This is a genomic window from Ensifer sp. 1H6, from assembly GCF_001976035.1.
GTDB classification, from domain to species: Bacteria; Pseudomonadota; Alphaproteobacteria; order Rhizobiales; family Rhizobiaceae; genus Ensifer; species Ensifer canadensis.
In genome coordinates this window covers 169,331-261,229 of record NZ_MOAI01000007.1, presented here as the reverse complement: position 1 = coordinate 261,229, position 91,899 = coordinate 169,331, and the positions used below count along the sequence as shown (strand labels likewise).

The window sequence follows — 91,899 nt, the reverse complement described above, 5'->3', positions numbered from 1 at the left end:
GGCCGAGGATCGCCGGGAACAGACCTTCGGGGTCGGCGCCGGAAAGCGTGAAATCGTCGGTGTGGCAGATGCCGGTCGCCTTGACCTCGATCAGAACCTCGCCGGCCCGCGGGCCTTCGAGCTGAACGGTCATCACTTCCAGCGGCTTGCCGGCCTGAACGGCGACGGCGGCGCGTACATCCATCTATTTTCTCCTTGAACTAACAATGATTTCGGGTGGCATCGACAGAACGGCCAATGTCGCCCGTTGGAATCGGCAATGAACTAACGAATAGTCTGTTGAACGCGATTGAGCTCTATCTCAAGAGCGGCAATGGCCCTGCCAGTCTGTTCGTGCAATTTCTTGACGAGAGCCAGCTGCTCTCGAAGGCTCTCGCTCGAAACGGTCTTCGTCTCATCATCCGGCGCGCGGCCCATGCCGGCGATCAGCCAGGCGGGCGTAACACCGAGCACGCGGCGAGCATGAACAGGCGGGTGGTGCGCGGCTCCGCACGGTCGCGCTCCCAGGCGGCAACCGTTTCCACTCTGACGCCGAGCTGATCGGCAAGGTCCTTGGTCGAGAGGTTGGCCGCGTCGCGCGCGCGCCAGATGCGCCCGCCCAACGTATCTCCGTCGCCGGTGTCGCGCAGGCGAGCAATCATCGTTTCGGTGGACAAGCGCATGGATATCTCCTTTGCCACGGTCACGTTCAAAGGTCCCGGTTTCTGATCAGAGAAGTAAGAGCGCTTCTCCTCCGGGGCGGAAGATGAAATGAGCTTATAGGCATTCGGCCCGTCAGGGACCACCCCGCAGCGGCAAAAACACGGTCAAAAGCGGCTCCGACCATGAAACATGTCTTACCGTGTCGTACCCGTATGCGTTGAAAAGTGCTGCGAACGTTCTAAAGTGGCGCAGCCCAATCGGAACAAGCCCATGACCGCGTCTGCATCGACAGCAGCCAATCCCCAGAACACGGTAATGCAGGGCGTCGCCATCATGCTCTTTGCCATGATCATCCTGCCAGGCATGGATGTGATCGCCAAGTACATGGCTGTCGTCGAGGGCATGGCGCCGGCACAGGTGACGTTCTATCGATTCTTCTTCCAGCTTGTCGCCACGCTGCCCTTGCTCATTACCGTTGGTGGTCTGCGGGCGCTGCGCCCGAAAAGGCTCTGGCTCAACCTGCTGCGCGGCGTTCTTCTGGCGGCGGCGGCCTTGTTCTTCTTCATTTCGGTGAAATACATGCCGCTCGCCGATGTGTTCGCGATCTATTTCGTCGAGCCGTTCATCCTGACCTGCCTGTCCGCGCTGATCCTGCGCGAGAAGGTCGACTGGCGCCGCTGGCTGGCAATTGCCGTAGGTTTTGCCGGTGCAATGATCGTCATTCAGCCCAGCTTCGCCGTCTTCGGCGCAACATCGTTGCTGCCGGTCGCCTGTGCCTCGGTCTTTGCCTGTTATCTCCTGCTGAACCGGGCCGTCGGAACGGCCGACAGCCCGCTGACGATGCAGACGATTGCCGGTATCGGCGGAACGCTGTTCATGGTGGGGGTGATTGCGATCGGCGATCAAATGGGTGTCGCGGACTTCGAGCCGTCTCTGCCAAAGACCGCGCTCGGCTGGGCGCTCGTCGTCATCCTCGGCTCGCTTTCGGGCTATGGCCACCTCCTGGTGGTCAAGGCCTTCCAGGCGGCACCCGTTTCCCTGCTGGCGCCGTTTGCCTATTTCGAGATCGTCACCGCGACAGCGCTTGGCTATCTCATCTTCGGAGATTTTCCATCGGTCTCGAAATGGCTGGGGATTGCGATCATCGTCGTGTCAGGACTTTTCATGATCTGGCGCGAACGACGGGCCAGGGATCGCTTCATCGAAGCGCCCTGAAACATCCCTCTTCCTAATAGTCCCAAATTCAGGCTTGGTCGTTGCGGGTCGGGCCGAAGACCGTTTCGAAGGCTTCGCGCAGGCGCATGTCCACATCCGGCACCATCACCGGCAGGCCGAGATCGACGAGGCTGGTGACGCCGTAGCCGCGGATGCCGCAGGGCACGATGCCGCCGAAATGGTCGAGATCCGGATCGACGTTGAGCGAGAAACCGTGAAAGCTCACCCAGCGGCGCAGGCGAATGCCGATCGCCGCGATCTTGTCTTCAGCCGTAGACCCGTCCGGAAGTGACGGTTTCTCCGGACGGCGAACCCAGACGCCGACGCGATCCTCTCGGCGTTCGCCTTTGACGTTCATCGAACCAAGCGTCGAGATGACAACGCTTTCCAGCGCGGCGACGAACGCCCGCACGTCCTGTCGCCGACGCTTGAGATCCAGCATGACATAGACCACCCGCTGGCCAGGGCCGTGATAGGTGTATTCACCGCCGCGGCCGGTCGCAAACACTGGGAACCGATCGGGCATCACGAGGTCTGCCGCGTCGGCGCTGGTGCCTGCGGTATAGAGCGGCGGGTGTTCCACCAGCCAGACGAGCTCGTCGGCGGTGCCGGCGGCAATGGCGGCCGCTTCGCGCTCCATCGTTTCAACCGCCTGTGGATAATCGACGAGGTGATGGGCGATCCGCCAGCGAACCGGGGGTGATTCCGGGGGGGCGAACATGTCCTGGCTCAGATTTTCGCGCTGCATTTCCGTCTGCATTCCTGTTTTGATCCCCTGTACATGGGACGGCGCGCGACAAGAGTCCAGCGTTTGCAGGGCTTCGCGGGGAGGCTGTTGAAATAGTTTCTTTTCCCGTCAAATTTCTGTCGTCATGCCCTTGTGCACCCCAGAGGCTTTTGCTACATGCAGCCCCGCCGGAGCAATTCGGCACCTACCACGATGCGGTCGTGGCGGAATTGGTAGACGCGCAGCGTTGAGGTCGCTGTGGGGCAACCCGTGGAAGTTCGAGTCTTCTCGACCGCACCATTGACCTTCGGGTCATCTATTTGATTTCCCCATACAAATAGGCATTCCCCTTCGGGGGGAATTGACGTTTTCCCCTTTTCTGCACTACAGATTGCACCACAAAGCCTCCCTAAGGAACGCCGTGGGCAATCGTAAAAAGTCAGCCGTCGTCATCGCACGCGATCCAATGCGCTATCTGAAGCCGCGAGGCTCGAAGTGGCATTACATACGCCGCGTGCCCGCGAACTTCGCCCATATCGACGGCCGGGGATTGATCCAAACCTCCTTGAAAACTTCTTCGCTGGATGTGGCTCAGCTCCGTCGCGACGCGCTTGAGCGGGCCGACGATCTGTTCTGGCAGGGCCTCAGTCACGAGCACCCGGAAGATAACGCGCTCACTCGATACCAGGCCGCCAAGGCGAGGGCGGTCGCGCTGGGGTTTGAATACAAAGGTGTCGTCGATATCGCCGACAGTGCACCGATTGCTGAAGTCGTGCAGCGGCTCGCCGTTGCGGCGGCGGCGCCAGCGCGTGACCGTGAAGCCGTGCTTGGTGTCGAGGGGCAGCCAAAGCTAACCGTCCGCAAGGTCATGAAGCTCTATGTCGACGAGATCGGATTAGAAGAAACCGTTGGAATGAGCCCGGCGCAATTGAAGTCCTGGCGGAAGGTGAAACTCGCCGCAGCCGAACGCTTCATCGAAGCGATGGGCAACAAGACATTCCTGGATCTCACCCGCGTCGACGCGATTGAATATCACCGCTGGTGGCGAGAGAAGATTGCGGCCGGAAAGAAAGGCGCGAAGCCCCAACAGGAAGCAGAGAAGGGCGGCAAGGCTGCGGCGGCCCCAAAGAAGCTTTCGGGCAACACGGCCAATCGCAGCTTTGGCAATATCCGCAAGCTGTTTCGCGAATACACTCGATATCTCGCGCTCGACATCAAGAACCCCTTTGACGACCTTTCATTCAGCGACCCTAAGAGCCTGAAGCTGAAGGTGCTGCCGTTTTCACAGACTTTCATGGAGAAGAGCTTCCTCGCGGCTGGAAGCCTCAAGAGCTTGAACCGTGAAGCCAGGCTGATCTTACTGACGATGATCGAGACCGGTTGCCGGCCTTCGGAGATCTGCAATCTGACACCCGCTCAGATCCATCTCGACGCGCCCGTGCCCTACCTGCAGATAATCTACCGGGCAGACCGGAAGGTGAAGACTGAAAACAGTGTCCGTGATGTGCCGCTGGTTGGCGTCTCTCTGGAGGCCATGAAGTGCGCAACAGCTGGCTTCCCGCGCTACTTCGACAAAGAAACCAATCTTTCAGCGACGCTTATGAACTATCTGAAAGATCACGAGCTTTTGCCATCGGCAAACCACCGTGTTTACTCGATTCGTCATGCTTATGAGAAGCGGATGCTGGAGGCTGGCTTTGATGATGAATTCCGCCGGAGAATTCTGGGGCACGATACTGATCGGCCCGACTACGGCGATGGCGGCGAGCTGTCTTGGCGCCGCGATCAGATGCTTAAGATCGTGCTTCCGTTTGATGCTTCGATCCTCGGCTGAAGGCGCGAGCAGCGGCTAGCCTGTCAGTCTTGCTGCGCATCGCCTCCAGCTCGCGCTCTAATCGCTCGAAAATGGGCCAGAGCTTATCGCCCCAGCTTTCCTCCTCCATGATGAGCGCGCAATTGGCCATCGCCTCGCGCAGGTCATCCTCGGTCACTTTGGGGGAGATGCGGCTGGTCACCGCTGTACCTCCTGGCGTGCAGGGCTGTTTGCGATTTCGAGCAGTACGTCGGCGTGGCATGGCTCGCCCGGCTTGCACCAGCATGCGAGGTTTTGGCCCTTCAGATCGCGCCGGATCTCCGCCGCTGTTGGCGGTTTGCCCATCTCAGCAATCTCGCCGCCGATCCACGCGTCAAAGCAGCGGACGGCATGCTGCCGCCATGTGCCCTCGATAGGTTTGCGGCCCATCTCTCTCCATATCGACTGCAGATCTGTGAAGTCCAGTTCGGTGACGGGATTGCCGTATTTGGACGGGCGCGCGACGATCGCGGCCGGCAGGCCGTTGGTCTCAAGGCTGTGGCGCTGGAGATTAAAACCCTTGGCTCTGGAAAGCTGAAGTCGGACGGGCTCGGCAATGCCGGAAACCGCAACCGTCAATTTTGCGTCCCGATCGACGGGTTCCATTGCATTCAGGGCGTCGATCAGGGCCTGATCGACGCCGAACGATTGCGCGAGCAGTTGTGCCCTGACGCGGGCCTGAAAGAATCCGGCCCGGTGGATAGCCTTCTGGTATCTCTCTCGGCGGCGCCGGTTGGTGCGGTTCTGATCGGTCATCAGATGCCCCCTACGTAGGCGGCGCACCATGAGATCACGATGCAGGCTACGGCTGCCCATATGTGAGCGTTCTTGTCATTGGCGGCGATCTTGCCTCGGCCGATCTGGAACATGGCGAGGATGCCGGCCGCGAAGAACATGAGCGCGAAAAAGTAGGCAATGGCTGTGGCGATCATCGGCGCTCGCCTTTCAGGTTCTTGCGCCAGTCAAACATGCTGAGCGCACCGTTGACCGGGATGAACTCTACCGGGCGAGGGTTTGCCAACCGAAAGCCATAGGCGCCGGTGTCGTTGCCGAAAAACCACGGGCTTTCGGACTGGCTGACGCAATCGACGATATCGACCGCGCCGACGATGCCGCCACGCGGCAGTTCGGCGAGTGCGGGCATGGTCGTGCCCGGCGGAAAGGGGTGCGTCTCGCTGATCTCGTGCACTGTGGCGAGGCAGCCTTCGAACTCGGCTTTGGTGAGGCCTTTGGCTGCATGAAGCGCGATGGAGCCACGGAAGCGGGTGCGCCAAGAGCGATTCTCGATGTCCTTGCCGGCGTGCAGAATGCACCATGCCCACGGCTGACGGATCGAGAGTGCGAACTGGGGGATAGCGGCATCAACCATTGGCCTTCTCCCTAATGATCTTGACTTTGCGGATGGCGCCTTCGGTGACGTTGCGACGCTCAATTGCGACCTTGCGGGCATCGGCAACGCAGGGCGCCTCAATGTCCAGCGGCGGAAGATCCGGATCGTGGAAGTGGATGCGGAAGGGGTAAAGCTGAGAAGACATCAAAGGAACCTCACGCCGGTCACAGGGAAGGCGCGGCGCTGGTCAACGGTCGCGACGAGAAAGAAGGCTTCCGGGTCGCCGGGCTCAACGTCGTCGACCGGGCGAAGCCAGAACTGAGTGAGGACCGCGCCGCCGGCTTCGTCGATGATCTCGCGGGCATCGGCGGCGAATGCCGGCGACAGGTCGTTGAAGGCTTTGACGATGGCCTCCTCGGCGTCGTCGGCGAGTGTGAAAGGGTTCACGTGGCCACGCACGAATGCGGCAAAGGGCTCGCCCTGGTCGGTCACAAGAGCCTGCCAGGCGTGCTGGATGGCGGTGGCTTCAAGCATTGCTGCGCTCATTTCCTGGCATCCTTCACGAGGTTGATCTTTTTGACGAAGCCGCCGGGGTTGGCGACGCGGGCTTTCTGTTCGGCAAGCATCGAGTTTCCGGCCGTGAGCACGATGGTTTTTCCGCCATGAAAGAAGACGCGGAAAAGGGGGAGGCTGGCGGTCAAATCAGCCATGTGCGCCTCCAGGAAGCGGCGAGCGGACGCCTTTCGGCTTCGATTCGTGCTTGGCGCGGATCTGCTCGACCTTCGACCAGACGCGGATGAGTTCCGCCTCTCTGGCTTCGTCGAGGTCGATGCCGCGCGCATTGCAGAGCGCGGCCAAGGTTAACTCGACGCCGCCCACTTCCTGACGCGCATCTCCGACCGGGCGACTGAACACATAGTCGATCAGCTTTCTCGCTTCGTCGGCTGTAGCGCCGCAGGACTGTGCGAGTTCCAGAGCTTCTTCGAGAAAGCGGAAATTGCGCTCGGCAGGATCTCCGATACCATTGCCAAAGCAGGCGTCCGTCCATTGGCGGACACGCTTCTGGTAAGGCAGCACGGTGCGCGTCGCTGGGGTGCTCTGAATGGCAACGCCGAGCTTCAGTGCGTTGGCGTGAAGTTCTTTGAGGCGGGCAAGTGACTTGTCGATCAGCTTCTGCCTGTCCGAGACCTCAAGATTGCGTAGCATGATAGCAGCCTCGCAATTGTGCCTGGCGGCCTCCAGTGCTTTTTCCCGTTCGGCGAAGAACGTGTTCTCGTACATCATAGCGCCGTCGTGGGTGACGTTGGGCCAGCCCGGCTCTTCGCAGAGCTTTTCGATGATCTCCGCGCCCTGGTAGGTGAAGACTGGGATGGAGGCTGCGAAGGTATCTTCCGATTGCACCGCTCGGCGCAGCTGTCCTGGGTCGGCCTGCATCTCCATCTGGTAGCGTTGGAGATCGGCGTTCAAGGTCCGGTCGGCATGCTTGACGATTTCGCCCGTCATGCTGATGACGATGATTGCGTGGATGTAGGGTGAGCCGATGCAGATGCCTTCTTCGGTAACTTGCACAATGTGGTTGATCCGGTAGCGCTCTTTGACGTTTTTCCAGCCCATTTCAGTAGCCCCTGCCTGGATTGTCGCAGTAGCCGTCACGGTCGTAGTGCTCGCGGAAGCGCCGCCATCCGTAGCGGCTGGCGTCGATGACCGGCATCAATTTGCCGTCGAAAAACTCGAGTTTGCCGGGGACTTCTTGGGGAGCGCTGGGGGCGTCTGCCGGTGTAGCTGCGGAGGCTGCCTTTCGGCGCTGGACGGCATCAATGACGTCGTCGAGGTCGTCGCTCGTCATCAGGAAGTCGGCTTCGTCTTTGCCGGGCGTCCGGATGAGAACCGTGATCTTCGCGCCGGCTTTGAAGTTTGCCAGCATCTGATCCATGTGGTCGGAGACCGTCTCCTGCACGATTTGGAGTTTGGTGGTCATGTCCGCTTCTCCAGCGCCGCCCGGTGCATGGAGATGGCCGCGACGGAAAAGGGACGAACGTCGGCGCCACCGTCCTTGCGCGAGCGCCAGCGATAAATGACCGTCTTGGCGGCAAGAAACTCGATGCGGCCCTCGTTGCGGTTGCGCAGCCAGCGCGGACGGCGGACTTCCAGGAACACGGTGGCGCGTCGCTCAGTCGTGTCGAAGGCTGCAGCGATCTCGGCGGTCGAGTTGCCGGCCAGCACCATGCGGCGGATGCGGTCAACGTCTGACGGCGTCAGGTTTGCGGGGAATGTGCTCGTGCGTTCGGGCACGGCTTTGCTGCTTGCGGACATGGCTCTATCCTCAATCGGTCAGGTTCAATTGTGAGAAAGGGGTGAGGGCGGCCGAAGCCGCCCTATTGTTGTCGGCCTATCAGCCGGCAGACATCTCGGGTGCGCCTTCGAACTTCGGCAGGCTGGTTTCGTCAGCGGCGCGGTTCAAGTCAGAGCGCACCTGGTCGGTGATGTAGCGATCCGGCCGGTAAAGCTCGCAGATCCACGTCAGCGACCCGCTGATCAGGCGGTAGCGCAGGCGGACGGGAATGCGGGTAGGCTCGCCCATGAAGAACGGCGAGATTTGCAGGACGAACACGCCCGGAACCATCAACGGTTCGCCGCTGGCGTTCTTGTGGTCTTCCTCGAACAGGATTTGAGTTTCGCCGGTCTGAAGCCTCACCGCCTGCTTTACGCGGGTCTCGGCGTTGATCTGCAGGCCACGCGACAACATGACGATGTCGTTGGGAAAGCCGACCTTGGCCCCGAACATGCGCTCGAAGTCGGTGCTTTCGTCGTGATGAGGCGATGACAGATCGGCAATGTGATTTTCGATGAACTCCGCGAACGCCGTCTGGTCCATATTCTTGCCGTTGATGGCAAGCCATGCCTTCCATTCCTCGGACAGCGGGAACTGATAGTGAATGCGGTGCTTGCCGTTATCGGGGCCGTTGGCGTCGTGGTAGTCGATCACAGCCGTCAGGGCCGGCTTCTGCCAATCGGTCTGCGCGAAGATGACGCTGTTGTCCTGCTTGTGGCGCAGGATCAGATCGATGAAGGATTCCAGCGTCTCGGCGCGAGCGGTGCCAACCTTGCGCTCCGGACGGGTGCGCCACGGCGCCAGCTGATCATAAAGGCTGATCACCCGGCCGCTTTCGGGGTGGGCGAGCGCCGGGATCTCGGACGGCAGGCCGTTGATCTTCTCGGGGAGGGTGATCGAGATCACCTTCATCTCCGACTGTTTGGCAAGTTTGGCGACGGCTTCGACCGCGCCTTTATCCAGTTGTTCCACGGTGTTTCCTTTCGTGGCGTTCGAGGTTGGGGAGGCTTACTGGCTCTGGCGCGTCGGCTCTTCGGAGGAGACCGCGCGCGGCGTGAACATGTCGTGCTGGCGCGGGTGCTCGGTCGAAAGGGCGCCATCCTCGACGACCCAGAAAACGGAGTTCTTGCGCGGGCGCTTCGGCGTGACGGAGGAGAAGTCGGCAGCGATCGTCGCCATGCCGTCCTTCACGGTGAAGCTGAGTTTCAGGGTGGTGGAGCCCTTGAACGTCGCGCCCTGGCTGCCTTCCGACATGTCATAGAGCTTGTTCAGGGTTTCGCTGACCTCGCCCGACAGGGCAGGGTTGAGCTGGCCGTTTTCCAGCAGACCGATGATCTGGCTGAAATCGCGGATCTTCTTCATGAGGGTTCCTTTCGGGGTCAGGCCACGATGCGCCAGAGGGCGAAGAGGGCGATGGTGAGGAGGCTGCAGGCGATGCCGCAGGCCACGCCGCGAAGGAAGTCGCTCGCCTGGTCGGCATGCTCGATCTCGCGGCGACGCTGATCGAGGTATTCGTCGGGAAGGACCATGTGTGGGCGCGTTCCCGCGAGGCGTGATTGCGGCTTCATGGCGTTAAGCCGCGTGACAGGCGGAAATGCGCACGCGAACGTGGCGGGCGGATTGCTCAAAGGCGAGTTCGCGGGCGGCGTCACCGTATTTGACGAGCTGCTGCTGCGTGAAGCCTTTCAATTTCATGGCAGTTTCGGTGCAGCCCTCACCGAGCAGGCGCATGGCGTCGGCCATGGAGTGGATTACCTGTTGCGGGGTGTTGCCGAGCGGGTTCTGCATGGGTCGTCTCCTGTGGATTTCGGGTCGATGCAGGTGAAAATAAATCCAACTAACGAAAACGTCAATCTAGTTATGGATTTATTTTCCAGTCATCTGATTCGACTCGACTCTCTCGGAGTTCTCTGGATTTATGAGAACCAAAGGAGAACAAACATGTCTGTCGCGCTACGCTATCAGCCTCGAATTTTCGTTCTGCATGTCCGGTGCGAGAACTGCGTAAGGGAGACTTCGAGGGTGGTTGAGGTGCCGCCAGTCGACGATGCGCCTTGCGACGTCGACGAGTTGGTCGAGAGCGGGGTGCTCTCCTCGCTGACGTATTGCTGCACTCAGTGCGACTGCAGAATTGGGCAGATCATTGGAGTTAGTCAGGAGCGAAGCTATGCCACATGAGGTAACGGAGTTTGTGATTGTGCCGCCCGTTGAGCAGCGTGCGCAGATCCATGGTGCGAAGGAGCGGTTTGTTGATTACCTCGTCCGTCGCTTCCCTGGCTATGCGTTCAAAGTGTCGGCGGTCGCCCCTGTAGGAGAGATGGATTGCTACATGATCTATCCGATCATGAACTTTCTCGGTCCGGACGGAAACTCCTACATGTGCACCAAGCCGCCGGCATGGTTGCTCGGCGAAATCAGCCGCGCATGCGATGACTTTGATGTCGAGCGAAGCTTCGCCGCTTAGTAGGTGAATTCGTTCTGGACGCGTCGAACAAGGCCGATGACCTCGACCCGCGTGCCGTCATCGGCGTCCGCGTCTCGTTCGACTACGATCGGCTTGTGCTTCGGATTCGTAGAACGGGGGTGAAACTCGGTGCGACCTTCGTAAATCTCAACCTGCTTCACTGACCATTCGCGAGTATGTCCGCCGTCACGCGTGCGCTCGACTATGACGACCATTGCATCACGAAGAACTGCTTCGTTTGCCACGTCTTCATATGCAACGGCGATAACCCGGTCGCCATCCATGATGGGTCTTGGCCGAAGGTTGTTCATTGAGTCCCCGGAGACATCGAAGACGATTTGGCGAGCTTGAGGAAAGCGCTCATCCGGTGGCACTGAGATCAAAACCGGCTCCGACTGATCGAACTCATCAACTTCACGAAATGCTCCAGCCTCCACCCGGCCCACCACCTGGGCGGCGACCATCCTGCCGGGCATCAATGTCAGTTCGCTCTGGGCCACCTCGATGCCATCTCGAAGCCAAAGGAGGGGGCGCTTGATCGTACGTGCGAGCGTGTCCAGCACATCTCCTCGCGGCTGCTCAATGTCGCCTCGCAGGTACTTGTTGATGTTGTCGTAGGGAATGCCTGATCGACGGGCAAGCTCGGCCTTGTTCCAGCCAAGTTCCTTACGTCTCTCGTCCAATCTTTTCCACCAAGCCATGGTCGCCATCATAGTTTCGGAATTATTTTCCGGGTTGGATTTCACTTGCCTTGTAAGTGGATTTAAAATCCATTATTGATGCGTGCATGAGCACGATCAGCATTAGGCAAATCATCAAGGACGCGGGTGGCGCCGAGGCAATCTCGAAGGCCGCTACCGAAGCGGGCGGCGACCTGTCGAAGGATGCCGTTTACAAGTGGGCGAAAACCGGAATCCCGGACCGTCACTGGCCGATCATTATTGCTCTCACGGACCATGGGCCGGTTGCTCTTTATGCCGCAAATTGCGCGGCGAGGGGCGTGTCCGTAGCCGCTGCCTGCCCGATGGAGGCGGCGGAATGAAGGTTTCCCCGCAAGTGCCCTCCCTCCTCTCCATGGGCCTTGCCACCTGGCAGGGGCGCGCCACTGGCCTGCGCGTCCCTGCCTCTGTTTTTGCGTCCGCCTATCCATGTGGGCCTCCGTGATCTGATGTCCCATTCGTAGCGGTTCGCCCGCGCGACTTCAGTGAATCCTTTCCCGTTTTTATTTCCTTGCTTTCAGTGGGGTGATTTCGTGCGCCTGATTTCCGAACAACAGATCCTTGCCCTGAAGGGCGTTACGGATGCCTGCTACCGCCTGGGTGGTGGTGTCACTTCGTTTGCGATGCTGACGCGCGTCGCGGTCTCCAGTCTCGTCAAGTATGCCACGCTCGGCGAGCGTCGGCCCGATGGTTCCTATGAGCATGGCCAGTCGATGATCCCGATCGACATCGCCGTCGAGGCGGACATGCGCGCCGGCTCGCCGATCATCCTTTCGGAAGCGGCGCACATGCTGGGCTTCGATCTCGTGCCCTCGGCAGGGCGGGAAGGGGTCAAACCTCTTACCGAACTCGATGCGCACCGCGTCCTTTCGCAGACAATGGATGTCTCCAAGGCGATCATCGATGCCGGCGCGGATGGCAAGTACGACGCGCTCGAAAAGCGGACGATCCATCGTGAGGCGCTCGAAGCGATCCGGGCTCTCGAACTAGTCGCCGCCGCGACGGCGGAGGGCTGACCATGGGCGTGTCCTTCACCATTACCCCTCTCAAGCCCGCTGAGCGGGCTTTTCTGCGTCGGCTTTCCGAAGTGGACGGCCAGTATTTGCTGGCGTCCGGTCTGCGCGAAAAGCTGGCCGGCTGCGCCCTAGCGCAGATCGGCTATGCGCGCCGGCATTCCATCTACCCGCATCGCTTCGCCATTGCGGCGGCGGGCGAATACTACTTCGACCGGTTGATGAGGGCAGACTGATGGATATGACCGCGATGCTCTCACCCGAACAGAAAGACATCCTTCGCGCGGTTGCCGCAGGTGAGTACCGCGCGCCCGATGGCGGCGGCAAACGCCGTATCCAGCGGCTGCATCAGCACGGCCTCGTGCGGCGGCATGACACCGATATGATGCTGTGCTTTCCGACTGATGCCGGCATGACGCTGGCGCGCGATCTCGGGCTGCTCGACGCGGCGTCGCCGGAGCCTGCCTTGCCGGCGGCCACGCTTGCGGTCGAGTTCGGCCTGGTCGAGGCGCCGAAGCCGGCGAAGGTGCCGGAGATTGTCACGATGCTGGAGACGGCGGCGCGGCTCTTCGACGAAGGCGACATCCAGCGCGCACGGGTGATTGCCGACGGCGCATATGATCTCTCGCAGGCCGAAGCGCGGTTCGCCGCGAAGTATGCCGCGACGCGGGAACTGGTGCCGAAGTTCCGGCAGCTGCAGGGTGACGCGTTGCTGATGGAGACGCGATGCAAAATCCAGCTCGCCAAGGCTTACGACGCCGCGCAAGAGGCCGGCCAGGCTGCGAAAAAGGGTCGGCCGAAAAATGTCGCGGCTGACGACATTTTCAAACAGGCGGAAGCGGGCCTAACCCGGCAGGAGATTCACGACGCGCGCAAGCTGGCGGCGGCGGAAGAAAAGATGCCTGGCATCGCCGAGCGGGCCATTGCCGCTCGTGTCGCGGCTGGCCTCGCGCCGACGCGGGCAAACCTGAAGGCCGCGATCGGCACGAAGACGGCGACGAAGGAAGAGCGCGGAAACAATCTTTACGAGACGGGGGAGGAGGCGACTAGCGCAATACTTGCGCTTGAGCAGTTTTCCGCAACCGTGGATGAGCCGTTCTGCGGTCGCGGCGCAATCGTCCGGGCGCTTGAGGACGCCGGCTATGACGTCGTCCTCGGCGACCTTGTCGACTACGGCACCACGACAAAAGATGGCGTGGTGCAAGACGTCGTCGACTATCGCGAAACGGAAGGTCCGTCGCACGATATCGTTTCGAACCCGCCCTACGGTGACGACATGAACTCCTGCATCGCGCATGCGCTGCGGGTGCGCAAGCCGCGCAAAATGGCGCTGTTGCTCAATCTCAATGTGCTCGCCGGCTTCGAAGATCCTGATCGCAACTACATCATGGAGACGTGCCCGCCGGCGCGGATCTACGTGATGAAGCGGCGGGTTCCGATGATGCATCGCGACGGTTGGGACGGAAACAAGGCGTCCAGCCAGATGAACACGATGTGGTGCGTCTGGGAGCTGCAGGAAGACGGCACCTATGGCGACACGACCACCATAAAGCGGGTCGATTGGGCCTACACGTGGAACCCGGCCACAGGCCCGGAAAGCGACGTGGAAGGCGGGGAGTGATGGCCGACTCTCCCGATCGTACGCGCGAGAGGGCGCAACTGGCACGATTCCGCGACATCGCCGACCGGCTGACGGGCGACGATTGGGAGCTGGACGTTGCCGGCTCGGTGATGCGCGTCATCTCGAAGCGCTCGACCGGCGAGTCGGTCGCTCTCTGCGCCATTCATCAGGACGCTATTGCGCCGGAACTTGAGCTGCTGTCGAGTTCCCTCGATCTGCTGCGACTTTTCCTGTCCCTTCAGGATCGCGCGGCGCAGGCCGTGCTCGATCTTCGTGGGCGGCTGGAGGGTCAAGCGCGCGCAAACCGGCCGCTGAGTCAAGTTGCCGCGACCCTCTGCGGCAAGCCCACGTTTCAGCGGTTCCTCGAAGGGCGTGGCGCAGGCGGGCAGGTGCGTACGCAGGCGGAAGCGGACACCCGCCTCAAGTTCCTGCTCGCAATCCAGTCAAAAAAGCAGCTCGACGATGACGCGTCGTGCGCCGCGCGGTTTCGCAAGCTGCGTCGGGACTATGACCTTTACATGCGTGCGAGGCCGGCATGAGCGCGCGCGCCTTTCCCGTCGACCGCATTGGCACGACCGACACCGGCAATGCCGCGCACGGGTATCGCATCCGCTGCACCTGCGGCGCCGTCTGCTTCTATCCGCTCAAGCGCGGCGTGAAGCGCCGGACGCCCGAATCCATTCCGCAACATTTCCGCAGCTTCGGCTGGCAGGTCGGCACGACGGATCGGAAGGACCGTTGCCCGGAATGCCTGAAGCGTGCGGCGCCAACCCCAGAGGAGACCGAGACGATGACGACGCCCCAGAAAGGGCCGGCAGTGAACGTGCCGCCGCTCAAGGCAGAACCGCCGCCGGAGATGAGCCGTGCCGACCGACAGATCGTGTTTGCCAAGATCTCGGATCACTACAGCGGCGAGGGCTATTGCGTCGGATGGACCGACAAGCGGCTGGCGGAAGATCTCAACGTTCCGTCGGCGTGGGTGCGCGAGGTGCGCGACCAGTTCTTCGGCCCGGAAGGCTCCAATCCGCTCCTCGATCAGTTCCTGAAGGCTCGGGCGGAGTTCAATCGCGAGTACCAGGCCGTGATGGAGGTTCGTAAAAAGCACCTCGACGACGGCAAGTCGCTGCGCAATCGCCTCGATGATCTCGACGGCAAGGCGCGTGATCTGGCCGGGCTCGCCAAGCGGGTGGAAAAGGAGATCGGCCGATGACTGCTGCTCTTCTCCCTATCGTCGAGGAACTGTTCGACGCAGCTGATCATTCGGAGCGCGCTCATTGGTTGCTGGCCGTGCCGCTCGACGTGCTCGTGCGGGAGCGGGTGTGCATCCGCCAGGCGCTCGTGAAGGCCAATTTTCCGGAAGGGCTGGCTTATCTCGAAGCCGAGATTGCGGCGCTTTCTGCTGTTCGCGGTCGTGACGGCCTCGCGCCGATCACGATTCGCACGACGCGGGAATATGCTCGCATCGGTGTGCAGGTTATGGCGCGCGGGAGCGCAATGGAAGGAGGGAACTGATGGGGTTCCCTGTCCAATTCGACGGCGCCAACGTGCTGCTGAGGGCGCCAGAGGGCGCCGAGAATGTCTCCGACTTGCATACCTTCACCAACGGTTTGTGCTCGGTCTCGTGCTGGGAGCTTTCGTCGGAAGAACTGGCCGAGATCAACCGCACCGGCCGTGTCTACCTATCGGTCTTTTCCGGTCGTACGCAACCGCCGGTCTTCGTGGGGGATGAGGCCGCCGTCCGCTCTGTGGTCGTCGATTTCGGCGGCGTTGGGAGGCGGGCATGAAGGTTCTCGTCGGTTGTGAAACTTCCGGCGTTGTCCGTCGCGCCTTTGCCGCCATGGGCCATGATGTGTGGTCTTGCGACATCTTGCCGGCAGACGACGGCAGCAACCGCCATATCATCTGCGACATTCGCGACCTGTTGGGCGATGGCTGGGATTTGCTCGCCGTGATGCACCCGCCGTGCACGCGTCTCTGCAATTCGGGCGTTCGGTGGCTCACGGCGCCGCCGAAGGGGCGCACGCTTGCGGAAATGTGGGCAGACCTCGACGCCGGCGCCGCCCTGTTCTCCGATTGCTGGAATGCGCCCATTGAGCGTGTAGCGGTCGAAAACCCTGTGATGCACAAGCATGCGAAGGAACGGATCCGCAACTATCAGGCGCCGGCACAGACCGTGCAGCCGTGGTGGTTCGGCGATCCTGCCTTTAAGGCGACGTCGCTCTATCTTCGCGGGCTTCCGAAGCTCGACGCGACAGATCGCCTGACGCCGCCGGCCACGGGCTCAGATAAGCATAAGCGATGGTCGCAGGTTCATCGGGCGCCACCCGGTCCCGACCGTTGGAAATTCAGATCAGCCACCTATCCGGGCCTCGCGCAAGCGATGGCGACGCAATGGGGCGGCAACGTTATGCAGGAGGCGGCGGAATGAGCCAGGAGGCGACCATTCGCCGTGGCGTGCGCAATGCGCGATACGCGGCAATCCCGAACCATGTGTTTGAAGACGCGAGGCTTTCGATGGAGGCGCGGTGGCTGCTCGGCTACCTGCTTTCCAAGCCGGACAACTGGACTGTCGTCATTGGCGACATCATCAAAAAGGGGAGCTGCGGGCGTGACAAGGCGCGCAAGATGATCGCCGAACTGGTCGAGTTTGGCTACGCCGAGCGCGAGCAGCAGCGGGACGACGGCAAGTTCGGATCGTCGATGCTGGTCATCTTCGATGAGCCGCGCGACATGCCGGAAAACATGGCATCCGGCGGAAGTGTTGCATTTCTACCGCAGACTGAAATGCCGGCGCCGGCATTGCCGTCGCCGGTTTTGCCGGCGCCGGTAAAATCGGCACATAGTAATAACTTAGATTCAGAAAATACTGATTGTAAGAATCTGAGAGAGGGCGTGCGCGAGGCGGAAGGGCAGGAAGATGCCCGCAAAGTCGAGGGTGCGTTCTGGGATGTCGTGAAGGGATGGCCTGACGGTCGCGGCATGCCGAAAGAGAACTGGAGGCGTGAATGGTTCGCTCTGACGCCAGAGGAGCGGATCGAGGCTGCTCGTTTTCGTGATGCGTGGCTGGCGCTGGTCGGTAAGAAACGCGACCACATACCGGTTCCCGGAACCTATTTCCGGGAAAAGCTTTGGCGCGACGTGCCGTCGTCCGACGAGGTAGCGAAGTCTACCAGCGCTATGGCTGCGCCCTATGGCAAGCTCTGGAACGCAACCCGTATTGCCGACCTCCTGTGCCCTCCCACCGGCGTTATCGCCCCGCCGACAGCGTTCGAGAAGCTCCAGATCGACAGCGGTAAGACGACGTTCGCCGATGTGATGGCTGAAAAACGCATGCGCAGCGGCTGGCCGATCGTGAACACCATGCACGAGCGCACCAGGGATCGGGACGAAAGTCGACGAGGCTGGGTTTGCCCCTTGGCGCTCAAAGGGGCGGCCGCCGACTTTGAGCAAGTTCACAGTGGTTCTGACCTGATGGAAGCGTGGCAGCGCGAGCATAAGCGCCGTGGCTGGCCCTTCTTCGCCGGGCGACTGCCTGAGTGGATCTACTTCCCGGCGACTAACGCCGATGAGGAGCTCGACCGCGCCGTTGCCGAAGCGGCCGACCGATTCCGCGACCAGATTTCCGATTATCTCGCATCAAGGAGCAAGGGCGATGATCATGCAGCGTAGGGTTTACGAGGGCGTCCCGGTCATCATTGACGATGCTCGGGTAGATCCGGCCAGAATGGCGAAGGCCTGGGCAAAGGATGAATGGCGCACGATTCGCGCCAGCATGCTGTCGATGGCATCCGCGAATCAGCTGGGCGAAAAGGGCTGGTATGTGCTCCAGACGTTCGCTGGATGCGAAAAGGGTGTGGAAAGGGCGTTGGCTGAAAAAGGCGTCATGGCCTATCTGCCCCTCGTTCCCGGCGGCAAAAGGGTGGTTCGTGGGAGGGCGATTCAGTGCGCCGATAAGCCGGCGATGGCGGGATATGTCATGGTCTGCGTGGTGCCTTCGGCTGCAGCTTTTGCCGGGCTGGTGAGGGTGCGCAACGTCGAATGCATCGTTGGCGGGGCGGAAGCGCCTCATCGCGTTAGCGACGAAACCATGCGGCGATTCAAGATCATGCTTGGGGAATTCAGTGAAGCCGAAGCCCATGCACAAGAGTTTGCCGTCAAGGATTGGGTGAGGTTCGAGGAAGGGCCATTCACGGGCTTCAGTGGCCGCATCACGAAGATCCGGAAGATGGTCCCGGTACGCGGAATGAAGCCCATTGCCGTCGAAGGACGCGTCGATGTGGAGATCGGCGGCAAGGTGACATCGATCACGACACCTCTTGCCTTCCTCGGGAAGTTGTGACTTTCATGCCCTCGGATGATCTGCTGATCCTGAGCAAACGTGAGGCGCTGGTAGCGTCTCGGAGCCGTCCACTAGATGGGCCGCAAGGGAGATACCTCCCACGTGGGTACGCCGGGCAGACCCAACCCTGACAGCCTCGACGAGAGGCACCGATTCAGGGCCAATGCGCTAGCTATGACCAGACGACAGGCGGCCGAGAGGTCGCCTTTGTCGTATCTAGGGTATGAAGCGCGCTAAGCAGTTTCGACCTACCGGTGCGCCGACCAGGCAAGAGCAGAAGCGGCAGGCAGATCGGTGGCGCGGAAGCGCCAGCGAGCGCGGTTACAATCATCGTTGGTCGAAGGCCAGCAAGACGCACCTTGCTCGCAGTCCGCTGTGCGTTGGCTGTGAGGCCCTCGGTAGGGTCGAGCCGGCAACACTCGTCGACCACGTCGATCCTCACCACGGCGATCCCGACAAGTTCTGGGACACCAGCATGTGGCAGGCGTCATGCAAGTGGCATCACGACAGCGTCAAGCAGCACCTTGAGATCCTTTATGCGCATGGTCGTATCCCTCTGTCTGAGCTGTGGTTGAACAGCGAGACCGCGATCCGGGTCGCGAGGGGAATGCGGTGCGACGAGGTCGAGGGCTGACACCGCAGGGGTGGGGGGGAGGGTGAAAGTCTGGCCCCCTCCACATCCTGACCGGCGGCCTCACAACAAAAAAATCGGCGCGATATTTTTAGGCGATAACTTTTTTTTCGGGACCGGGTGGGGCGGTTGGCCGACGAGCGGATGACTGATCGACCATGGGACGGCGCAAAGATGACCCGCTGTTGCAGGCTGCGAAGGGGTTTCCCGGTCGCCGTCGTGGCAAGGTCGAAAAGGAAATCGAGGCTGCGGCCGAGGCGGCTGCCGCGCAGCCGGCAACGGCTGCTGACCCGTTTCCGATACCTGACGAGTTTCTGAAGGCGCCGGCCTATTGGGCCATGGCGATCAAGATCTGGAAGGAGCAATCGGAAGTTTTACGGACGGCAGGTCGACGTCGACCAGGCTACCGCCGAGCGCTGGCGCGCTACTGCATTTGGTCGCAACTCTTTATCGCCAGCTCTGAGCAAGTGCGAAAGCAGGTGCCGAACGGGGGGACCACCGTAAAGGTCAAGCTCGGTCACGGTGAATTCGTGTACCGCACGCACCCGTCGATCGACTTCATGGCGAAGGCCGAGACGGCGTTGCGGCTGCTGGATGCTGAATTCGGCTTCACGCCGGTTCGCGACCAGGACCTGGTGCGTGTCGAGTCGTTCAACGCCAGCCAAGGCAAGCTGCCGCTCGGCGGCGCGCACCCGGCATCGCCAGCCGCACGCGCCGACAGGCCGCCGGCATCCGATCCGATGGATCTCATGAACGGCAGCGACAGCCAGCCGCCCGGCGCACTGCCGAACTGAGGAGGCGACATGGCCGCGCCTTACCCGCTGGCCGCGCCCTATCCTGAGTGGCTGGCCGACGTCGCCAATGACCCGGCCTATCGCTGGGCAATCTCAGGTTGGGATCGGGCCGCTTCTGTTCCGGGTGCATGGTTCGACCATGCCAAGGCCGATAGGATCGTGCAGCGCTGGCCGGAAATCTTTCGGCTCACGAACGACCGCTTCAAGGGCGTTCCGTTCCGCCTGGTGAAGTGGCAGGAAATCACGGTTCGCCTGTTGGTTGGCTGGAAAAAGCCGATCGAGGTGATCGACCCGGCGACGCACCTGCCGGCAGTCGAGCACGTCAGGGTGTTCAAGCGGCTGGATCTCTGGATCCCGCGCAAAAACGGCAAGTCGGAATTCCTAGCGGCGCTCGCCGTGCTCTTCTTCGTCCTGGAGAAGGTGAACGGGGCGGAAGCCTACGTCTTCGGTCGCAACGAAGATCAGGGTCGCGTCCCTTTCGGCAAGATGCAAGACATCATCCGTGAAGCCGAAGGGCTGATGGAGGATGTGCAGGGCAACGAACGGATTTCGTTGCACGACAAAAGCATCTTCCTGCGCGAGACGACGTCGCTTTGCCAGCTGCTCACGGGCACTCCCGACGGGAAGCATGGTCGATCGCCGACTGTCATCGTCGGCGATGAGATCCACGAATGGAAGTCGCGCGACCTCGCCGACAACCTGCGGCAAGGCACCGGCGCCAGACTGCAGCCGATCGAGCTTTACGCATCGACTGCAGGCCGCAAGCAAAACTTGACGGGCTTCGAGTGGTTCGAAGAGTCGATGGCCATCATGCGTGGCGACCTCGACGATCCGTCAACGCTGGTCGTGTTCTTCGGTATCGACGAGGACGACGATTGGACCGATGAGGCGATCTGGCGGAAGGCAAACCCGAGCCTCGGCCTCACGCCGACGCTGGATTACCTTCGAACCGAATTCAAGAAGGCCAAGGGCCGGCCAGCGCAGGAAGCAATTTTTCAGTGCTACCACCTCAATCGGTGGGTCGATCAGCTTTCCGGTTGGATTCCGCGCCCCAAATGGGCGGCGTGCTGCGGCGATCCGGCTAAGCGTTTGTGGCGCGATCTTTGGGAGCAACACAAGGGACGCAAGGCCTACGTTGCCTGTGACGTCTCGTCGACACAGGACTTGACTGCGCTTGTTGTTGTCATTCCGCCCGATGACGAGCACGAAAAGTGGGTGATCATCCCGCTCTTTTGGGTGCCTGAGGCCACGCTCGACGAACGTGCGCAGCAGGACAAGCGGGTGAACTGGAAGCAATGGGTTGCCGACGCGGCGCTTCGGACCACCCCCGGTGATTCCGTTGATCAGAACTTTGTGAAACGGGCGATCCACGAGGCTTTCCAGCATTTCGATGTCCAGGCGCTCGGCCTTGACCCTTGGAATGCGCAGAAGCTGAAAGGCGACTTGCAGCTCGACGGCCTGGATGCCGAGTTGCAGGTCGACATGCGCCAGGGTCACCAGACCTTGGGTGGCCCCACGAAGGAGCTCGAGCGGCTCGTGTTCGCTGGCAAGGTTGAACATGGCGGCCATCCTGTTCTCGCCTGGATGGCCGGGCACTGCACAGTGCGGTTCGACGAAAACCTCAACTACGTGCCGAGCAAGAAGAAGTCTTTGGACAAGATCGACGGGATGGTGGCGACGGTGATGGGTATCGGTCTTGCGATGAGTGTTGAAGACACAAGCTCGGTCTACGACGAGCACGGCTTTGAGGTGCTTTGACCGTGGACCTGTTTCGTTTCCTGCGACGCGAGCCGGTGGCGGCAAGCGCTTCTATTCAGAGCATCGGGGGCGGTGAGTCATACAGCGTCACCGATCCCGCATTTCTTGAGGCAATCCGCAGTGGTCTCTCGTCGAGCGGCCGCGACGTGTTGTTGAATGGGGCGATAAATCGTTCCGTTCGACTGCTGTCGGAGAGCATAGGGATGCTGCCAATACACCTGCATTGGCAGGATGAGCAAAAGGGGAAGGCGACCGATCACCCCGTCTATCGGGTGCTGCATAAGAAGCCGAACAATTGGCAGACGCCATATGAGTTCAAGCGTCTCATGCAAGCGGTGTTGCTCCGGAAAGGTGTATCCTACGCGCAGATTGTGAAGTCGCGCGGACAGGTTCTTCAGTTGCAGCCGCTCGCAAAGTTCAAAGTGGACCCGCTCCAGAACGCCGACTGGTCGATCAGCTACAAGCTGACCTCGCCGACTGGTGTCACTAGTACGCTTCGGCAGGACGAAGTCTTCGTGCTGCGGGATATGGACATTGAGGATGGCGTTTGCGGTTCGTCCCGCGTCAGCCAAGCGAAGGATGCGATCGACCTGTCGAGGTCGATTAGGAGGGCCGCGCAAAAGCTCTTCGATAACGGGCTTCACGTTGGCGGTTCGATTTCGTCACCCAATAAGTTGAGCCCTGAAGCAAGGGCCAACCTCAAGGCGTCTATGGCCGAGAAGACCGGCGCTGGTAACGCAGGAAAGTGGTTCCTTCTGGAGGAGGGGTTGGAGGCTAAGACCTTCGCTCAATCACTTAGCGACAGTCTGCAGGTGGAGAACCTCACTGCACAAACAGAAGAGATTGCCCGGATTTTCGGTGTGCCGCGCCCGCTGCTGATGATGGACGAAACGGCTTGGGGCTCGGGTATTGAGGCGCTTGGGCAGTTCTTCGTTACCTACGGTCTCGCGCCCCAGTTTGTGAATTGGGAACAGGCGGTGTCCCGCTCGGTGCTCACGGAAGATGAGACCGCGATCTACGAAGCCAAATTCAATGAGGCAGCGCTTTTGCGCGGTTCGCTGAAAGACCAGGCCGACTTCTTCGCGAAGGCCCTCGGCGCAGGTGGATCGCAGCCTTGGATGCGGGTCAACGAAGTCCGAACCCTTTCCGAACTGCCGAAGGTCGACGGGTTCGACGTGATCCCGGAACGTGCAAATCAACCCGCTGGAGCGAAAAATGACCCTCAGAAAACTGCCTGAAGCGAAGACGTTTCAGCGTCCGCAGAACTTTCAGTGGGATGCGCCTTCCGATGTTCTCGCCAAGTGGGCGGAAATGCCGATGGCTGCTGCCGGCGATGAGGACAACACCATCTCGATGTTCGAGGTGATCGGCGAGGATTGGTGGACCGGCGGCGGCGTAACTGCCAAGCGGATCGCCGCCGCGCTGCGTACTATCGGCGATCGCGAGGTCACGGTGAAAATCAATTCCCCCGGCGGCGACATGTTTGAGGGGATTGCGATCTACAATCTGCTGCGTAGCCACCCAGCAAAGGTTACCGTCGAAGTGCTGGGCTGGGCTGCATCTGCGGCCTCTATCATTGCGATGGCGGCCGACGAGATCCGGATGGGGTTAGGCACCTTCATTATGGTGCACAACGCATGGGGCGTCGTCGTTGGAAATCGTCATGACATGCGCGAGGCCGCGAAGTTGTTCGACGGGTTTGATGCGGCCATAGCCGACATCTACGAGGCCCGCACCGGCATGAACCGAAAGGACATCGAGAAGCTTATGGACGCTGAAACGTTCATGGGTCCGTCCGATGCCGTCGAGAAAGGTTTCGCGGACATCGTCGACAACACTGTCGAGGCGAGTTCGGGCGATGCCAAGAACACGGACCGTGGGCTGATGGCCCGCCGTCAGACTGAGGCCGCGCTCGCACGCGCTGGCTTCTCCCGAGACAAGCGTTCCGAGCTTCTAAATGAACTTGGTGCTTCGGCGGCCCCGCGTGATGCAAGCCGCAAACCCGCCGCGCGTGATGCAGGCAAACACGAAGCTGCCGCCCGGCAGCTTGTTGAGCTTTTCAAACTCTAGGAGACATCCATGAACATGGTTATGAACAGCCGCGCGCGCGGCCTCGTCGGCGTGCGCGCAGATGCCAGCAATGCGCCGGCAATTTTCGAGGAACTGAAGAAAACCGTCGAGGCATTCAAGGCCTCGCACGAGGAAGAACTGAAGGGCATCAAAGCGAAGTTCGCCGATGTCGTCCAGGCCGAGCAGGTAGCGAAGATCAATGCCGAGATCTCGACCCTGACAAAGGCGCTTGACGACTGCAACGCCCTCGTTGCGGCACTGAAGATCGGCGGCGGTGGCGGTGACGCTTCCGACCCCGCGAAGAAAGAACATGCCGAAGCCTTCAACAAATGGTTCCGTCGCGGCGTCGACAATGGTCTCTCGGATCTGGAAGTGAAGGCGGCGTTGACGACGCAGTCCGATCCCGACGGCGGCTTCCTGGTTCCGACCGAGACCGAGAAGACCATCGATCGCGTGCTCGGAGTTGTTTCCGTCATGCGCCAGCTCGCGACCGTGATGCCGATCGGCACCAGCGAGTACAAGAAGTTTGTCAGCATGGGTGGCGCCGGCGCTGGCTGGGTTGGAGAAGAAGAACAGCGCCCGGAAACGGTAACGCCGACACTTCGTGAACTCGTCTTCACCGTGATGGAAATGTACGCCAACCCGGCGACGACCCAGACGATGCTGGATGATGGCATCATCGATATCGCTGCCTGGCTTGCCGACGAAGTACAGACGACTTTTGCGGAGCTGGAAGGCGCCGCCTTCATCTCGGGCAGCGGTTCCAAACGTCCGCGCGGCATCCTCGCCTACGACACCGTTGCCAACGCGAACTGGAAATGGGGCAAGCTCGGCTTCACCGTGACGGCCGGCGCCGCAGGCTTTGCGGCGACTAACCCGGCGGATGCGTTCATCAAGCTCTATTATAGCCTCAAGCAGGGCATGCGAAACAACGCTTCCTGGCTGACGTCGGATGGCGTCATGGAAGAGATCCGCAAGTTCAAGGATGGGCAGGGCAACTATCTGTGGCGGGCGCCCGATACCGCCGCCGGCGTCGCGACCATTCTCGAAAAGCCGGTGAACACTGACGACAACATGCCGGCGCTCGGCGCCGGATCTTTCCCTGTTGCATTCGGTGATTTCAAGCGCGGTTACCTGATCCTCGATCGGCTCGGTATCCGCGTGCTGCGCGATCCCTACACCAACAAGCCGAAGATCCACTTCTACACGACGAAGCGTGTCGGTGGCGGTGTGGCGAATTTCGAAGCAATCAAGCTGATGAAGGTGGCGGCAAGCTAAGCCCGCGACCTCGAATCACTGCTCGGCGCACCAGCGCCGAGCTTTTCCCATTTTGCAATTCGAAAGGATCGGTCCCATGAGAGACCTGCATTCCAAACTCTTCTCGACGCCTATCATCATGGCCGCGCTGAGTGCTGACAATACGCCCGCCGCGCTCGACCTTAAGGGTTATGAGTCGGCCGTCATCCTGCTCGGCGTCGGTATCGGCGGTATCACCTTCGATGCCACCAACAAGATCGAATTCAAGCTCACCCATGCCGACGACAAGGCCGACGGCTCGGCGCCGGACGCCGGTGATTACACCGCCGTCGATATCGATGACGTGCTCGGTGTCGATGCCGTTGGTAGCGGTGGCATCATCAAGGCGCTGGTCGCGGCTCATGCCGCAGCTGCCGCCTATCGCGTCGGCTACAAGGGCGGCAAGCGATGGCTCAAGCTGCTCGCCGATTTCAGCGGCACACACGGCGCCGGCACTCCGCTCGGCATCTTCCTGATCAAGGGCAACGGCTCGGACAATCCGCAGGCCGACCAGATCTGATCGCAACGGGCGGCGAGAGCCGCCCACATCTCCGGAGAGTAAGCCATGCTTGCGAAGGTGAAAGTAGCATTCCCTGGCGTGCCCGATGGGCTCGTGCATCCGCGAAACTTTGAGGTGGGCGATACCGTCGAGGGCAACCTCGCTGCGGTGGCGATCGAAAACGATTGGGCCGATGAGGTTTCCGTCATCGAAGATAGCGGCGCCGGCAGTAGGCCCGACGCCGATCTTGAAAAGATGACGGTCGATCAGCTGAAGGCACATGCTGCCGCACTTGCCCTCGACCTCGGCGCAGCCACCAAGAAGGCCGATATCGTCGCCGTCATCGCGGCAGCATCCAAGCCCAGCGAGTAAGCAATGTACCGTCCCGTTCTTGTCACGCCGCCGGCGGATTTTCCGGTTTCGATCGAGGAAGCGATGCGGCATTGCCGTATCACAATCGACGAAGACGATACCGTCGGGCTGGCAGAGGTCCAGCAGCTGCTCGGCGCGTACATCCTGGCCGCGACCGAGCATCTCGACGGCTGGACCGGCATCCTGGGGCGGTGCCTGAAAACGCAGGTCTGGCGGCAGGATTTCGACGGGTTCGCCCGTTGCCTGCCGTTGGCCCTGGCTCCGGCAAGTGCTGTCGGGTCCGTCACCTGGCGCGATAGCGATGGGCAGATTTCGACGGTTGCCGGCAGTGAATACTCGCTGGCGACGGATGCGGGCGGGCGCAGCGTCGTGCGCTTCCGCAACGCCTTCTCCCATCCGGGAAATCTCTATGAGAGTGCGGCCGTGTCGGTAACCTACTCCGTTGGCAGCGAGGTCGTGCCTTTGCCGATACAGCAGGCGATCCTTCTCTCTGTCGGCGCCTGGTACGAAAACCGCGAAGAGACCGTGATCGGCGTTTCGGTCGCATCGTTGCCAGCCAGCGTCGCAGTCGATCGGTTGTTGGCTCCATATCGTCGCGTGGGTGTCTGACATGCGCGCCGGGAAAATGGATCGACGTGTCAAGATTCTCCGCCTTCAGGAGATCGGGCGGAATGAGCTTAACGAGGCGCTCATGGATTGGGTCGCGGTCGCGACAGTTTGGGCGCAGGCACGGCCGAATCGGGGCGACGAGCGGTTCGAGGCGCAGCAGCTGACCGGCTCCGCGACGATGACGTTTCACATCAGATACCGCCGCGAACTCACGATCGAGGATCGCATTTCCTATGACGGGCGCACCTGGGACATTCGCGATATCCGCGAGCTCGGCCGACGCGTCGTCAGTGAGTTCGATTGTGTCGCGAGGGCGGATTGATGGCGATCAAGGTCAAAGTCGAAGGGTTCCGTGAACTAGACAAGGCGCTGCAGCAGTTGAAGGTCGCGACGGCGAAGAATGTCGCCCGGCGCGTTCTCATGAAGGCGGCGGAACCGATTGCCGAAGATATGCGCGCCCGTGCGCCAGACGATCCGGATACAGGCGGCAATGACCTCAAATCCTCGATCGGCGTCGGCACAAAGCTAACCAAGCGCCAATCGAAAGCGAACAAGCGAGAAAGCCCGGTCGAGGTGTTCGTCGGCGCCGGCGGTGTGCCGCAAGCGCACCTACAGGAATTCGGTACCGAGCATCACGTGGCGCAGCCGTTTGCTCGGCCCGCATGGGATGCCGGTAAATCGCAGGCGCTGGAGACCATCCGCGATGAATTGACGATCGAGATCGGTAAGGCGGCGACGCGCGCGGCGCGTAAAGCTGCCCGCGACGCGAGAAAGATGGGCGGCTGAGCCATGGAAGAGGCATTGACGGCGCTGTTGCTCGCCGACGCGCGCGTGAAGCAACTTGTGGGTGACCGAGTTCATTGGGGCAGGGCGCCCCAAGGTGAGCGGGCACCCTACCTCGTGCTGCAGGTTATCGGGGGACGCCCAGACTACCATGCGCAGGGACCATCCGGCCTCGTCGATGCGCGAGTGCAAGCGGACTCTTATGGCGAAAAGTACCTCGCGACCAAGAATCTTTCCGACGCCGTGATTGCGCTGCTTTCGGGATACCGCGGCGAAGTGGCCGGCACGCGGTTGCAAGCCGGTTTTGTCGATGCGGCCCGAGATCTCCCAACTGAAACCGATGTGAAGCGGCTGTTCCGGCGGTCCGCCGACATCATCATCTGGCACTCCAAGCTCTAGAGGAGCCCACCATGACTGACACCAACGCATCTATTGGCTATGGCATTGCCTTCGAAATGGCGGATATCGCCACGCCGACGGCGATGACCTATCTCGACGAGATCTATGACGTCACCCTTCCTTCGGAAGAAACCGACCAGGTTGACGCCACCCACATGCAGAGCCCGAACAGGACGCGTGAATTCGTCGAGGGTCTCACCGATCCCGGCGAGGCCGGGTTCGAGATGAATTACGTTCCCGGTTCGGCTTCGGATAAGGCGTTGATCGCGGCCAAGGGTAAGCGCAAATGGTGCCGTGTCACTTTCCCGAACGGCGTGCAGCTGCTGTTTGTCGGCAGCCGGCAGTCCTACGAAAAGTCCGCGCCGACCGACGACAAGATGACGGCGACGGTGAGCTTCAAGGTTTCTGGCGAGCCGATCCTCACCGACCCGGCCGCGCCGCGCAACATTCGCGCACCCGTGATTGGCGGCACGGCCAAGGTTGGCGCTCCGTTGACCGTCGACACCGGGATTTGGGCCGGTGCCATGCGCTTCGAATACCAATGGCAAGCAGCGGGCACTGACATCGTTGGCGCAACCGGTCTCTCCTATGTGCCGGTCACGGGGGACATCGGCGATATCATCACCTGCGAAGTGACCGGCTTCAACGACAGCTTCGACACGATGGTAGAGACCGTCGCAACCGCTGCGGTCGTGGCTTAAGGATCTGCCATGACCAATAATGTTAGGGGGATCGTCACCCGCGAAATCGACGGAGAGTCCTACAGCTTCCGCTTGGGAGCCAATGAGTGGTGCGAGCTGGAGGCTGATCTCGGCAAGTCCACAGGCGCTATCCTCAAAGACCTTGAACGAGTGGTCGCAACGGAAGAGGTCGACATCTCAATGTTCCGCACGATGTTCCGTGCGGCCCTCACCTATAAGGTTCCGGACGCAACATTGCGCGATGCAGGCGAGTTGATGAGTGCTCTCGGGTTGGAGGGTGCTGGACTACTCATCGCCGAGATCGTTCAAGCGGGAATGCCGGAGGTGAAGGGCACCCCGGGAAAGCCGAAAAGAGCAGCGGCAAAGCGCTAGACTGGGGCTCGCTGCTCGAAGAGTGGGTCGAGGTGGGCCAAAATCCGGTCAACTTCTGGAGCCTGACGCTTCGCGAGATCGATATCATCATTCGCGGAGCGGCGGCCCACCGGCGCCACAGATTGAATGAGCTGATCACTGCCGCCTGGTACACGGCTCGCCTTTCGGCCTATGCGCCGCAGAAGGCCAAAGACTTCCAGAAACTGGACAAGATCCTGATCTCCGAAACTAAACAGGCAAAATCGCAGCCGGACTGGCGTGATGTGCTTGCCAAGGTCTCGGGCTGGGTCAAGCGCAAATAGGTCTCTCCATGAATGCTGTCATCGGTGCGCTTCGAGCGGTGCTCGGGCTGGATTCGGCTGCCTTCGACAAGGGTATCTCGCAGGCACAGTCGAGGCTGGCGAAGTTTGCACCGGCGCTGAAGAAGGGACTGATGGCGGCCAGCGCTGCCGCCGCGACGGCAGGTGCTGCCATCGGGGTCGCGCTCAAGGGTGCGATCGACGAAGCCGACGATATGAGTAAGCTCGCTGCGAAAATCGGCGTGCCGATCGAGGAACTGTCGCGCCTGAAATATGCGGCTGATCTATCGGGCGTTTCCATCGAGGGCGTCGGCAACGGTTTTAAGAAGCTCTCGACGAACATGGCGTCGGCTGCTGGTGGCAGCAAGGCGGCGGCCGAGCTGTTCACGCAGCTCGGCGTCTCCGCAACCAATGCCGACGGCACCTTGCGTTCGTCGTCGGCTGTTTTGCTCGATGTCGCGGACAAGTTCGCCGCGATGGAAGATGGGGCGCAGAAGACAGCCCTTGCTGTGCAGCTGTTCGGAAAATCCGGGCTTGACCTGATCCCGCTCTTGAACGGCGGGGCGGCCGGCCTCAAGGAAATGACCGACGAGGCGCAGGCGCTGGGCCTGACAATCACGGCCGAGACCGGCAAGGCGGCGGAAGAGTTCAACGACAACATCAGCCGGCTGCAGGCGACGCTTTCCGGCCTAGTGACGCAGATCGCCGGCGCGCTCGCGCCGACCCTTGCCCGCGTGAGCGAGTTCATGGTCGGTGTCTCGGAAGCGTTTCGCAATCTCTCGCCGCAGACACAGACGTTTATTAGTGTGCTCGCAGGCCTGACGGTGGGTTTTGCCGCGTTGGCCGTGCCGCTTGGTCTGGTCGTCGCCGGTATTGCGGCAATTGGCGCGCCGATCGCGCTGACCGTCGCAGGTATCACAGCCTTGACGGCGGCGGTCGTCGCCTTTTGGCCGGAGATACAGGCAGGCTGGGAGTGGGTGAAAAAGATCACCGCTGCCTTCATCGAGCTGCATACGCAGGCGCTGACGCTGGTGATCCAGAAGTTTCAGGAGATGCGAACAGCGATCGCCGATGCGCTCTCCGGTCTCGGCGAACAAATCCTGTCGACCTTCCGCGCCTTGCCGGCTCAGATGATCGAGATCGGCAAGCAGATCATCGACGGCCTTTGGCAGGGTATTCAGGCGCAGTGGGAGAATATCAAGACCGGTGTTTCCGATATTGCCTCGGGCATCAAGGATACCTTCACTGGCTTCTTCGACATCCATTCGCCGTCGCGCGTCATGCACGAGATCGGCGTGAACATCATGCAGGGTCTCGGAAACGGCATGAGCAGCCTGCAGGGCGATGTCGTCGGCGTTGCCGGCGGCGTGGCCGGCGGGATCACTTCGGCATTCGACGGGATCAAGACCGTCGGCGCTGGCCTTGGAAATGGCATCAGCGGCATGTTCGACAGTGTAGGTTCGTCGCTTGCCGAAGCGATTAAGGGCACGAAGGACTGGCGCGATGTTGCGCTCGATGCGCTGCGCAGTATCGGCTCCAACCTCCTACAGACGATGAACTTCGGTGGCGGGCTTGGGGGTGGACTGATCAAGGGGTTGCTCGGCGGCCTGGTCGGTTTTGCCAACGGTGGATCGTTTCAGGTCGGCGGCGCCGGCGGCATCGACAGCCAGCTCGTCGCATTTCGCGCGAGCCCCAACGAAACGGTCAGCATCTCGAAGCCCAGCCAGCGAACAGGCGGCGGAAGCTACGCGCCGGTCTATCACATCGACGCGCGCGGCGCCGACCAGGCGGCGATCGCTCGACTCGAGCGCGGGCTTGCCGAGCGGGACCGGACGGAAAGCAAGCGGGTCTCCGGCTATCAGCATACAGCGTCCACGCGCGGCACGAGGGCATAATGGCACGATTGATATCCATGCCGGGCGGCCTGGCGCCTCGGGCCATGGCGCCACTCTCTGGCCCGCGCGCTGTAGGTGCTTCGTCGAACACATCGACTGGGAACTTCAGCCAGACTGTGGCGTCGCCTTTCGGGGCATGGCGTTGGCAATTCACATTTCCGGTTTCCAAAGATGCCAAGTTCCGGCGCTATCGCGGCTGGGTGACGGCGCTGCACGCCGGAGCCAATGCCACGCGGGTGCCCTTCGGCGATCCCGACATGATGACGCTGCTTGAAGCGGGCCTTTCCGCATCTCCGAGCCAAGAACGGTTCGGCATGCCGTGGGGGAATGGAGAGCCTTGGTCGAATGGTCAGAATTGGGAACTAACTGCGCCGAACGTGAAGCTCGCCGCGCCGGCCGAGTTCGACGATTCAATCATTCGACTGCAGGACATGGCATGGGGCCACCGGCTCGGCATGGGTGATTACCTCGGCTTCTTCCCGTTGCACTTCGGTCTCTACACCGTGACGGAAGAGCGGGGCGACGGTGAGTACCGGATCTGGCCGCCGTTGCGAAAGGCGCTGACGGTCGACGACTTTGCCACGCTCTATCCTGTCATGGCGATGCGGCTTGAGAGCGAGGATGCGGCCAGCGCGACACGTGGCGTCGGCTATGCTGATGAGGCGACGGTGACCTTGGTCGAGGTCTTCGACTACGACGTTCGCGACTATTTCGCGGACTGACAGGCGCATTTGATCAAGCGAAGGAGATGGCGATGAAAGTAGTTCTGTGCTGGCTGTCGGGGTTGGTTTCCAAGGTGCGTGCAACGACAAAGCCCCCTAGCGTAACGGTTGTTTACAACATCGATGCGCGCGGCGCCGATCCGACGGCAATTGCGCGGTTGGAGCGGAGGCTGGCGGAGCGGGACCTGGCGCAGACGCAGCGGTGGCGCTGACACGTGGCGAACCTGTTTTCGGAAGATGACCTCGCGTTCCTGCGTCGGCCTCATATCGCGCGCGCTTGGTTTGCGGATCTCGATCTGCCTTCGGGCCGCTGGCGGCTGCACAATGGCGTGGGGCGCAAGACGGTCGGCGGGCTCGAATGGCGCGGGGTTTCTAATCCCGCCGGCGGGCAACTGGTGTCGATCAATGCCGTCGAAGACCCGCGTTTCGGCCAGGCGGCGAAGGTGGATATCGCGCTGTCCGGCGTGAACATCGACTTCCTGCGATCGGTCAAGGATCAGGGCAGGGAAATGGAGGGAAGGCTCGCCGACATCTATTGGTGCGCCTTCGACCAGGAGACACAGGAGGTTTGGGCTTCTGGCCTGAAAAAGATGTTTCCGGGATACCTGTCCTCGCCGAAAATCCGCTGGAGTGGCATCGGCGCTCGCACGGTGTCGTTCACGATCGAAAGCCTCTGGCACTCGCAGAATTTTCCCTTCGGCGGCAAGTGGAATCCGGCTGACCAGCGGGCGCGTTTTCCGGGCGACAAGGGCCTCGATTTCGTCGGGGTGAAGGTTCAGGAGGTCATTCGTGCCTGAGATCGGTGAGGAACTCCGCCTCTTTCTCGAAGAGGCACAGGATAGCGCTTGCGTCTGGGGTGTTTCGGATTGCTCGCGTTGGGCCGCGTCATGGGTCGCTCGCGTGCACGGGCGCGAGGTGCCATTGCCGCGTTGGTCGAGCAAGGGGCAGGCCCACCGCCTTATCATTTGCGCCGGTTCGCTGGAGCAGCTGTGGTCTGAAGCTCTTTTGCAGTTCGGACTGCGGGAATGCGGCGCGCCGCAGCCCGGTGACGTGGGAATCATCCAGACCGCCCGCTTTGGTCAGGTGGGCGGCATATTCATCGCCGGCGGCTATTTCGCGTGGCGGGCGGAAATGGGCGTCATCTATCTGACGCCACGGCAGATCGTGAAGGCCTGGGCCATTCTATGAACTCCTTGAGATTGCTGTTTGCTAGTGGTGCATCGTTTGTCGCGATGGCGGCGGACGCCCATGCGGACCCCGTATCCCTGATTGCGACGGCTATTCATGGCTTTCTGCTTTCCAGCACTGCGATTGCAGCGACGGCAGCAGGCACTATCGCGACGATTGCCGCCAACGTCATAGTCGGTGGCGCCGTGCTCGGACTGTCGCTGGTTGGCCGTCAGAGACCAACGGGAACGGTCAAGGCGGCGGACGCTAAGAATACGTTCGAATCCGGCGAAAGCTCGGTCATCGAAGGGCTTGGGCGCGTGCGCGTTGGCGGGCTCAAAGCCTTTGGCAATACCGATGGCTCAACACGCTGGCGTATGGTCTGCCGGCTGCAGGGGCCTATTGATGCAATCGAGGCCTATTTTGTTGGTGGGCGGGAAGTCACTGTCGATCCGGATGGCAGAGTATCTTCTCCGCCATGGGCAACGCCCGGCGGCTCATGGATGAAGTGGGAGGATAAGAAGGGGACCGGGGCGGAAACCGCGTGGCCGGCGCTCGTTGCGGCATTCCCTACGCTCTGGACCTCGGCGCACCGTGCACGCGGCATTGCGCAGTCTCTGATCAGTTACTTCAATCCGGGGCTGACAGAGCCGAAATATCTGACCCTTTATCAGGGCGGCGTCCCCGACACGGAATGGATCGCGCGTGCGTCGATCACCTACGATCCTCGGATAGAAGGCGCAGACCCCGACAATGTTGCAACGTGGGTTTGGAACGAAAATGGCATCCTGAATGCTGCTCACGTCCTGCGCCGAGACCCTGCGTTTACTGCCGACCGCTTCGACTGGCCGCTGATCACGACGCAGGCGGTGAAGGCTGACGTCAATGTCGCCACGAGAACCGGAACCGAGAAGCGATCGAGGTGCGGCGGCATGTGGGCGTGGGAGGGTGCTCGCAGGGAAACGATGGAGGATATTCTGGCCTCGATCGGCGCCGAGATCCGCATGACGGCAGCCGGCAAGATCTGGTTCGAATTGATCGACGACAACCCAGTCAGCGAGTTGTCTCTAGGGATGCTCGATATCATTGATCTGGATTGGATGTCTGGTCCGGAAGCTGTCGAGCGGCCGAACATCTGCCGTGTCTCGTATTACTCGCCCGAGCGAAACTACGAGATGGCCGACATCGACATGACCGGCATCGCCTGGGCGCGTATTTATGACGAGGTGACGCGCTACGGGCCGAAATACCACGATGTCGTGCTTCCCTTTTGCCCTTCGGCCAGCCAAGCACAGCGCATCGCGCGGCGACGTTTTGCCCTTGCACGCGGTGATACGGGTGTGGCGACCACCAACATGGCGGGGCTGGCTGCATGGGGTGTGTACTACGGCGAGGTTGAGTTGCCGGACCTTGGCGATATCGAGAAGGTGCGGTTTCAGCCGCCGCGGGTCGATGATGGTCGCGGCACTGTAGAGGTGCCGTTCGCAGTATGGCCGTTGTTGCCGACGTGGAACCCGGCAACCGACGAAGCGCCCGCACCCGAGCCAATTCCGGAAATGGAGTATGAAAGCACGCTGCCGACGCCGGCGGCGCCGACTGCAGTCGTCCAGATCACCTATCCGATTGGCGGCGCCAAGGAACTCCGGATCGCTTACGGCCTTCCCGCCGTGGCATTCACGACGATCGAGGCGAACTACCGCGCCTATGTCGGCGGGCTGCCCGGATCATGGAATGGCATGACCGAGCAAAGCACCTACGCCTATGTCGGTGCGGATGTTCTCGGATTGGAGATCGATGCCCGTGTGCGCATATTCAATGGTGATGATGGAAGCTATTTCTCGCCATCGCTGCACGCGACCGCCGGTGTCGACAATACGCCTTGTGGGCAGCCTGGCGTGATATCTGGCGGCGCGACTGGGGGCACGACTGGCCTCGGCATGCTGAATGTCACTGTTGAGGCGAATGAGCTGCGTTGCGCATCGATCCGACTGGAGCGCCGTGTCAATACCGGAAGTGGTTACGGCGCGTGGTTAGCGCGAGACGAGCAGAATGCCCGTCCTGGGCAGGATCTGACATTCAACGACAGTTACGGCAATTCATCGAGCATTACCCAGCACACCGTCCAATGGCGGCTGATGACCAGAACCACCGACGGCGGTGACGGCACACCCCGCACTTACACGATAACCGTCTGGAACCCTCCAGACCCTTGATCTGAACGCTCGCTAGCACGCACCCCACATCCATCGGAGAATTGAATGTCTCTTTTCACGAAGACGGCAAACGACACCTTTGCGCCCCATGACGTGGCTGGCAACGCGCGTCAAGTAGAGAACCACGATGCGCAGGTGTGGGGGACTGAGGTCGAGCGGCTGATCCTGGCGTTTCAGGCTGGTGGGGGCATCATCTTCCCCGATAAGGCGACAATGGACGCAACCCTGACCTATGCTGCCAATCAGCAAGCCTGGGTCATGGGCGACGCGACCGTTGGAAACAATGGCGTTTACCGAAAGGTCGGAGCCTCCGGGACGGGATCCTGGCAACGCCTTGGCGATCTGCCGTATTCGTTCATCCCCGCGACCGATGTCGGCGCCGGCACACCGAATGCGATCCAGGCTACGACTGGCGTTCCGGTTAACGCCTCGGCGCTTATCAGGATGAATGTCATCGAGGCGAACACCGCATCGCCCGTCACGGTTTCCTTTAATGGCGGGGCGGCCTTAACGGTCAAGACTAACAGCGGCAACGATGTTGCCGCTGGCGGGCTCGTTGCCGGCATGATTGTTCTCGGTTCCATCAGCGGCTCGACCTTCCGACTGATCAGCGACCAGGTGTCGAGCGCGGTGGTGGCGGCCGCCGAGGCAGCGCAAGCTGCGGCTGAGCTCGCAAAGAACCAAGCGATCACTGCGGCGTCATCGGTGCAGAGTGAGCAGCCAAGCCGGGCTTGGGCCGCCGCGAACTATCATCCGGCGGTCGCGCCTGATTTCATTCGCACCGCTGGGTTTGCCGCGGCTGCCGACGGCGGCGGGGCATTATACGCCAAGGTTGCTAGCGAACCTTCGATCCCGTCCAGTTGCAAATTTTCGATCACACTCTCAGGTGGCGCGACGATTTGGTACAAGCTGGCTGAACTGGAAGTATACGTCGAGATGTGCGGAGCCAAGGGAGATTCCCCTGGCAATGGCACAGGCACGGATGATCGGCAGGCATTCCAGGATGCACTGGATTTCTCGCTTCGCGTATACATGGGTGCTGCCAAGACATATCGCATTCACGGTCTACTTGAGGTCCGACGTTTTCAGCAACTGATTGGTCTCGGCGGTCGCTCTGCAACGGATTACTGGGTCGACATTGGGCAGACTGGCGCTACCCGCTTGCATTTCACAGGCTCCGGCCAGGCTTGTTTCGTCAACAAGAATACCGCGCTGATGCTCAGTCACGGACAGATGAAGGGCTTTGTCTTCCGGGCTGATGGCTCCTACAGTTACATGATCTACTTTCGGCAGATGCTTGATTTTCGTCTTGAAGATCTGGGTATGCAGACCGACAGCCTGACGATGCACGGCATCAGGTCGCAGAAGATCACATCGACTGATCCCAGTTGGGTGAATTCGATGAAGAACGTTTTTGTGCGGCTGCCGGACGCGAGCGATGGACGACCGATCAATGTCGACTGGAGCGACAGCACTGTCGATACGTGCCATTTCACGGGAGGCATCGGTTCAAATGATGGCGGCTTCGGGGTCCGGTGGATCAATAGCCAGTTTGAGCGCTCGAAATATGTCGGCTTGACAGTGACCAAGACTGGCAACATCGGCGCGAAAAACTCGGTGATCGAGGCCAATTCTTTCGATGCCAACAAGACTCATGGCATCTTGCTCGATGCCACCGGTGATACTTCCGGCGCATACAAGTTCGCTACGATCATTACCGGAAACAATTTCCGCACCGAAGATCCAAACACAGGGGTGGCTGGCTCTGCTTCGATTGCCTTCATCAATCCTTCGGCCAACAACTACAAAGTCGGGCCTCTAGCCAACAATGTAGAGCTTTCATCCGGGGTGACCGGATATGCGCAAAGCGGGCCGTGGACGATCCCGGCGAGCGGGGTGATGAACATTCACAGCTGATTATCCGACCATACAAAGGTTGGGCTCATTGACGATCCGGAGCGCCTTTTCGCAGAGGCGTTCCCAAGCCCCAGGGACGCATTTGTCGGCTTCACCATAGGGCGCAAACCGTTCGATGTATCCCTTCATGAAACCCTCGGAAAGCAATTCGACCCGGCCTATAGCCTGGCAATTCTCCGCTTTCTCGACGATCATGAGGCGAGCTGGTCCGAGTGTTCGCAAGGCGAGAAGAAGCCTTTCTTCCTGCCGCTGAGTGAGGCCATCGTTCGATTTGAAAATGAAAATCCTCTGTCCTCTGGCGGCGGTGTCGCGGAACTTCCGGAGGAGGTGCTTATGTTTTGCTTGCTCCTTGTTGAAAATCGTCCGCCGATCGCTTTCACGTCGTTCATTCCAAATGCGCACGCCGCCATGCGATGTCGACCCCAGCTTGCTATGGAACAGGATCTGGGACCGCAAATCGATGACCATGTCGTCGTGGACGGGTGCGAGGTTCTCATATCGAAATGCGTGTCGGAAGTCGTTCTTGAGCAGCTCGATCAGATGCTCAACATCGTTGATCTTGGACCACTTCAGCAGCCCTCCATCATAGATACCATGCGCATGCTGCATTAGGCCAAATTCGCAGTTGTCACCGATGGACTCAAACTGACTCAGGTATTGCATGCTCATTTGAAGCGCCTCCTCTCCAAAAGAGAATGTAACCCTAAGTCGCAATTCGTGTCCATGGATACAGCATCCAACTTGCCCTTCCGCAATGACGACATATGATCCGTCGGCACTGGGGAGAAACTCAAATGTCTGAAGATTCTAGCGAACTGCCTTCGTCAAGCTCGTGGGCCGGAGTCCTGAGCACACTCTTGGAGGGTGGGCTGCCACAAGTCATAGCTGGCCCCGCTGGCAAATCCATATCTCGTCTCATCTCCGGATTTACGGAGATCCCTGCGGCCTGGCTGAAGATGCAGGCTCGATCCATTGCCGACGAGACCGAATCAAAATCAATCGTTGCGAAGGCGGTCGCGGAGGCGGCTGCGAGGTCTGCGTCTTCGAATCCAGAGATCGTTGAACGAGCGGTTGATCGCTTTGTGGGAGACCTTACTCGGAAGCAACGCAATAGGGAGGACGTTGCGCGGCGCACCGTTGAGTATTTAAGGATTGATCCTCCGCCACTAGATTGCGACGGCCCGACAGACGACTGGATGAACTCGTTCGAGAGGTATGCTGAAGATGCAAGCTCGGACGAATTTCGCGACCTTTGGGCCAAAATCCTGGCGGGTGAAATTCGCAGACGGGGTTCATATTCACCTAGAACTATGCAAGTGGTTTCCTCGCTTGATGATGGCATGGCAAAGTTGATTGAGAAGGCGCTGAAGTACGCAGTCAACACTTCCCTGCCAGTCGCCGCTATAGAGAATGCTCTCGAATTCGAGGAATCTTTTGCGCTGCAGGACTTTGGTTTGTTTGCAATACATGGGCCCGGGACGGACTTCTTTTTTAACGTGCAGGAAGACGGCTACGCATATGTTTTTTCCGATCAATTCGTTTATCGAGTAAAGCTTTCGAAAGAAAACGAGAGATCCGCTTTTAACACGTACGTTTTAACCCGTGTTGGCAAGGAAATCGCCGCAACTTTGCAGGTCAAAGTCGACCCAAGAGCAATCAGTAAGGCCCTTTGGAGCTCAAAACCGCGCCCTTTGGAGATCCACTATGCCTCCGTTTTGGCCCATCAAGGCGAGGATTTTAGAGTGGGAGAGTGGATTAGCGGGGCTGAGCAGTGAATAAGGTGCGACTGTCTACTGTCTGATCCATTGGACCACCACGCCTTGAGGCTGCCGTTTCGATCTGGGCAGGGGCGCTAAATTGAGCGATGCGCTCGGCGCGCATCGCTATTCTCTCTCTCAACTCGATGTTTGTGAAACACACCCGCGCGGGAACTCTTTCCGTCGCGCACAAACTCATGCCCTCCAACAATGAGGCCTTCAACCGTGAGCGTCATCACCGCGCAGCAAATCCGCTCGGCCGCGAAAGGGCCGGTCAATGACACCAACCTGGGATCCGTTCTGGTCGCGCTCGATCGCTACGGCGACATGTTCGGGCTCGATAAGCCGCATCGCCTGGTACACTATTTTGCCCAGCTCGGGCACGAAAGCGCCGATTTCCGGTTCGATCGCGAGATCTGGGGGCCCACGCCGGCGCAGGACCGGTACGACACCCGAACAGATCTCGGCAACACGCCGGCGCGTGACGGCGACGGCAAGAAGTATCTTGGCCGCACGGCGACGCAGCTGACCGGCAAGGATAACTATCGGGCGTTTCGCGAATGGTGCCGTAAGGAAGGGCTCGATTGCCCAGACTTCGTCGAAGATCCGGACGCGGTCAATCGAGATCCTTGGGAAGGCCTGGTGCCAATATTCTACTGGCAAATGCGTGACCTCAACCGATGGGCCGATCAGGGCGACGTCGAGACGATTACGAAAAAGATCAATGGCGGCAAGAATGGCTTTGCGGATCGCATTGATCGCTTCGCGCGCCTGGCGCTCGTGGTGCTCGGCTATCGGCCGGACAACGTTCTCCAGTTTCAGTCCGACCATCGTCTCGACGTTGACGGTGATGTCGGGCCGAAGACTCGAGCCGCGATGCACAGGGCGTTGGTAGCGCTCGTGCCTGGCGAGGCTGCAAAGCCGGAGGTGAAAACGGCGCCGGTAACAGAGGCTGTCATGCCGCCGTCCGTCGAAAAGGAAGTGAAGAAAAAGACCAACCTCTGGGGTTGGCTCTTTGGGGGTGCCTCGGCGACCGGCACGGCGGTTTCGGCGCTTGCCGGCGCAGAGTGGCCGACCGTGGTCGCGATCGGCGTCGTCGGCCTTGTTGCGATCGGCGCCGGCCTGATGCTGCGGCATCAGATCATCGCAGCCGTTCGCGATATCAAAAAGGCAATCGAGGATGCGCCGGCATGATCGCGTGGCCGAAGATCCTCGGCGGCGTGCTCGTGCTCGCCGCCATCACATGGGTCGTTCTTGAGATTCGCGAGGACGGCGCCCGATCAGTCACCAACGCATTCGAGAGGCAGAACAATGCGGCGGCACATTCCGCGGGCGATGCTCGCGCTGACTATGACACTTGCCCTGATGGGCTGTGGGACTTCCGCACCAGCAAATGTCGAGGGCCTGCGGCGGGTCGTCGGAACTGACCTGGTCGGCGCGCGAGGGGCGACGTCGGCGGATCAGCGGAAAATCGACCGGACAGTCGTCGGCCTCTGCGCAGGCGGCGTCTGGACCAATGCGGAATGCGAGCGGCACGGGGAAGGGCGCTAGATGGCACCTGCTGATATTGATGCATCAGTGCACCGCCAGCTCGGCGAACTGGTGGCGGGCATGCGGGGCTTGCAGGACTCAATCAAGCGATTGGAGGAGGGGGCGATAAGATCGGAAGACAAGGCTGCAGCGAGCAGGGCCGGAGTGCACACCCGCATGGATCAGCTCGTCGACCGCGTTGGCGATGTCGAGGCATCGGTGACGTCGATCGGCGCGGACGTCGCGGAAATGAAGCCCGTCACCGACGACGTCAAGCGGTGGAAGCTCATGGGCATCGGCGCGCTCGGGGTCACCGGGATCGCGGCAATGGCGCTCGGCGTGAGCTTTGCCGAAGCGATCCGGCGCATCGTGTTTGTCGTCATCGGAAAGGTGTGAAAAAGAAACGGCCCCTGCTGAAGGGGCCGGAGAGTGGGACAACGGCTGCGGGGGGACTGCCAGCTGTCCATGGGGTACGGAGAAAACGCGGGCGTCGAAAAAATGTTCCGGTCTGACGGATTTGTTCCGGATTGAACCCTATAAGCGAGATGACACCTCAATCACGCTGTGCCTTAAATTAGGGATGGCCAAAGGCAAGCGCCCGAAACAGTTGCTCCTCGATGATGACGCCGTGCTGCGCGGGCAGCCGAAGAGGCCGCGCGATCCTGACCAGCCGCGCCTGTCTTTAGATCTCATGCCCGATCGCATCGAGCCATGCCTTGCACTGCTTGCCAAGAGGGTGCCGACCGCCGGCGACTGGTCATTCGAAATCAAGTGGGACGGATACCGCCTGGCGGTGCATGTCGAGGCCGGCCGCGTACGCATCCTGACGCGTGGCGGCCATGACTGGACGCATCGTTTTGCCGCCATCGAGGCGGCAGCCAAGGCGCTCGGCCCCGCGACCATGATCCTCGACGGCGAGGCGGTCGTGCTCGACGATGCCGGCCGCTCGAACTTCGGCATGCTGCAGGCGGCGCTCGGCGGACGGGGCGGCAAGCGTGTCGCCGACGAGGCGCTGTTTTATGCCTTCGATCTCCTCTACTTCGACGGCCACGACCTGCGCGGCATGGAACAGCAAGAGCGCCGGCAGATCCTCGAAAACGTGATTGGAGATGGCGGCTCGGTTATCCGGTTGTCGGAAGAGATCGAAGGCGATGGAGCGGTTATTCTGGAAACTGTCTGCGAGTTCGGCCTTGAAGGCATCATCGCAAAGGACAGGCGCGCACCCTACCGTTCTGGCCGGAAGGGCGATTGGCTCAAACTGAAATGCATCCAGAGTGACAGCTTTGTTGTCGTCGGGTTTGAGCCATCAACGAAGGTGACCGGCGCGATTTCACGGTTGTTGCTGGCGGCAAGGCAAGGCGACGAGCTGGTCTATGTCGGCGGCGTCGGCACGGGGTTCACCGACAAGATGGCCCGCGATCTGCGCAAGCAACTGTCGGCGATGCCGGCAAAGGTGCCGCCGGTCACCCTCAAGCGCAAGAACGCAATTTTCTGCGAGCCGGCTTTTGTCGCCGAAATCACCTACACCGAGATCACCAGCGACGGGAAGCTTCGCCATCCATCGTTCAAGGGGCTGCGTGAACTGGTCGACAATGTCGACGTCTTCGAGCTCAAAAAATAGGCCCCGGGGAAGAGGGGCCTTGGAGAGTTGATACGTTGGGGAGTTCGTACAACTCGCGCACGGCCTCAATGTTCCATCGCTGCGGTGGACATTTACCGTCTCTGCTTCCCCACCCGGATTACGTTCCCACTGTTGTTGCTGCACACTTTGCAGCGCATGCGTCGACCAAGGGCCACGATAGACTGCGTCGTGCCAAACCGGCGCGCCAGGCTGTGCCGATCAAGGTGACGTTCCCGGCCGCAGCGTTTGCAATGGCAGAAAAGCTCATACCACTCCGGCAGATTGGCGAAGGTGATTTCTTCCGGTCGTCCGGCTGGCTCCGCATTGCCAGCCGGTACGATCGGGAGGGCGGGGCCTCCGAAGGCATCGCGTCGCTGTATTTCAGTTGGCAGCGATCATTGAAGTTGTTCTTGGTTTTCGAGCAGCCGTTTGCTTGCGCCAGTTTGCCCAAGAGCGAGGGCATAGGCATGTCGCCGATACGCTCCAGCAGCGCCTTGGCATCATATTGCTTCTTCAGTCCGCAGGAGCAGTCGACACGAACCTTGGCGACAAGCTCCGACAGCCACCAGGCGCCGTTCTTAGGCATTGCCCTTCTTCCATTCCGGCCGATGTTCGTGGCAGAACCAGTTCGGGGTGGCCCTGCCGACAGCGAAGCCGAAGCCGCCCCATTTCTTGCAGCCTGGGTGTTCGCATAGGTGGACATACGGGCCGCTGCTCGCGGCTTTCGCTGCGCCGGTTTCGTCGCTCATGCTCAATGCCTTCCGAGAAGTTTTGTTCTACAAATGTTCTCATTAACGCAGAGAGTCAACGACTAGATTTAGGGAGGCTAGTGAAGCTTCCGCGCGCGAATGACGGCGCCTCCGATGGGCTCTTCATAGATCTGACGGTTGGCATCGATCGCGAACCAATTGTTATGTGCCAGCTCGATTAATGCCTCAGCCACTTCCTCGGGCGACCAGCCGGCGGCCGCTCCGCGATCGGCCAGCAACAGGAAATCCCCTTCTAGTGCCACCTGGCAATTGAGATCTCGATCCGGATGGCGGGCTGAACATTTCGGCGCAGCTATCTTTGGCATATTAAATCCTCCCCATCACGGAGGGTAGGGCGGCTGGACACTTTTTCAAAAAGCATAATGAAAAAGCCGGACAGGTGAGTGTCCAGCTTTTCGGCAAGTCATTGATTTCGGCCAATTGAGGTGGCCCGCCTCCGGGTGTCATCCTCAGAGCTGAGGCTGGAGAAGTGCAACGAAATCCACGGGGTCATTGAAGTAGTTTCGATAGGCGCTGCGCAATTGCTTTGGCTCGCCCGTCACGTAAACGGCGTTGATGCTATCGGCGCTCTCTTCGAGCTCGTTGGCGCGAGAGATGGCATCCTGTGAGTTGCGGAAAACCTCAACGTTCAGAGAGTACTCCCCGTCTGCGTTGAGGAAGATGTTCAGCACGTTGTGTTTCCGAAGAAGATCATACTTATCAAACTGCCGCATCGCACCGAGGCGCTGGAGGATGCCGAGGTTTCTCTCCATTTCGCTAAAGTTCTGCTCAAGATCTTCGTCGCTCCACCCGAGAAAAGCCCGCGTCAGCTTTTCATGCCGGCGCGCGATAATCTCGCTGGCCTTTGCAAAGAACACCCCGCGTTCATCGTCACCATGTCCAAACTTTGTGCGCTGGCGGTCGAGAATGTCGGAAATCTCAAGTGCGGTTGCCCAAGCGTGCTGCGCCCTCGTACGGTATTGCACTTCCACCATGAGACCCTGCCATGGTGCGGATGTTTCATCCCCTTTCCGGTGAGGGCGGGGGTAGTGCAGAAAGACATCGTGGATGCCTCTGTATCCGGTCGCTTTCGGGTGTTCGATGTAGTTATATTTGTTTCGGTCGTCGTGCTTAAGCTTGTGATTTACGTTCTCCATAACCTTCGGAGATAGCAGAAAATCTCTGAATGCATGAAGGTCCTCGATATCCTTGAAGATCAGTCGGCAGCCGGCAAAATCCTGCATTGTAGTAACATCGCGGATAAGCGGCGTGCCGTCCTCTTTCTGGCGTTTAAGCTTATCGATGACCGTGTTGCGTCGCTTCAACCGCTGAGCAAACTCCGCGTCGATGTCGGATGCTTCGATTTTGCGTCGGAGCCACACGTTGAAAGTGTTGATGACGTAGCTGTGCGAGGCGCGCCATTGGTCGACCAAGTCGTAATCATTGGTTGTGGCAGTCCCATCAGCGATGGCTTTTCCCGCTTGGCGAACGCGGGCCTTAGAAGCTGGTGGGGTGATAAATGCCATCGCGCGCGTATTCTCCGCTATTTCGGGCAGATAACTGCTGGTTGCCTAGTCGAGATTACTGCATCAAGCCTGCCGGTTTGGCTAGTCCGCCTGCGGTTTATGGTGGGACATATGTCAAGAAAAACATATGAATCTGACGCCTGACGTTTATGCCTCACAAAACTGTAAGTAGCTGTTTTTAGGTACCTACCTTGCTCCGGCATGGGGCGCCATGTTTGCAGGCGTGCCAGCAAGTAGGCGATAGGCCCAAAGAAGGTGAAATGCTGGACGACTGAGTGCCCAGCTTTTCGGCGTCTCGTTGGAATGACCAAATTGAGGTGGTCCGCCTCCAAGGGATTGCTTGCGATGTGCCAATTAAAAAAGAAACGTTACGACTACCCGACGAAGGTATTAATCGCTAAAGAAAACTTCTTCTTCATTTCAAGTTCGCTCCGCTTAGCATCATCCTCTTGCAGTATAATTACAATCGACTGCTTTAGGATGTCGAAGAATTGCAAGCAGTGTTCCTCGCTTAATTCATGAACCCCAACGCTCAGAATGCTGTAAATTTTCGCGTGTTCGACCAGGAATTTGGGAAGGTGTCCTTTGAGGAAATCGATCTTCTCGGCCATTCTCAGCTTTTGGAAGTCCTCTTCGCTCCATTCCTCCTCATCCTTAAACTGCGTGAACCGGCCGTAAACGAGGCGTTCGAAAACGCGTCGAAGATAGACAAACGAGCCGACGCCGACACCGTGCGCGGCCAAGCCTACCGCTTTGTAAAATTCCGAAGCGTCTTCTTTAGTCATATGCTTGCGAAAGTCCGCGACCTCGCTGTTAGAGATGTCCGCGAGGGAAGGAAGTTGCCCGACCTTCTGAATACGCATGTCGTAAAGTTGAAAGAAAAAATGAACTTTATGGGCATGGTCCCTGGAGCATGTGACCGAAGCGTCTTCGAACTGCTTGCGTGTTTTTACGTATTGCCACGAAACGCCTGACAGTCCGAATGTATTATCGAGTACCCACGTCGTTGTTTTTCTGCAGTAGGGGCAGTGAGCGTCGAATTTGTAATTGGTTTCTGTCCTCCCTGCGAGGCCGCTCAAAAGCTTCAGGTCGTCGTTAAGTGTAAATTCCGCATACAGCGGTGCCTCAAATAGAAGCTGCTCGATCGTCTCAAGTTCCTTAGCCTTCGACATTGATCCTCCAAGGGCTATCGCACTTCTTCGGACCCATTAGCAGAGCTTTCAGATTCAGTCCAACTTGCCCATTTTGGTTGTCATTGCTGCGCGCTGTAGGAACCAGCTGAACGCCTATGCGAATATCATGTGGGCAAAAACGCGGCACTTGGAAATGCACCACAGTTTGCACTACAATGTTGGAAAAATGTTGGGTAACTGGTTGAAATATATAATGCGCGGCTTCAAATCGAAACATCTCGACCGCACCAAAGAAAACCTGCTTCGGCAGGTTTTTTTGTTTTTATCCCTATACTTAGCGCAACGGTGTCCCACGTCGGGACCATGCGTGGGACATCTGTTCGTTCCATTGCACCAAGCGCGAGTTTCCGGCTTCAATTCGTACGAATTACGCCACGGCGTCGTGTTCCTCGCGCGCAGCTTCCCAGACTTCCCGCGCTGCATCCAGGTTCATCAGTGCGATCCCCAGCCCAACAATTAAATCCGGCCAAGCCGACTGCCACAGGTAAGCCGTCGCCAGGCCCGCGCCGATGATGGCGACATTGGCAAAGGCGTCATTGCGGGCAGACAGGAATGCCGCCCGCGTGAGGCTGCCGCTTCCATGGCGGTACGCGGCGAGAAGGTATGCACAGAACAGGTTGATCAGGAGAGCGCCAAAGCCAGTCAGGGATAGTGCAAAGGGCTCAGGCGGGATTGGATCCATGAACTTCGCCCAAGCCGTCCATAAGAAGGCCAGCGCGGGGACCAGAAGAATGAATGCCATCGCCATACCGACACGTGCACGGCTCCGCGCTGTCCAGGTGAGCGCAAAGAAGATCAGGATGTTCACGACGTGTCTTCGAGAAAGTCGACACTATCGGCCAAGAGGGAAACGGAGCCGATGGCAAGCGCAACGAAGAATTCAACCCCGAAGTAGCCTAGGTTCAATAAGGCGACGATGAGCACGACGCGGCGTAAATTGTTATCCACTAAGGGTTTCCTTCATCCACTAAGGGTTTCCTTCAGAGCTACCGAAATACACCATCGACAATTTTGACGCACTTGCCAGCAATAGATTGCTATCCTGAGCGTTAGGTTTCGAGATATGCACTGCTCATGGAAGCCTCTGCCAACGCAGCCAGCAATGCCGGCTGCGCACCGGTCGCCTTAGACGGAGGTGCTCTGATCACCGTCGTCCGGCTGATCGCGAACCGCTTGCTGGTGCGTCTGGCGCAACGCGAGATCGGTACCGGTGCGGAAGGTCAGATGGAGCGCTCCCTTCGACAGGCAAGGCGCATTTGGGTGAAGATGTGGAAGGCTTGATCGACGGCGAGCGGCCGCCGGAGCTTGCGGCAGCGATTCGGCAGAAAATTGGCTGGTTGCGCCAACAGTGAGAAACGGCTTAGCCGACCGTCTATAGTCACCTTGTCTTGAGTACGTTCGCCTGCACCGGGTGCTCGATGCCCTTCAGCGAAAGCAGACGGGTCTCGGAGCCATCGATGAAGTCCGGCGCTTGGGCGGCCGTCTCCGCTGATACCAGGATCTCGCCGGCACCGGCCTGGGATTCGAGCCTTGCAGCCTGATTGACGGTGCCGCCGATTGCGGTGAAATCGCTGCGGAAGCTTGAGAATTCGCCAATCTCGACATCGCCGGTATGGATGCCGACACCAACGCCGAGCGTATGACCAAGGGTGCCTTCGAGGACCAGGTTCGAGCCGTCCAGGGCTGCGTGATGTCGCTGTATATCCATCGCCGCCTTGATCGCAGCACGAGCATGATCCTTTATCTCGATCGGGAAGTTGAAGATCGCCATCAGGCCGTCGCCCATCTGCTTGTTGACGATGCCGTCATGCGCCCAAACCGCCTGCGCGCAGCGATCCTGGAAAAGGCTGACAATTTCGCTCAGCTCAAGCGCTTCGATCCGCTCCGACAGATGCGTGAACCCCCGCATATCTGCAAACAGGATGGTAGCGCGGGTGGTTATGTGGCGTTGCTTCTTGACGTAACGGAAGGAGCGTTCGCAGATCGTGCAGATGTTTGGATTCATCTTGCTTCGGGTGATGCCGAATGCGCGGAAGGGAAGGGCAAGCGGGCCGCGGATCGGGATAGGTACGCGCATCTGATCCCAGCAGCCCCGGCATATGTTGGCGTTGCTGTGATGGGCAGGCTCGGGGGAAGAGGCAGTCGTCATGCCCTGCAATCTCGTCAGGCCGCAGAAACCTTTTGGTCGCGCGTTAATAAACTTCTAATATTCAGTTGCTTTTGGCAACTCGTGGTTTGGATCGGGCGACAATAAAGGCGCGGCGTATTCTGCTGCGCGTCTCACCCTGCAGTGTCAGCCGACTGCGCCCGCCAGAACATCCGACTTCGCTGGTAACCCGAAAAGTGCGAGGGAGGGAATTGCGAGGGGGGAATAACGGAAGTCGCGGTTACGCTTGCGCTTTGCGATCCGCGCAAGGGGTGACCGGCGGAGATGCTTGGCGCGCGCTCCGCTCCTCGAAAGCTGGATTGTTCATTGTCCAGCTTCCCCAAGCTTTCGCCTATCGCGCTTCAACCGGTCTTCGAGCTTCTCTTTCGAGGATAGGCGCTCTTTGCGGCACCTTCGTTACTCGGCGAAAGCCCGAACCGGCAGCTGCTGTCATTTAACCGTGCCGTCGGGCGAAACTTGTTGTGTTTCGTCGCCGGTGCTTGAACCTGCGGTCGGCGCGGTATTCGTCGGTGCCGGTATCCGGCCCTGCTTGTTGTCGATGCTGCCGGTGTGCTCCGGTGATGGTTGCGGTTGGATCTGGTCGACTGCCGTGGTCCGTTCGCTATCGCTGTTTTCGCTCCAGATTTCGGTGCCTCCCCACACAAGCAGCGCCAGAAACAGGCCAGCACCGAGGATTGCCAGAACACGCACACCCAGCGGACCCTGACGGCTTTCGCGCGCCGTAAAGTCCTCCCGGTCGGGATCATGTGTTGCTGAGATAGGATCGCCTCGCTCATCCAGATATTTGCTCATCGGATGACCTCCGTTGTTGTCATCGTAAACAACGGGCATAGAACAACAATGTTCCGTCTTGAGGCAAATCGCCCGGTCATTGGCCAGGGATAAGAGAAGCCGGAACGCCAACGAATTGGCGGCCCGGCTTCATATGTCATTTCAGCATGAAACGTGATGTTCAGTTCGACCAGGTGTCGGCGACACTGCGACGCACGAGCTTGTAGCTGTGATCGGGTTGAACTTCGTAGGTTTCGTAGACCATGGTGCCCTGGTGCAAGAAGCGGTTCTGAATCATCGTACCCGGCGCCGCCTGCGTCTTTCGCATTGGACCTGTCTCGCCGTAGGTGAGGCTGCCCGGTAACGGCTCGAGGTTGGGGGGGGCGGTGTTGCATCCCGCCAGAGCGAGAAGGGCGAGGATTGCGACATGCGTCGGTCTCATAGGCTGATCCTTGATTGAAAACCTGTGTTTGACACTAGACATTTGGTCCTGGGACGAAAAGCTCGGGTTCGATTGATATACTGCAGTCTGCTCGATCTCCTCGGTGGACGGCGCTCGCCAGGTCAGTTTCGCGCCAACTCGCTTGTGGTTTCTCGAACTTCTTGACGGCGCGCTCCCGCTTCAGTCGCGACAGGCGCTGGATCCAGAAAATGCCGTCGAGCTGGTCGATCTCGTGCTGGAGACAGACCGCCATCAGGCCGTCAGCGTCTTCCTCGACAGGCGTACCGTCGAGTGTCTGGTACCGAACGCGCACCATCCCGGGGCGCTCGACGTCTTCGGAAATTCCCGGCATCGAAACGCTGCCTTCGGCATGTTTGACCATGTTGGTCGAGTGCGAGACGATCTCGGGATTGACGAAGATACGCACACCACTTTCGCGGTCGAGTTCGATCACTGTCAATCGCTGCAGGATGCCTATGTGCGGCGCGGTGATACCGATCCCCGGTGCCGCGCGCATCGTGTCGAGGAGGTCGTCCGCAAGCGCACGCAAGGCGGCGTCGAACTCTTCGACGGTCTTTGCTTCCCGGCTCAGCAACGAATCTGGAAAACGAAGGATGGGGTGGATCGCCATCTGAAGCTCCTCGGCTGCGGCCGCATAGTGCTATCCGATCGCCCCGTCGATGTCGACTGCGCGTGCGCACGAGCGTTTCCCATGTCTTTGCAACAGCTTGAATAAATCTGTTGCCGCAGTGGCGACGTCCGCGTCTGCGATGTGGACCTCGGCAAGGCTTTGCGCTAGCAGGGCTGTAAGGCCCAATTCTGAGAGGAAGATCTGGGCGGCAAAACCGGCAGTGATGTACCCTTTCCAGAACCGCGCTTGGCGGGCTGGAAAGTTGGCAATCGTTTCGAGGGCGCGCTCATGAGCAATACCGGCGACGACGACCGCGATTCCGAAGAAATCCCCGCCTATGATGGGGCGGACATCTATGCCGAAGACGGTTCGGTGCGCTCCGACTTCCTGATGCATGTCGGCGCGGCGATTGCCGACCGCGACACGATCTATCTCCGCCAACACGTCGCCGGCCTGCACTCGTCCGAAATGGGCGACCTGCTCGAGGCGATCCAGCCGGAACAGCGCCTGGCGCTCGTCTCGCTGCTTGGCAAGGACTTCGATCTTTCGTCGCTGACCGAAGTCGACGAGGCCATTCGCCTCGACATCGTCGAGCATCTGCCCAACGAGCAGATCGCCGAGGCGCTTGGCGAGATGGATTCGGATGATGCCGTCTACATTCTCGAGGATCTCGATCAAGAGGACCAGGACGAGATCCTGGCGAAGCTGCCCTTTACCGAGCGCGTTCGCTTGCGTCGTTCGCTTGATTATCCCGAGAGCACAGCCGGCCGGCGCATGCAGACGGAGTTCGTCGCGGTGCCACCGTTCTGGACCATCGGCCAGACGATCGACTATATGCGCGAGGACGCGGACCTTCCGGAAAGTTTCACGCAGATCTTCGTCATCGATCCGACCTTCAAGCTCCTGGGTGCCGTTGATCTAGACAAGGTTCTGCGCTCCAAGCGCTCGATCAAGGTCGACGCCATCATGCGCGATACCAGCCATGCCATTCCAGCGGAGATGGATCAGGAAGAGGCGGCGCAGCTCTTCGAGCAATACGACCTTCTTTCGGCTGCTGTGGTGGACGACAACGGCCGGCTCGTCGGGGTTTTGACCATCGACGATGTCGTCGACGTCATCCAGGAGGAGGCGGAGGAAGACTTGCTGCGTCTGAGCGGCGTCGGCGATGAGGAGTTGTCGGACTCGGTCGCCGACGCTTCCCGCTCACGCGTCCCGTGGCTGTTCATCAATTCGATGACGGCCTGTATCTCCGCCTCTGTCATCGGCCTTTTCGATGCGACGATCCAGCAGATCGTGGCGCTTGCCATCCTCATGCCGATCGTCGCGGGCATGGGTGGCAATGCCGGCTCGCAGACGATGACCGTGACGGTGCGCGCGCTTGCGACCCGCGGCCTCGACATTCACAACGCGCCACGAATCATCCGGCGCGAAGCGGGGGTGGGTCTCTTGAACGGCATGATCTTCGGCACGCTGATCGGCCTTCTGGCCGGCCTCTGGTTCCAGGATCCGAATATCGGCGGCATTATCGCCACGGCGATGCTCATCAACATGATGGCCGCGGCCCTTGCCGGCATCATGGTTCCGCTCCTTTTGGAACGCTTTGGCGCCGATCCGGCGGTCTCCTCCGCCGTCTTCGTGACGGCTATTACCGATATCACCGGCTTCTCCAGTTTTCTCGGTATCGCCACCTGGTGGTTTCACGTCACGTGACGTTGCCGGTTGTTTGACTTTTACGTCAAGGTCAACGATAGTGATGGTCAAGAAATCATGGAATGGCAGCGTGAATAAGTACTATAGCATTACCGAATTGACGCGGGAATTCGGCATTTCGACCCGAACGCTGAGGTTCTATGAGGACGAGGGCCTCATTCATCCGGAGCGTCGCGGACGGACCCGCATGTTCCGCCCCGCGGATCGCCGGTTGATACAGGAGATTCTCCGGGGTCGGCGCATCGGTTTCACGATCGCCGAGATCCGCGAGATCATTCAGGTCTATAAGGACCCGCCCGGCGAACTTGGTCAGCTGCAGTTGTTGATGAGCCGCGTCGAGGCGAAGCGCGAAGAGCTCCGGCAGAAGCGCAAGGATATCGAGGACACGCTCACCGAACTAGACAATGTCGAGGAGGCATGTCTGACGCGTCTCGCCGAGATCGGCGTCGGCACCTGATTGGGTACCATTCAGCGCATGAAGATTAAAAAAGGTGGCTTTGGCCGCCTTTTTTATTGTCTATAAGCAGCCGATCAGATCCAGCGGCTCGTATGCCGGCAGTAGCGCTCGAACTCGAAGCCGAAGCGCGAAAGCAGATGCCGCTCCTCGTTGCGAATGGCGAAGATCGTGGTCAACATCACCGCCGCAATCGCCATGATGAAGAACCAAGGATTGAGTGTGATCAGGCCAAAGCCGATCATCATCAGCGTGTAGCCGAGATAGATCGGATTGCGCGTGAAGCGGAACGGTCCGTAGGTGACAAGGCACGTGGCGCACCGCTGCGGAAGTACGGCGGTGTGGCGATCCAGCAGCGTCTTGACGGCCCAGAGATCGAGCCAGATTGCTGTCGCGACAAGGATGGCGCCCGAAATCCAAGGCACCCAGCCGTGGCCATGAACCACCGGGATGGGCGAATATCGTGCAAGCAGCAAGGCTGCGAGGGTGGCGGTCCCGTAGAGCAGGGCCGGCCATGGGAAACTCAGCGGCTTGGCACGATAGGCATTCATGTCCTAGTCCCCTGATTGCACGTCCATTGTGCACTGGCCGGCGATTCGCGCAATGCGTTCATCCGTGTTCACGTTGATCTTTCCCCTGTTCAGGTCGTCGAACAGGTTCTGTTCCACCAGACGGTCGAGCGTACATCCGCAAAAGGCGTCACAAGGCACGGCCGGATTGCCACGGCCGCAGGCCTCGACGCAGTTGGTGCGGTAGGCCTGCTTGGGATCCGGCAGTGTCGGCGGCGAGACCAGTGAGAAGAGATAGACCAATCCGATGAGCAGCGGCTGGTGGAGGAGGTATATGGCCAGACTGTGACGCCCCCCGAAGATCAGCGCTTTCGTCCACAGCCGTCTCTTTCCGTCGTTCACCGGGCGCTTGGCAAGCCATGCCATCAGGCGTGCATGCACAAGCTTTGCGGTGCCGAGACCGAGGAGGAACGGTGCGAGCCACGGCAGCAGCGGCACGTAGTCGTTCGAGCGCGGAATCGTTTCGGAAAGGCCGACCCACCAGAGATAGGGTGCGTCGAAGATCGCAGAGCGGAGATAGAGCGGAGCGGCAAAGGCGGCGGCTGCAGCCACGAACGAAACGATTGCCGGAAGCGGCAGGAAGAGAAGGCCGACGAGGCTCGCCGCGGCAATCGAATGGAGGATCCCGAAAAATATGAAGGTGTTGGGGAAGGCGAACCAGGTCGCAATGCTGATAACCGCGGCCGCGCCGGCAATCTTGGCAAAACGACGCATGAAGGCATCGAAACGTATCCTCGGCCGTTGCCCGAGCACGAGGCTGTAGCCCGCCAGAAACAGGAAGCTGCTGGCGATCAGGCGCGCAAAAATCTTCCACCCGCCGGTACCGGCGGTCCCAGCCGCGACATAGCCAAAGAATTCCAGATCCCAGACGAAATGGTAAAGCGCCATGGCCACCAGTGCCAGGCCGCGCAGCACATCGATAAAGACGAGCCGGCGATGGGCGCTCGTCGTTGGTTGCGGTTCAGCGGTTGAGGTCATGTTGCTATCGGACATGGTGTTCGCCATCCTGTTGGCGCCAATGAGATTGGCAGGTCAGGCTTGCGCCAGACCGGCTTTGATTGCTTGGAAATGGAATATACGGCTGGATTCCCGTCCTGAGATATCCGAGACGCGTGGCGCGAGCAGTTAGCGGGCGGCGTCTTCCAACAGGGCCGCGCGCGCCTCCGAGAAGAACTGCCGGCGGGTCAGAACGAAAATGACGAAGATTGTCAGGCCGACGAAGGCGTAGGGGCTGATGAACCAGCCGAGATAGCCGATCGACAGGAAGATCGCCCTGAGACCGGCATTGAAGTGCTTTGCGGCGAGCACGTTCATGCGCACCGCGCGTTCGGCCGCGATCTCGGCGGCGTGCCGGTCGCGTATCATGTCCGCCGTCATCGGTATGCCGCCCATGAGGATCGAGCAGTAGTTGAACAGGCGATAGGACCAGCCGAACTTGAAGAAGGAATAGCCGAAGAGGCAGGTGAGCCCGGCGACCTTCAGCTCGAAGGCCGTTCGGCCCCCGTGGAAGACATAGGGCATGTCGGCGAAGATCATCTGCACCTGCTCGGTCGCGCCCAAGAGAGCGAAGCAGCCGCCGAGCGCAAAGATTGTTGTCGAAGCGAAGAAGGCGGTGCCCGCCTGCAGCCCGGCGATGATCTGGGTGTCGATCATTTTCAGGTCTCGGTTGAGCGAATTGCGAATCCACCGGCCACGATGCTCGTTCATCAGCCGCGTGAGACTGATGCGTTTGAAGCCACGGGTACCGTCTGTTGCCCAGCTGAAGCCGGCCCACAGCAGGATGAACACGGTAAGTGCTATGTAATCTTCGAAGGTCATACACGTGTTTTTGGCATGGCTTTTGGAAATTGCAAGGTGGGCGCGCCTGTGGAGAATCGGCGCTGCATCAACTAGTGTGATGAAATTGCGGCGGAATTTCTTCCCGCAAAAATGCGCGAACCCCAACGTTTGCTGTGTTGACCGGAGTGCGGATGCGCCCCTGTCACCTTTTCGCCATATTTCACCGTTGCGTCTTTACACTTTCTTCAGTATGGATTGCGCCATGCACGGGCCCTTGATGTGTGGCCCGCAGCCGTTGAGAGTTTTTCGGAGACATCATGGACAATACAATACAGAAGTCTTGCTGGGGCGTGACTGCTCGCGCCGTAGCCGGTTTCGCTGGCGTTCTTGTTCTTGCTTATCTTTTCGGCGGCCTTTGATACCCAAAAGTCCTCTGATTGACAGCGCGGCTTCCCGGAAGCCGCGCTGTTTTGATTCCGGGCAGTCGTATCGCGGGTTCGGGCGGCTGCGGACCGAATCGTCGGCGCAATGTCGCACCAACGGGAACTTATGTCGGTTGATCGCCTGATCGACAGGGATAGGATGGCTTAGAGTTTGATCCTATATCTAAGGGTGACGGTATTGCTTCGGTCCTGAGGAGGGATCGAGTTTGTATCGACTGTGCAATCATGCATATGACCGCATCCGGCGATGGGCCGGCGGCATATGTTCAGGCTCCGGGCAGGCAATTCATGTTTCTTTCCGTCTTCGACGTCTTCAAGATCGGCATTGGTCCTTCGAGTTCGCATACGATGGGCCCGATGTCGGCCGCCAATCGCTTTCTCGAACTCATCCTGTCCGACGAATGGCCGCGTCCGTCGCATGCCTCCGTCGCCGCCATCAAGGTCAGCCTGCACGGCTCGCTTGCCCACACCGGCATCGGCCATGGTTCGGGCAGGGCGGTTGTGCTCGGGCTTGCCGGCGAGCGTCCCGATCGCGTCGACCCCGACCGCATGGATGCACTGATCGACGACGTCGAGCGCACCGGGCGCATAACGCCGCCGGGCCATCCATCTTACGAATTTCAGCCGAAGACCGATCTGATCTTCGACAAGAAGGTGCCCTTGCCAGGCCACGCCAACGGCATGTCCTTTTCGGCCTTCGACAAGGACGGCCGCCTTCTGCTCAAGCGCATCTACTATTCGATCGGTGGCGGTTTCGTCGTGACCGATACGGAACTCGAAGCGATGCGCGCTTCCAAGAACAAGCCTGCTGGCGTCAAGGTCCCGTTCCCCTTCAGCACTGCCCAGGAAATGCTCGACATGGCCGCCCGCTCCGGCATGACCATCGCGCAGATGAAGCGGGCAAACGAAGAAACCACCATGTCGCCGCAGGAACTGAATGAGGGGCTCGACCGCATCTGGGGCGCAATGAGCAGCTGCATCGACCGCGGCCTTAGCCAGGACGGCATCATGCCCGGTGGTCTCAAGGTGCGCCGGCGCGCCCGCTCCATTCACGACAAGCTGCAGGAAGAGTGGCGCTCCAACAAGATCAACCCGCTGCTCGCCAACGACTGGTTGAGCGTCTACGCCATGGCGGTGAACGAAGAAAACGCCGCCGGCGGCCGCGTTGTGACGTCGCCGACGAACGGTGCCGCCGGCGTCGTTCCGGCGACCATCCGCTATTACATGCATTTCCACGACGATGCCGATCAGGACGGCGTTCGCGACTATCTGCTGACGGCAGCTGCCATCGGCGGTATCATCAAACACAACGCCTCCATTTCAGGCGCCGAAGTCGGCTGTCAGGGCGAGGTCGGTTCGGCCTCGGCCATGGCGGCAGCGGGCCTTGCTGCTGTCATGGGCGGTTCTCCGGAGCAGATCGAAAACGCCGCCGAGATCGCGCTCGAACATCATCTCGGCATGACCTGCGATCCGGTCGCCGGCCTGGTACAGGTGCCTTGCATCGAACGAAACGCACTCGGCGCCGTCAAGGCCGTTACTGCAGCGTCGCTGGCGCTCAAGGGCGATGGTCAGCATTTCGTGCCGCTCGATGCCTGCATCGAAACCATGCGCCAGACCGGCGTCGACATGAACGAGAAATACAAGGAAACGTCCACCGGCGGCCTGGCGGTCAATGTCGTCGAATGTTGAGCGGCGCACGAACGATTGTGGATGACGCTGCGCAATTCGCTTGACCGTGACGGCCGGACGGGTGTTCAAAAACAGCCATGTCTCTGCATCTCATAAAGCTCTGCGTCGGAGCGGAATCGATCGATGATCTGCGCGAATGGGTTTCGCGCAAGGCCCTGGCTGCGATTGCCGCCGGCCTTGAACCGCATTCATACCACACCACCCGAATGGTGCCGAAACGCATGGACGAGCTGCTGGAAGGCGGCTCGCTCTATTGGGTCATCAAGGGTCAGGTTCAGGCGCGCCAACCGCTGATCGGTATCGAAACCTTTACGGACGGTGAGGGGATCGGTCGCTGCAATCTGCTGCTCGGACCCGAAGTCGTTGAAACGGAGCTGCAGCCGCGTCGGGCCTTCCAGGGCTGGCGCTATCTCAAGGCTAACGAAGCGCCTCGAGATCTGGCGTCGCTTTCGGGCGATGGGGCCGAAATGCCTCTCGAGCTCCGGCGCGAGCTTGCCGAACTCGGTCTGCTCTAAGAGCCTTTCCAGGAAGAGTGCGAAGCGGTTTTCCGCCAGGAAACGCGAAGAACCAAAGAAATAGAACGCTTCAATGGCTCCGTTTAGGACGGAGCGCTCAACTGCATGTTTCCTTAAATCCTATTCGATTTAAGGATAAAAACATGCAGCAATTCAAAGCGCTGCAGCGACCTTTGCGCGTCTAATAAGACGCGCGGCGCTGTGGCCAGACGAAAAAGGCGGCCGAAGCCGCCTTTCAATCTCAGTCTATTCAAAGGATGCGCATCTTCAGCGGGTGGCGACGACCGGGTGCCGTCACGTGAAGATGGATGCCGGCGCGTGGCTGTGTCGAGCGCCAGGCGCGTGCACCATGGGTCAAGAGCATGCCTACCAGATCCTTGGTCTTCGCCTTCGGGCGGTTCAGACCGAGATCGGCAATGCGCATCGCTGCCTCATGCAGCGGATGCAGATTGATGCGCGACGGTTTCGCCCGTCGCCCGGGCAAGGGAGTGACACCCGGAACATTCTCGTTCATTGCCATAACTAACCTCGTACGCTTTACAAAACCGAGGAGGGTGGTCGGACTAACAGATCGGCCACCGAAACTAAATGCCGTCTACTGCTGGGCAGCCCAGCAGGAAATGCCTTTCTTCTTCAACGTCTTGCATGCGTTTACCGCTGCATTCTGGTCGTCGAACCCGCCAAAACGAGCGCGGTAGAGCTGAGCACCGCCATTGCTGAAGGCGACCGTAAAGGGCGTTGCCTTGCTGAGCGCCTTGCCACCCTTGTCCTTGGCGTTGCCGAGCAGGGTCATGGCCTGTTCCTTGTCCGGCGTCGCACCGATCTGGATGACCCAACCCTGGGGCTGCGGTACAGCCTGCGGCTCGGCTTCGGCTGCGACCGGCTCGCGCTTGGGAACGGAGTTGGTGATCTGACCGTCGACCATGCCTGCGGCAACCGGCTGACGCGACAGCTTGATGCTCTGGGCGTCAAGCGTATTGGGGACGATCTTCGGCGACAGGACCGGGTTGTCCGATGCGCGCTTGGTGCCGGCATAGGCCATCTGCACGCTGTTGGTATTTTCGCCACTGTAGCGCACGGACGGAACCGGTCCGGTGTTCGGCAGGTCGAGGCCAGCGGCAGCTGCGACCGGGCTGGAGACCGGCGTTTCCGCGACCTGCGCGACAGCGATAGGCTCTTCGGCGACAGGCGCAACCGGCGTCGGTGCGGTTTCAGCGATCAGGTTGCCACCGCCGCGGCGCGATGCCGCCGGCATGTACTTTGCCACCAGGCGACGCATCTGGGCGTCACGGCTGGCGCCAGAGGTGCCGCCCATGACGACGGCGACGATGCTGCGACCCTCGAGTTGAGCAGAGGTCACCAGGTTGAAGCCTGAGGCACGGGTGTAGCCTGTCTTGATGCCATCGACGCCACGCACATTGCCAAGCAGGCGATTGTGGTTGCCGATCGTCTGCTTGCCGAAGCGGAAGCTGCGCGTGGAGAAGTAATCGTAATACTGTGGAAAATGCTGGCGAAGCGCGAGGCCGAGGCGTGCCTGATCGCGGGCCGTGGTGCGCTGTTCGGTATTCGGCAGGCCGTTGGCGTTGCGATAGGTGGTGCGGGTCATGCCGAGCGCACGCGCCTTGTTGGTCATCATGCGGGCAAAACGCTGCTCCGAGCCACCCAGCAGTTCGCCAAGCGCCGTCGAGGCGTCATTGGCGGAACGGGTGACGAGCGACAGGATCGCCTGCTCGACCGTGATCGATTGCCCCGCGCGCACGCCGAGCTTCGAAGGCGGTTCGGCGGAAGCGTTCTTGGAGAAGGGAACAGGCGTTGACTTGCTGATCCGACCGGCTTCGAGCGCCTCGAACGCCAGATAAAGCGTCATCATCTTGGTCAGCGAAGCGGGGTAGCGCAACTCGTCGGCATCTTCGCCGTAGAGAACCTTGCCGGTTTTCGCGTCGACGACGATGCCCGAATACTTCGGGTTGGCCAAAGCGGGTGCTGCGAAGGCAACCGATGCGACGGCGCCCGCAAGGACGATCCGTCCTACCATCTTTGAAAAGGCGCCGAACGGGCGTTTCGCGAGATCAAGAAAACCTGATTGGGACACTACGCTGCTCTTCATTCTCATGTCATGGGTGTTGTCCGGACGCCGCCTCCGGGAACGACCGTTCCTGAGACAGTATCGGCATAGCGTTACCAATCGGTTTATGATGAATGATTGGTTTCCGGAATCGGACGCATTTGTACAGAGGTGATACCGGTGTAGCGCAATGGTGCGGCGCACAAGCCAGCATCACACCACTTGGACAAAATCAGGGCACGAGATGGCTTTTCACGAAGCCACCCACAGCATTGTCGATTTCGCGCCATTGCGGCAGCAGATTGCGGGAGAAGCGGTAAAGGACGACGAGATCCTTGCCGGCATGAATATCGCGCTGGCAGTCCGCACTCGTGGAGGCCTCGTTCGCGCGAGGCTCCAGACAGCGCACGACGTAGGGTGGCTCCTTTCCACGCGCAGCTGTGAAGAAGGCCTCGCCGGCATAGCTCGACGTCGCCTTGACGCCGTGCCGCGTCAACCCATTGGGGCCAGGGCCTGTGGCGCCCTCGAAGACCTGGGTGTAGATGGGGTCGAGCCGACCGGACATGTCGCGCGACATCGTGCTCTGCGCGATCTGCAGGAAGATCAGGGCCTCCGGACGGCTGACGTCATTGAAGAGGTTGCGGTTGTCGTCGCTGTACCCCTCGAGCGCTGGCCATGTCACGTAAACGTCGACCCGTTCGGCGATCGACGTCGCCCGCTGGTTTTCAAAGCGAATGACGTTGGCGGGCAGGCGTAGGTGATCCTGACCGATGAAGATATCGTAGGGCACGAGGCTTGACGTGTGGCCGGCCAGTGCGAGGTTTTCCCCGAACCAACGCCCCGACAGGGAAAGTGCGGCGGTGATCGCGGCAAGCAGGACAACGACCGCGGTGATCTTGTAGACGAAGCGCCTCGAAAGGAGCGGGCTGAGTTCCGGCTCCGAGTTCCCGTTGGAAGAGGTGCTCATCGATGGGGCGTCCCGTCGCGGTAGCCGCGCGATATGTGGCGGTTCAGCTGCCGCTGGTCGGTCGGCAGCGCAAGTTGGACTCTGGCAGGGGTGGCTTGCCTGACGCTGGTCGAAGGTGGTTAATTTTCGATTAAATAGGCGCGTCTTCCGCTTGTGCGCGCCTGATCTCGGCGCGCTGGGGTGGCCGAGAACAAGAAAGCCGGCTCCGAGGGACAGCGGAACCGGCCAGGGCCTGGTCTGAAACGGGGATGGGACTGACCGAAGCCCGGATAACTGATCGCGGCGCGGGAAATCACCCAACCACGCCGCGGTCATTCTGTGAGGGTTACTGGGTGCGGACGCTGCCGACTGCGACCGTGCGGCCATCCTGCAGCTTGACCCAGCGGCCAGCATGTTCGGTCGACTGCCGCTTGAGGTATGTGTATTCGGTATCCGACCACAGCAGCACTTTGTTGCGCATGTTGTCGAGGATGAAGTCGCCGCGATCGGTGCGCACGGTCAGGACCGCGTGGCCATCGCCATTCGGCTGAAGGACGACAGTGATCAAAAGGTCAGAGCCGGCGAAGCCGCTTTCGATGAGTTTGCGGCGCTTCAGCAAAACGTAGTCTTCGCAGTCGCCGACGCTGTCCGGGTAGGACCACTTTTCCTCGACGCCGTGGATTTCCATGTCGGTCATCGGCGTGACCGCCTGGTTGACGTCGTAGTTGACCTCGAGAATTTTCTGCCAGCTTTCGCGCGTCAGGACCATCGGGCCGCGATCGGCGCCGTTCGAGCGGCATTCGCCCGGATTGATCTTGCAGAACTCATAGTGGCCGATCGGCGGGTTGGTCGCACCGGTCACGGTCATGTTCGCCGGAAGGGCCATTGCGCCTTCGACCAGGCCGCCGGTCAAAAGTGCGGCGACAGCGATCATCTTGGTGATTGTCTTGAGCATGATTGTCTCCCCGTTATGGTTCGACAATGGCACGGACATTTTTATCGCTGGCGAATATGCGAGGTAAAACAAAGTACAAATGAAAATCGTATCAGAATAAAATAAGAACAGATTTTGAGATATATTTTAGTCGAATTTGATTCAAATTTTATCGATCTTGAACGGCCGTCGAGCACGCAAGTGGAATCTGTTAAGCATCTAAATGGTTGCAAGAGTGGGGTTTTGTGAGCGCATATCGACGGATAGCGTGCCAATGCCCGGGTGCATGGCGGCAGCTGGATGTGTCGGGGAGGGGCAATTTCGCCACTTTGCGTTTGGCCGCAATGCTTGATTTCAACGTGAAATCAACGCGACGAGCGAAAATACGGAGAAAAATTATTTGAAAAAAGTTGTGCCGAAAATCGGCAAAGGGAGCCACGGGCTGTGCTGAAATGGAGCAACAAGGCGCCGCGGTCGGAACGGACGCGCGGAAACATCGGTTCGATCGTCGAGAGTGTTGGGCCGGAATAGCCCCGATCCAGGGCGGTCTACCGCGTCGGCGTTGCCGATTATGCTCGGCCGCATACGGATGCCGCCGAGGACGAAGCGTCACGATTGAGGGCTGGCAATGCCGTTGAGGCGGCGGCCGAAATCGCCCAAAGCGCTATCGCGCAAACGAACGCAGCGATTTTGCGATAACGTCATGCGCATCACAAGAGTTTGAGGCGCAGTCCGCGGATACGACTGCTTAAATCCTTAAATCGGAATCGATTCAAGGAGAGAATCATGCAGCAGATTTAAAGTGCTGCAGCGTCCTTTGCGCGTTGACGCGCGGCGCCGTAGAGGCCGCGACGCGGTTTAGAGGAATTCCGTCAGGGCTTCGCGGGACTGGACGCCCGAGAATTCGATGGCAACGCCTTCCTGGAAATGACGGACAATCTTGCCCTTCATGTTGCCGAGCTTGATTTGCGTGCCGATCGGGGGGCGGTTTTCAATGTCCACCGCGGCGCCGGACATCGAAAGGTCGATGATGCGGCAGGGATACTTGGCACCGGTATCGAGCGTCAGCTCGGTCAGCGTCTTGCGCGGAGCAAGACGATCGTGGCGACGATCTTCGGGAAGGCCGAGTTCGTGCTTGTTGGCAATCCACGTCAATTGCGCCGCAAGCTTCTCGCGCTTGCGCTCCGTGGCGTTGAGCTGGATGACGAAGGCGTTTTCGGCGAGCCGAGACACGGTGCCTTCGAGCCGGCCGACGTGATCGATGTAGGCAATGATGCGTTCGCCGGCACGTGGGCGGGCTGGCGATAACAGAAGCACGTCACCCGGTGACATGTCGACGGCGGTGCAGTCGAATTCGTCGTGGTTGGCAAGCATCAGTCGCCCGGTAAGGTTCACCGAGACGCGCTGAAATGCGCCTTCCTGGTGCGGCTTCGGACCGGTATTTTGAGCTTGCTGGAACGAGAACATGATCACTCTGCATGACGTATCTTGGCAGGCAAAGCATAGTGCGGTCCGGTTAATAGAATGTTCGCCCTGCGGTTGGTGGCTGCGCGGATCTTGGCACAGGCGTTTGTCAGGCGTCGCGGCCGCCCTCGAAGACGCGCAAGTGTTGCACCTGCCGGATTCCGGGAGAAAATGCCTCGTCCATGGCCGGTTCCCTTAGGAGCGCCGCCGTCCGATCCGGATCGAGCACTCTGAGGCCCCTAACATCGAGACCGCTGACCGGTGCGGCGTGCAACCAGTACGGGCGCGACAATGGTGAGAGAGAACCGAGAATGCGGTCACTGTGACCTTCGTTGGAGGCGAGGGGAAGGAGCAGAGCCTCGATCTCCAATTCTCTCCTGTCTTCCGTCAGTGCAATCGCCGACAGCATGACGGGCACGTGTCGTGCCATCACCTGCGTGCTGACTTGAAGCGTTCTGCCAGCCTGGGTCCCGAACCAGAGTGTACCGAACTGCTGGCCGCGCAGTTCCTGGCCGAAGAGGGCGCAGACATGCGTTCCAGCCAGGCGGAATTTTATACTGGCGAAACTGTCCCTCTCGAGGATGAAGAGCTCAGGCAGGAGTGTCCGGATGGCCGACGGTTCGATTTCGTCGCGACGCGGTAGTTCACGGTCGCCACGAATGAGGTTCCAATACTGGAACAACTGCGTTGATGTCTTGCTGCGCATGATGTCGTTCATTCCATTTCGCGCGATCTGTGTGCCGATCCGGCACAAATTCGACCGCTCATACCGGTTGTCCTGATGACAGAGCGAATTCCGTGCCACCTGGAAATTAAGGTTAACAAACGGTTTCGATTGCTTCGGCCGCAGCGGGCTGGCACCTGAATGAACATCACTTCACGAAGGATTGCCTTCGGCACAGATTTTGAGCTCTGGGTATTGGGAGCTCACCGACCGTTCAGTTTTTACTGGACGGTCTTTTTTTGTTTGCTTATGGCTGGGCGCGCTGTCCGGCGATGCGCAATTGCCCGGCCGACTGGGTCGGATTGAAACGGACATGCGGACGGAAGAGAGCAGCAGCCATGGAACGAGATCAGGCAGCGACGCCACCGGAGGCGGAGCGGGAAGGCGCCGTCCAGCGCACGCACGAGCCCGCATTCAACCTGCCGGCGGGGCTGACGTGCATCCTGTTGTTCCTCGTCGCTATTCATGCGCTTCGCACCTATGTCTTCTCGAGCAGTCTCGACCAGGATATCATCCTGAACTTCGCCTTCCTTCCAGCGCGCTATGATCATCCGCTTGCCGAGCAGAGCCTTGCGTGGCTCTGGAGCCCGGTGACGTATTCGTTCCTGCACGGAAGCTGGGAGCACCTGATCTTCAATATCTTCTGGATGGTTGCCTTTGGGGCACCGGTGGCCCGGCGCATCGGCATGGCGCGGCTGGCTCTCTTCTGGGCTCTTTCGGCCGCCGCTGCCGTAGCACTTCACACAGTATTTCACTGGGGCGAGATGATCGTCGTGGTCGGCGCCTCGGGGGTCGTTTCGGGCTTCATGGGTGGCGCGGCGCGATTCGTGTTTTCGCCAAGCGGCCGCATCAGTCGGCAGTTCGCCCACCTCAATCGCAGGCTTTCCTTCAGCGAGGCGCTCTCCAATCGCTCAGTCGTCGTTTTCAGCGGCATCTGGTTCCTGACGAATTTCCTCGTCGGGTTCGGCATGTTCACGCCTGGCGGAGCCGACAGCGTGGCGTGGGAAGCGCATATCGGCGGTTTCCTCTTTGGCTTCCTCCTGTTCGCGTTGTTCGACCCACGCGATTGAGAACGCACCGATCCTGTTGCGATCATTGTCAGAACGCTTGATTTCCCGGGAACGCTGGCGCACCATTTGAAACGGCCGATATTGTCCATGGACGGTGCGGCCCGTGAAGGCCGGGTGCTCAAAGGTATAGCGCGTTTCTGAGGAGCGACGCGTCAGCCTTGCAGGTACCGGAGTGGGTATAGGTTCCGTTGCCCGACTGTGCCGCACACGACAGGCTGGAACCTTCCCCGCCGACCCGGCGTCGTCGCAACGGGGAGAAGTGTGCATGTCAGTAAAAGCGATACTCAATGAAAAGGGCCGGAACGTCGTGACCGTCGGTCCTCGCATGACGGTTCAACAGGCCGCAGTCCTTCTGCGTGACAATCATATCGGCGCAGTGATCATCATCGATGCGGATGATCAGATCACCGGCATCCTGACCGAGCGCGATATCGTCGCCGCCATTGCCAAACATGGCGCTGCCTGTCTGGAGAAGCCGGTCTCGGCCGTGATGTGGCAGAACGTCTATTGCTGCACCGAGGAAATGTCCGTCGATACGCTGATGGAAATGATGAGCAAGCTGCGAGCCCGTCATCTGCCAGTTGAAACGAATGGGCACCTGGCCGGCATTATTTCGATCGGTGACGTGATCAAGCATCACATTCGCGCGATGGAGCAAGAGGCCGAGCACATCAAGGCCTATATAGCTGGATAATTGAAAGGGGCGGTTTCCGCCGCCCTTTTGTTGTCCGTCTGCGGCGCAATCTCGAACAGTCGTGCTGAACGCGCGCTGGCACTTTCCGCCATCGCTAAATGTGCGACCGGTACAGCAATCCCTTGGAGCAACGCGGAAACCTGGCATTGCGCCCGTTGTCAGCGAACCAGGACTTCCTGCATCCGGCGGATTTCGGCGAGCTTGGCTTTCGCTTCCTGATAGCCGCGATCAATCGCCTCTCCGGCGCGGTGGAATTCCGAGAGCCCGATGTCGTTGAGCTTCGGATGGAGGGCCAGATCCGGAGGATCGCCGGCAAGGCGCGCACGCGAGATGCGATCCTGAATGATGTTGAAGGCCTGAACCATGACGCTGGTCATGCCCATGCGCGCCGAGTGGTGCGTCGGCTCGTTGATGGCCGGCATATCCAGGGTCTCTGTGCCGGCGCTGTGTTTGACCACGGCAGAGCGGCCATAGAGATCGTAGTTAAGGTTCACGGCAACGACGAGCTGCTGTTCATGCGCACGGCATACCGAAACCGGTACGGGGTTGACCAGTGCGCCGTCCATTAATGTCCGGCCGTTGGCATTGATCGGCTCGAAGATGCCGGGAAGGGCATAGGACGCGCGGATGGCGGTGATCAGAGAGCCCTTTTCCAGCCAGACTTCGTGGCCGCTATGCACCTCGTTGCAACCGCAATGAACGGTCGGTCGAGGCTCTCGATGCTTAGGCCCTTGAGATGCTCCTGCATGCGCTTGGTCAAGCGCAGCCCACCGAAGAGGCCGCCGCCGCCGATGGCGAAATCGAGCAGGCCGGCAATGCGTCGTACAGTCAGTGACCGGGCAAATGCTTCCAGTTCATCGAGCTTGCCGGCGAGATAACAGCCACCGACAAGAGCGCCGATGGAGGTACCGGCGATCATGCCGACCTCGATGCCTTCTTCGTCGAGCGCTCTGAGCACGCCGATATGGGCCCAGCCGCGAGCGGCGCCGCCGCCGAGCGCGATTGCGATCTTGGGCGGTCTGGGCGGCACGGCGGGTTCAGATGGTGTTGTCGAGAGTGATGACCCGTCCGGGTCGGTCAGGTCGGCAATCTGGCTGCTACGCGTAAAAGTCCAGTTCAACATCCGGCACCTCCAACACCGCCGAACACGTGGCAGCGCAACACGTCCTTCAGAATGCGCGAAGGGCGTCGTGGCGCTCCATGCATTGACTCAAACTTCCGAAGACCAGATTCGATCCTGGAACGACGCAATAATTTTGAGCGCACTTGTCTGGAGGAAAACCTGCCAAGCCGGCGCTGGTGCCGGCCTTGTCCTTATTCATCGCTGAAAGACTGGCACCGTTATTCAGATTACCATCGATCCTGTCGCCGCGTGCGGCGGGGCCGATAAACATTCACTACAGTTTGCAATGTTACCCGGCTTGCGGCCGTTCCCAGGGAAACTGCATCCTTGCCGAAGGATTAGGCGCCCGCTGGGTTACCAAAATATCAACGCAGTATGCACCCGCCCCAAAAAGATGCGCAATGCTTAATTTTTGTCATAAACCTCGGTCGGGTCGAAATGCCTGATGTCGTCGGTGATCGTAACGGTAGCACGGCCGCCATCGGTGCCGACCGTTCGAAAGAAGCAGGAGCGGCGGCCGGTGTGGCAGGTTGCGTCGTGTCCGGCGACCGACACCTTGAGCCAGATGGCGTCCTGGTCGCAATCGGTGCGAATCTCTTTCACCGTCTGAAGATTGCCGGAGCTCTCGCCCTTCTTCCAGAGGCTCTTTCGGGAGCGGCTGTAATAGTGGGCGACGCCGGTCTCGATCGTCAGCGCCAGCGCTTCGGCGTTCATGTGCGCGACCATCAGCAACTCGCCGTCGCGTGCGTCGGTGACGACGGCGGTGATCAGCCCCTTTTCATCGAAGCGGGGCGTGAAGGCCGGACCGTTTTCCAGTTCGGCATTGTTGGAGGAGGGGGTCTCGAATGTGAGCGTCATGAAAGGCTCCGTTGGTAGGAGCCTTACTTGAAGCCCCGCAGCATCGTCATGAAACGGGCCTGTTCGGCCGGTTCGGTCTGGAAAGTACCCGTAAATGTGGTGGTCAGCGTTGTCGAGCCTTGCTTCTGAACGCCGCGCATCGCCATGCACATATGTTCAGCCTCGATCATCACCGCGACCCCGCGGGGCGCCAGCGACTCGTCGATCGCCTTGGCGATCTGGGCCGTCATCGATTCCTGCGTCTGCAGCCGGCGACCATAGATATCGACCACGCGGGCGATCTTCGAAAGCCCAAGAACCCTTCCATTCGGCAGATAGGCGACGTGCGCCCTTCCGATGATTGGCACCATGTGGTGTTCGCAATGGGAATAGAACGGAATGTCCTTGACCAGCACCATGTCGTCGTAGCCGGCAACCTCTTCGAAGGTCCGGCCGAGCACGTCTTCGGCTGCGAGATCGTAACCACTGAAAAGCTCGCGGTAGGACTTGGCTACGCGTGCCGGCGTATCCAACAGGCCCTCGCGACTCGGATCATCACCTGCCCAGCGCAGCAGAACGCGCACGGCGTCCTCGGCCTCTTTTTGCGTCGGCCGGTCGCTCGCATTGTCGAGCACGGGGAAATTCTTCACTATGGCATCCATAATGGCCTCTTTGCGCAATACGGGGATTGCTTGACGTTTTATCTTTCGGACAACTCGCCACTGGCCATTCGCCTAACCCTGCAGGCTTGGGTTCCGTCGGCGGGCTCCGGGGCTTTCTGGTCCTTGCTTAGCAGTGCAATGGACCGTCCGGCACGGTTTCCCAAACAACAGGCGACATTTTGATCCTCTTGCGGAACTGTCGCCCCAACACGACATAGCATATAGTATGGTGCCACAGAGATGAAAGAGGCCGAGGGGACTGCGTCGTGCTTTTTTCCTGCCTATAGGAGAAAATCATGCGCCGATCACCCAAAACCGCGAAAAATCAGCCGGATCGCGTCAAATGATGGATGACATTTACAACAATCGTATTCTCGACTTCGCCGGCAATATCCCGCGTATCGGGGTTCTGGAAAATGCCGATGCCGAAGCGGTTGCGCATTCGAAGCTTTGCGGCTCGAAGGTCCGGATCTGGCTGAAGATGGACGGCGACGTGGTCACGGATTTTGCCCATGACGTCAAGGCTTGCGCGCTCGGGCAGGCATCGTCGTCGATCATGGCTCGTCATGTCGTCGGCGCGCAGGCGAGCGAAATCCGAAAGGCCCGCGACGAGATGCTGGCGATGCTGAAGGCCGACGGGGAAGGTCCCTCTGGCCGTTTCGAGGACATGCGGTTCCTGAAGCCGGTGAAGGACTACAAGGCCCGGCACGCCTCGACCATGCTCACTTTCGATGCTGTCGTCGATGCGATCGGCCAGATCGAGGCCAGGCGTCTGGCGACGGCCGTCTGAGCCATGTGCCGGGATCCGCATTGCGAACATCCGCCCATGGCTGGCTCTGAGTCTGCGGGCGGCGGGCGCAACTGGTCCGGTCCTTTCCGCAGGACGCCGGGGCGCCTGCTTGGCATGGCCTTCATCCGTGCCTATCAGTTGACCCTTTCCAGTTTCATCGGCAATGCCTGCCGGCATCTGCCGACCTGTTCGGAATATGGCTATGAGGCAGTCGCACGCCACGGCCTGTGGGCCGGTGGTTGGATGACGCTTTTTCGCGTCGCGCGTTGTGGCCCGGGCGGAACCCATGGGTTCGACCCGGTGCCGGAGCGCCTGAAGGGCAGGCATCATTGGTATGCGCCGTGGCGCTACTGGCAGCCGCGGCCAAAGGGCGGATGAACGCGATGACGATCCCGATGGAATATCGGCAGGCTTCGGTCGATTTCGACCGCTTCATCACCGATGCCCGCGATATCTCAGGGCTCCAGACGACGAACCAGGCCTATACGATGGTTCAGGCCGTGCTGCAGACCTTTCGTCGTCGCCTGGATGTCGAGGATGCGATCCTGTTTGCCGACGTGCTGCCGCCGGTTCTAAGAGCGATCTTTATCGCCGAGTGGGATCTCGAAGAACCCACGAGCCCGTTTTCGGGAAGGACGGCTATGACGCTCGAAGTGCAAGCGCTGCGTGGAGACCACAATATTTCGCCGGATACGGCAATTGCCGATGTGGCGGCAGCCTTGCGGAAGAACGTCGACGAAGCGAAGCTCGATCGCGTATTGGCCCATTTGCCGGCCGGTGCCGCCGACTACTGGCGTGCATGAGCCAAGGAGTTCCCTGCGTGAACAGCTACGTCGCGCTGCTCTATAGTATCGTGCTCAGCGAAGGGCGGCGCGTTGTGATGGGTGATCTGAAAGCCATGGCCGAGCGGCTCGGTCACCGGTCACCGCGCACACTCGCCGCCACGGGCAACCTGTTGTTCGAAACGGACAGGGTTGCCGTCGGAGAGCTGGAGGCGGCGCTCGAGACGGCATTCGCCGAGACGTTCGGCCGGCAGGTCGACATCATCGTTCGTCCTGGTTCCGATTGGCTGAGGCTTGCCGCAGCCAATCCGTTTCGCGTTGAAGGCGAGGAGGACGGCACCCGCGTCCATGTTCGCGTGATGCGCGAGCCGCTTTCCGGCGCCGTGCCTTCGGATTTCGAACGCTATTGCACTGCCGGCGAGCGTCTGGCGGTCGTCGATGGCGACCTTTGGGTTCATTTCACCGGCCAGGCAAGCGAATCGAAACTGCTCGGCGCCTTGACCAAAAAACGTCTCGGCATCGGCACGTTCCGCAACTGGAACACGGTTAAGGGCCTCGCCGCGATGCTTCGTGCATCCTGCATGTTTCCTTAAATCCTATTCGATTTAAGGATAAAAACATGCAGCCATTCAAAGTGCTACAGCGACCTTTGCGCGTCTGATAAGACGCGCGGCGCTGTAGGCTGTCCTTGCCTTTACTCCGTTTCGAAAAACCTCTATCAGGCCTGCGTCAAATAGCCGGCGGAAGCCGGTCAGTCATACCACACCATACCACCCGCATTCGTTGGCGGGACTGGATAGGAGATCATGATGTCGAATCCCGTTTCCCTTACATTTCCTGATGGCTCCGTCCGCGAATACGCCCCGGGCACGACCGGGCGCGATGTCGCCGAGTCGATTTCGAAGTCGCTGGCCAAGAAGGCCGTCGCCATCGCGCTCGATGGCGAGCTGCGCGACTTGTCCGATACCATCGCCGATGGCCGCATCGAAATCGTCACCCGCGACGACAAGCGTTCGCTTGAGCTGATCCGCCACGATGCGGCGCACGTGATGGCGGAAGCCGTGCAGGAGCTGTGGCCGGGCACGCAGGTGACCATCGGACCGGTGATCGACAACGGCTTCTACTACGACTTTGCCAAGAACGAGCCCTTCACGCCCGACGACCTGCCGGTCATCGAGAAGCGCATGAAGGAGATCATCGCTCGCAACAAGCCGTTCACCAGGGAAGTCTGGCCGCGCGAAAAGGCACGCCAGGTCTTCGCCGACAAGGGCGAGGCCTACAAGGTAGAGCTGGTCGATGCGATCCCGGAGGGCCAGGATCTCAAGATCTACTATCAGGGCGACTGGTTCGACCTTTGCCGCGGCCCGCACATGGCCTCGACCGGCCAGATCGGTACGGCATTCAAGCTGATGAAGGTTGCCGGAGCCTATTGGCGCGGCGACAGCAACAACCCGATGCTGACCCGCATCTACGGCACGGCCTGGCATACCCAGGAAGAGCTTGACCAGTACCTGCATATCCTGGCCGAAGCGGAAAAGCGCGACCATCGCCGCCTCGGACGCGAGATGGATCTCTTCCATTTCCAGGAAGAGGGTCCGGGCGTCGTCTTCTGGCACGGCAAGGGTTGGCGTCTGTTCCAGACGCTGACGGCCTATATGCGCCGCCGGCTCGCCAACACCTATCAGGAAGTCAACGCGCCGCAGGTGCTCGACAAGTCGCTGTGGGAAACGTCCGGTCACTGGGGTTGGTACCGCGACAACATGTTCAAGGTGACGGTCGCCGGCGACGACACCGATGACGAGCGGGTCTTCGCGCTGAAGCCGATGAACTGCCCGGGTCATATCCAGATCTTCAAGCATGGCCTGAAGTCATACCGCGAACTGCCGGTGCGGTTGGCCGAATTCGGCAACGTCCATCGTTACGAGCCATCCGGTGCGCTGCACGGGCTGATGCGCGTGCGCGGGTTCACCCAGGATGATGCCCACGTCTTCTGCACCGACGAGCAGATGGCGGCCGAGTGCCTGCGCATCAACGATCTGATCCTTTCGGTCTACGAGGACTTCGGCTTCAAGGAAGTCGTCGTCAAGCTGTCGACCCGTCCGGATAAGCGCGTCGGTTCCGACGAGCTCTGGGATCGCGCCGAAAGCGTCATGACCGACGTGCTGAAGACGATCGAGGCGCAGTCCGAAGGCCGCATCAGGACCGGCATCCTGCCGGGCGAGGGCGCCTTCTACGGTCCGAAGTTCGAATATACACTGAAGGACGCGATCGGCCGCGAATGGCAGTGCGGCACGACACAGGTCGACTTCAACCTGCCGGAGCGCTTTGGCGCCTTCTATATCGACAAGGATTCCGAGAAGCGTCAGCCGGTGATGATCCACCGGGCGATCTGCGGTTCGATGGAACGCTTCCTCGGTATTCTGATCGAAAACTTCGCCGGCCACATGCCGCTGTGGATCTCGCCGCTGCAGGTCGTCGTCGCGACAATTACTTCCGAGGCAGACGACTATGGTCGCGAGGTCGCGGAGCTTCTGCGTGATGCCGGACTTACGGTCGAGACCGACTTCCGCAACGAGAAGATCAACTACAAGGTCCGTGAGCATTCGGTGACCAAGGTTCCGGTCATCGTCGTTTGCGGCAAGCGCGAGGCGGAAGAGCGTTCGGTCAACATCCGGCGTCTCGGCTCGCAGGCCCAGACGGCGATGTCGCTCGACGAGGCGATCGCTTCGCTCTCGGCTGAGGCCACGGCGCCTGATCTCAAGCGCAAGGCTGAAAAGAAAGCCCGGGGTTAACACCCCGGGACCTTCGCTCTGTCAGCAAACTGTCATATTAGCGGAATATCCGGATGCTACAGCGCCGCGCGTCTTATCAGACGCGCAAAGGTCGCCGTCGTACTTCGAGTTGCTGCATGTTCCTATCCTTAAACCGGGTACGATTTAAGGAAGCATGCAGGAGGCCATCCATCGGAGACTTCCGTGCAGTTCAAAGAGCTGTCTTACGCAAATGAAAATGACCGGCGCCTGAAGCGCTGGTTCATCCGCTCCATGGAGGGCCTGGCGGGTCGCAACCGATACGTCAAGCTTTACGCGCGTTGGCAATCCGACGTCGTCGGCAAGAGCGACCGGATCTTCGGCGAGATGCTGAAGCTGATCGATGTCCGCCTGCGGCTTCAGGGCGAATGGCCGCCTCGGCACCTGCCCGACACCCCCTGGTTATCGTTGCCAATCATCCCTTCGGCATCGGCGATGGCATTGCCGTTCTGGCGCTTGCCGAGCAACTCGGCAGGCCGTTTCGGGTGCTGATCAACAACGAGCTGTTGAAGGTGCCGGAGATGGCGCCCTATTCGCTGCCGGTGTCCTTCGAGGAGACGAAGGAGGCCTTGGCGCTGAACATGGCGACGCGCCACGAAGCGGTGCGATTGCTGAAGGACGGCGTGACGATCGTGATCTTCCCGGCCGGCGGCGTAGCAACGGCGCGCTCGGGCTGGGGCAGGGCCGAGGATCTGCCGTGGAAGATCTTTCCGGCCAAGTTGATACAGGCCGCGCGCGCGAACGTCATACCGATCTATTTCGAGGGGCAGAACGGCCGCATCTTCCATCTCGCCAGCAAGGTCTCGCTGACGCTCAGGATCTCTCTCCTGATCCGCGAATTCCGAAGGCTGTCGGGCACGACGATCGCGGCCCGCATCGGGCATATCCTCACCTGGGAAGAGCTTTGCTTGCATGCTGACCGCAAGGATCTGCTCGGTCGCATCTACGAGGCGGTCTTTTCGATGGCACCGCCGCGTCGCCGTTTCCTCAAGCGTGCCGGCTGACGTAGCGTCAGGCGTGCCTGCCGCACGGTCAGCCTGGCGGCGTCAGATCAATCCTGTGCTTCCGCGGCTGCTTCCGGGCTTGCGGCCGCGCCGCCATTGGTCAGCAGCACTTCGATATCGGTGTTGACGCCGGCCTTCACCGTGAAATCGCGCTGGTAGATCTTGTTCTTGTTTCTTGCGACAGCCGTATAGTTGCCCTCGAGAAGAACCAGCGTCGGGAACGCCCCTTCCTCCTGGTCGACGATGTCGCCGGCCGAAGTCAGGATCGACCAGCCGGTGTCGGCGATGGCTTCGCCGCCCGGCTCGGAGACCAGCTTCAGCGTCAGCTTCGCAGCCTTGTGCTGGATCGTCGCTTCGGTCAGCTTGCCGGCTTCCACCTGGATGTCGGCCGTGATCACCGCATTTGTCGTGCCGTAGTTGGAGCTGACATGATAGGTGCCGGCGCCGAGGCGAAGGACGGTGCTGGGCTTCACGTCGGCGGCAATCAAGGCCCGTTCGCCATCGCTCTGCGTTTCGGACGAATAGATGGAGAAGCTGAGTTCGCCCGGCGGGATGCGCACATCGCTGCCTGAGACCGCATTCAACGTCATGCCGCCAGCATCAAGGACCAGTACCTGCTTGTCGAGCACGCCGTCTTCCGGGATGCGGATCTTGCGCGTCGCGGCCGCACGGCCAAATGCGACGTTGACGAAATACTCGCCCGGCACCAGGCTGAAGGCCGTCGATCCGCCTTCGGACGTCGCCAGCAGCGGCAGCTTGCCGTCGCTTCCGGGGATCGGGCTGAACACGCGCCAGGTCAGGCCGGCCTCGACGGGCTGACCCTTGCCGGTCAGAAGCGCCTCGAGTTTCACGTCCTTCAGTGTGCCGCCCTGTGTCGGGTCGCTGGTCAGCGGACTGAAGCCGGTCAGCTTCTGCGTCTTGCCGGTGGTGGAAATGGAGGGAAAGCTCTCGAAGGCCTCCGTGGCGTCCTGCGCCAGGACGCTGCCGGCGGTGATGCTTGCGAGTGCGACCGCCAAACCGGTTCTGATGAAAATACGAGGGCAGGTGCGCATGAGAGCAGTTGACTTCCTGACTGGGTGACTCCACTTGAGACGCCGGTATGGCATTTTCGTGGCTGCCGGTCGGCGGCAAAATAGTGGAATTCACCCAATATGAAAACCGAAATAAAGCTCGTTGACTATCTCGCGTCCCGCCGGTCCATTCCCGCTTTTCAGATGGGTGAACCAGGACCCGGTAGAGCTGAAGTCGAGGAAATGCTGAAGCTCGCCTCGCGTGTGCCGGATCACGGCAAGCTCGCTCCGTGGCGGTTCATCGTTTACCGCGGCGAAGAGCGGGCGCGCATCAGCGCCGAACTGAAGACAATGGCACTCGCCAAGAAGCCCGATCTGTCTGACGAGATGATCAAGGTCGAGGAGACGCGGATGACGCGGGCTCCGGTCGTCGTTGCGGTCGTCAGCAAGGCAGCCCCGCATTTCAAGATCCCGGAATGGGAGCAGCAGATGTCGGCCGGTGCCGTTTGCCTCAACCTGCTTATGGCGGCCAATGCGCTCGGCTATGCCTCCAATTGGCTGACCGAATGGTACGCCTTCGACGAAGCTGCCTATCCGTTGCTCGGCGTTGAGCCGGGCGAGAAGATCGCCGGCTTTATCCACATCGGCACCGCTACGGTCCCGCCAACGGAGCGTCCACGCCCGGAACTGGCCGAGATCGTCACCTGGGTCGGAGAAGACGCCTGATGTTCTACGACACGGCCGCAAACAGGCATGGCCTGCCGCATGATCCGTTCAAGGCCATCGTCTCGCCGCGGCCGATCGGCTGGATCGGCACGCGCGCCACGGACGGCTCGCTGAATATCGCGCCCTATTCCTTTTTCAATGCGATCAGCGACCGGCCGAAACTCGTGATGTTTTCGTCGAGCGGCTACAAGGATTCGGTGCGCAACATCGAGGCCACCGGCGAATTCACCGCCAGCTTCGCCAGCCGGAATCTGAGCGAGGCGGTCAACAAGACCTCGATTGCAGCTCCCCATGGCGAGAGCGAGTTTACGATAGCCGGGTTGACGCCGGTTGACGGGACGTTGGTCAAGGCGCCGTTCGTGGGCGAGGCCTATGCGGCGCTGGAGTGCCGGATGACCGAGATGTTCCAGCCAAAGGGGCTCGATGGCGAGCCCTCGGACAATTACGTCGTCATCGGCCAGGTGGTCGGCATCCACATTCGCGACGAGGCGATCCGCGACGGTCGTTTCGACATGGCGACGGTCCGCCCGCTCGCCCGCCTCGGCTACATGGATTACTGCGACGGCGGCGACGTCTTCCAGATGGTGCGTCCCACGCGCTGAGGCGTGGGTAGTCGGAGGAAGCGTCAGCCGCCTGTATCCAGCCATGCCGCTTGCTCCGGCGAGCGGCAGACCACGGAAGAAAAGCCATTGGCGCGGCTGGCAGCGAAGGCGCGCCGGACGGCCTTTTCAGTCACTGCCGTTTGCGGCAGCATTTCGTAACAGCCAAGACCCGCTTCATGGGCGCGAAGAGCAGCAGCGGCGCGCCCGGCGGCGATTGGTGCGACCAGAACCTCATCCTGCGGCTCCTTCGATGGTCTGCAGCCGATAGCCGCCGCCAGCGCAGAGGCATCGAAAATAATTCCTTCGAGACGCGGCGAGCTTTCGCCAAGGGAGTAGGGCGAAAGTACGCTTTCGGGGACCGAGCCATATTCGGCAAGGATAGCGACCTGCTGCAGGCGATTGCCTACGTTCGCCTCCGCGACGCGCAGCATGACATCGAGCCTCTGCACATCTGCGCGGCTCCGGCATCCGGAAAGCAGGACGCCGCTAATGTCGTTGCGAAGAAGCGAGGCCATGTCCTCCGCTGCCAGGCGGTTGATTGGAGCGATCCGTGCGAAGACACGGCAGGCACCGCGCGCGACTGCCACCAGCTGAGCTAGTGCATCGTCACCAAAACCGAGATCGACAATAATGCCATCGAAAGCGTTGAGATCGACGGACGTCGGTAGCGGCGCGCCGGCGCTCTGAAACAGCAGTGGTTTCATGGTTTTGAAGCGGTTAACGGACATGGTGAACCAATCTTAAACCTTTGCCGGCTAGGCTTCCAACATCAGGTGGCTTTGGGTGTCTAGTGGGGCGTCGGTGATCATACAAGCATTTCTTCGCTGGGTGGAGACGGCGAGAACGGGCGATCGTGCCCGCGCTGCCCGGGCCCTCGGTCGCGCCTATGTCGACGCGCAGATGAACGGTATTGATCGTCAGGCTGCCGAAATGGCAATGACCTTTCTGCTCGACGATCCCTCTCCGAAGGTACGTTCGGCTCTGGCCGAAGTGCTCGCGCCATCCTCCGATATTCCTCGTGCCATCATTCTCGGGCTTGCCGAAGACCAGCCGGAAATCGCCTACATCGTCATTTCCCGCTCGCCTGTTCTGACCGACGAGGACCTTGTCGATCTTGCAGCCCGGGGCTCGGTCGAGACACGGGCGCTGATTGCGGCCCGCGCATTCGTGTCACGTTCCGTCTCAGCCGCTATCGCTGAAATCGGCGGCGAAGAAGAAATGCTGATCCTGCTTGAAAATGGCGGTGCCCAGCTGCCGCGCCGGTCGTTGAAGCGGATCGCTGAGCGTCTCGGCTATTCCGCTGCCATCCGCGATCTGCTGCTGGACCGCGCCGACTTGCCAAGCGATGCCCGGCACGCGCTCGTCGAAGAGGTGGGGGCAGCTCTCGCCGCCTTCGGTCTGGTTCAGATGGCGATCGGAAAGACGCGGGTAGAGCGGATCACGCGCGAGGCCTGCGACGTCGCAGCGGTCGGCATGGCCGGCGCTTTGGCTGTGGATGAATTGCCTGACCTCGTCGCTCATCTGCGCGGGACCGGTCGCCTGACGCCGGCGTTCCTGTTGCATGCACTTGTCACCGGTCGGGCGGAGTTTTTCTCGGCAGCCATCGTCGATCTCTCTGGCGTCACGGAAAAGCGCGTTCGCTCGATCCTCTCGAGCGGCCGCATCCATTCCATTCGCGCCCTGTTCGAGAGCGCCGGCCTTGGGCGTGACGTCAGCGAAGCGTTCGCTGAGGCGGTCCTGCTCTGGCGCAAGGACGGCACGACCGGCACGGACGATTGTCGCGCCTCGGTCTGTGCCGCGCTGCTCGCAAGCTTGCACGGTCAAAGGGCGCCTTCGCCGGCCTGCAATGCAATGGCGGAAATTCTCGAGCGTCTGGCCTTTGCCGAGCAACGGCAGTCTGCCCGCGACTATGCCCAATTGGCCGCGCGCCAGGCCGCCTGACGTCAATTCGCCGAAAGGTCAGCCAGCCGTGCTGGCCGCCAAACCACGAGCGCCGAAAGCCTGATGAATGACCCCGCCTGATTGCGTCAGTCGGTGAACCGCCGCGCCACCCAGGAATAACCGTCCTCGATGTAGTGAACCGGCTTGCTGACCAGGGTCTTCAGCTTCTCACGGTCGGGAACGGCGCCGGAGAGAAACGCAAGGGCGCGCTTTGGCAGGGTCGGTTGCACCTCTGCTGCCTGCGGCGCCGGCGTCTCGGGCTGCGGAAGCGGAGCGACGACCTCCGGCTGCGGATCATTGGTGGCGAAGCCGGGGCCGGAACTCTCGCAGACGGCGACGACCACGGGATAGTTGGCATTGGAAAAGCGCGGCAAATGTTTCTGCGAATCCGTATCGCATTGGGCGATCGAGGGCCATGTCCCGTCGACCGTCGAGATATATTGGCACTGGCTGACGTCGTGGTCACAGCCAAGGATGGTCATAACGATCAGGGTGGCTTTCATGGTCTGGCTGTATCCATCTGGGCGCCGGTTGCACGACTTCTGCCTGTGTGATTCTTCCGGAATTAGGGCAATGGCCTGAACGCGCAGAAACAATTTGTTTCGCCGCGTCATTCGGATTGATGGGCAGGTCTGGTCCTTGCGCAATTTGACGTATTGGGTGCCGACCTACAGGCCGTTAGTTTCGCTTCAGAACCGCAAACGAACCAAGCCATTGCCGAGGATAAAAATTGCCTGACGTCACGATCGCCGAAGAGTTACCACGCCAGCCGGAAATCCTGCGCCTTCTGGAAATGTCGGACGCCTATGCCGCATTGCTCTATCCTGCGGAAAGCAACCACCTTGTCGATGTGCCGACGCTGGAGAAGCCAAGCGTATCCTTCTTCGTCGCGCGTTTTGATGGAGTTGTCGTCGGTTGCTGCGCGCTGGTCGAAGCCGGCGATGGTTCGGCGGAGATCAACCGCATGTTCGTCGACCCGCAGGCGCGGGGACTGAAGGTCGGAAAGCGTTTGTTGCAGACAGTCGAGCGGCACGGCGAGAACTGCGGTCTTGATATCATCCGGCTTGAAACCGGTATTCACCAGCCGGAAGCAATCGGGCTCTACAGGAGCGCCGGATATGTCGAGCGCCCGCCTTTCGGCAACTACCAGCCGGATCCGCTGAGCCTGTTCATGGAGAAGGCGCTGCGCACACCTGCAGATCTCGATCGATAGTCGGAGCGGCGTCTTTGAAGGCGCCTCGCAAATGGGCAACGCCCGTCGTTTCGGGCGTGCCATTATCGGCTTCACCCACGGTGCCTATCTGCTTGTAAACACATAGGCACCGCGACGTCTCGGTCGATCAGATATCGAGATTATCCGCGAACACGGCGCGTTCCTGGATGAACCGGAAGCGTGCGTCGGCCTTGGTGCCCATCAGGCTGTCGACGGCTTCGCGCGTGCCTTCGAAATCGACGTCGTCGATTTGGACCTTGAGCAGCGTGCGGAACTTCGGATCCATTGTCGTTTCCTTGAGCTGCGCCGGCAGCATCTCGCCGAGACCTTTGAACCGGCCGACTTCGACCTTGCCGCGGCCGTTGAATTCGGTGCGCATCAGCTCTTCGCGATGGGCGTCGTCGCGGGCATAGAGCGTCTTCGAGCCCTGGCTCAGGCGGTAGAGCGGGGGTACGGCGAGATAGAGGTGGCCGCCGCGGATGAGCTCCGGCATCTCCTGGTAGAAGAAGGTGATCAGCAGCGAGGCGATGTGCGCGCCGTCGACGTCGGCGTCGGTCATGACGACGATGCGTTCGTAGCGCAGGTCCTCTTCCCGGTATTTGCTGCGAGTACCGCAGCCGAGCGCCTGGATCAGGTCGCCGATCTGCTGGTTGGCGCCCTGCTTTTCCCGACCGGCGCTGGCGACGTTGAGGATCTTGCCGCGAAGCGGCAGGATGGCCTGGTTCGCGCGGTTACGCGCCTGCTTGGCCGAGCCGCCAGCCGAATCCCCTTCGACGATGAAAAGTTCCGCACCTTCGGCTGTGTTCTGCGAGCAGTCGGCAAGCTTGCCGGGCAGGCGCAGCTTGCGCACCGCGGTCTTGCGGTTGACTTCCTTTTCCTTGCGGCGGCGGACGCGCTCGTCGGCGCGCTCGATCACCCATTCAAGCAGTTTTGCCGCCTCGGCCGGGTTGTCGGCAAGATAATGATCGAAAGGATCGCGCAGGGCGTTTTCGACGATGCGCTGTGCTTCGACGGTTGCCAGCTTGTCCTTCGTCTGGCCGACGAATTCCGGCTCGCGAATGAAGACCGAGAGCATGCCAGCGGCTGAAATCATCACGTCATCGGTGGTGATAATGGCGGCGCGCTTGTTCTGCGTCAGCTCGGCGTAATTCTTCAGACCCTTTGTGAGCGCGATGCGGAAACCTGCCTCGTGCGTCCCGCCTTCAGGCGTCGGAATGGTGTTGCAATAGGAATGGACTTGCTGGTCGCCACCATACCAGGTGACGGCCCATTCGAGCGATCCGTGGCCGTTCGACTTCTCGGACTTGCCGGCAAAGATCTCGCGGGTAACCGTGAACTCCTTTCCGAGCGTTGCGGCAAGATAGTCCTTCAGGCCGCCGGGGAAGTGGAACACCGCCCGGTCCGGTATCTCGGAGCCTTCCGGCAGCAGCGACGGATCACACGACCAGCGGATTTCGACGCCGCCGAAGAGATAGGCCTTCGAGCGTGCCATGCGGAACAGGCGCGCCGGCTCGAAGCGGGCATGCGGTCCGAAAATCTGCGGATCGGGATGAAACCGAACCCGCGTTCCGCGTCGGTTGTGGACGTCACCTAGCTCCTCCAGGCCACCCTGCGGCACGCCGCGCGAAAAGCGCTGGCGATAGAGCTTGCGATTTCTGGCAACCTCGACTTCGAGATCGTCCGACAGCGCGTTGACGACGGAGACGCCGACGCCGTGCAGACCGCCGGAAGTTTCATAGGCCTTGCCGTCGAACTTGCCGCCGGCATGCAGAACCGTCATGACGACTTCGAGCGTCGATTTGCCCGGGAATTTGGGATGGTTTTCGACCGGAATGCCGCGGCCGTTGTCGGTTACCGACAGATAGCCGTCGGCGTCGAGATGGACTTCGATGAAGTTGGCGTGCCCCGCCACCGCTTCGTCCATCGAGTTGTCGATGACTTCGGCGAAGAGATGGTGCAACGCCTTTTCATCGGTGCCGCCGATATACATGCCCGGACGCCGACGGACAGGCTCCAGCCCCTCCAGCACCTCGATCGCCGAAGCATCATAGTCGCCGCTGTCGCTGCCTTTGGGAGCAGGGCGCGGTTCTTCACGCGGAGCCGGCGCCGTTCGCGCAACAGGCGCGGCGTCTGCCACGACGGGCTTCGGTTGTTCGGGTATTGCGGAGAAGAGGTCGCTGTTGTCGTCCATGGGGCGTCTAGATCATTCCTGTCGTGCGGAGGTGCTGAAGGCCATAGCAAGACCTCGGTCTTGTCGCCATCCCCAGTCATTCGAATCACCCGAATTCTGCCAGACTCTTGCCGATTGTGCGAACAAAAGGAGAATGGCCGCGCCGGATGCCTGCAAAATAAAGCCTCTGCGTCGGCGTTTGTTACCAACTGTTGCTTTGCTGTCGGGCCGATGGCAAGGCTTTGCCGCGAACCAGGGAGCCCTTCGTTGTCCGTGTCCACAGCTGATTTTTGCTTTCGCCGGCTTGCCGCCATTTTTCTGTCCGTCGGCCTTTTTGCAAGCTCGATCGTTTGCGCCGAGGCGCAGGTGCTTAAGCCCTACAAGGACGATCTGTTTTCATACGGCAAGGTGCTGGAGGAGAGCGAGGGCGGTGACTACCGCGTCGTCGACTATCAGGAACTGCGCGATATCAATGAACGCGACGAAATTCCGGAGCGGCGCGTCAAACGCGCCTTCGTCTCGTTGGGTGTCAAAGGCGAGCAGGTCAACGAGACGCTCGATGTTGGCGGGCGCTCGCTCGACGTGACGCGCGTCGGTCGGGAGCGCGGCGCAGCATTCACCGTGATTTTCATCCATGGACGCGGGGGAGACCGGCGCCTCGGCGCCAATGATTTCTCCTTCGGCGGCAACTTCAATCGCCTGAAGAACCTCGCTGTCGCCAATGGGGGCGTTTATTACGCGCCGAGCGTGCGGTCCTTCGATGCGGCCGGGGCCGCGGACGTTGCAGGCCTGGTCAAACTTGCCGCCGAGCGCTCCGGCGGGAGACCTGTCGTGCTGGCCTGTGCCTCCATGGGCAGTTTCATTTGCTGGGGTGTGTCTCGTGACGCGGGCGCTGTGGCAGCGCTTGGCGGCATGATGATCATGGGCGGCGCTGCCGATCCTGATTTTACCAAGAGCGCCGCCTACAAGGCGAAATTGCCGATGTTCTTCAGCCATGGCAGCCGAGATAGTGTCTATCCGGCAGCGAGCCAGAAGGCGCTGTACAGCGCGTTGAAAGGGCAGGGCTATCCGGCCCGCTTCGTGCTCTTTGAGACCGGATCGCATGGAACGCCGGTCCGTATGACCGATTGGCGCGACGCCTTGAACTGGATCGGCAGCCGCTGACGGACATCGCTCGCGGCTCGGCATTTGTTAACCAGAACGGCAATTTCCGGGTGTAGGCGCGCTGCTTATTTCCACCTTTGAAAGTGATCGGCGCGATTATCCCCGGCAGATATTGCTGGGGTAGATTTCATGAATGCGCATATCGAAACACGGCAAATTCCGTTGTGTGTCGACTTGGATGGCACCTTACTGGCTGCCGACACACTGTGGGAAGGTGCTGCGATCATCGTTTTGCGCAATCCGCTGATGCTCTTCCCGATGCTCATGTGGCTATCGCAGGGCAAGGCGCGTCTGAAACATGAGGTTGCCTTGCGCTCCGGACGAATGGCGGCGGACTGGCCGTATCGCCAGGCCGTCCTTGCTCGATTGGCCGCCGAAAAGGCCCAAGGACGCGACATCGTGCTGGTTACCGGTGCTGCACCTTCCGTCGCGCGAGAGGTCGAAGCGCATATCGGGCTCTTTTCTTCGATCATGCATTCGTCGGAGGCACTCAATCTGACCAGCAGCCGAAAGCGTGATGCGTTGGTGGAACGGTTCGGCGAAGGTGGCTTCGACTATATGGGCAACAGCCGCGACGACATCGCGGTCTTCGAGGCGTCGCGCCGGGCAATCGTCGTGGCACCCGATGCGGCGGCTGAGAAATGGCGTCGTAGTCACGATGCCGAGAAACTCGACACCGGCAAAGTGAGCATGCTTGCGCCGCTGAAGTCGATCCGCGTCCATCAGTGGGCGAAGAACGTGCTGATCGGCGTGCCGATGATCCTCAATCATGAGGTGCTGCATCTGGATGCGCTGGTGAGTGTTGCCATCGCATTCTTTGCGTTCAGCTTCCTGGCCTCCGCCGTCTACGTCATCAACGACCTCTCCGATCTGGCGAACGACCGGCGCCACGCGAAGAAGCGCAACCGGCCGCTTGCCAGCGGCCAGATGTCGGTGCCGACGGCATTGGTGCTGGTCGTCTGCCTGACCCTGGCCTCGGTTTCGCTGACCTTTCTCCTTCCGTGGAAGTTTGCTGGCGTGCTGGCGTTTTATGCCTGTGCTACGACGGCCTACACCTTTGTGCTCAAGCGCAAGCTTCTCGTCGACGTGTTCACGCTTGCCGGCCTCTACACGACCCGTATCGTTGCCGGTGCGGCGGCGACCGGAACGGAACTTTCCTTCTGGCTGGTGTCGTTCGCGATCTTCTTTTTCCTCAGCCTGGCTCTGGTGAAGCGCTACGTCGAACTGCATGAATTCGACAACAAGGACGGCGGTGCCGTTCCCGGGCGCGGCTATCTCGCGGTCGATTTCGAGATGGTCGGGCAGGCAGGCGTGGCCTCAGCCTTCACTTCCGCTCTGGTGCTTGCGCTTTACGTGCACAGCAAGGAACTGCAGGAAATGTACACGACGCCGTGGGCATTGTGGCCGCTTTGCCCGCTGGTGCTTTATATGCTCCTTCGGATCTGGATGCTGGCGCGCCGTGGCATGCTGCACGAGGATCCGGTGGTCTTCATCATGCGCGATTGGCGCAGCCAGCTGACCATGCTGATCGGGGCGTTACTTATTCTTTTCGGAGCCGTCGGGCCGCAATGAACGCACAAGACTACGAAAGTTGGGGCCGGCTCGACCGTCGGCCACGACAGGGCATTTCACCCGACGACTACGAAGATCGCATCGGCAATATCGAGCCCGATGCCTTCCTGCCGTTCGGCAACGGCCGCAGCTACGGCGACAGCTGCCATAACGATCGCGGCATGCTGATCGACAACCGTCGACACGCGCGCATAATCGCCTTCGATCCGGGCACAGGGATGATGACCTGCGAAGCCGGCGTTACCCTTGGCGACGTTTTGGCCCGCGCCATTCCGCACCGCTTCTTTCTTCCCGTGACACCAGGTACGGCTTTTGTCACCGTTGGCGGCGCGCTTGCCAACGATGTCCACGGCAAGAACCACCATGCCCGCGGTACCTTCGGCAATCATGTGACTGGCTTTACGCTCCTGCGTTCCAATGGCGAGCACCTGGCCTGCACTCCGGCGGAGAACCAGGAGCTGTTTTCCGCCACGATCGGCGGAATGGGGCTCACCGGCTTGATCCTGACCGTCAGTCTTCGCCTCACCAAGGTGCCGTCGCCGCATGTGCAGCAGCACGCGATCCGCTTCGATAATCTCGACGAATACTTTGGTCTCGTCGATCGCGTCGACGAAGAACACGAATACTCAGTCGCCTGGATCGACCAGCTTGCAACGGGACGGCGTATGGGCCGTGGGGTTCTGCTGGCCGGCGACCATGCCGATGGCTCTTGCGAGCTTCCCGATATGCCGAAAGGCATGAAGCTCTCGGTGCCGTTTTCGCCACCGTTCAACCTGCTCAATTCAGCGACGCTCAAGGCCTTCAACGAATACTATTTCCGCAAGCAGAAACCGGGCGAGGCCGTGTCGACGGTGCCGTGGACTTCCTATTTCTATCCGCTCGACGCCATCGGCGCGTGGAACAGGCTGTACGGCCCCAAAGGTCTGTATCAGCACCAGAGCGTCTATCCCGCCGAGAATGCGCGGGAGATCACCGCGACGCTGATGGAGACCGCGCGCCGTGCCGGACACGCATCGTTCCTGACCGTCTTGAAGCGCTTCGGGGACGTCGCCTCCCGCGGGCTCCTATCGTTTCCGCGGCCTGGTTTTACTTTGACGCTCGACTTCGCCAATCAAGGTGAACGGACGGTTAAGCTGCTGGACAGGCTGGATGCAATCGTTGTCGAAGCCGGGGGCGCGATCAATCCTTACAAGGATGCGCGTATGAGCCCGCAAGTCTTTGAAAAATCTTTCACTTCCTGGAGGGAGCTTGAGGCTTTGCGCGATCCAGCGCTGACGTCGAACTTCTGGCGCCGCACGGCGCTGGCTTTGCCAAAGTGAGAATGCCGACAATTTTATTAAATTAAACACGCGAACTTCACTGAATATGCGTCTCTCGCGTGTAGGTACTTCCCCGGGACTGGGGGTAAAACTATGAAATATATTCCATTCATTCTCTTCACTGTGCTGACCAATGCGGCGGCACAGTTGATGCTGAAACAGGGCATGATGTCACTCGGGCCGATCTCGATGACGGCAGAGACGGCGATTGTTCGCCTGTTCCAGATCGTTTTCAATCCATGGGTCTTCGCGGGTCTCGCGACCTTTGTCATCTCGATGGCATCGCATCTCTATGTGCTGTCGAAGGTAGAGCTTTCCTTCGCCTATCCGTTCCTGAGCCTGGCCTATGTGGCGGTTGCGATCTTCGCCTACTTCGTCTTCCGCGAGGACCTCAATGCCTGGCGCATCGCCGGCATCGCGCTCATCTGCGTTGGAACGGTTCTGATCGCCCAGTCGGGCATGTCATCCCATGGCGACGAAAAGTCGATCGATACGGCTGGTGCAAGAACAGCAGATTTCGGGAGCAAGTCATGAAGCATATTATCTTTGGTGGCGACGGTTTCGTCGGCCGGCATCTGGCGCAGCGCCTCGTTCAGGATGGCGAGGAGGTCGTGGTCGCCGATATCGTCAAGTCCGATCTGCCGCACTACAACCGTGCCCGCTTCGTCCATTGCGATGTGACGCAGATGAGCGATGTGCTGAAGGTCGGTATCGGCCCTGACGACATGGTCTACAACATGGCGGCCAAGATGCTGTCACCGTTGCAGATCCGTTCGAAGCGCTGGGATTTCTTCTGGCCGGTCAACTACTACGGTGCCGAGAACATCATGAAGGCCATGGGCGCAGCCAATGCGTCGCGTCTCGTTCAGTTCACCACGGACATGATCTACGGCCACACGGTGCAGTCGCCGCAGACCGAGGACCATCCGGCAAAGCCGCTCGGCGAATACGGAAAATCGAAGTGGGCAACGGAGCAACTTGCCGCTCAATGGCGCAAGCAGGGCATGAACATCTCGATCTTCCGCCCACGCCTGATCATCGGACCCGGCCGCCTCGGTATCCTCGAAAAACTGTTCAAGCTGATCGACATGAACCTGCCGGTGCCGATGATCGGTTCGGGCAGGGTACCGTACCAGTTCATCTCGGTGTTCGACTGCGCCGAAGCGGCGCGGCTCGCCTGGAAGGGTGGCGTGCCCAACGAGGCCTACAACCTCGGCTCGGATAGTCCTCCTTCGGTGCGTGAGCTTCTCGGCAACCTGATCAAGCACGCCGATTCAAAGTCCTTCCTGCTGCCGACGCCTGGCTTCGCAGTGAAGCAGACACTGGCGCTGTTCGATCTGATCAACAAGCCGATCATGGATCCGGAGCAGTACCTGATTGCCGACGAACTTTGCGTCCGTGAAACGGGCAAGCTGAAGCATCAGCTCGGCTGGCGGCCGGAGTTCAACGATGGCGACATGCTGATTGCCGCCTATGACGAGTATCGGGCCAAGAAATCCGGCGCTGCCATGCAAAACGCCGCAGCCGTACCGGCCGAGTGAGGGGAATGACAATGCTGGATAGACCGAACCGCACAGGCGTCTCGGCGCCGTCGATCGAAGGCGGGGTCGCAAGGCCAAATCTGATCACGGTCGAGCAGGCGAAAGCCATGTCGATCGGGGACATCACGACCGCCTTCAAGGACCATCTCAACCCTGGTCAGCTTCACTTCATGAAGCTGCTCGGCTTTCACAAGGTGAAGATCGAAAGCGCCGAGGGCATGTACTACACCGATCAGAACGGTCGGAAGATTCTCGACTTCTTCGGCGGCTTCGGTTCGCTGGCCTTCGGCCACAACCATCCGCGTATTCTCGAAGCACGCCAGAAGTTCCAGGACGAGAAGCGCCACGAAATTGCGATCGCCTTCATGTCGCAATATGCATCGGCGCTCGCCAAGAACATTGCCGCCTGCTCGCCTGCTGATCTCGACATGGTCTTCCTCGGTTCCTCCGGTTCCGAGGCGATGGAGGCAGCCGTCAAGCTCGCCGAGCGCGCCGCCGGCCCGAAGCGTCCGAAGGTCGTCTACGCGGAAAATTCCTTCCATGGGAAAACCAAGGGCGTGCTTGCCATTACCGACGGCCAGCTTTACCGCGCCGAGTTTAGGGTTGCCGACAACACGGTCCGCGTTCCCTTCGCCGATATCCAAGCCGTCGAGAACGCCTTCAAGTCCGATCCCGAAATCGGCGTGATCGTGCTCGAGACGATCCTGGGCGGCGGTGGCATCATCCAGGCGCCGGCCGAGTACTGGCAGCAGCTGCGTGCGCTCTGCGATCGCTATGGCGTCCTGTGGGTCGCTGATGAAGTGCAGTGCGGTTATGGCCGTTCGGGTCGCTTCTATGCTTTCGAGCATTATGGCGTCATTCCTGACGTCACCGCGCTCGCCAAGTCGCTCGGTGCCGGCAAGGCGGCGGTTGGCGCAATGATCGCCCGCCGCGACGTCTACATGAAGGCTTATGGCACATCGAAGACGGCGATGATCCACGCCATGGCGACCTTCGGTGGCATGGGCGAAGCCTGCGTCACCGCGATCGAGGGCATCAATGTGCTCTACGACGATCATCTGATCGATCGCGCCGCTGACAGCGGCGACTATCTGCTTGAACGCCTGCAGGCGCTGAAGGAAAAATATCCGAAGATCATCAAGGACGTACGCGGCAAGGGACTGATGGTTGGCCTGGAGTTCCAGGATTTCAGCCAGACGTTGCCGATGGTTCTGCGTCCGGTCGTTTCCGTGTTGGATGACAAGCTGAAGGGCTCGCTCTCTGGCTTCATCGGTGCGTTGCTTCTGCGCGACTACGACGTGCTGGTTGCCTTTACCGAATACAATCGCAATGTCATCCGGCTCGAGCCGCCGCTGATCTGCGAGCGCGCGCACGTCGACCAGTTCATCGCGGCACTGGATGAGCTTCTTGGCCGCGGCATCGTGCATATCGTCAAGGATTTCCTCGGTAGCCAGATCGGCGGCTGAGCGGAAACCCAAAAATACCTCGAAGGGCAGGAGCTTAGTGCTTCTGCCCTTTTATGTTCATGTCGAATTCGACGACATTGGAATAGATCGGCGTGCCGACGTCCATGCCGTAGGGTGAGCGAAAGATGCTGCCGCGGATTATGAAGGAGATCGACCGGCTGTTCCAGTCCATCAGCTTGACGGAGAACCGTTCCTTCCGCGCTTTGCCGCGCGCCGTCAACGTGCCTTCGACGGCGGCCGTGTCCGGGCCGGTCTGCTTGACGCTGGTCGAGCGGAAGGTGACGGTGCGATAGGTCGCGCTGTCGAAGACCGCACTCGACTTCAGGAAATCTTCGACGCGGCTTTCTCCCGTCTCGACACTTTCCGGGTAGAGGGTGAACTCGACCGACGAACGGGCGATGTTATTGCCATCGATACGGAAATTGCCGGAGAACTTGCCGAAGTCGCCGATGATGCCGCCGCCACCGACTTGCGCAACGGAGAAATGCACACGTGACGCACCGGTGATGCCGTAGCTGCCGGCAGCGTCCGAGAGTTGCGGCGCACTGGCACTTGTGGCGCTTGGTCCGAACGTCGTGGCAAGCACGACGCCAAGTGCCAATGCTGTTGGCGTTGCCTTCGATTGCTGCTTGATCATGGTTCACTTCCTCTTGGCAATGACCTGACTGCCCTTGGTCTTTTCGACCTCGCCGCGCCGCAGCAGTCGCGTCGGCAGCATGCGAACCAGAACTTCGTCGCGGCGCACCATGTGATGGTAGAGCGCGGCCATCGCGTGGAGCGCGACAAGAGCCAGCGTCGCGTAGGCGAGGATTGCGTGGGTCGACGTCCAGAAGCTCTCGGCTGCTTCCGATTTCGCCATCGGCAGATGCGAGATGACGAACCAGTCGAAATAGAAGCTTGGAATGTTCAGCGTCGAGGTCGACGCAACCGCCCAACCGGCAAGGGGCACGGCTATGGTCAGGCCGATCAGGATTGCATGCGTGGTCCGGGCCGCGCGTCGTTCGAGCACGGAAAGGCCTGAAGGCGCCTGTGGTTGCCTATCGAGCACATGCCAGACGGCGCGTAGCGCGGCGAGGGCAAGCACGGTGAAGCCGAAGGATTTGTGCCATTGGTAGAGCGAGAACTGCAGGGCTGGATCCAGGGATAGCCTGCGCATGACAAAGCCGAGTGCCAGTAGGCCAAGGATCGACATGGCGATCAGCCAATGGAGGATGATCGTCACCCAGCCGAATGTAGACTTGCTGTTTTGCAGCATGGCACGCTCCTGCGGCATTCGGACGAAATATTCGCCTTCGTCACCCGGATAAGACCCGTTGGCCCCATCTTTTATTCTCCGACGATACCGTAAATTCGCAGGCCGATCCTGTTGATACAGTCGAAAGATATCTCATCTGCTCCGCGCAGGGCAGTCGACGGGCTGGTCTGATGGTTGCAGATCCAACGTATTGCGGAACATGAGACATGACGCAGAATAGCGCGACGACCGAGATGATCCCACTTGAAAACGTGGTGTTGAAACATGCCAACGCCGGCATCGCGCTGGGGGCGGAGCATCGGTTCGCAGAATCGCTCGAGCAATGCGGCGCAACTGGCGGACGCGAACTTCGAGGGGGAAGACCTCTATTATTGGGTCAAAGGCGGTTACGGTGCCGCGCTCCACGATGTCAGGCTTCACCGCGAGAGCATCGCTGTTTCGAAACTCGTTCGCGAATGGACGCTTTCACTGCGCCAGCCGCTCGGGTCGATGACCATCGCCCGCTCCTATCTGGCGCTCGGTGAGGCTGAGCATGCCTATCCCCATATCCAGGACGTCCAACGGCTGACGGGGGACGAGGTGTTCGACCTGTTCGACCGACAGCACGTGGCTGATATCCGCAAGGCACTTGCGGCAAAGGCGTAATACCAACCTGCGCTGATATTGACCGATTGCGCCGGAGCGATTTTGGTTTCCGGCAAGGAGATAACCGCAGCCGGACCGCGTGGTCCGGTGAGGATTGTCAACGCCATCAAGGGGCAAAAGTGCCCGGCCCTTCGGGCGGGCCGTCTGTCGCCCACTGGCAGCGTCGCAATCCTCGACCGATGCCAAGGCATCGCTCTCAGGTCCGCTCCTCGCCGGATGACCGCACACGGTCCCACGCAATAGGTCAATATCAGCGCAGGTTTGGTATAGGTCAGGATGCCCCGGTTATCTCCTGAAACGAGATGCCGAGATCGTCCGCGACGGCCTGCATCATCAGGCGGCGCACGGTTGTCGGCGATAGCAGCGGCATAGGCAGCACTGCCATGCTGGAAAGGCCAATTCCGAGACCGAGGATCCGCCAGGAGATCGTTTCTGCGAGCACGCCTGCACGGAATTCATCCGCCGCGACACCGTCCGCAATGATGCCGCAAAGCAGACGATGCCAGCCGGAAACGGCCCGGGCGTAAGCGCCGGCCAATTCTGGGTCGGCCTGGGCTGCCCGCCATGCCTCCGCCCAGAACCGCATACCGCTTTCCCGTGTATCGTCCGTGTGGTCACTGACGAAGAGCTTGAGCGCTGCCGTCGCACTGAGTGCAGGGCGCATCTCCACGAACTCGGCACGGGCCGCAGCCTCGTAATGCAGGAAGGCCGCACACTTGAGGTCGCTTGCCGTTTTGAAGTGATGGTGGATGATGCCGTTGGCCGCTCCCATTTCGGCTGCAACCCGACGTGTCGTCATCCCGTCGAAGCCGTCCTTCAGCATGACGGCGATGGCCGCCGCAATGATCGCCTCGCGCCGGGCGAGGCGGGTCATGTACACCATATTCAGTCTCCGGTTGTATGCGATTGACATAGCGCAGATTTGATCATATGTCCAATTTGAGCGTTGGCTCAAATCGTTGGCGGACGATCTAAAACCGCGGCCGGCCTTTTTGGCTTGGTCCTCGTTTTCATCCATTTGATTTTCAGGAGTCGCTTATGAGCGAACATGCATTGCCGTCTGATGCAGAAATTACCTTCCGCCGTATCTCCGCGCTTACCGTTTGCGAGGTCTGCGAGCTCAGCGAAACGCTGAGCGAAGGACAGCGCAATATGGTCGCCGACAACGGCACCTCGATTGCGGAAGCGCATTTCTCCGAGAATGCCTGGTTCCGCGCGATCTACGCCGAGGAGACGCTCGTCGGTTTCATCATGCTGCACCAGGGATCGGATTGGGACGACGGCATCGATTGCCCGGGCGTCTACCTCTGGCGCTTCATGATAGCCCGTCCATTTCAGGGCAAGGGCATCGGCAAGAAGGCGATCGAACTCGTCGTGCGCGACCTCAAGGCGCGTGGCATCCGCGAGCTCTACACCAGCTGCGGACTGGGTGAGGCGAGCCCAGAAGGTTTCTACAAGGGGTTGGGCTTTGTTCTGACAGGCGATAGCTACGGCGAAGAGCCGGAGGCCGTGCTCAAGTTTGCGGCCTGAAAGAGGCATCACTGGCGGCGCTCGGCGGGTTGCCGCTCAGAATATCTTATGAGAGAGACATGCAAAACGACCAACACGAGGCCAATCGGCTCTCAGAAACGGTGATCCGGCCTTACCGCGCGGAAGATCGTGACCGGCTGGTGGCCATCTGGCTGTCCGCCTCGCGCATCGGGCATCCCTTTCTCGGCGAAGAGCGGCTGGTCACCCAGCTGCAGATCGTCCGCGACACGTACCTGCCGATGGCCGACAATTGGGTCGCAGAGGTCGGTGGGCATCCGGCGGGCTTCATCGGGCTGATCGACAATTTTGTCGGCGGGTTGTTCGTCGATCCCGAAGTCCATGGCGCCGGCATCGGCCGCGGACTGATCGAACACGCCGCGACGCGGCTCGGTCATCTCGACGTCAGCGTCTACGCCGACAACGCGAGCGCGGTCGAATTCTATCACCGTCGCGGCTTTGTCGTCACGGGCCGACAGGAGAGGGATGATGAAGGATTGCCTTTTGCGGTGATCCACATGGCTCGCACCGTCGCCCGCATATAGATCCTTAATTCGGAATCGATCCAAGGACGATATTATTCAGCAGGTTGAAAGCGTTACAGCATCCTTTGCGCGTCATACTTAACGCGCGGCGCTGCAATGCGAGAGACCACCGGCCGGGCCGATCGTTTTGGTCCTGCCGGAATATTCAGCGACGGATGCTTTCCTTTGCCGGCTGCATTTGCTAGGCCGCTTGCCGAGAAAATGACCTGACCCGGAGGAAATTTCATGACGCCTGACATCCGCCCGCTCGTCGCCGGAAACTGGAAGATGAACGGAACGCGCGCATCGTTCGATCAGATCAAGGCGATGGCCGAAGGGGTCAAGGGCGATCTGTCGAGCAAGGTCGAGACGCTGATCTGCCCGCCCGCGACGTTACTCTATGTTGCGACCGCGCTTTGCGACGATAGCCCGCTGATGATCGGCGCCCAGGATTGCCATCAGAAGCAGTCCGGCGCACATACCGGCGAAGTTTCTGCCGAAATGATCGCCGATTGCTTCGGCACCCATGTGATCGTCGGCCATTCCGAGCGACGCACCGACCATGCCGAGCATGACGGGTTGGTGCGCGCCAAGACGGACGCCGCCCACGCCGCCGAACTGGTCGCCATCGTCTGCATTGGCGAAACCGGTGACGAGCGACAGGTGGGCAAGACGCTCGACGTGCTCAAGCGTCAGCTTGCCGAAAGCCTGCCCGACAGCGCCACGGCGGAAAACACTGTCATTGCCTATGAGCCGGTCTGGGCGATCGGTACGGGTCTGACGCCGACGACTGCCGACGTCGAAGAGGCGCATGCCTTCATGCGCCAGGAACTGGTGTCGCGGTTCGGTGGTGCCGGCGGCAAGATGCGCATTCTCTACGGCGGTTCGGTCAAGCCGTCCAATGCCCGCGAATTGATGGGCGTTGCCAACGTCGATGGCGCGCTGATCGGTGGTGCGAGCTTGAAAGCCGAAGACTTCCTCGCCATCTACCGGGCTTATGAAGATTTGACGGCCTGATTGTC

The 91,899-nt window shown here is 60.2% G+C and carries 110 protein-coding genes, 1 tRNA gene and 5 pseudogenes; 70 read left to right on the top strand and 46 right to left on the bottom strand.

Going from position 1 to position 91,899, the window contains the following annotated elements; all coding sequences use genetic code 11:
• Nucleotides 1-184 (bottom strand): alcohol dehydrogenase catalytic domain-containing protein (locus tag BKP54_RS11400; RefSeq protein WP_158071688.1); only part of this gene is annotated, 184 nt, incomplete at its 3' end.
• Nucleotides 185-264: 80 nt separating this feature from the next.
• A pseudogene (locus BKP54_RS37280) lies at nt 265-662 on the bottom strand (helix-turn-helix domain-containing protein).
• A 250-nt stretch (nt 663-912) separates the two neighbouring features.
• On the opposite strand from BKP54_RS37280, the gene BKP54_RS11390 reads away from it, so the two are divergent.
• Complete coding sequence (locus tag BKP54_RS11390; RefSeq protein ID WP_082523756.1) at nt 913-1,857, top strand: DMT family transporter; 945 nt, start codon at nt 913-915, stop codon at nt 1,855-1,857.
• A gap of 28 nt (nt 1,858-1,885) precedes the next feature.
• Here BKP54_RS11390 and lipB read toward each other — a convergent pair whose 3' ends face one another.
• Nucleotides 1,886-2,605 carry a lipoyl(octanoyl) transferase LipB gene (gene lipB / locus BKP54_RS11385; protein WP_038576894.1) on the bottom strand — a complete coding sequence of 240 codons (720 nt, stop codon included), beginning with the start codon at nt 2,603-2,605 and terminating at the stop codon, nt 1,886-1,888.
• Nucleotides 2,606-2,799: 194 nt separating this feature from the next.
• Between lipB and BKP54_RS11380 the strand changes: the two genes are divergently transcribed.
• Nucleotides 2,800-2,884: transfer RNA gene (locus tag BKP54_RS11380), tRNA-Leu, on the top strand.
• A 121-nt stretch (nt 2,885-3,005) separates the two neighbouring features.
• On the top strand, nt 3,006-4,418 hold the full coding sequence (locus BKP54_RS11375) for a DUF6538 domain-containing protein (protein ID WP_084814458.1): 1,413 nt from the start codon (nt 3,006-3,008) through the stop codon (nt 4,416-4,418).
• Here BKP54_RS11375 and BKP54_RS11370 read toward each other — a convergent pair.
• From BKP54_RS11370 to BKP54_RS11325, 14 genes are all read right to left on the bottom strand, one after another.
• Nucleotides 4,378-4,599 (bottom strand): hypothetical protein, encoded by a 222-nt coding sequence (locus BKP54_RS11370; protein WP_084814457.1) that lies wholly within the window; start codon nt 4,597-4,599, stop codon nt 4,378-4,380. The genes BKP54_RS11375 and BKP54_RS11370 overlap by 41 nt on opposite strands.
• The gene (locus BKP54_RS11365; protein ID WP_245317822.1) at nt 4,596-5,192 is read right to left on the bottom strand and encodes a DUF4326 domain-containing protein; all 597 of its coding nucleotides are present in this window, start codon (nt 5,190-5,192) and stop codon (nt 4,596-4,598) included. Before BKP54_RS11365 ends, BKP54_RS11370 begins: the two co-directional genes overlap by 4 nt.
• A complete protein-coding gene (locus tag BKP54_RS35815; protein WP_158071687.1) occupies nt 5,192-5,368 on the bottom strand; it encodes a hypothetical protein in 177 nt (58 codons plus the stop codon). The genes BKP54_RS11365 and BKP54_RS35815 overlap by 1 nt, the downstream gene beginning before the upstream one ends.
• Nucleotides 5,365-5,805 (bottom strand): ASCH domain-containing protein, encoded by a 441-nt coding sequence (locus BKP54_RS11360; RefSeq protein ID WP_084814456.1) that lies wholly within the window; start codon nt 5,803-5,805, stop codon nt 5,365-5,367. The genes BKP54_RS35815 and BKP54_RS11360 overlap by 4 nt, the downstream gene beginning before the upstream one ends.
• Nucleotides 5,798-5,971 (bottom strand): hypothetical protein, encoded by a 174-nt coding sequence (locus BKP54_RS36025; protein WP_198956829.1) that lies wholly within the window; start codon nt 5,969-5,971, stop codon nt 5,798-5,800. The genes BKP54_RS11360 and BKP54_RS36025 overlap by 8 nt, the downstream gene beginning before the upstream one ends.
• Nucleotides 5,971-6,312 carry a hypothetical protein gene (locus tag BKP54_RS11355; protein ID WP_128090399.1) on the bottom strand — a complete coding sequence of 114 codons (342 nt, stop codon included), beginning with the start codon at nt 6,310-6,312 and terminating at the stop codon, nt 5,971-5,973. Before BKP54_RS11355 ends, BKP54_RS36025 begins: the two co-directional genes overlap by 1 nt.
• Nucleotides 6,309-6,476 (bottom strand): hypothetical protein, encoded by a 168-nt coding sequence (locus BKP54_RS35810; RefSeq protein WP_158071686.1) that lies wholly within the window; start codon nt 6,474-6,476, stop codon nt 6,309-6,311. The genes BKP54_RS11355 and BKP54_RS35810 overlap by 4 nt, the downstream gene beginning before the upstream one ends.
• Nucleotides 6,469-7,380 (bottom strand): hypothetical protein, encoded by a 912-nt coding sequence (locus BKP54_RS36455; RefSeq protein WP_245317821.1) that lies wholly within the window; start codon nt 7,378-7,380, stop codon nt 6,469-6,471. Before BKP54_RS36455 ends, BKP54_RS35810 begins: the two co-directional genes overlap by 8 nt.
• Before the next feature lies 1 nt (nt 7,381).
• Nucleotides 7,382-7,744: a hypothetical protein gene (locus tag BKP54_RS11345; protein ID WP_084814454.1), complete on the bottom strand. Its 363-nt coding sequence runs from the start codon at nt 7,742-7,744 to the stop codon at nt 7,382-7,384.
• Entirely contained in the window at nt 7,741-8,079 is a 339-nt protein-coding gene (locus BKP54_RS11340; RefSeq protein ID WP_084814453.1) for a hypothetical protein, read from the bottom strand. Before BKP54_RS11340 ends, BKP54_RS11345 begins: the two co-directional genes overlap by 4 nt.
• Nucleotides 8,080-8,158: 79 nt before the next feature.
• The gene (locus BKP54_RS11335) at nt 8,159-9,070 is read right to left on the bottom strand and encodes a DUF2303 family protein (RefSeq protein WP_084814452.1); all 912 of its coding nucleotides are present in this window, start codon (nt 9,068-9,070) and stop codon (nt 8,159-8,161) included.
• 36 nt (nt 9,071-9,106) lie between these two features.
• On the bottom strand, nt 9,107-9,460 hold the full coding sequence (locus BKP54_RS11330) for a hypothetical protein (protein ID WP_084814451.1): 354 nt from the start codon (nt 9,458-9,460) through the stop codon (nt 9,107-9,109).
• A 17-nt stretch (nt 9,461-9,477) separates the two neighbouring features.
• On the bottom strand, nt 9,478-9,627 hold the full coding sequence (locus BKP54_RS35805; RefSeq protein WP_158071685.1) for a hypothetical protein: 150 nt from the start codon (nt 9,625-9,627) through the stop codon (nt 9,478-9,480).
• 43 nt (nt 9,628-9,670) lie between these two features.
• Complete coding sequence (locus BKP54_RS11325) at nt 9,671-9,886, bottom strand: hypothetical protein (RefSeq protein ID WP_084814450.1); 216 nt, start codon at nt 9,884-9,886, stop codon at nt 9,671-9,673.
• A gap of 379 nt (nt 9,887-10,265) precedes the next feature.
• On the opposite strand from BKP54_RS11325, the gene BKP54_RS11315 reads away from it, so the two are divergent.
• On the top strand, nt 10,266-10,562 hold the full coding sequence (locus BKP54_RS11315) for a hypothetical protein (RefSeq protein WP_084814449.1): 297 nt from the start codon (nt 10,266-10,268) through the stop codon (nt 10,560-10,562).
• Here the strand turns inward: BKP54_RS11315 and BKP54_RS11310 are convergent.
• Nucleotides 10,559-11,272 carry an XRE family transcriptional regulator gene (locus BKP54_RS11310; RefSeq protein ID WP_234716945.1) on the bottom strand — a complete coding sequence of 238 codons (714 nt, stop codon included), beginning with the start codon at nt 11,270-11,272 and terminating at the stop codon, nt 10,559-10,561. The two genes, BKP54_RS11315 and BKP54_RS11310, sit on opposite strands and share 4 nt — an antisense overlap.
• A 77-nt stretch (nt 11,273-11,349) precedes the next feature.
• Between BKP54_RS11310 and BKP54_RS11305 the strand changes: the two genes are divergently transcribed.
• From BKP54_RS11305 to BKP54_RS11145, 32 genes are all read left to right on the top strand, one after another.
• Entirely contained in the window at nt 11,350-11,604 is a 255-nt protein-coding gene (locus tag BKP54_RS11305; RefSeq protein WP_084814448.1) for a hypothetical protein, read from the top strand.
• Nucleotides 11,605-11,814: 210 nt separating this feature from the next.
• Nucleotides 11,815-12,297 carry a hypothetical protein gene (locus tag BKP54_RS11300; protein WP_084814447.1) on the top strand — a complete coding sequence of 161 codons (483 nt, stop codon included), beginning with the start codon at nt 11,815-11,817 and terminating at the stop codon, nt 12,295-12,297.
• Between the two features lie 2 nt (nt 12,298-12,299).
• A complete protein-coding gene (locus tag BKP54_RS11295; RefSeq protein ID WP_084814446.1) occupies nt 12,300-12,530 on the top strand; it encodes a hypothetical protein in 231 nt (76 codons plus the stop codon).
• Complete coding sequence (locus BKP54_RS11290; protein ID WP_245317820.1) at nt 12,530-13,915, top strand: SAM-dependent methyltransferase; 1,386 nt, start codon at nt 12,530-12,532, stop codon at nt 13,913-13,915. Before BKP54_RS11295 ends, BKP54_RS11290 begins: the two co-directional genes overlap by 1 nt.
• On the top strand, nt 13,915-14,454 hold the full coding sequence (locus BKP54_RS11285) for a hypothetical protein (RefSeq protein WP_084814445.1): 540 nt from the start codon (nt 13,915-13,917) through the stop codon (nt 14,452-14,454). Before BKP54_RS11290 ends, BKP54_RS11285 begins: the two co-directional genes overlap by 1 nt.
• Entirely contained in the window at nt 14,451-15,125 is a 675-nt protein-coding gene (locus BKP54_RS11280; RefSeq protein ID WP_084814444.1) for a hypothetical protein, read from the top strand. Before BKP54_RS11285 ends, BKP54_RS11280 begins: the two co-directional genes overlap by 4 nt.
• Nucleotides 15,122-15,427: a hypothetical protein gene (locus BKP54_RS11275; protein WP_084814443.1), complete on the top strand. Its 306-nt coding sequence runs from the start codon at nt 15,122-15,124 to the stop codon at nt 15,425-15,427. Before BKP54_RS11280 ends, BKP54_RS11275 begins: the two co-directional genes overlap by 4 nt.
• The gene (locus BKP54_RS11270) at nt 15,427-15,699 is read left to right on the top strand and encodes a hypothetical protein (protein WP_084814442.1); all 273 of its coding nucleotides are present in this window, start codon (nt 15,427-15,429) and stop codon (nt 15,697-15,699) included. The genes BKP54_RS11275 and BKP54_RS11270 overlap by 1 nt, the downstream gene beginning before the upstream one ends.
• Entirely contained in the window at nt 15,696-16,343 is a 648-nt protein-coding gene (locus tag BKP54_RS11265; protein ID WP_084814441.1) for a hypothetical protein, read from the top strand. Before BKP54_RS11270 ends, BKP54_RS11265 begins: the two co-directional genes overlap by 4 nt.
• A complete protein-coding gene (locus BKP54_RS11260) occupies nt 16,340-17,584 on the top strand; it encodes a hypothetical protein (RefSeq protein ID WP_084814440.1) in 1,245 nt (414 codons plus the stop codon). The genes BKP54_RS11265 and BKP54_RS11260 overlap by 4 nt, the downstream gene beginning before the upstream one ends.
• Nucleotides 17,568-18,254 carry a transcription termination/antitermination NusG family protein gene (locus BKP54_RS11255; RefSeq protein ID WP_084814439.1) on the top strand — a complete coding sequence of 229 codons (687 nt, stop codon included), beginning with the start codon at nt 17,568-17,570 and terminating at the stop codon, nt 18,252-18,254. Before BKP54_RS11260 ends, BKP54_RS11255 begins: the two co-directional genes overlap by 17 nt.
• 789 nt (nt 18,255-19,043) lie before the next feature.
• The gene (locus BKP54_RS11245) at nt 19,044-19,679 is read left to right on the top strand and encodes a P27 family phage terminase small subunit (RefSeq protein ID WP_084814437.1); all 636 of its coding nucleotides are present in this window, start codon (nt 19,044-19,046) and stop codon (nt 19,677-19,679) included.
• Nucleotides 19,680-19,688: 9 nt separating this feature from the next.
• Entirely contained in the window at nt 19,689-21,437 is a 1,749-nt protein-coding gene (locus BKP54_RS11240; RefSeq protein ID WP_084814436.1) for a terminase TerL endonuclease subunit, read from the top strand.
• A 2-nt stretch (nt 21,438-21,439) separates the two neighbouring features.
• Nucleotides 21,440-22,675 (top strand): phage portal protein, encoded by a 1,236-nt coding sequence (locus tag BKP54_RS11235; protein WP_245317825.1) that lies wholly within the window; start codon nt 21,440-21,442, stop codon nt 22,673-22,675.
• The gene (locus BKP54_RS11230) at nt 22,653-23,507 is read left to right on the top strand and encodes a head maturation protease, ClpP-related (protein WP_084814434.1); all 855 of its coding nucleotides are present in this window, start codon (nt 22,653-22,655) and stop codon (nt 23,505-23,507) included. The genes BKP54_RS11235 and BKP54_RS11230 overlap by 23 nt, the downstream gene beginning before the upstream one ends.
• A 9-nt stretch (nt 23,508-23,516) precedes the next feature.
• Nucleotides 23,517-24,785: a phage major capsid protein gene (locus tag BKP54_RS11225; RefSeq protein ID WP_084814433.1), complete on the top strand. Its 1,269-nt coding sequence runs from the start codon at nt 23,517-23,519 to the stop codon at nt 24,783-24,785.
• A gap of 76 nt (nt 24,786-24,861) precedes the next feature.
• Complete coding sequence (locus tag BKP54_RS11220) at nt 24,862-25,323, top strand: hypothetical protein (protein ID WP_084814432.1); 462 nt, start codon at nt 24,862-24,864, stop codon at nt 25,321-25,323.
• A 45-nt stretch (nt 25,324-25,368) separates the two neighbouring features.
• The gene (locus tag BKP54_RS11215) at nt 25,369-25,674 is read left to right on the top strand and encodes a hypothetical protein (protein WP_084814431.1); all 306 of its coding nucleotides are present in this window, start codon (nt 25,369-25,371) and stop codon (nt 25,672-25,674) included.
• A 3-nt stretch (nt 25,675-25,677) separates the two neighbouring features.
• Nucleotides 25,678-26,283, top strand: coding sequence for a hypothetical protein (locus BKP54_RS11210; protein WP_084814430.1), 606 nt, complete (start codon nt 25,678-25,680; stop codon nt 26,281-26,283).
• Between the two features lies 1 nt (nt 26,284).
• The gene (locus BKP54_RS11205) at nt 26,285-26,605 is read left to right on the top strand and encodes a phage head closure protein (RefSeq protein WP_084814429.1); all 321 of its coding nucleotides are present in this window, start codon (nt 26,285-26,287) and stop codon (nt 26,603-26,605) included.
• On the top strand, nt 26,605-27,069 hold the full coding sequence (locus BKP54_RS11200) for an HK97-gp10 family putative phage morphogenesis protein (RefSeq protein WP_084814428.1): 465 nt from the start codon (nt 26,605-26,607) through the stop codon (nt 27,067-27,069). Before BKP54_RS11205 ends, BKP54_RS11200 begins: the two co-directional genes overlap by 1 nt.
• Nucleotides 27,070-27,072: 3 nt before the next feature.
• Nucleotides 27,073-27,465: a DUF3168 domain-containing protein gene (locus BKP54_RS11195; protein ID WP_084814427.1), complete on the top strand. Its 393-nt coding sequence runs from the start codon at nt 27,073-27,075 to the stop codon at nt 27,463-27,465.
• 11 nt (nt 27,466-27,476) lie between these two features.
• A complete protein-coding gene (locus BKP54_RS11190) occupies nt 27,477-28,166 on the top strand; it encodes a phage tail tube protein (RefSeq protein WP_084814426.1) in 690 nt (229 codons plus the stop codon).
• 9 nt (nt 28,167-28,175) lie between these two features.
• Nucleotides 28,176-28,538, top strand: a complete 363-nt coding sequence (locus BKP54_RS11185) for a hypothetical protein (protein WP_084814425.1) — start codon at nt 28,176-28,178, stop codon at nt 28,536-28,538.
• 32 nt (nt 28,539-28,570) lie between these two features.
• Nucleotides 28,571-28,840 (top strand): hypothetical protein, encoded by a 270-nt coding sequence (locus tag BKP54_RS11180; protein ID WP_084814424.1) that lies wholly within the window; start codon nt 28,571-28,573, stop codon nt 28,838-28,840.
• Nucleotides 28,841-28,848: 8 nt separating this feature from the next.
• The gene (locus BKP54_RS11175; protein WP_084814423.1) at nt 28,849-30,732 is read left to right on the top strand and encodes a hypothetical protein; all 1,884 of its coding nucleotides are present in this window, start codon (nt 28,849-28,851) and stop codon (nt 30,730-30,732) included.
• Nucleotides 30,732-31,454 (top strand): hypothetical protein, encoded by a 723-nt coding sequence (locus BKP54_RS11170; RefSeq protein WP_245317819.1) that lies wholly within the window; start codon nt 30,732-30,734, stop codon nt 31,452-31,454. Before BKP54_RS11175 ends, BKP54_RS11170 begins: the two co-directional genes overlap by 1 nt.
• Before the next feature lie 32 nt (nt 31,455-31,486).
• Nucleotides 31,487-31,666, top strand: coding sequence for a hypothetical protein (locus tag BKP54_RS11165; RefSeq protein ID WP_084814422.1), 180 nt, complete (start codon nt 31,487-31,489; stop codon nt 31,664-31,666).
• A 3-nt stretch (nt 31,667-31,669) separates the two neighbouring features.
• Complete coding sequence (locus BKP54_RS11160) at nt 31,670-32,251, top strand: transcriptional regulator (RefSeq protein ID WP_084814421.1); 582 nt, start codon at nt 31,670-31,672, stop codon at nt 32,249-32,251.
• Nucleotides 32,244-32,642 carry a hypothetical protein gene (locus BKP54_RS11155; protein WP_084814420.1) on the top strand — a complete coding sequence of 133 codons (399 nt, stop codon included), beginning with the start codon at nt 32,244-32,246 and terminating at the stop codon, nt 32,640-32,642. Before BKP54_RS11160 ends, BKP54_RS11155 begins: the two co-directional genes overlap by 8 nt.
• A gap of 299 nt (nt 32,643-32,941) precedes the next feature.
• Nucleotides 32,942-34,834, top strand: coding sequence for a hypothetical protein (locus tag BKP54_RS11150; protein ID WP_128090396.1), 1,893 nt, complete (start codon nt 32,942-32,944; stop codon nt 34,832-34,834).
• A 45-nt stretch (nt 34,835-34,879) separates the two neighbouring features.
• Nucleotides 34,880-36,751: a hypothetical protein gene (locus tag BKP54_RS11145; protein ID WP_084814418.1), complete on the top strand. Its 1,872-nt coding sequence runs from the start codon at nt 34,880-34,882 to the stop codon at nt 36,749-36,751.
• Here BKP54_RS11145 and BKP54_RS11140 read toward each other — a convergent pair whose 3' ends face one another.
• Entirely contained in the window at nt 36,752-37,420 is a 669-nt protein-coding gene (locus BKP54_RS11140; RefSeq protein WP_084814417.1) for a hypothetical protein, read from the bottom strand.
• A gap of 125 nt (nt 37,421-37,545) precedes the next feature.
• On the opposite strand from BKP54_RS11140, the gene BKP54_RS11135 reads away from it, so the two are divergent.
• The 7 genes from BKP54_RS11135 (at nt 37,546) to BKP54_RS35800 (ending at nt 42,354) form a co-directional block, all read left to right on the top strand.
• The gene (locus BKP54_RS11135) at nt 37,546-38,526 is read left to right on the top strand and encodes a DUF2806 domain-containing protein (protein WP_158071684.1); all 981 of its coding nucleotides are present in this window, start codon (nt 37,546-37,548) and stop codon (nt 38,524-38,526) included.
• A gap of 207 nt (nt 38,527-38,733) precedes the next feature.
• A complete protein-coding gene (locus BKP54_RS11130; RefSeq protein ID WP_084814415.1) occupies nt 38,734-39,702 on the top strand; it encodes a chitinase in 969 nt (322 codons plus the stop codon).
• Nucleotides 39,699-39,935 carry a hypothetical protein gene (locus BKP54_RS34995; RefSeq protein WP_128090395.1) on the top strand — a complete coding sequence of 79 codons (237 nt, stop codon included), beginning with the start codon at nt 39,699-39,701 and terminating at the stop codon, nt 39,933-39,935. The genes BKP54_RS11130 and BKP54_RS34995 overlap by 4 nt, the downstream gene beginning before the upstream one ends.
• Nucleotides 39,820-40,059, top strand: a complete 240-nt coding sequence (locus BKP54_RS36450; protein WP_084814414.1) for a hypothetical protein — start codon at nt 39,820-39,822, stop codon at nt 40,057-40,059. The genes BKP54_RS34995 and BKP54_RS36450 overlap by 116 nt, the downstream gene beginning before the upstream one ends.
• Nucleotides 40,060-40,434, top strand: a complete 375-nt coding sequence (locus BKP54_RS11120) for a DUF1515 family protein (protein ID WP_084814413.1) — start codon at nt 40,060-40,062, stop codon at nt 40,432-40,434. It abuts the gene before it with no gap.
• Between the two features lie 184 nt (nt 40,435-40,618).
• The gene (ligD, locus tag BKP54_RS11115) at nt 40,619-41,659 is read left to right on the top strand and encodes a non-homologous end-joining DNA ligase (protein ID WP_084814412.1); all 1,041 of its coding nucleotides are present in this window, start codon (nt 40,619-40,621) and stop codon (nt 41,657-41,659) included.
• Nucleotides 41,660-41,910: 251 nt separating this feature from the next.
• Nucleotides 41,911-42,354, top strand: coding sequence for a hypothetical protein (locus BKP54_RS35800; RefSeq protein ID WP_158071683.1), 444 nt, complete (start codon nt 41,911-41,913; stop codon nt 42,352-42,354).
• Nucleotides 42,355-42,485: 131 nt separating this feature from the next.
• On the opposite strand, the gene BKP54_RS35660 is transcribed toward BKP54_RS35800, so the two are convergent.
• The 4 genes and pseudogenes from BKP54_RS35660 to BKP54_RS11090 all read right to left on the bottom strand — a co-directional run bounded on the left by BKP54_RS35660 (nt 42,486) and on the right by BKP54_RS11090 (nt 46,075).
• Nucleotides 42,486-42,647, bottom strand: coding sequence for a hypothetical protein (locus BKP54_RS35660; protein WP_210190572.1), 162 nt, complete (start codon nt 42,645-42,647; stop codon nt 42,486-42,488).
• Between the two features lie 231 nt (nt 42,648-42,878).
• On the bottom strand, nt 42,879-43,934 hold the full coding sequence (locus BKP54_RS11100; protein WP_084814410.1) for a RelA/SpoT domain-containing protein: 1,056 nt from the start codon (nt 43,932-43,934) through the stop codon (nt 42,879-42,881).
• A gap of 374 nt (nt 43,935-44,308) precedes the next feature.
• Nucleotides 44,309-45,106: a hypothetical protein gene (locus BKP54_RS11095; protein WP_084814409.1), complete on the bottom strand. Its 798-nt coding sequence runs from the start codon at nt 45,104-45,106 to the stop codon at nt 44,309-44,311.
• Nucleotides 45,107-45,494: 388 nt separating this feature from the next.
• A pseudogene (locus tag BKP54_RS11090) lies at nt 45,495-46,075 on the bottom strand (cation diffusion facilitator family transporter).
• 126 nt (nt 46,076-46,201) lie between these two features.
• Here BKP54_RS11090 and BKP54_RS11085 point away from each other — a divergent pair.
• The gene (locus BKP54_RS11085; RefSeq protein WP_025426704.1) at nt 46,202-46,408 is read left to right on the top strand and encodes a hypothetical protein; all 207 of its coding nucleotides are present in this window, start codon (nt 46,202-46,204) and stop codon (nt 46,406-46,408) included.
• Nucleotides 46,409-46,505: 97 nt separating this feature from the next.
• On the opposite strand, the gene BKP54_RS11080 is transcribed toward BKP54_RS11085, so the two are convergent.
• From BKP54_RS11080 to BKP54_RS11065, 4 genes and pseudogenes are all read right to left on the bottom strand, one after another.
• On the bottom strand, nt 46,506-47,276 hold the full coding sequence (locus tag BKP54_RS11080; protein ID WP_025426705.1) for an adenylate/guanylate cyclase domain-containing protein: 771 nt from the start codon (nt 47,274-47,276) through the stop codon (nt 46,506-46,508).
• Between the two features lie 447 nt (nt 47,277-47,723).
• A complete protein-coding gene (locus BKP54_RS11075) occupies nt 47,724-48,086 on the bottom strand; it encodes a hypothetical protein (protein ID WP_025426706.1) in 363 nt (120 codons plus the stop codon).
• A 160-nt stretch (nt 48,087-48,246) separates the two neighbouring features.
• Nucleotides 48,247-48,507 carry a hypothetical protein gene (locus tag BKP54_RS11070; RefSeq protein WP_025426707.1) on the bottom strand — a complete coding sequence of 87 codons (261 nt, stop codon included), beginning with the start codon at nt 48,505-48,507 and terminating at the stop codon, nt 48,247-48,249.
• Between the two features lie 148 nt (nt 48,508-48,655).
• Nucleotides 48,656-49,138, bottom strand: a pseudogene (locus BKP54_RS11065) (peptide deformylase); the annotation flags it as partial.
• A 288-nt stretch (nt 49,139-49,426) separates the two neighbouring features.
• Between BKP54_RS11065 and mgtE the strand changes: the two are divergent.
• The gene (gene mgtE / locus BKP54_RS11060; protein ID WP_025426709.1) at nt 49,427-50,848 is read left to right on the top strand and encodes a magnesium transporter; all 1,422 of its coding nucleotides are present in this window, start codon (nt 49,427-49,429) and stop codon (nt 50,846-50,848) included.
• 70 nt (nt 50,849-50,918) lie between these two features.
• Nucleotides 50,919-51,305 carry a MerR family DNA-binding transcriptional regulator gene (locus tag BKP54_RS11055; RefSeq protein ID WP_025426710.1) on the top strand — a complete coding sequence of 129 codons (387 nt, stop codon included), beginning with the start codon at nt 50,919-50,921 and terminating at the stop codon, nt 51,303-51,305.
• A gap of 74 nt (nt 51,306-51,379) precedes the next feature.
• Here BKP54_RS11055 and BKP54_RS11050 read toward each other — a convergent pair whose 3' ends face one another.
• The 3 genes from BKP54_RS11050 to BKP54_RS11040 form a co-directional block, all read right to left on the bottom strand.
• Complete coding sequence (locus tag BKP54_RS11050; protein ID WP_025426711.1) at nt 51,380-51,853, bottom strand: isoprenylcysteine carboxylmethyltransferase family protein; 474 nt, start codon at nt 51,851-51,853, stop codon at nt 51,380-51,382.
• A 3-nt stretch (nt 51,854-51,856) separates the two neighbouring features.
• A complete protein-coding gene (locus tag BKP54_RS11045) occupies nt 51,857-52,864 on the bottom strand; it encodes a DUF1624 domain-containing protein (protein WP_057205114.1) in 1,008 nt (335 codons plus the stop codon).
• Between the two features lie 132 nt (nt 52,865-52,996).
• Nucleotides 52,997-53,689 carry a DUF599 domain-containing protein gene (locus tag BKP54_RS11040; RefSeq protein ID WP_025426713.1) on the bottom strand — a complete coding sequence of 231 codons (693 nt, stop codon included), beginning with the start codon at nt 53,687-53,689 and terminating at the stop codon, nt 52,997-52,999.
• Between the two features lie 692 nt (nt 53,690-54,381).
• Between BKP54_RS11040 and BKP54_RS11035 the strand changes: the two genes are divergently transcribed.
• Both BKP54_RS11035 and BKP54_RS11030 read left to right on the top strand, forming a co-directional pair.
• Nucleotides 54,382-55,782, top strand: a complete 1,401-nt coding sequence (locus tag BKP54_RS11035) for an L-serine ammonia-lyase (RefSeq protein WP_084814460.1) — start codon at nt 54,382-54,384, stop codon at nt 55,780-55,782.
• Nucleotides 55,783-55,859: 77 nt separating this feature from the next.
• Nucleotides 55,860-56,297 (top strand): DUF1489 family protein, encoded by a 438-nt coding sequence (locus BKP54_RS11030; RefSeq protein WP_025426715.1) that lies wholly within the window; start codon nt 55,860-55,862, stop codon nt 56,295-56,297.
• Between the two features lie 250 nt (nt 56,298-56,547).
• Here the strand turns inward: BKP54_RS11030 and BKP54_RS11025 are convergent, their stop codons facing one another.
• The 6 genes from BKP54_RS11025 to BKP54_RS11000 form a co-directional block, all read right to left on the bottom strand.
• Nucleotides 56,548-56,817 (bottom strand): hypothetical protein, encoded by a 270-nt coding sequence (locus tag BKP54_RS11025; protein ID WP_025426716.1) that lies wholly within the window; start codon nt 56,815-56,817, stop codon nt 56,548-56,550.
• Nucleotides 56,818-56,892: 75 nt separating this feature from the next.
• Nucleotides 56,893-58,410 (bottom strand): D-alanyl-D-alanine carboxypeptidase, encoded by a 1,518-nt coding sequence (locus tag BKP54_RS11020; RefSeq protein WP_057205111.1) that lies wholly within the window; start codon nt 58,408-58,410, stop codon nt 56,893-56,895.
• A 184-nt stretch (nt 58,411-58,594) separates the two neighbouring features.
• Nucleotides 58,595-59,329, bottom strand: a complete 735-nt coding sequence (locus tag BKP54_RS11015) for a hypothetical protein (protein ID WP_025426718.1) — start codon at nt 59,327-59,329, stop codon at nt 58,595-58,597.
• A gap of 325 nt (nt 59,330-59,654) precedes the next feature.
• On the bottom strand, nt 59,655-60,263 hold the full coding sequence (locus tag BKP54_RS11010; protein WP_025426719.1) for a transglutaminase-like cysteine peptidase: 609 nt from the start codon (nt 60,261-60,263) through the stop codon (nt 59,655-59,657).
• Nucleotides 60,264-61,100: 837 nt separating this feature from the next.
• Nucleotides 61,101-61,709 carry a PilZ domain-containing protein gene (locus BKP54_RS11005; RefSeq protein WP_025426720.1) on the bottom strand — a complete coding sequence of 203 codons (609 nt, stop codon included), beginning with the start codon at nt 61,707-61,709 and terminating at the stop codon, nt 61,101-61,103.
• Nucleotides 61,710-61,815: 106 nt separating this feature from the next.
• Nucleotides 61,816-62,424 (bottom strand): PAS domain-containing protein, encoded by a 609-nt coding sequence (locus tag BKP54_RS11000; RefSeq protein ID WP_051509159.1) that lies wholly within the window; start codon nt 62,422-62,424, stop codon nt 61,816-61,818.
• A 344-nt stretch (nt 62,425-62,768) separates the two neighbouring features.
• Here BKP54_RS11000 and BKP54_RS10995 point away from each other — a divergent pair, with 344 nt between their 5' ends.
• Together BKP54_RS10995 and BKP54_RS10990 are read left to right on the top strand one after the other, a co-directional pair.
• Nucleotides 62,769-63,500, top strand: coding sequence for a rhomboid family intramembrane serine protease (locus BKP54_RS10995; RefSeq protein WP_025426722.1), 732 nt, complete (start codon nt 62,769-62,771; stop codon nt 63,498-63,500).
• Nucleotides 63,501-63,765: 265 nt separating this feature from the next.
• Entirely contained in the window at nt 63,766-64,194 is a 429-nt protein-coding gene (locus BKP54_RS10990) for a CBS domain-containing protein (RefSeq protein ID WP_025426723.1), read from the top strand.
• Nucleotides 64,195-64,352: 158 nt separating this feature from the next.
• Here BKP54_RS10990 and BKP54_RS10985 read toward each other — a convergent pair.
• From BKP54_RS10985 to folE, 3 genes and pseudogenes are all read right to left on the bottom strand, one after another.
• Nucleotides 64,353-65,317, bottom strand: a pseudogene (locus BKP54_RS10985) (patatin-like phospholipase family protein).
• A gap of 405 nt (nt 65,318-65,722) precedes the next feature.
• On the bottom strand, nt 65,723-66,175 hold the full coding sequence (gene hisI / locus BKP54_RS10980) for a phosphoribosyl-AMP cyclohydrolase (RefSeq protein ID WP_084814408.1): 453 nt from the start codon (nt 66,173-66,175) through the stop codon (nt 65,723-65,725).
• Nucleotides 66,176-66,198: 23 nt separating this feature from the next.
• The gene (gene folE / locus BKP54_RS10975; protein WP_025426726.1) at nt 66,199-66,816 is read right to left on the bottom strand and encodes a GTP cyclohydrolase I FolE; all 618 of its coding nucleotides are present in this window, start codon (nt 66,814-66,816) and stop codon (nt 66,199-66,201) included.
• A gap of 343 nt (nt 66,817-67,159) precedes the next feature.
• On the opposite strand from folE, the gene BKP54_RS10970 reads away from it, so the two are divergent.
• From BKP54_RS10970 to BKP54_RS10945, 6 genes and pseudogenes are all read left to right on the top strand, one after another.
• Nucleotides 67,160-67,606 carry an iron-sulfur cluster assembly scaffold protein gene (locus BKP54_RS10970; RefSeq protein ID WP_025426727.1) on the top strand — a complete coding sequence of 149 codons (447 nt, stop codon included), beginning with the start codon at nt 67,160-67,162 and terminating at the stop codon, nt 67,604-67,606.
• A gap of 3 nt (nt 67,607-67,609) precedes the next feature.
• On the top strand, nt 67,610-67,984 hold the full coding sequence (gene yidD, locus BKP54_RS10965) for a membrane protein insertion efficiency factor YidD (RefSeq protein ID WP_025426728.1): 375 nt from the start codon (nt 67,610-67,612) through the stop codon (nt 67,982-67,984).
• Nucleotides 67,981-68,409, top strand: coding sequence for a DUF2267 domain-containing protein (locus BKP54_RS10960; protein ID WP_025426729.1), 429 nt, complete (start codon nt 67,981-67,983; stop codon nt 68,407-68,409). The genes yidD and BKP54_RS10960 overlap by 4 nt, the downstream gene beginning before the upstream one ends.
• A gap of 17 nt (nt 68,410-68,426) precedes the next feature.
• Nucleotides 68,427-68,981: a DUF1697 domain-containing protein gene (locus BKP54_RS10955; protein WP_057205107.1), complete on the top strand. Its 555-nt coding sequence runs from the start codon at nt 68,427-68,429 to the stop codon at nt 68,979-68,981.
• 216 nt (nt 68,982-69,197) lie between these two features.
• Nucleotides 69,198-71,180 carry a threonine--tRNA ligase gene (thrS, locus tag BKP54_RS10950; protein ID WP_025426731.1) on the top strand — a complete coding sequence of 661 codons (1,983 nt, stop codon included), beginning with the start codon at nt 69,198-69,200 and terminating at the stop codon, nt 71,178-71,180.
• A 183-nt stretch (nt 71,181-71,363) separates the two neighbouring features.
• Nucleotides 71,364-72,202, top strand: a pseudogene (locus tag BKP54_RS10945) (lysophospholipid acyltransferase family protein).
• A gap of 47 nt (nt 72,203-72,249) precedes the next feature.
• Here the strand turns inward: BKP54_RS10945 and BKP54_RS10940 are convergent.
• Nucleotides 72,250-73,254 (bottom strand): hypothetical protein, encoded by a 1,005-nt coding sequence (locus BKP54_RS10940; protein WP_057205104.1) that lies wholly within the window; start codon nt 73,252-73,254, stop codon nt 72,250-72,252.
• Between the two features lie 99 nt (nt 73,255-73,353).
• Here BKP54_RS10940 and BKP54_RS10935 point away from each other — a divergent pair, with 99 nt between their 5' ends.
• A complete protein-coding gene (locus tag BKP54_RS10935; protein WP_025426734.1) occupies nt 73,354-73,938 on the top strand; it encodes a nitroreductase in 585 nt (194 codons plus the stop codon).
• Nucleotides 73,938-74,540 (top strand): flavin reductase family protein, encoded by a 603-nt coding sequence (locus BKP54_RS10930; RefSeq protein ID WP_025426735.1) that lies wholly within the window; start codon nt 73,938-73,940, stop codon nt 74,538-74,540. The genes BKP54_RS10935 and BKP54_RS10930 overlap by 1 nt, the downstream gene beginning before the upstream one ends.
• A gap of 23 nt (nt 74,541-74,563) precedes the next feature.
• Here the strand turns inward: BKP54_RS10930 and BKP54_RS10925 are convergent, their stop codons facing one another.
• A complete protein-coding gene (locus BKP54_RS10925; protein ID WP_025426736.1) occupies nt 74,564-75,268 on the bottom strand; it encodes an aldolase/citrate lyase family protein in 705 nt (234 codons plus the stop codon).
• Between the two features lie 73 nt (nt 75,269-75,341).
• On the opposite strand from BKP54_RS10925, the gene BKP54_RS10920 reads away from it, so the two are divergent.
• Nucleotides 75,342-76,481 carry a DUF2336 domain-containing protein gene (locus BKP54_RS10920; RefSeq protein WP_057205100.1) on the top strand — a complete coding sequence of 380 codons (1,140 nt, stop codon included), beginning with the start codon at nt 75,342-75,344 and terminating at the stop codon, nt 76,479-76,481.
• 86 nt (nt 76,482-76,567) lie between these two features.
• On the opposite strand, the gene BKP54_RS10915 is transcribed toward BKP54_RS10920, so the two are convergent.
• Nucleotides 76,568-76,984 carry a hypothetical protein gene (locus BKP54_RS10915; RefSeq protein WP_084814407.1) on the bottom strand — a complete coding sequence of 139 codons (417 nt, stop codon included), beginning with the start codon at nt 76,982-76,984 and terminating at the stop codon, nt 76,568-76,570.
• Between the two features lie 227 nt (nt 76,985-77,211).
• Here BKP54_RS10915 and BKP54_RS10910 point away from each other — a divergent pair, with 227 nt between their 5' ends.
• Nucleotides 77,212-77,694: a GNAT family N-acetyltransferase gene (locus tag BKP54_RS10910; protein ID WP_025426739.1), complete on the top strand. Its 483-nt coding sequence runs from the start codon at nt 77,212-77,214 to the stop codon at nt 77,692-77,694.
• A gap of 127 nt (nt 77,695-77,821) precedes the next feature.
• Here BKP54_RS10910 and parE read toward each other — a convergent pair whose 3' ends face one another.
• Nucleotides 77,822-79,885, bottom strand: a complete 2,064-nt coding sequence (gene parE / locus BKP54_RS10905; RefSeq protein WP_025426740.1) for a DNA topoisomerase IV subunit B — start codon at nt 79,883-79,885, stop codon at nt 77,822-77,824.
• A gap of 210 nt (nt 79,886-80,095) precedes the next feature.
• Here parE and BKP54_RS10900 point away from each other — a divergent pair, with 210 nt between their 5' ends.
• The 6 genes from BKP54_RS10900 to BKP54_RS10875 all read left to right on the top strand — a co-directional run bounded on the left by BKP54_RS10900 (nt 80,096) and on the right by BKP54_RS10875 (nt 86,926).
• Nucleotides 80,096-81,028: a phospholipase gene (locus tag BKP54_RS10900; RefSeq protein ID WP_051509160.1), complete on the top strand. Its 933-nt coding sequence runs from the start codon at nt 80,096-80,098 to the stop codon at nt 81,026-81,028.
• Nucleotides 81,029-81,157: 129 nt separating this feature from the next.
• The gene (locus BKP54_RS10895) at nt 81,158-82,600 is read left to right on the top strand and encodes a UbiA family prenyltransferase (protein WP_025426742.1); all 1,443 of its coding nucleotides are present in this window, start codon (nt 81,158-81,160) and stop codon (nt 82,598-82,600) included.
• Nucleotides 82,597-83,919, top strand: a complete 1,323-nt coding sequence (locus BKP54_RS10890; RefSeq protein WP_084814406.1) for an FAD-binding oxidoreductase — start codon at nt 82,597-82,599, stop codon at nt 83,917-83,919. The genes BKP54_RS10895 and BKP54_RS10890 overlap by 4 nt, the downstream gene beginning before the upstream one ends.
• A 93-nt stretch (nt 83,920-84,012) precedes the next feature.
• Nucleotides 84,013-84,453, top strand: coding sequence for a transporter (locus tag BKP54_RS10885; RefSeq protein WP_025426744.1), 441 nt, complete (start codon nt 84,013-84,015; stop codon nt 84,451-84,453).
• Complete coding sequence (locus BKP54_RS10880; protein WP_025426745.1) at nt 84,450-85,460, top strand: NAD(P)-dependent oxidoreductase; 1,011 nt, start codon at nt 84,450-84,452, stop codon at nt 85,458-85,460. The genes BKP54_RS10885 and BKP54_RS10880 overlap by 4 nt, the downstream gene beginning before the upstream one ends.
• A 5-nt stretch (nt 85,461-85,465) precedes the next feature.
• Nucleotides 85,466-86,926 carry an aspartate aminotransferase family protein gene (locus BKP54_RS10875; RefSeq protein ID WP_084814405.1) on the top strand — a complete coding sequence of 487 codons (1,461 nt, stop codon included), beginning with the start codon at nt 85,466-85,468 and terminating at the stop codon, nt 86,924-86,926.
• Between the two features lie 34 nt (nt 86,927-86,960).
• Here BKP54_RS10875 and BKP54_RS10870 read toward each other — a convergent pair whose 3' ends face one another.
• Together BKP54_RS10870 and BKP54_RS10865 are read right to left on the bottom strand one after the other, a co-directional pair.
• Nucleotides 86,961-87,563: a YceI family protein gene (locus BKP54_RS10870; RefSeq protein ID WP_025426747.1), complete on the bottom strand. Its 603-nt coding sequence runs from the start codon at nt 87,561-87,563 to the stop codon at nt 86,961-86,963.
• Nucleotides 87,564-87,566: 3 nt separating this feature from the next.
• Nucleotides 87,567-88,181 carry a cytochrome b gene (locus tag BKP54_RS10865; RefSeq protein ID WP_025426748.1) on the bottom strand — a complete coding sequence of 205 codons (615 nt, stop codon included), beginning with the start codon at nt 88,179-88,181 and terminating at the stop codon, nt 87,567-87,569.
• A gap of 264 nt (nt 88,182-88,445) precedes the next feature.
• On the opposite strand from BKP54_RS10865, the gene BKP54_RS10860 reads away from it, so the two are divergent.
• On the top strand, nt 88,446-88,826 hold the full coding sequence (locus tag BKP54_RS10860) for a hypothetical protein (protein WP_025426749.1): 381 nt from the start codon (nt 88,446-88,448) through the stop codon (nt 88,824-88,826).
• 271 nt (nt 88,827-89,097) lie between these two features.
• On the opposite strand, the gene BKP54_RS10855 is transcribed toward BKP54_RS10860, so the two are convergent.
• A complete protein-coding gene (locus tag BKP54_RS10855; RefSeq protein WP_025426750.1) occupies nt 89,098-89,709 on the bottom strand; it encodes a TetR family transcriptional regulator C-terminal domain-containing protein in 612 nt (203 codons plus the stop codon).
• 155 nt (nt 89,710-89,864) lie between these two features.
• Between BKP54_RS10855 and BKP54_RS10850 the strand changes: the two genes are divergently transcribed.
• The 3 genes from BKP54_RS10850 to tpiA all read left to right on the top strand — a co-directional run bounded on the left by BKP54_RS10850 (nt 89,865) and on the right by tpiA (nt 91,894).
• The gene (locus BKP54_RS10850) at nt 89,865-90,356 is read left to right on the top strand and encodes a GNAT family N-acetyltransferase (protein ID WP_057214222.1); all 492 of its coding nucleotides are present in this window, start codon (nt 89,865-89,867) and stop codon (nt 90,354-90,356) included.
• A gap of 59 nt (nt 90,357-90,415) precedes the next feature.
• On the top strand, nt 90,416-90,898 hold the full coding sequence (locus tag BKP54_RS10845; protein ID WP_025426752.1) for a GNAT family N-acetyltransferase: 483 nt from the start codon (nt 90,416-90,418) through the stop codon (nt 90,896-90,898).
• Nucleotides 90,899-91,123: 225 nt separating this feature from the next.
• A complete protein-coding gene (tpiA, locus tag BKP54_RS10840; protein ID WP_025426753.1) occupies nt 91,124-91,894 on the top strand; it encodes a triose-phosphate isomerase in 771 nt (256 codons plus the stop codon).
• The last annotated feature ends 5 nt before the right edge of the window (nt 91,895-91,899 follow it).

What these genes read in the sequence shown, in the direction of transcription:
- BKP54_RS11390 (WP_082523756.1), top strand. Translation starts at nt 913, where the DNA reads ATGACCGCGTCTGCATCGACAGCAGCCAATCCCCAGAACACGGTAATG.
- lipB (WP_038576894.1), bottom strand. Translation starts at nt 2,605, where the DNA reads ATGCAGCGCGAAAATCTGAGCCAGGACATGTTCGCCCCCCCGGAATCA.
- BKP54_RS11365 (WP_245317822.1), bottom strand. Translation starts at nt 5,192, where the DNA reads ATGACCGATCAGAACCGCACCAACCGGCGCCGCCGAGAGAGATACCAG.
- BKP54_RS35815 (WP_158071687.1), bottom strand. Translation starts at nt 5,368, where the DNA reads ATGATCGCCACAGCCATTGCCTACTTTTTCGCGCTCATGTTCTTCGCG.
- BKP54_RS11360 (WP_084814456.1), bottom strand. Translation starts at nt 5,805, where the DNA reads ATGGTTGATGCCGCTATCCCCCAGTTCGCACTCTCGATCCGTCAGCCG.
- BKP54_RS36025 (WP_198956829.1), bottom strand. Translation starts at nt 5,971, where the DNA reads ATGTCTTCTCAGCTTTACCCCTTCCGCATCCACTTCCACGATCCGGAT.
- BKP54_RS11355 (WP_128090399.1), bottom strand. Translation starts at nt 6,312, where the DNA reads ATGAGCGCAGCAATGCTTGAAGCCACCGCCATCCAGCACGCCTGGCAG.
- BKP54_RS35810 (WP_158071686.1), bottom strand. Translation starts at nt 6,476, where the DNA reads ATGGCTGATTTGACCGCCAGCCTCCCCCTTTTCCGCGTCTTCTTTCAT.
- BKP54_RS36455 (WP_245317821.1), bottom strand. Translation starts at nt 7,380, where the DNA reads ATGGGCTGGAAAAACGTCAAAGAGCGCTACCGGATCAACCACATTGTG.
- BKP54_RS11345 (WP_084814454.1), bottom strand. Translation starts at nt 7,744, where the DNA reads ATGACCACCAAACTCCAAATCGTGCAGGAGACGGTCTCCGACCACATG.
- BKP54_RS11340 (WP_084814453.1), bottom strand. Translation starts at nt 8,079, where the DNA reads ATGTCCGCAAGCAGCAAAGCCGTGCCCGAACGCACGAGCACATTCCCC.
- BKP54_RS11330 (WP_084814451.1), bottom strand. Translation starts at nt 9,460, where the DNA reads ATGAAGAAGATCCGCGATTTCAGCCAGATCATCGGTCTGCTGGAAAAC.
- BKP54_RS35805 (WP_158071685.1), bottom strand. Translation starts at nt 9,627, where the DNA reads ATGGTCCTTCCCGACGAATACCTCGATCAGCGTCGCCGCGAGATCGAG.
- BKP54_RS11325 (WP_084814450.1), bottom strand. Translation starts at nt 9,886, where the DNA reads ATGCAGAACCCGCTCGGCAACACCCCGCAACAGGTAATCCACTCCATG.
- BKP54_RS11315 (WP_084814449.1), top strand. Translation starts at nt 10,266, where the DNA reads ATGCCACATGAGGTAACGGAGTTTGTGATTGTGCCGCCCGTTGAGCAG.
- BKP54_RS11310 (WP_234716945.1), bottom strand. Translation starts at nt 11,272, where the DNA reads ATGGCGACCATGGCTTGGTGGAAAAGATTGGACGAGAGACGTAAGGAA.
- BKP54_RS11305 (WP_084814448.1), top strand. Translation starts at nt 11,350, where the DNA reads ATGAGCACGATCAGCATTAGGCAAATCATCAAGGACGCGGGTGGCGCC.
- BKP54_RS11295 (WP_084814446.1), top strand. Translation starts at nt 12,300, where the DNA reads ATGGGCGTGTCCTTCACCATTACCCCTCTCAAGCCCGCTGAGCGGGCT.
- BKP54_RS11290 (WP_245317820.1), top strand. Translation starts at nt 12,530, where the DNA reads ATGGATATGACCGCGATGCTCTCACCCGAACAGAAAGACATCCTTCGC.
- BKP54_RS11285 (WP_084814445.1), top strand. Translation starts at nt 13,915, where the DNA reads ATGGCCGACTCTCCCGATCGTACGCGCGAGAGGGCGCAACTGGCACGA.
- BKP54_RS11280 (WP_084814444.1), top strand. Translation starts at nt 14,451, where the DNA reads ATGAGCGCGCGCGCCTTTCCCGTCGACCGCATTGGCACGACCGACACC.
- BKP54_RS11275 (WP_084814443.1), top strand. Translation starts at nt 15,122, where the DNA reads ATGACTGCTGCTCTTCTCCCTATCGTCGAGGAACTGTTCGACGCAGCT.
- BKP54_RS11270 (WP_084814442.1), top strand. Translation starts at nt 15,427, where the DNA reads ATGGGGTTCCCTGTCCAATTCGACGGCGCCAACGTGCTGCTGAGGGCG.
- BKP54_RS11265 (WP_084814441.1), top strand. Translation starts at nt 15,696, where the DNA reads ATGAAGGTTCTCGTCGGTTGTGAAACTTCCGGCGTTGTCCGTCGCGCC.
- BKP54_RS11260 (WP_084814440.1), top strand. Translation starts at nt 16,340, where the DNA reads ATGAGCCAGGAGGCGACCATTCGCCGTGGCGTGCGCAATGCGCGATAC.
- BKP54_RS11255 (WP_084814439.1), top strand. Translation starts at nt 17,568, where the DNA reads ATGATCATGCAGCGTAGGGTTTACGAGGGCGTCCCGGTCATCATTGAC.
- BKP54_RS11245 (WP_084814437.1), top strand. Translation starts at nt 19,044, where the DNA reads ATGGGACGGCGCAAAGATGACCCGCTGTTGCAGGCTGCGAAGGGGTTT.
- BKP54_RS11240 (WP_084814436.1), top strand. Translation starts at nt 19,689, where the DNA reads ATGGCCGCGCCTTACCCGCTGGCCGCGCCCTATCCTGAGTGGCTGGCC.
- BKP54_RS11230 (WP_084814434.1), top strand. Translation starts at nt 22,653, where the DNA reads ATGACCCTCAGAAAACTGCCTGAAGCGAAGACGTTTCAGCGTCCGCAG.
- BKP54_RS11225 (WP_084814433.1), top strand. Translation starts at nt 23,517, where the DNA reads ATGAACATGGTTATGAACAGCCGCGCGCGCGGCCTCGTCGGCGTGCGC.
- BKP54_RS11220 (WP_084814432.1), top strand. Translation starts at nt 24,862, where the DNA reads ATGAGAGACCTGCATTCCAAACTCTTCTCGACGCCTATCATCATGGCC.
- BKP54_RS11215 (WP_084814431.1), top strand. Translation starts at nt 25,369, where the DNA reads ATGCTTGCGAAGGTGAAAGTAGCATTCCCTGGCGTGCCCGATGGGCTC.
- BKP54_RS11210 (WP_084814430.1), top strand. Translation starts at nt 25,678, where the DNA reads ATGTACCGTCCCGTTCTTGTCACGCCGCCGGCGGATTTTCCGGTTTCG.
- BKP54_RS11205 (WP_084814429.1), top strand. Translation starts at nt 26,285, where the DNA reads ATGCGCGCCGGGAAAATGGATCGACGTGTCAAGATTCTCCGCCTTCAG.
- BKP54_RS11200 (WP_084814428.1), top strand. Translation starts at nt 26,605, where the DNA reads ATGGCGATCAAGGTCAAAGTCGAAGGGTTCCGTGAACTAGACAAGGCG.
- BKP54_RS11195 (WP_084814427.1), top strand. Translation starts at nt 27,073, where the DNA reads ATGGAAGAGGCATTGACGGCGCTGTTGCTCGCCGACGCGCGCGTGAAG.
- BKP54_RS11190 (WP_084814426.1), top strand. Translation starts at nt 27,477, where the DNA reads ATGACTGACACCAACGCATCTATTGGCTATGGCATTGCCTTCGAAATG.
- BKP54_RS11185 (WP_084814425.1), top strand. Translation starts at nt 28,176, where the DNA reads ATGACCAATAATGTTAGGGGGATCGTCACCCGCGAAATCGACGGAGAG.
- BKP54_RS11175 (WP_084814423.1), top strand. Translation starts at nt 28,849, where the DNA reads ATGAATGCTGTCATCGGTGCGCTTCGAGCGGTGCTCGGGCTGGATTCG.
- BKP54_RS11170 (WP_245317819.1), top strand. Translation starts at nt 30,732, where the DNA reads ATGGCACGATTGATATCCATGCCGGGCGGCCTGGCGCCTCGGGCCATG.
- BKP54_RS11165 (WP_084814422.1), top strand. Translation starts at nt 31,487, where the DNA reads ATGAAAGTAGTTCTGTGCTGGCTGTCGGGGTTGGTTTCCAAGGTGCGT.
- BKP54_RS11145 (WP_084814418.1), top strand. Translation starts at nt 34,880, where the DNA reads ATGTCTCTTTTCACGAAGACGGCAAACGACACCTTTGCGCCCCATGAC.
- BKP54_RS11140 (WP_084814417.1), bottom strand. Translation starts at nt 37,420, where the DNA reads ATGAGCATGCAATACCTGAGTCAGTTTGAGTCCATCGGTGACAACTGC.
- BKP54_RS11135 (WP_158071684.1), top strand. Translation starts at nt 37,546, where the DNA reads ATGTCTGAAGATTCTAGCGAACTGCCTTCGTCAAGCTCGTGGGCCGGA.
- BKP54_RS34995 (WP_128090395.1), top strand. Translation starts at nt 39,699, where the DNA reads ATGATCGCGTGGCCGAAGATCCTCGGCGGCGTGCTCGTGCTCGCCGCC.
- BKP54_RS36450 (WP_084814414.1), top strand. Translation starts at nt 39,820, where the DNA reads ATGCGGCGGCACATTCCGCGGGCGATGCTCGCGCTGACTATGACACTT.
- BKP54_RS11120 (WP_084814413.1), top strand. Translation starts at nt 40,060, where the DNA reads ATGGCACCTGCTGATATTGATGCATCAGTGCACCGCCAGCTCGGCGAA.
- ligD (WP_084814412.1), top strand. Translation starts at nt 40,619, where the DNA reads ATGGCCAAAGGCAAGCGCCCGAAACAGTTGCTCCTCGATGATGACGCC.
- BKP54_RS35800 (WP_158071683.1), top strand. Translation starts at nt 41,911, where the DNA reads ATGGCAGAAAAGCTCATACCACTCCGGCAGATTGGCGAAGGTGATTTC.
- BKP54_RS11100 (WP_084814410.1), bottom strand. Translation starts at nt 43,934, where the DNA reads ATGGCATTTATCACCCCACCAGCTTCTAAGGCCCGCGTTCGCCAAGCG.
- BKP54_RS11095 (WP_084814409.1), bottom strand. Translation starts at nt 45,106, where the DNA reads ATGTCGAAGGCTAAGGAACTTGAGACGATCGAGCAGCTTCTATTTGAG.
- BKP54_RS11085 (WP_025426704.1), top strand. Translation starts at nt 46,202, where the DNA reads ATGGAAGCCTCTGCCAACGCAGCCAGCAATGCCGGCTGCGCACCGGTC.
- BKP54_RS11080 (WP_025426705.1), bottom strand. Translation starts at nt 47,276, where the DNA reads ATGACGACTGCCTCTTCCCCCGAGCCTGCCCATCACAGCAACGCCAAC.
- BKP54_RS11075 (WP_025426706.1), bottom strand. Translation starts at nt 48,086, where the DNA reads ATGAGCAAATATCTGGATGAGCGAGGCGATCCTATCTCAGCAACACAT.
- BKP54_RS11070 (WP_025426707.1), bottom strand. Translation starts at nt 48,507, where the DNA reads ATGAGACCGACGCATGTCGCAATCCTCGCCCTTCTCGCTCTGGCGGGA.
- mgtE (WP_025426709.1), top strand. Translation starts at nt 49,427, where the DNA reads ATGAGCAATACCGGCGACGACGACCGCGATTCCGAAGAAATCCCCGCC.
- BKP54_RS11050 (WP_025426711.1), bottom strand. Translation starts at nt 51,853, where the DNA reads ATGAATGCCTATCGTGCCAAGCCGCTGAGTTTCCCATGGCCGGCCCTG.
- BKP54_RS11045 (WP_057205114.1), bottom strand. Translation starts at nt 52,864, where the DNA reads ATGTCCGATAGCAACATGACCTCAACCGCTGAACCGCAACCAACGACG.
- BKP54_RS11040 (WP_025426713.1), bottom strand. Translation starts at nt 53,689, where the DNA reads ATGACCTTCGAAGATTACATAGCACTTACCGTGTTCATCCTGCTGTGG.
- BKP54_RS11035 (WP_084814460.1), top strand. Translation starts at nt 54,382, where the DNA reads ATGTTTCTTTCCGTCTTCGACGTCTTCAAGATCGGCATTGGTCCTTCG.
- BKP54_RS11030 (WP_025426715.1), top strand. Translation starts at nt 55,860, where the DNA reads ATGTCTCTGCATCTCATAAAGCTCTGCGTCGGAGCGGAATCGATCGAT.
- BKP54_RS11025 (WP_025426716.1), bottom strand. Translation starts at nt 56,817, where the DNA reads ATGGCAATGAACGAGAATGTTCCGGGTGTCACTCCCTTGCCCGGGCGA.
- BKP54_RS11020 (WP_057205111.1), bottom strand. Translation starts at nt 58,410, where the DNA reads ATGAGAATGAAGAGCAGCGTAGTGTCCCAATCAGGTTTTCTTGATCTC.
- BKP54_RS11015 (WP_025426718.1), bottom strand. Translation starts at nt 59,329, where the DNA reads ATGAGCACCTCTTCCAACGGGAACTCGGAGCCGGAACTCAGCCCGCTC.
- BKP54_RS11010 (WP_025426719.1), bottom strand. Translation starts at nt 60,263, where the DNA reads ATGCTCAAGACAATCACCAAGATGATCGCTGTCGCCGCACTTTTGACC.
- BKP54_RS11005 (WP_025426720.1), bottom strand. Translation starts at nt 61,709, where the DNA reads ATGTTCTCGTTCCAGCAAGCTCAAAATACCGGTCCGAAGCCGCACCAG.
- BKP54_RS11000 (WP_051509159.1), bottom strand. Translation starts at nt 62,424, where the DNA reads ATGAACGACATCATGCGCAGCAAGACATCAACGCAGTTGTTCCAGTAT.
- BKP54_RS10995 (WP_025426722.1), top strand. Translation starts at nt 62,769, where the DNA reads ATGGAACGAGATCAGGCAGCGACGCCACCGGAGGCGGAGCGGGAAGGC.
- BKP54_RS10990 (WP_025426723.1), top strand. Translation starts at nt 63,766, where the DNA reads ATGTCAGTAAAAGCGATACTCAATGAAAAGGGCCGGAACGTCGTGACC.
- hisI (WP_084814408.1), bottom strand. Translation starts at nt 66,175, where the DNA reads ATGACGCTCACATTCGAGACCCCCTCCTCCAACAATGCCGAACTGGAA.
- folE (WP_025426726.1), bottom strand. Translation starts at nt 66,816, where the DNA reads ATGGATGCCATAGTGAAGAATTTCCCCGTGCTCGACAATGCGAGCGAC.
- BKP54_RS10970 (WP_025426727.1), top strand. Translation starts at nt 67,160, where the DNA reads ATGATGGATGACATTTACAACAATCGTATTCTCGACTTCGCCGGCAAT.
- yidD (WP_025426728.1), top strand. Translation starts at nt 67,610, where the DNA reads ATGTGCCGGGATCCGCATTGCGAACATCCGCCCATGGCTGGCTCTGAG.
- BKP54_RS10960 (WP_025426729.1), top strand. Translation starts at nt 67,981, where the DNA reads ATGAACGCGATGACGATCCCGATGGAATATCGGCAGGCTTCGGTCGAT.
- thrS (WP_025426731.1), top strand. Translation starts at nt 69,198, where the DNA reads ATGTCGAATCCCGTTTCCCTTACATTTCCTGATGGCTCCGTCCGCGAA.
- BKP54_RS10940 (WP_057205104.1), bottom strand. Translation starts at nt 73,254, where the DNA reads ATGCGCACCTGCCCTCGTATTTTCATCAGAACCGGTTTGGCGGTCGCA.
- BKP54_RS10935 (WP_025426734.1), top strand. Translation starts at nt 73,354, where the DNA reads ATGAAAACCGAAATAAAGCTCGTTGACTATCTCGCGTCCCGCCGGTCC.
- BKP54_RS10930 (WP_025426735.1), top strand. Translation starts at nt 73,938, where the DNA reads ATGTTCTACGACACGGCCGCAAACAGGCATGGCCTGCCGCATGATCCG.
- BKP54_RS10925 (WP_025426736.1), bottom strand. Translation starts at nt 75,268, where the DNA reads ATGTCCGTTAACCGCTTCAAAACCATGAAACCACTGCTGTTTCAGAGC.
- BKP54_RS10915 (WP_084814407.1), bottom strand. Translation starts at nt 76,984, where the DNA reads ATGAAAGCCACCCTGATCGTTATGACCATCCTTGGCTGTGACCACGAC.
- parE (WP_025426740.1), bottom strand. Translation starts at nt 79,885, where the DNA reads ATGGACGACAACAGCGACCTCTTCTCCGCAATACCCGAACAACCGAAG.
- BKP54_RS10900 (WP_051509160.1), top strand. Translation starts at nt 80,096, where the DNA reads ATGGCAAGGCTTTGCCGCGAACCAGGGAGCCCTTCGTTGTCCGTGTCC.
- BKP54_RS10895 (WP_025426742.1), top strand. Translation starts at nt 81,158, where the DNA reads ATGAATGCGCATATCGAAACACGGCAAATTCCGTTGTGTGTCGACTTG.
- BKP54_RS10890 (WP_084814406.1), top strand. Translation starts at nt 82,597, where the DNA reads ATGAACGCACAAGACTACGAAAGTTGGGGCCGGCTCGACCGTCGGCCA.
- BKP54_RS10885 (WP_025426744.1), top strand. Translation starts at nt 84,013, where the DNA reads ATGAAATATATTCCATTCATTCTCTTCACTGTGCTGACCAATGCGGCG.
- BKP54_RS10880 (WP_025426745.1), top strand. Translation starts at nt 84,450, where the DNA reads ATGAAGCATATTATCTTTGGTGGCGACGGTTTCGTCGGCCGGCATCTG.
- BKP54_RS10875 (WP_084814405.1), top strand. Translation starts at nt 85,466, where the DNA reads ATGACAATGCTGGATAGACCGAACCGCACAGGCGTCTCGGCGCCGTCG.
- BKP54_RS10870 (WP_025426747.1), bottom strand. Translation starts at nt 87,563, where the DNA reads ATGATCAAGCAGCAATCGAAGGCAACGCCAACAGCATTGGCACTTGGC.
- BKP54_RS10865 (WP_025426748.1), bottom strand. Translation starts at nt 88,181, where the DNA reads ATGCTGCAAAACAGCAAGTCTACATTCGGCTGGGTGACGATCATCCTC.
- BKP54_RS10860 (WP_025426749.1), top strand. Translation starts at nt 88,446, where the DNA reads ATGCCAACGCCGGCATCGCGCTGGGGGCGGAGCATCGGTTCGCAGAAT.
- BKP54_RS10855 (WP_025426750.1), bottom strand. Translation starts at nt 89,709, where the DNA reads ATGGTGTACATGACCCGCCTCGCCCGGCGCGAGGCGATCATTGCGGCG.
- BKP54_RS10850 (WP_057214222.1), top strand. Translation starts at nt 89,865, where the DNA reads ATGAGCGAACATGCATTGCCGTCTGATGCAGAAATTACCTTCCGCCGT.
- BKP54_RS10845 (WP_025426752.1), top strand. Translation starts at nt 90,416, where the DNA reads ATGCAAAACGACCAACACGAGGCCAATCGGCTCTCAGAAACGGTGATC.
- tpiA (WP_025426753.1), top strand. Translation starts at nt 91,124, where the DNA reads ATGACGCCTGACATCCGCCCGCTCGTCGCCGGAAACTGGAAGATGAAC.